This window comes from Aquitalea sp. USM4, from assembly GCF_004328945.1.
Classification (GTDB): domain Bacteria; phylum Pseudomonadota; class Gammaproteobacteria; order Burkholderiales; family Chromobacteriaceae; genus Aquitalea; species Aquitalea pelogenes.
On sequence record NZ_CP029539.1, the window covers coordinates 3599496 to 3714838 of the forward strand.

At 57.9% G+C, this 115343-nt stretch carries 105 protein-coding genes and 1 other RNA gene (1 of these 106 only partly in view); 35 read left to right on the forward strand and 71 right to left on the reverse strand.

Features of this window, described 5'->3' with window-relative positions; genetic code table 11:
* Positions 1-170 carry the beginning of a YbcC family protein gene (locus DKK66_RS16585; protein WP_131359839.1) on the reverse strand. The gene continues 2248 nt to the left of window position 1, outside the view, so only the first 170 of its 2418 coding nucleotides appear in the window; the start codon lies at positions 168-170; its stop codon lies off the left edge, out of view.
* On the reverse strand, positions 157-1632 hold the full coding sequence (locus tag DKK66_RS16590; protein WP_131359841.1) for an NADH-quinone oxidoreductase subunit L: 1476 nt from the start codon (positions 1630-1632) through the stop codon (positions 157-159). Before DKK66_RS16590 ends, DKK66_RS16585 begins: the two co-directional genes overlap by 14 nt.
* A 98-nt stretch (positions 1633-1730) precedes the next feature.
* Between DKK66_RS16590 and DKK66_RS16595 the strand changes: the two genes are divergently transcribed.
* Positions 1731-2621, forward strand: a complete 891-nt coding sequence (locus tag DKK66_RS16595) for a LysR family transcriptional regulator (RefSeq protein ID WP_062788546.1) — start codon at positions 1731-1733, stop codon at positions 2619-2621.
* A gap of 155 nt (positions 2622-2776) precedes the next feature.
* Entirely contained in the window at positions 2777-3232 is a 456-nt protein-coding gene (locus DKK66_RS16600) for a hypothetical protein (RefSeq protein WP_131359843.1), read from the forward strand.
* Between the two features lie 23 nt (positions 3233-3255).
* Here DKK66_RS16600 and DKK66_RS16605 read toward each other — a convergent pair whose 3' ends face one another.
* Positions 3256-5241 (reverse strand): sigma-54-dependent Fis family transcriptional regulator, encoded by a 1986-nt coding sequence (locus DKK66_RS16605; protein WP_131359845.1) that lies wholly within the window; start codon positions 5239-5241, stop codon positions 3256-3258.
* A 414-nt stretch (positions 5242-5655) separates the two neighbouring features.
* Here DKK66_RS16605 and DKK66_RS16610 point away from each other — a divergent pair, with 414 nt between their 5' ends.
* The 10 genes from DKK66_RS16610 (at position 5656) to cobA (ending at position 20280) form a co-directional block, all read left to right on the forward strand.
* Positions 5656-7800 carry a hydantoinase/oxoprolinase family protein gene (locus DKK66_RS16610; RefSeq protein ID WP_131359847.1) on the forward strand — a complete coding sequence of 715 codons (2145 nt, stop codon included), beginning with the start codon at positions 5656-5658 and terminating at the stop codon, positions 7798-7800.
* A gap of 11 nt (positions 7801-7811) precedes the next feature.
* Positions 7812-10136 (forward strand): hydantoinase B/oxoprolinase family protein, encoded by a 2325-nt coding sequence (locus DKK66_RS16615; RefSeq protein ID WP_131359849.1) that lies wholly within the window; start codon positions 7812-7814, stop codon positions 10134-10136.
* Between the two features lie 24 nt (positions 10137-10160).
* Complete coding sequence (locus DKK66_RS16620; protein WP_062788554.1) at positions 10161-10667, forward strand: acetone carboxylase subunit gamma; 507 nt, start codon at positions 10161-10163, stop codon at positions 10665-10667.
* Between the two features lie 102 nt (positions 10668-10769).
* Positions 10770-11360, forward strand: a complete 591-nt coding sequence (locus DKK66_RS16625) for an ANTAR domain-containing response regulator (protein ID WP_131359851.1) — start codon at positions 10770-10772, stop codon at positions 11358-11360.
* Between the two features lie 9 nt (positions 11361-11369).
* On the forward strand, positions 11370-12473 hold the full coding sequence (locus DKK66_RS16630) for a CmpA/NrtA family ABC transporter substrate-binding protein (protein ID WP_131359853.1): 1104 nt from the start codon (positions 11370-11372) through the stop codon (positions 12471-12473).
* Between the two features lie 253 nt (positions 12474-12726).
* A complete protein-coding gene (locus DKK66_RS16635; RefSeq protein WP_131359855.1) occupies positions 12727-13929 on the forward strand; it encodes a NarK/NasA family nitrate transporter in 1203 nt (400 codons plus the stop codon).
* 16 nt (positions 13930-13945) lie between these two features.
* On the forward strand, positions 13946-16396 hold the full coding sequence (gene nirB, locus DKK66_RS16640) for a nitrite reductase large subunit NirB (RefSeq protein WP_131359857.1): 2451 nt from the start codon (positions 13946-13948) through the stop codon (positions 16394-16396).
* A 12-nt stretch (positions 16397-16408) separates the two neighbouring features.
* Entirely contained in the window at positions 16409-16726 is a 318-nt protein-coding gene (nirD, locus tag DKK66_RS16645) for a nitrite reductase small subunit NirD (protein ID WP_131359859.1), read from the forward strand.
* A gap of 68 nt (positions 16727-16794) precedes the next feature.
* Positions 16795-19503, forward strand: coding sequence for a nitrate reductase (locus DKK66_RS16650; protein ID WP_131359861.1), 2709 nt, complete (start codon positions 16795-16797; stop codon positions 19501-19503).
* A 15-nt stretch (positions 19504-19518) separates the two neighbouring features.
* Complete coding sequence (cobA, locus tag DKK66_RS16655) at positions 19519-20280, forward strand: uroporphyrinogen-III C-methyltransferase (protein ID WP_131359863.1); 762 nt, start codon at positions 19519-19521, stop codon at positions 20278-20280.
* Between the two features lie 3 nt (positions 20281-20283).
* Here the strand turns inward: cobA and DKK66_RS16660 are convergent, their stop codons facing one another.
* The gene (locus tag DKK66_RS16660; RefSeq protein ID WP_131359865.1) at positions 20284-20766 is read right to left on the reverse strand and encodes an OsmC family protein; all 483 of its coding nucleotides are present in this window, start codon (positions 20764-20766) and stop codon (positions 20284-20286) included.
* 13 nt (positions 20767-20779) lie between these two features.
* Positions 20780-21262 (reverse strand): DinB family protein, encoded by a 483-nt coding sequence (locus DKK66_RS16665; protein WP_131359867.1) that lies wholly within the window; start codon positions 21260-21262, stop codon positions 20780-20782.
* 93 nt (positions 21263-21355) lie between these two features.
* Here DKK66_RS16665 and DKK66_RS16670 point away from each other — a divergent pair, with 93 nt between their 5' ends.
* Positions 21356-22258, forward strand: coding sequence for a LysR family transcriptional regulator (locus tag DKK66_RS16670; RefSeq protein WP_045847319.1), 903 nt, complete (start codon positions 21356-21358; stop codon positions 22256-22258).
* On the opposite strand, the gene DKK66_RS16675 is transcribed toward DKK66_RS16670, so the two are convergent.
* The gene (locus DKK66_RS16675) at positions 22255-22509 is read right to left on the reverse strand and encodes a DUF2917 domain-containing protein (RefSeq protein WP_165494206.1); all 255 of its coding nucleotides are present in this window, start codon (positions 22507-22509) and stop codon (positions 22255-22257) included. The two genes, DKK66_RS16670 and DKK66_RS16675, sit on opposite strands and share 4 nt — an antisense overlap.
* A gap of 175 nt (positions 22510-22684) precedes the next feature.
* Between DKK66_RS16675 and DKK66_RS16680 the strand changes: the two genes are divergently transcribed.
* Positions 22685-24109, forward strand: coding sequence for a PLP-dependent aminotransferase family protein (locus DKK66_RS16680; protein WP_045847317.1), 1425 nt, complete (start codon positions 22685-22687; stop codon positions 24107-24109).
* A 55-nt stretch (positions 24110-24164) separates the two neighbouring features.
* On the opposite strand, the gene DKK66_RS16685 is transcribed toward DKK66_RS16680, so the two are convergent.
* Positions 24165-25436, reverse strand: a complete 1272-nt coding sequence (locus DKK66_RS16685; protein WP_131359873.1) for a RidA family protein — start codon at positions 25434-25436, stop codon at positions 24165-24167.
* Positions 25437-25919: 483 nt separating this feature from the next.
* Here DKK66_RS16685 and DKK66_RS20235 point away from each other — a divergent pair, with 483 nt between their 5' ends.
* From DKK66_RS20235 to DKK66_RS16695, 3 genes are all read left to right on the forward strand, one after another.
* The gene (locus tag DKK66_RS20235; protein ID WP_156156971.1) at positions 25920-26096 is read left to right on the forward strand and encodes a hypothetical protein; all 177 of its coding nucleotides are present in this window, start codon (positions 25920-25922) and stop codon (positions 26094-26096) included.
* 264 nt (positions 26097-26360) lie between these two features.
* The gene (locus tag DKK66_RS16690; RefSeq protein ID WP_131359875.1) at positions 26361-26675 is read left to right on the forward strand and encodes a rhodanese-like domain-containing protein; all 315 of its coding nucleotides are present in this window, start codon (positions 26361-26363) and stop codon (positions 26673-26675) included.
* A 103-nt stretch (positions 26676-26778) separates the two neighbouring features.
* A complete protein-coding gene (locus DKK66_RS16695; protein WP_131359877.1) occupies positions 26779-28029 on the forward strand; it encodes a cystathionine gamma-synthase family protein in 1251 nt (416 codons plus the stop codon).
* Between the two features lie 62 nt (positions 28030-28091).
* Here DKK66_RS16695 and DKK66_RS16700 read toward each other — a convergent pair whose 3' ends face one another.
* Positions 28092-29123 carry a histone deacetylase family protein gene (locus DKK66_RS16700; RefSeq protein ID WP_131359879.1) on the reverse strand — a complete coding sequence of 344 codons (1032 nt, stop codon included), beginning with the start codon at positions 29121-29123 and terminating at the stop codon, positions 28092-28094.
* A 120-nt stretch (positions 29124-29243) separates the two neighbouring features.
* Here DKK66_RS16700 and DKK66_RS16705 point away from each other — a divergent pair, with 120 nt between their 5' ends.
* Positions 29244-29726 carry an Lrp/AsnC family transcriptional regulator gene (locus tag DKK66_RS16705; protein WP_045847312.1) on the forward strand — a complete coding sequence of 161 codons (483 nt, stop codon included), beginning with the start codon at positions 29244-29246 and terminating at the stop codon, positions 29724-29726.
* Between the two features lie 69 nt (positions 29727-29795).
* Here the strand turns inward: DKK66_RS16705 and DKK66_RS16710 are convergent, their stop codons facing one another.
* Both DKK66_RS16710 and DKK66_RS16715 read right to left on the reverse strand, forming a co-directional pair.
* Positions 29796-31802, reverse strand: coding sequence for a methyl-accepting chemotaxis protein (locus DKK66_RS16710; RefSeq protein WP_165494207.1), 2007 nt, complete (start codon positions 31800-31802; stop codon positions 29796-29798).
* A gap of 380 nt (positions 31803-32182) precedes the next feature.
* On the reverse strand, positions 32183-32581 hold the full coding sequence (locus DKK66_RS16715; RefSeq protein WP_131359883.1) for a PleD family two-component system response regulator: 399 nt from the start codon (positions 32579-32581) through the stop codon (positions 32183-32185).
* 134 nt (positions 32582-32715) lie between these two features.
* On the opposite strand from DKK66_RS16715, the gene DKK66_RS16720 reads away from it, so the two are divergent.
* A complete protein-coding gene (locus tag DKK66_RS16720) occupies positions 32716-32976 on the forward strand; it encodes a hypothetical protein (RefSeq protein WP_131359885.1) in 261 nt (86 codons plus the stop codon).
* On the opposite strand, the gene DKK66_RS16725 is transcribed toward DKK66_RS16720, so the two are convergent.
* The 27 genes from DKK66_RS16725 to DKK66_RS16855 all read right to left on the reverse strand — a co-directional run bounded on the left by DKK66_RS16725 (position 32962) and on the right by DKK66_RS16855 (position 54677).
* Complete coding sequence (locus DKK66_RS16725) at positions 32962-33180, reverse strand: hypothetical protein (protein ID WP_131359887.1); 219 nt, start codon at positions 33178-33180, stop codon at positions 32962-32964. The two genes, DKK66_RS16720 and DKK66_RS16725, sit on opposite strands and share 15 nt — an antisense overlap.
* A 60-nt stretch (positions 33181-33240) precedes the next feature.
* The gene (locus DKK66_RS16730) at positions 33241-33435 is read right to left on the reverse strand and encodes a hypothetical protein (protein ID WP_131359889.1); all 195 of its coding nucleotides are present in this window, start codon (positions 33433-33435) and stop codon (positions 33241-33243) included.
* An 84-nt stretch (positions 33436-33519) separates the two neighbouring features.
* On the reverse strand, positions 33520-34344 hold the full coding sequence (locus DKK66_RS16735; protein ID WP_131359891.1) for a hypothetical protein: 825 nt from the start codon (positions 34342-34344) through the stop codon (positions 33520-33522).
* Between the two features lie 652 nt (positions 34345-34996).
* A complete protein-coding gene (locus DKK66_RS16740) occupies positions 34997-36427 on the reverse strand; it encodes a tyrosine-type recombinase/integrase (protein ID WP_207389801.1) in 1431 nt (476 codons plus the stop codon).
* Positions 36428-36583: 156 nt separating this feature from the next.
* Positions 36584-37372, reverse strand: a complete 789-nt coding sequence (locus DKK66_RS16745) for a hypothetical protein (RefSeq protein WP_131359893.1) — start codon at positions 37370-37372, stop codon at positions 36584-36586.
* A 192-nt stretch (positions 37373-37564) separates the two neighbouring features.
* Entirely contained in the window at positions 37565-40465 is a 2901-nt protein-coding gene (locus DKK66_RS16750; protein WP_131359895.1) for a phage tail tape measure protein, read from the reverse strand.
* Positions 40458-41201: a hypothetical protein gene (locus tag DKK66_RS16755; protein ID WP_131359897.1), complete on the reverse strand. Its 744-nt coding sequence runs from the start codon at positions 41199-41201 to the stop codon at positions 40458-40460. The genes DKK66_RS16750 and DKK66_RS16755 overlap by 8 nt, the downstream gene beginning before the upstream one ends.
* Positions 41198-41638: a hypothetical protein gene (locus DKK66_RS16760; RefSeq protein WP_131359899.1), complete on the reverse strand. Its 441-nt coding sequence runs from the start codon at positions 41636-41638 to the stop codon at positions 41198-41200. Before DKK66_RS16760 ends, DKK66_RS16755 begins: the two co-directional genes overlap by 4 nt.
* A gap of 28 nt (positions 41639-41666) precedes the next feature.
* Entirely contained in the window at positions 41667-41873 is a 207-nt protein-coding gene (locus DKK66_RS16765) for a helix-turn-helix domain-containing protein (protein ID WP_131359901.1), read from the reverse strand.
* Between the two features lie 135 nt (positions 41874-42008).
* Complete coding sequence (locus DKK66_RS16770) at positions 42009-42266, reverse strand: hypothetical protein (protein ID WP_131359903.1); 258 nt, start codon at positions 42264-42266, stop codon at positions 42009-42011.
* 1916 nt (positions 42267-44182) lie between these two features.
* Entirely contained in the window at positions 44183-44587 is a 405-nt protein-coding gene (locus DKK66_RS16775) for a helix-turn-helix domain-containing protein (protein ID WP_131359905.1), read from the reverse strand.
* Position 44588: 1 nt separating this feature from the next.
* Positions 44589-44930: a hypothetical protein gene (locus tag DKK66_RS16780; RefSeq protein ID WP_131359907.1), complete on the reverse strand. Its 342-nt coding sequence runs from the start codon at positions 44928-44930 to the stop codon at positions 44589-44591.
* Positions 44927-45373: a hypothetical protein gene (locus DKK66_RS16785; RefSeq protein ID WP_131359908.1), complete on the reverse strand. Its 447-nt coding sequence runs from the start codon at positions 45371-45373 to the stop codon at positions 44927-44929. The genes DKK66_RS16780 and DKK66_RS16785 overlap by 4 nt, the downstream gene beginning before the upstream one ends.
* Entirely contained in the window at positions 45373-47649 is a 2277-nt protein-coding gene (locus DKK66_RS16790; RefSeq protein WP_165494208.1) for a DUF3987 domain-containing protein, read from the reverse strand. Before DKK66_RS16790 ends, DKK66_RS16785 begins: the two co-directional genes overlap by 1 nt.
* Positions 47642-48097 (reverse strand): CHC2 zinc finger domain-containing protein, encoded by a 456-nt coding sequence (locus DKK66_RS16795; protein ID WP_131359912.1) that lies wholly within the window; start codon positions 48095-48097, stop codon positions 47642-47644. Before DKK66_RS16795 ends, DKK66_RS16790 begins: the two co-directional genes overlap by 8 nt.
* Before the next feature lie 40 nt (positions 48098-48137).
* Positions 48138-48413 carry a hypothetical protein gene (locus tag DKK66_RS16800; protein ID WP_131359914.1) on the reverse strand — a complete coding sequence of 92 codons (276 nt, stop codon included), beginning with the start codon at positions 48411-48413 and terminating at the stop codon, positions 48138-48140.
* A complete protein-coding gene (locus tag DKK66_RS16805) occupies positions 48407-48715 on the reverse strand; it encodes a hypothetical protein (RefSeq protein ID WP_131359916.1) in 309 nt (102 codons plus the stop codon). Before DKK66_RS16805 ends, DKK66_RS16800 begins: the two co-directional genes overlap by 7 nt.
* Positions 48712-48978, reverse strand: a complete 267-nt coding sequence (locus DKK66_RS16810) for a hypothetical protein (RefSeq protein ID WP_131359918.1) — start codon at positions 48976-48978, stop codon at positions 48712-48714. Before DKK66_RS16810 ends, DKK66_RS16805 begins: the two co-directional genes overlap by 4 nt.
* On the reverse strand, positions 48978-49586 hold the full coding sequence (locus tag DKK66_RS16815) for a hypothetical protein (protein ID WP_131359920.1): 609 nt from the start codon (positions 49584-49586) through the stop codon (positions 48978-48980). The genes DKK66_RS16810 and DKK66_RS16815 overlap by 1 nt, the downstream gene beginning before the upstream one ends.
* Positions 49587-49677: 91 nt before the next feature.
* Complete coding sequence (locus DKK66_RS16820; RefSeq protein ID WP_131359922.1) at positions 49678-50364, reverse strand: Rha family transcriptional regulator; 687 nt, start codon at positions 50362-50364, stop codon at positions 49678-49680.
* A complete protein-coding gene (locus tag DKK66_RS16825; RefSeq protein WP_131359924.1) occupies positions 50361-50681 on the reverse strand; it encodes a KilA-N domain-containing protein in 321 nt (106 codons plus the stop codon). The genes DKK66_RS16820 and DKK66_RS16825 overlap by 4 nt, the downstream gene beginning before the upstream one ends.
* Positions 50678-50980: a helix-turn-helix domain-containing protein gene (locus DKK66_RS16830; protein ID WP_131359926.1), complete on the reverse strand. Its 303-nt coding sequence runs from the start codon at positions 50978-50980 to the stop codon at positions 50678-50680. Before DKK66_RS16830 ends, DKK66_RS16825 begins: the two co-directional genes overlap by 4 nt.
* Positions 50981-50989: 9 nt before the next feature.
* Positions 50990-51271, reverse strand: a complete 282-nt coding sequence (locus tag DKK66_RS16835; RefSeq protein WP_131359928.1) for an AlpA family transcriptional regulator — start codon at positions 51269-51271, stop codon at positions 50990-50992.
* Between the two features lie 293 nt (positions 51272-51564).
* Positions 51565-52317: a hypothetical protein gene (locus tag DKK66_RS16840; RefSeq protein ID WP_131359930.1), complete on the reverse strand. Its 753-nt coding sequence runs from the start codon at positions 52315-52317 to the stop codon at positions 51565-51567.
* 70 nt (positions 52318-52387) lie between these two features.
* Positions 52388-53608: an integrase arm-type DNA-binding domain-containing protein gene (locus tag DKK66_RS16845; protein WP_131359932.1), complete on the reverse strand. Its 1221-nt coding sequence runs from the start codon at positions 53606-53608 to the stop codon at positions 52388-52390.
* A gap of 186 nt (positions 53609-53794) precedes the next feature.
* Positions 53795-54159: a transfer-messenger RNA gene (ssrA, locus tag DKK66_RS16850) on the reverse strand.
* Between the two features lie 68 nt (positions 54160-54227).
* Positions 54228-54677 carry an OmpA family protein gene (locus DKK66_RS16855; RefSeq protein WP_062788660.1) on the reverse strand — a complete coding sequence of 150 codons (450 nt, stop codon included), beginning with the start codon at positions 54675-54677 and terminating at the stop codon, positions 54228-54230.
* A 253-nt stretch (positions 54678-54930) separates the two neighbouring features.
* Between DKK66_RS16855 and DKK66_RS16860 the strand changes: the two genes are divergently transcribed.
* Entirely contained in the window at positions 54931-55614 is a 684-nt protein-coding gene (locus DKK66_RS16860; protein WP_131359936.1) for a M24 family metallopeptidase, read from the forward strand.
* A 66-nt stretch (positions 55615-55680) separates the two neighbouring features.
* On the opposite strand, the gene DKK66_RS16865 is transcribed toward DKK66_RS16860, so the two are convergent.
* Positions 55681-56145: a DUF2846 domain-containing protein gene (locus DKK66_RS16865; protein WP_045847006.1), complete on the reverse strand. Its 465-nt coding sequence runs from the start codon at positions 56143-56145 to the stop codon at positions 55681-55683.
* A gap of 196 nt (positions 56146-56341) precedes the next feature.
* Between DKK66_RS16865 and yjjJ the strand changes: the two genes are divergently transcribed.
* Both yjjJ and DKK66_RS16875 read left to right on the forward strand, forming a co-directional pair.
* Positions 56342-57646 (forward strand): type II toxin-antitoxin system HipA family toxin YjjJ, encoded by a 1305-nt coding sequence (gene yjjJ, locus DKK66_RS16870; protein WP_131359938.1) that lies wholly within the window; start codon positions 56342-56344, stop codon positions 57644-57646.
* 130 nt (positions 57647-57776) lie between these two features.
* Positions 57777-58397: a hypothetical protein gene (locus DKK66_RS16875; protein ID WP_131359941.1), complete on the forward strand. Its 621-nt coding sequence runs from the start codon at positions 57777-57779 to the stop codon at positions 58395-58397.
* Positions 58398-58450: 53 nt separating this feature from the next.
* Here DKK66_RS16875 and DKK66_RS20240 read toward each other — a convergent pair whose 3' ends face one another.
* The 3 genes from DKK66_RS20240 to DKK66_RS16890 form a co-directional block, all read right to left on the reverse strand.
* Positions 58451-59137 (reverse strand): hypothetical protein, encoded by a 687-nt coding sequence (locus tag DKK66_RS20240; RefSeq protein WP_165494209.1) that lies wholly within the window; start codon positions 59135-59137, stop codon positions 58451-58453.
* A gap of 700 nt (positions 59138-59837) precedes the next feature.
* Complete coding sequence (locus DKK66_RS16885) at positions 59838-60716, reverse strand: hypothetical protein (RefSeq protein WP_131359945.1); 879 nt, start codon at positions 60714-60716, stop codon at positions 59838-59840.
* Complete coding sequence (locus DKK66_RS16890; RefSeq protein WP_165494210.1) at positions 60713-63250, reverse strand: hypothetical protein; 2538 nt, start codon at positions 63248-63250, stop codon at positions 60713-60715. The genes DKK66_RS16885 and DKK66_RS16890 overlap by 4 nt, the downstream gene beginning before the upstream one ends.
* 820 nt (positions 63251-64070) lie before the next feature.
* Here DKK66_RS16890 and DKK66_RS16895 point away from each other — a divergent pair.
* Both DKK66_RS16895 and DKK66_RS16900 read left to right on the forward strand, forming a co-directional pair.
* Complete coding sequence (locus tag DKK66_RS16895) at positions 64071-64319, forward strand: AbrB/MazE/SpoVT family DNA-binding domain-containing protein (RefSeq protein ID WP_131359949.1); 249 nt, start codon at positions 64071-64073, stop codon at positions 64317-64319.
* Positions 64313-64633 carry a type II toxin-antitoxin system PemK/MazF family toxin gene (locus DKK66_RS16900; protein ID WP_131359951.1) on the forward strand — a complete coding sequence of 107 codons (321 nt, stop codon included), beginning with the start codon at positions 64313-64315 and terminating at the stop codon, positions 64631-64633. Before DKK66_RS16895 ends, DKK66_RS16900 begins: the two co-directional genes overlap by 7 nt.
* A gap of 464 nt (positions 64634-65097) precedes the next feature.
* Here DKK66_RS16900 and DKK66_RS16905 read toward each other — a convergent pair whose 3' ends face one another.
* The 8 genes from DKK66_RS16905 to rluD form a co-directional block, all read right to left on the reverse strand.
* Positions 65098-65736: a hypothetical protein gene (locus DKK66_RS16905; RefSeq protein ID WP_131359953.1), complete on the reverse strand. Its 639-nt coding sequence runs from the start codon at positions 65734-65736 to the stop codon at positions 65098-65100.
* A 1-nt stretch (position 65737) separates the two neighbouring features.
* The gene (gene dgt / locus DKK66_RS16910; protein ID WP_165494211.1) at positions 65738-67102 is read right to left on the reverse strand and encodes a dGTP triphosphohydrolase; all 1365 of its coding nucleotides are present in this window, start codon (positions 67100-67102) and stop codon (positions 65738-65740) included.
* Positions 67103-67188: 86 nt separating this feature from the next.
* Entirely contained in the window at positions 67189-68268 is a 1080-nt protein-coding gene (locus tag DKK66_RS16915) for a ribonucleotide-diphosphate reductase subunit beta (RefSeq protein WP_045847002.1), read from the reverse strand.
* Positions 68269-68286: 18 nt separating this feature from the next.
* Positions 68287-68559 (reverse strand): hypothetical protein, encoded by a 273-nt coding sequence (locus DKK66_RS16920; protein WP_131359957.1) that lies wholly within the window; start codon positions 68557-68559, stop codon positions 68287-68289.
* A 77-nt stretch (positions 68560-68636) separates the two neighbouring features.
* Entirely contained in the window at positions 68637-69029 is a 393-nt protein-coding gene (locus tag DKK66_RS16925; protein ID WP_131359959.1) for a hypothetical protein, read from the reverse strand.
* A gap of 199 nt (positions 69030-69228) precedes the next feature.
* The gene (locus DKK66_RS16930) at positions 69229-72102 is read right to left on the reverse strand and encodes a ribonucleoside-diphosphate reductase subunit alpha (RefSeq protein WP_131359961.1); all 2874 of its coding nucleotides are present in this window, start codon (positions 72100-72102) and stop codon (positions 69229-69231) included.
* Between the two features lie 473 nt (positions 72103-72575).
* Positions 72576-73331, reverse strand: a complete 756-nt coding sequence (gene pgeF / locus DKK66_RS16935) for a peptidoglycan editing factor PgeF (RefSeq protein ID WP_131359963.1) — start codon at positions 73329-73331, stop codon at positions 72576-72578.
* The gene (gene rluD / locus DKK66_RS16940) at positions 73318-74421 is read right to left on the reverse strand and encodes a 23S rRNA pseudouridine(1911/1915/1917) synthase RluD (protein WP_131359965.1); all 1104 of its coding nucleotides are present in this window, start codon (positions 74419-74421) and stop codon (positions 73318-73320) included. Before rluD ends, pgeF begins: the two co-directional genes overlap by 14 nt.
* On the opposite strand from rluD, the gene DKK66_RS16945 reads away from it, so the two are divergent.
* Positions 74420-75211: an outer membrane protein assembly factor BamD gene (locus DKK66_RS16945; protein ID WP_131359967.1), complete on the forward strand. Its 792-nt coding sequence runs from the start codon at positions 74420-74422 to the stop codon at positions 75209-75211. The two genes, rluD and DKK66_RS16945, sit on opposite strands and share 2 nt — an antisense overlap.
* 88 nt (positions 75212-75299) lie before the next feature.
* On the opposite strand, the gene DKK66_RS16950 is transcribed toward DKK66_RS16945, so the two are convergent.
* Positions 75300-75638 carry a P-II family nitrogen regulator gene (locus DKK66_RS16950; protein WP_045846995.1) on the reverse strand — a complete coding sequence of 113 codons (339 nt, stop codon included), beginning with the start codon at positions 75636-75638 and terminating at the stop codon, positions 75300-75302.
* Between the two features lie 147 nt (positions 75639-75785).
* Between DKK66_RS16950 and purL the strand changes: the two genes are divergently transcribed.
* Positions 75786-79745, forward strand: coding sequence for a phosphoribosylformylglycinamidine synthase (purL, locus tag DKK66_RS16955; protein WP_131359969.1), 3960 nt, complete (start codon positions 75786-75788; stop codon positions 79743-79745).
* 97 nt (positions 79746-79842) lie between these two features.
* Here purL and DKK66_RS16960 read toward each other — a convergent pair whose 3' ends face one another.
* From DKK66_RS16960 to DKK66_RS16995, 8 genes are all read right to left on the reverse strand, one after another.
* Positions 79843-80277, reverse strand: a complete 435-nt coding sequence (locus tag DKK66_RS16960) for a cytidine deaminase (protein ID WP_131359971.1) — start codon at positions 80275-80277, stop codon at positions 79843-79845.
* Between the two features lie 79 nt (positions 80278-80356).
* Positions 80357-81259: a LysR family transcriptional regulator ArgP gene (locus tag DKK66_RS16965; protein WP_131359973.1), complete on the reverse strand. Its 903-nt coding sequence runs from the start codon at positions 81257-81259 to the stop codon at positions 80357-80359.
* 32 nt (positions 81260-81291) lie between these two features.
* The gene (locus DKK66_RS16970) at positions 81292-82497 is read right to left on the reverse strand and encodes a CynX/NimT family MFS transporter (RefSeq protein WP_131359975.1); all 1206 of its coding nucleotides are present in this window, start codon (positions 82495-82497) and stop codon (positions 81292-81294) included.
* Positions 82494-83390: a pirin family protein gene (locus DKK66_RS16975; protein ID WP_131359977.1), complete on the reverse strand. Its 897-nt coding sequence runs from the start codon at positions 83388-83390 to the stop codon at positions 82494-82496. Before DKK66_RS16975 ends, DKK66_RS16970 begins: the two co-directional genes overlap by 4 nt.
* A 127-nt stretch (positions 83391-83517) precedes the next feature.
* Positions 83518-83823 carry a putative quinol monooxygenase gene (locus DKK66_RS16980; RefSeq protein ID WP_165494212.1) on the reverse strand — a complete coding sequence of 102 codons (306 nt, stop codon included), beginning with the start codon at positions 83821-83823 and terminating at the stop codon, positions 83518-83520.
* Positions 83824-83836: 13 nt separating this feature from the next.
* Positions 83837-84583: an SDR family NAD(P)-dependent oxidoreductase gene (locus tag DKK66_RS16985; RefSeq protein WP_131359980.1), complete on the reverse strand. Its 747-nt coding sequence runs from the start codon at positions 84581-84583 to the stop codon at positions 83837-83839.
* Positions 84584-84667: 84 nt separating this feature from the next.
* Positions 84668-85297, reverse strand: coding sequence for an isochorismatase family protein (locus tag DKK66_RS16990; protein ID WP_131359982.1), 630 nt, complete (start codon positions 85295-85297; stop codon positions 84668-84670).
* A 95-nt stretch (positions 85298-85392) separates the two neighbouring features.
* The gene (locus tag DKK66_RS16995; RefSeq protein ID WP_062786757.1) at positions 85393-86118 is read right to left on the reverse strand and encodes an isochorismatase family protein; all 726 of its coding nucleotides are present in this window, start codon (positions 86116-86118) and stop codon (positions 85393-85395) included.
* 192 nt (positions 86119-86310) lie between these two features.
* On the opposite strand from DKK66_RS16995, the gene DKK66_RS17000 reads away from it, so the two are divergent.
* Positions 86311-87252: a LysR substrate-binding domain-containing protein gene (locus DKK66_RS17000; RefSeq protein ID WP_131359984.1), complete on the forward strand. Its 942-nt coding sequence runs from the start codon at positions 86311-86313 to the stop codon at positions 87250-87252.
* A 124-nt stretch (positions 87253-87376) separates the two neighbouring features.
* A complete protein-coding gene (locus DKK66_RS17005; protein WP_045846986.1) occupies positions 87377-88000 on the forward strand; it encodes a LysE/ArgO family amino acid transporter in 624 nt (207 codons plus the stop codon).
* A 73-nt stretch (positions 88001-88073) separates the two neighbouring features.
* Here the strand turns inward: DKK66_RS17005 and prmB are convergent, their stop codons facing one another.
* The 6 genes from prmB to DKK66_RS17035 all read right to left on the reverse strand — a co-directional run bounded on the left by prmB (position 88074) and on the right by DKK66_RS17035 (position 96758).
* Positions 88074-88994 (reverse strand): 50S ribosomal protein L3 N(5)-glutamine methyltransferase, encoded by a 921-nt coding sequence (prmB, locus tag DKK66_RS17010; protein ID WP_045846985.1) that lies wholly within the window; start codon positions 88992-88994, stop codon positions 88074-88076.
* Between the two features lie 195 nt (positions 88995-89189).
* Positions 89190-90566, reverse strand: coding sequence for a phosphomannomutase/phosphoglucomutase (locus DKK66_RS17015; RefSeq protein WP_131359987.1), 1377 nt, complete (start codon positions 90564-90566; stop codon positions 89190-89192).
* Between the two features lie 82 nt (positions 90567-90648).
* On the reverse strand, positions 90649-91677 hold the full coding sequence (gene trpD / locus DKK66_RS17020) for an anthranilate phosphoribosyltransferase (protein ID WP_131359989.1): 1029 nt from the start codon (positions 91675-91677) through the stop codon (positions 90649-90651).
* 89 nt (positions 91678-91766) lie between these two features.
* Positions 91767-92336 carry an aminodeoxychorismate/anthranilate synthase component II gene (locus tag DKK66_RS17025; protein WP_131359991.1) on the reverse strand — a complete coding sequence of 190 codons (570 nt, stop codon included), beginning with the start codon at positions 92334-92336 and terminating at the stop codon, positions 91767-91769.
* A 386-nt stretch (positions 92337-92722) separates the two neighbouring features.
* Positions 92723-95467: an HD domain-containing phosphohydrolase gene (locus tag DKK66_RS17030; RefSeq protein WP_131359993.1), complete on the reverse strand. Its 2745-nt coding sequence runs from the start codon at positions 95465-95467 to the stop codon at positions 92723-92725.
* A gap of 313 nt (positions 95468-95780) precedes the next feature.
* Positions 95781-96758 (reverse strand): GlxA family transcriptional regulator, encoded by a 978-nt coding sequence (locus tag DKK66_RS17035; protein WP_131359995.1) that lies wholly within the window; start codon positions 96756-96758, stop codon positions 95781-95783.
* A gap of 113 nt (positions 96759-96871) precedes the next feature.
* Here DKK66_RS17035 and DKK66_RS17040 point away from each other — a divergent pair, with 113 nt between their 5' ends.
* The gene (locus DKK66_RS17040) at positions 96872-97672 is read left to right on the forward strand and encodes an acyl-CoA thioesterase II (RefSeq protein ID WP_165494213.1); all 801 of its coding nucleotides are present in this window, start codon (positions 96872-96874) and stop codon (positions 97670-97672) included.
* Positions 97673-97711: 39 nt separating this feature from the next.
* Here DKK66_RS17040 and DKK66_RS17045 read toward each other — a convergent pair whose 3' ends face one another.
* Positions 97712-97993, reverse strand: coding sequence for a DUF3761 domain-containing protein (locus tag DKK66_RS17045; RefSeq protein ID WP_131359999.1), 282 nt, complete (start codon positions 97991-97993; stop codon positions 97712-97714).
* 129 nt (positions 97994-98122) lie between these two features.
* Here DKK66_RS17045 and DKK66_RS17050 point away from each other — a divergent pair, with 129 nt between their 5' ends.
* Positions 98123-98653, forward strand: a complete 531-nt coding sequence (locus tag DKK66_RS17050) for a hypothetical protein (protein WP_131360001.1) — start codon at positions 98123-98125, stop codon at positions 98651-98653.
* Positions 98654-98659: 6 nt separating this feature from the next.
* On the opposite strand, the gene DKK66_RS17055 is transcribed toward DKK66_RS17050, so the two are convergent.
* Positions 98660-99394 carry an ABC transporter substrate-binding protein gene (locus tag DKK66_RS17055; RefSeq protein WP_165494214.1) on the reverse strand — a complete coding sequence of 245 codons (735 nt, stop codon included), beginning with the start codon at positions 99392-99394 and terminating at the stop codon, positions 98660-98662.
* A 473-nt stretch (positions 99395-99867) separates the two neighbouring features.
* On the opposite strand from DKK66_RS17055, the gene DKK66_RS17060 reads away from it, so the two are divergent.
* Together DKK66_RS17060 and DKK66_RS17065 are read left to right on the forward strand one after the other, a co-directional pair.
* Entirely contained in the window at positions 99868-101913 is a 2046-nt protein-coding gene (locus DKK66_RS17060; protein WP_131360005.1) for a methyl-accepting chemotaxis protein, read from the forward strand.
* Between the two features lie 117 nt (positions 101914-102030).
* Positions 102031-104100, forward strand: coding sequence for a bifunctional diguanylate cyclase/phosphodiesterase (locus DKK66_RS17065; RefSeq protein ID WP_131360007.1), 2070 nt, complete (start codon positions 102031-102033; stop codon positions 104098-104100).
* Here DKK66_RS17065 and DKK66_RS17070 read toward each other — a convergent pair.
* The 4 genes from DKK66_RS17070 to DKK66_RS17085 form a co-directional block, all read right to left on the reverse strand.
* Positions 104088-104489, reverse strand: coding sequence for a VOC family protein (locus DKK66_RS17070; RefSeq protein ID WP_045846976.1), 402 nt, complete (start codon positions 104487-104489; stop codon positions 104088-104090). The genes DKK66_RS17065 and DKK66_RS17070 overlap by 13 nt on opposite strands.
* A gap of 247 nt (positions 104490-104736) precedes the next feature.
* Positions 104737-106047, reverse strand: a complete 1311-nt coding sequence (locus DKK66_RS17075; RefSeq protein ID WP_131360009.1) for an MFS transporter — start codon at positions 106045-106047, stop codon at positions 104737-104739.
* Between the two features lie 84 nt (positions 106048-106131).
* The gene (gene ccoS / locus DKK66_RS17080; protein ID WP_045846974.1) at positions 106132-106326 is read right to left on the reverse strand and encodes a cbb3-type cytochrome oxidase assembly protein CcoS; all 195 of its coding nucleotides are present in this window, start codon (positions 106324-106326) and stop codon (positions 106132-106134) included.
* Positions 106326-108761, reverse strand: coding sequence for a heavy metal translocating P-type ATPase (locus DKK66_RS17085; RefSeq protein ID WP_131360011.1), 2436 nt, complete (start codon positions 108759-108761; stop codon positions 106326-106328). Before DKK66_RS17085 ends, ccoS begins: the two co-directional genes overlap by 1 nt.
* Before the next feature lie 105 nt (positions 108762-108866).
* On the opposite strand from DKK66_RS17085, the gene DKK66_RS17090 reads away from it, so the two are divergent.
* The gene (locus DKK66_RS17090; protein ID WP_242673512.1) at positions 108867-109856 is read left to right on the forward strand and encodes an NAD(P)H-quinone oxidoreductase; all 990 of its coding nucleotides are present in this window, start codon (positions 108867-108869) and stop codon (positions 109854-109856) included.
* Positions 109857-110018: 162 nt separating this feature from the next.
* On the opposite strand, the gene DKK66_RS17095 is transcribed toward DKK66_RS17090, so the two are convergent.
* Complete coding sequence (locus DKK66_RS17095; RefSeq protein ID WP_131360013.1) at positions 110019-110906, reverse strand: hypothetical protein; 888 nt, start codon at positions 110904-110906, stop codon at positions 110019-110021.
* A gap of 150 nt (positions 110907-111056) precedes the next feature.
* On the opposite strand from DKK66_RS17095, the gene typA reads away from it, so the two are divergent.
* Complete coding sequence (gene typA / locus DKK66_RS17100) at positions 111057-112871, forward strand: translational GTPase TypA (protein ID WP_131360015.1); 1815 nt, start codon at positions 111057-111059, stop codon at positions 112869-112871.
* Positions 112872-113292: 421 nt separating this feature from the next.
* The gene (locus tag DKK66_RS17105; RefSeq protein ID WP_131360017.1) at positions 113293-114870 is read left to right on the forward strand and encodes an ABC transporter substrate-binding protein; all 1578 of its coding nucleotides are present in this window, start codon (positions 113293-113295) and stop codon (positions 114868-114870) included.
* The last annotated feature ends 473 nt before the right edge of the window (positions 114871-115343 follow it).

Sequence of the window (115343 nt, forward strand, 5' to 3'; positions counted from 1 at the left end):
AGGCGGCTGTCCGCCAGTCGCTGCAAGCCGTCGTGGGCGCTGGCAAAGTGCTGCTGGCGCAAGCCCCAGTAAGGTGAGCTGGCCAGCAGGCTGTCCAGCGGCCAGCTGGGGGCAATCCGGCCTGCTGCGTTGTTAATGGCGTGCTGCAAGGGGGAATCAGGCATGGTCATGGGCGGTTGCTCCTTGCTGGCGTGGTTGGGAGAGGCGACCCAGGCGGTACAGCCGGGTGCGCATGCTGGTGCGTACCCACCATTCGTCCAGATACAGGCCACCAAAGGCCAGCGCATACAGGCGGCGGGTCAGTGCGTGGTCCGGGTGGTGCTGCAGCCAGCCTTGCAGCAGGAACAGCGCCACAAACAAGGCCGCAACCAGCAGCTGGCAGCCAAGCGGCGCACTGGCCTGGTCGGCTTGCAGGGTGGCAAACAGGGTGTGCAGTAGCAGGTAGACCTGACACAGCAGCAAGGCCACTGCATAGCCGCGCAGGCTGCGTTGGCACAGCGGGGCCAGCCCCAGGCCAATCACCACAATCAGCAGCAGGGGTGGTTGCAGGGCATGGCCCAGCGCCAGCTGCCAGGCTTGCAGGCTGGCCAGCAGCAGCGCGATGCCGGCGATGCCGCTACCCGCATGCCACAGCTTGCCGTGCTGGCCGGTGGTGGCACTCTGGCGGATGGTGGCACGTACCTGGCTGCCAGAACTGAGAAAAGCATGTGCCTTGTAAATGGAATGGGTGACCAGGTGCAGCAGCGCCAGCGAATACTGACCCAAACCGCACTCCATCAGCATGAAACCCATTTGCGCGCAGGTGGACCACGCCAGCCGCAGCTTGATGCTGATGCGGGTTTGCATCACCCAGCAGGCAAGGCCTGCAGTCAGGCCGCCCCACAACACCAGCAGCCAGCTGGCCAGCGGCACCACGCTCCACAGTGCAGACAGCTTGATCAGCACCATGCCGCCCAGATTCACCACCCCGGCATGCAGCAGGGCCGATACCGGCGTGGGCGCTTCCATCACCTGGGTCAGCCAGCCATGAAACGGCAGCTGGGCGGTTTTCAGTACCACGCAGCCCACCAGCAATACTGCGCCAAGCTGGCGTGCCAGTTCGGCATTGGGGGAGGTCAGTGGCTGGGCTACTACATCGAATGACATGGAACCCACCGCCCAGCTGATCAGTCCGGCGGCCAGCAGCAGGCACAGTTCGGCCAGCCGGCTGGCCACGGCTTCGCGCCGGGCGGCTATGCGCGCCTGCGGCCGCTGGGGGAAGAAGGTCAGCAGGCTTTGCAGTGCCGGGCTGGTCAGCAGCCAGCCGGCCAGCAGGGTCAGCCAGTCCTGGCTGGCCACCACCAGCGTGGCACCGCACAGCAGCCAGCCCACGGCGCGCAAAAACCGAGCCTGGCCGGTTTCGCCGCTCAGGTAGCGGGCGGAAAAACGCAAGATCACCCAGGCCAGCAGCTGGATCAGCAACTGGAACAGCAAGGCAGCGTGCAGGCCTTGCCAGGCCATCAATATTGCTGCACACAGTGCGCCGCCCGCCGCGCTGGCCTGGGCCAGCCACCAGTGGTGCGACAGCTTGCCGTGCATCAGGGCGGGCAGCAGCCACAGCACGGCAAGCAGGGTGTGAAAGGATGGCAACATGGCGTCAAACCACTGGTTATTGAACACAGCGGCACTATGCCTGCCAAAGCTTGTTCGGTAAAATACATTAATATGGACAAATCAATCTATTAAACAGAATGATTAATCGCCTCAACTATCATCATCTGTATTACTTCTGGCGTGTGGCGGCGGAAGGCCACCTCACCCGTACTGCGGAACGGCTGCATATTTCCCAGTCGGCGCTGTCGGCGCAAATCCGCCAGCTGGAAGAGCAACTGGGCACGCCCTTATTCCTGCGCGAAGGCAAGAAACTGCTGCTGACCGAAATGGGCGCATCGGTGCTGCGCTATGCCGAGGCCATTTTCGCGTTGGGCAACGAGCTGCTGGCCACCACCACCAGTCAGGATGCCGGGCAGGGCGGCCAGCTGCGTATTGGCAGCGTCTCCACCCTGTCACGCAATTTTCTGGAAAGCTTTTTGCATCCGGTACTGGGGCGGCAGTCGGTCAAGCTGAACCTGGAAGCAGGCGGGCTGGAAGAATTGCTCAGCCGGCTGGCCGCCTTCGAACTGGACGTGGTGCTGAGCAACCGCCCGGTGATTGCCGACGACAAGCACCCCTGGCGCTGCCGCACGCTGGCACGGCAGGAGGTTTGCCTGATCGGCCCGCCGGGGCTGGTTGACGGGCCATTCAACCTGGCGCAGATCCTGCGGCAGCAATGGCTGGTGGTGCCCAGTGCCAAAAGTGAAATCCGCGTGCGCTTCGACCTGCTGTGCGAAAAACTGGGTATCGAACCACGCATCCGCGCCGAAGTGGACGATATGGCCACCTTGCGTCTGCTGGCACGCGATGCCGGTGCCGTGGCACTGATTCCGGCCATTGTGGTGAAGGATGAACTGGGCAAGGGGATGCTGGAGAAATACGGCTCGGTGCAGGGGGTGGAAGAAACCTTCTACGCCATTACCGTGCGCCGCCGCTTTGAAGCACCGCACCTCAAGGAGCTGTTCCAGCTGTTTGCCATGCCGGCCTGATGTCTGACACTTGCAGCCAGCCATGGCGGTGTAATTTCCGGTAAATGATGTCATCGCCTGCCGGCATTGCCATTACATTGGCAACACTTCCGGCAGGCTGTTGCAAGGCAATGGCCTGTCGGCTTGTTGTCGAATCTGCCGCTGCCCTTGCCATCATGTCTTCCGCCCATATCCTGCGTACCTTCCTGCCCCATGCCATTGCCGGCTTGTGCTGCTTGTTGCTGTCCTGCCTTGCATTGCAAGCCCAGGCAACGCCCTTGTACTGGCAATGCAGTGATCAGTGCGAACAGAACGCCAGCCTGGAAAACAAGCCGGTGAAACAGGAGAAGGGCGGCACCATTTCCTTGTGGTGGAGCCTGAATTTTGTTTTGGGCGGCAGTGCCGTGCACAGTGCGGAAATCCTCACCGAGCTGGACTGCGTCAGTGGTCAGGGGCGTGACCGGGCCATCCTCTACTTCGCTGCCCCTAATCTGGCGGGTGGTGTGCAAAGCTTCAGCATCGACAATGCGTGGTATGTGTATACCACGCAGCGCTTTGGCGAGTTTCTGCACCATGCCTGCCTGCAGCATGGACCGGCCAGTGCGGCCAGTGCGGCCAGCGGGGCGAGCTGAGGCTGCAGTGGCATAGCTGCCGTCTAGTCTTTGCGTACCGACTTGCTGCTAGCGCGCATGCCCGCCAGTTTGGTGTACAGGGTGGAGCGTGAGATGCCCAGGCTGCGGGCTGCCCGGGACAGGTTGCCGTCCGACTGCGCGATGGCCCGCTCTATGGCCTGTCTTTCGATGGCGTCCAGCCGGTTTTCCTGCTGCGGGTTGATATCTGCTTGTTCGCCGTACCGCATGCGGCCTGTCAGCAGGTCGGGCGGGAGTTGCGCCATGTCTATGCATTCTCCGTCGCACAGTGCAAACAGCATCTCGTACACATTGCGCAATTCCCTGACATTGCCGGGCCAGTCGTGCCGGGTCAGTACCGCCATGACACCTTCTCCCAGCCGCTTTCCTGTGGTGCCATATTTGCGGGCAAATTGCGTGTCCAGATGGGCAATGAGGTCGATGATGTCCTCCTTGCGCGAGCGCAGGGGCGGAATCAGCACGCTGCTGACGCACAGCCGGTGATAGAGGTCGCTGCGGAACCGGCCGCAGGCTACCTCGGCCTGCAGGTCACGGTTGGTGGCGGCAACCAGCCGCAGCTTGATCTGCCGTTCATGTCGATCGCCCAGTCGCACCACGCGGCCGTCTTCCAGCACCCGCAGCAAATGGGGCTGCACTTCCAGCGGCATTTCACCGATTTCATCCAGAAACAATGTACCGCCATCGGCCTGTTCTATCTTGCCTGGCATGCCGCCACGACGGGCACCGGTAAAAGCGCCGTCGACATAGCCAAACAGTTCGCTGGCCAGCAAGTCGCGTGACAGTGCCCCGCAATTGAGCGCAACAAAGGGGGCAGTCGCCCGGCCGGAGCTTTGATGGATGGCGCGGGCAAACAGCTCTTTGCCCACCCCGGTTTCACCCAGCAGCAATACCGGCAGGTCGAGTACTGCCAGACGCCGGGCCTGCTGCCGGGTGGCATGCAGGCCCGGGCTGCTGCCGATGATGGCATCAAAGGCATCCGCTGGAGGCTGAGGGCTTGCACAGACCGCCGGTTTGACTGGCGTTCCGGCTTGCCGCAAGGGAATGATCAGCAGGCTGCCCAGCTGTTGTCCCTTTTCCTGCAGTCCTTGTACCCAACCCTGTTGCAGCCAGGCAGGTGCCTGTTGCTGACGCAGTTCGGCCGGGTCGCCCAGGTTGCAGGCGGGCAGATACCAGTTGCCGTCATGTAACAGGCTGACGCCGTGTTGCTGCTGTGCCTCGTGCAGCTTGCCGTTTTGTTTCAGCAGGCGGCCATGCCGGTCAAACAGCAGCAGGCAGTCATTGCGGTACTGATTGAAGGCCAGGGTGGAAAGCTCTAGCAGGCGGTGATTGAGGGAATGGGCTTGTTGCAGCAGTGTGCATTCGATCTGTCTGGCCGCCGCGATGGCCAGGCCCAGTGAATGGCCGTGAAAGGTATCCTTGCGTCCTGACAGGTCGATCACGCCCAGCAAGGCCTGGCTGTAGGGGTCGAAGATGGGTGCGGCGGCACAGGTCCATTGCTTGATATCCAGACAGTAATGCTCGTTGGCATGAATCTGAACCGGCTGGCCGGTGGCAATGGCGGTTCCGATGGCATTGGTACCGATGAGCGATTCGGTCCAGAAACCGCCGGGTGCCAGATTCACCTGCTCGCCGGCCTGCCTTGCGCGATGGGCACCGTGCTGGTCAAGAATCATGCCGTCTGCGTCGGCCAGCATGATCATCGAGCCGGATTCCTTGAGCACCTCCCGCAACAGGCCCATCACCGGGCGTGCCGCACCAAGCAGTGTTTCTGCCTGCTGGCAGCGTGCAGTCAGCAGCTGTTTGCTGTCGATGACCGGGGCAACTTGCAGTGTCGGGTTGACCTCGCTGGAGCGACAGCGCAGCCAGGACTGCCAGATAACCTGGCGGACAACATCGGACGAGCTGCTTTCCTGGCAGATGAATGCTTCCCAGCAACTGGCAACCCGTTGATCGTTGACGGCACTCGGAATCAGCGGTTTTGAACGTGGCATGGAGATTTCACCTTCAGCATAAGTGGAATGTGGAATGAGGCGTGGCGGAAACAGCGTCCATCATCGTGGAAATCGGTCAGAACCGGCCTGCACCCATCGGTCAGGCGGGCTGTCCGTATTCCGTACACTGTCCGCGCCCTTGTCCGTATTCAAGACATCCTGACTGAGGTGCGTTTTCCGTCATTCCATGTTTTTTGTTTTTGCAAGTCATTGTAAATAAATGGAAAAGTGGAAAACCTGTTTTGGTTTCAAGGATGGCACGCATGTTGCCATTACCCGGCTGGGGGCATTCCCCGTCACGTGGTGCCTGTCATTGGTTTCTGGCCAAAAGATTTGTCGCAGCCAGGTTGGCTGCCACTTGAGGTTGTCAGGGCAAGACCACGATGTCGAACCACTCAGTCTGGAGGAATCAATATGCAAAGGCGATCCATTGTTCAGGTGATGGGCATTGATGCAGGCGGCACGATGACCGACACCTTTTTCGTCCGCGAAGATGGGCGTTTTGTCGTTGGCAAGGCTCAAAGCAATCCCGCTGACGAGTCACATGCGATTTACCACTCATCGCGGGATGCGCTGGCACACTGGGGCCGGACGGTTGACGATGTGTATCCGGAGCTGGTGACCTGCGTGTACTCCGGCACGGCCATGCTTAACCGCATCCTGGCCCGCAAGGGCTTGCCGGTGGGTCTGATCTGCAACAAGGGCTTCGAGCAGATCCACGCCATGGGGCGAGCCTTGCAAAGCTATCTGGGCTATGCGCTGGAAGACCGCATTCATCTGAATACCCATCGTTACGATGAACCGCTGGTGCCGGTATCCCGCACACGGGGCGTGACGGAGCGCACCGACGTGCAGGGAGAAATTGTCATCCCGCTGCGCGAGGATGAGGTGCGCCAGGCCACCCGCGAGCTGCTGGAAGCCGGTGCCCAGGCCATCGTCATTTGCCTGTTGCAGTCGCACAAGAACCCGCACAGCGAACAGCAGGCGCGCGACATTGTGCTGGATGAGTTGCAACAGGCCCATGCCCGGCTGCCTGTCTTTGCCTCGGTGGACTATTACCCGTCGCGCAAGGAAAGCCACCGCATGAATACCACCATTCTGGAAGCCTACGGAGCCGAGCCATCACGTCAGACGCTAAAGCAGGTCAGCGACTTGTTCAGCAAGTACGGAGCGCGCTTTGACCTGCGGGTGATGGCCACCCACGGCGGCACCATCAGCTGGAAGGCCAAGGAACTGGCACGCACCATCGTGTCCGGCCCCATCGGCGGGGTGATCGGGGCCAAGCTGCTGGGCGAATACCTGGGTGATGACAATATCGCCTGTTCGGACATAGGCGGTACCAGCTTCGATGTCGCCCTGATCACCAAGGGCAACTTCGCCATCAAGTCCGACCCTGACATGGCCCGGCTGGTGCTGTCGCTGCCGTTGGTGGCCATGGATTCGGTCGGCGCAGGCGCCGGCAGCTTCGTGCGGCTGGACCCGTACAGCAAGGCCATCAAGCTGGGGCCGGACAGCGCCGGATACCGGGTGGGTACCTGCTGGCCGGAAAGCGGTCTGGATACCGTGTCGGTGTCGGACTGCCATGTGGTGCTGGGCTATCTGAATCCGGACAACTTCCTTGGCGGCGCCATCAAGCTGGATGTCGCCCGTGCCCGGCAGCATATCAAGGCGCAAATTGCCGACCCGCTGGGCCTGAGTGTGGAAGATGCCGCAGCAGGTGTCATCGAGCTGCTGGACCTCACCCTGTCCGAATACCTGCGTGCCAACATCAGCGCCAAGGGCTACAACCCGGCGGAATTCACCTGCTTCTCCTATGGCGGGGCCGGGCCGGTGCATACCTATGGTTATACCGGCGGTGTCGGTTTCAAGGACGTGGTGGTCCCGGCCTGGGCGGCTGGCTTCTCGGCCTTTGGCTGTGCCTGTGCCGACTTTGAATACCGCTATGACAAGTCGGTGGATCTGGGTGTGGCACAGCATGCCAGCGCAGCGGAAAAGGTGGCAGCCTGCCAAACCTTGCAGGAAGCCTGGTCTGACCTGGCGCTCAAGGTGATCGACGAATTCGTGCTCAATGGCTACCAGCCCGAGGACGTATTGCTGATACCCGGTTTCAAGATGCAATACATGGGGCAGCTGAATGATCTGGAAATCGTCTCGCCGGTCACCTGGGCCAGTACGGCCGAACACTGGGACCGGATGGTCGAGGCTTTCGAAACCACCTATGGCCGGGTTTATGCCACTGCCGCACGCTCGCCGGAGCTGGGCTTTTCCATTACCGCAGCCATCCTGCGCGGCACGGTGATCACCCAGAAACCCGCCTTGCCGGAAGACCCGGACGCCGGCCCGGTTCCGCCCGCCGCCGCCTGTCTGGGAACCCGCCCGTTCTACCGCCACAAAAAATGGTCTGAAGCCACGCTGTGGAGCATGGAAGGCCTGAAGGCCGGTAATCACATCATCGGGCCAGCCATCATCGAATCCGATGCCACTACCTTTGTCGTGCCCGACGGCTTTGCCACCCGGCTGGACAAGCACCGACTGTTTCATCTGAGCCAGCTGCAATAAGGAGACGCACCATGAACATGTTTAGCAAGCAGGAATTCGGCTCGGCCAATCTGTTGCATAACGGCCAGACCCTGAAGCAGTACCGCGACGCCATCATCGAACGCACCCGTGCCACCGGGCATTACAACGGGCTGACAGAGCTGGCACTGCGCGATGGCGACCCTATCGGCTACGAAAAGCTGTTTTCCAAGCTGCGCGGCGGGTTGGTGCATGCCCGTGAAACAGCCAAGAAAATCGCGGCCAGCCCCATCGTCGAGCAAGAGGGGGAACTGTGTTTCACCCTGTACAACGCTGCCGGTGACTGCGTGCTCACCTCCACCGGCATCATCATTCATGTCGGCACCATGGGTGCAGCCATCAAGTACATGATCGAGAACGACTGGGAGAGCAATCCCGGCATCCATCCCGGTGATATGTTCACCACCAACGACTGCGCCATCGGCAATGTCCACCCTTGCGACATTGCCACCATTGTGCCCATTTTCTGGGAGGGCAGGCTGATAGGCTGGGTGGGCGGGGTCACCCATGTCATCGACACCGGAGCGGTGACGCCGGGCTCCATGTCCACCGGGCAAACCCAGCGCTTTGGTGATGGCTACATGATTACCTGCCGCAAGACCGGCATCAACGATGTACCGCTGCGTGACTGGCTGCACGAATCGCAGCGTTCGGTACGCACGCCCAAGTACTGGATCCTCGACGAAAAAACCCGCATTGCCGGCTGCCACATGATCCGCGATCTGGTTGAGGAGGTGATCCGGGCCGATGGCATTGAAGCCTACGAAAAATTTGCCTTCGAAGTGATAGAAGAAGGGCGTCGCGGACTGATGGGTCGCATCAAGGCCATGACCCTGCCGGGCGTGTACCGCAAGGTGTCGTTTGTTGATGTGCCCTACAAACACGAAGACGTGCAGGTATCCAATGCCTTTGCCAAGCTGGATTCCATCATGCACTCCCCCTGCGAGATGACCATCAGGCCGGACGGCAAATGGCGGCTGGACTTCGAAGGTGCCAGCCGCTGGGGCTGGCACACCTTCAATGCCCACCAGGTGGCCTTCACCTCTGGTATATGGGTGATGATGTGCCAGACCCTGGTGCCCACCCAGCGTATCAACGATGGCGCTTACTACGCGACTGAGTTCCGCCTGCCCAAGGGCACGTGGTGCAACCCGGATGACCGCCGTACCGGACATGCCTACGCCTGGCATTTTCTGGTGTCCGGCTGGTCCGCCTTGTGGCGCGGGCTGAGTCAGGCCTATTTCAGTCGTGGCTATCTGGAAGAAGTCAATGCCGGTAATGCCAACACCTCCAACTGGCTGCAAGGCGGCGGCATCAATCAGGATGGCGAAATCCATGCGGTCAACAGCTTTGAAGCCAGCTCCTGCGGCACCGGGGCCAGCGCCATCAAAGACGGGCTGAACCACGCTGCTGCCATCTGGAACCCGGAAGGCGATATGGGTGATATCGAAATCTGGGAAATGGCCGAGCCACTGCTTTACCTGGGGCGCAATGTCAAAACCAACTCCGGTGGCTATGGCAAATACCGTGGCGGCTGCGGTTTCGAAACCCTGCGCATGGTATGGAAGGCACAGGACTGGACCATGTTCTTCATGGGCAATGGCTACATGAACAGCGACTGGGGGCTGATGGGCGGCTACCCCGCGGCCACCGGCTATCGTTTTGAAGCGCATAACACCGGGCTGGCAAAACGCATTGCTGCTGGCGAATCGCTGCCGCTGGGCGGGGATGCCAACCCGACACAGCCAGACTATGAGCGACATCTGGAAGCGGGGGCCAGGGTCAAGCGTGACAAGCAGTGCATGAGCACCGAAGACTGCTATGACAACTACGACCTCTACCTGAACTACCTGCGCGGCGGGCCGGGTTTTGGCGACCCGATAGACCGCGACCCCAAGGCGATAGAGGCCGACCTGAACCAGCAATTCCTGTTGCCGGAATACGCAGAACGCGTGTATGGCGCGGTGTTCAGCTGTGACAGCAAGGGCCGTTATACCGTGGACGTGGCAAAAACCCGGCAGCGACGCGCGCAAATGCGGCAGGAAAGGCTGGCCCGTGCGCAGCCCACCCGCGTCTGGATGCAGCAGGAACGCGAGCGGATTCTGGCCAGGCAGGCATCGGTACAGGTGCAGCACATGTTTGCCACCAGTTTTGCCTTGTCGGACAAGTTCAGCCGCCAGTTCAAGGCCTTCTGGAGCTTGCCGGACGACTGGCAGCTGCTGGAGAGCGAGCTGGGGGTGCCGTCTTATGGTGCCAAACATCGTATGGATTTGTCCTTGCTACCCGATGTCACCACCGTGGTGCAGGTGGAAGAGTAAACCCCATGCTGAAGGAGACAGCACATGTCGGCATATACCAATGAACAGATTTCCCATCTGGTGGATGGCACGCTGGACTGGGACACCACCTTTCGCATGCTGTCCATGCCCAAGGATCAGCAGCGCTTTGTGCAATACCTGGCCGCCTTGCAGGAGAAGGTGAGCTTTCCCGACCGCATCATCCTGCCACTGGGTCCGCACCTGTATATCGTGCAGTCCTGCCAAGACAAGCGCTGGGTGACGCAGTGCGATTGCGGCCATGTGTTTGGTGATTACCGCGAAAACTGGAAGCTCAATGCCATGATTCATGTGCGTGATAGCCCCGAAGCCATGGCCGAGGTGTACCCGCCGCTGATGGCACCGGACACGCAGTGGCAGGTGTATCGCGAGTATTACTGCCCGCAATGCGCCACCATGCATGATGTGGAAGCACCCACCCCCTGGTATCCGGTGATTCACGATTTCGAGCCGGACATCGAAACCTTCTATCAGCAGTGGCTGCAAATACCGCTGCCAGAGCGGGCAAACTGAGTTCAAGGGCTAAGCGGTGCGGGGAGCGTGCAGTGCCTCGCACTGGCTGGCCTTGGGCACGAAAATTGCATCCCTGGTGGTCATCACCCGATGATGGCTGCCATGACTGCTTCCACTCCATTACGACTATTACTGGTCAACGATACCGACCGCCCGATGGCGCAGCTGCATGCTGCGCTGACGGCGGCTGGCTATCTGGTGGTGGCACAGGCACAAGGCGCGGCAGAGCTTTTGCAGCTGGTGGACAGCCAGTCTCCCGACATCATCATCATTGATACCGAATCCCCCTCCCGCGACACACTGGAACAACTGGCACTGATGGGCCATGCCGCGCCACGCCCGGTGGTGATGTTTGCCGAGCAAGGCGGCTTGCCCGCCATTCAGGCTGCGGTCAGTGCCGGTGTCACCGCCTATGTGGTGGATCAGGTGGCGGCCAGCCGCCTGGCACCGATCATCGACATGGCACGGGTCAAGTTTGAAGAAGACGCCCGTCTCAAAAAGCGACTGCTGCAGATGGAAGAGCAACTGGCAGAGCGCAAGCTGATCGAACGCGCCAAGGGCATCCTGATGGAGCGCCGCCAGCTGTCCGAAGCCGACGCCTATGCGCTGCTGCGCAGCCAGGCCATGCAAAGCGGCTTGCGGCTGGCCGAACTGTCCCGCCAACTGATCAACTCCAGCAAGCTGCTGGGCTGAAAGACATTCATGACTGATCCCGCATGCTTGCACACACTGAACCTGGGCTTTGTCGCACTGACAGATTGCGCACCGCTGGTGGTGGCGCAGCGTCTGGGGCTGGACCGTGAAATGGGTCTGCAATTCTGCCTGCACCGCCAGCCGTCCTGGTCGGCGGTGCGCGACAAGCTGATCAGCGGCCAGCTGGATGCCGCGCATGCGCTGTACGGGCTGGTGTATGGCATGCAGCTGGGCCTGGGTAATCCGCCCTGCGACATGGCCATCCTGATGACGCTGAACCAGAACGGGCAGGGCATCAGTCTGGCTCCGGCTTTGGCCGATGCCTATTGTCAGGGTGCCAGCCTGATGGAAATCAGCCAGCAACTGGGCCGCCCGCTGGCACTGGCGCATACCTTTCCCACCGGCACCCACGCCATGTGGCTGTATTACTGGCTGGCCGCTCAGGGTGTGCATCCCTTGCGCGATGCCCGTTGCGTGGTGATTCCACCGGCACAAATGAGTGATGCCATGCAGGCTGGTGTGCTGGACGGATTCTGTGCCGGCCAGCCCTGGCACGCACTGTCACAGCAGCGCGGGGTTGCCAGCCTGGTGACGGACAGTGCGGTCATCTGGCCCAATCACCCGGAAAAGGTACTGGCTTGCCGACGCGAACTGGCACAGCAACAGCCGGATGTGGCCGGGCGTCTGGTACAGGCGCTGCTGCTGGCCTGCCACTGGCTGGATCAGCCGGAAAACCACGCACTGGCCGCCGCCTGGCTGGCCGCGGAAGACTGCCTGGCCATGCCGGCGGAGTTGATCCTGCAACACTGGACCGCAGCAGATGCCGGTCCACTGCATTTTTGTGATGAAGGCCGCGTCAATTACCCATATCCGTCGGATGCCTTGTGGTTTTTGCAGCAATACCGGCGCTGGGGCATGTGGCAGGGCAATGACGCGGCCGCCGTGGTGGCCAGCGTCAACCAGACCGCCTTGTATGAGCAAGCGGCCCGGGCCTGCGGCTTGTCATTGCCCGCTGTACATGACCGCCACAGCGTGCTGATGGACGGCAGCCACTGGCCAGATTATTCCGGCAGTGCGCCCAGTGTCGGTGCGCTGTCGCAATACACGCACTGATGCGGTGCAATATCCGGGCAAAACCGCCATGAATACTCCCGCAAACAGAATTTTCCGGCTGGCACGCAAATTGCAATAAGTGCGGTGTAGCAGCGCAACGGCGTGCTGACTGCACCATACATCACGGCAGTGGCCAACGGCGGCCACTACCGATACGGACAACGGCGTCCTCTCCTGACTTCATCGTCAGGGAGGGCGCCGTTTTTGTTTTGGCCATTTGGCGGGAAGCACGCTTCCCCGACAGGAGTACTACATGGACCGCACTTTCTGGCAAGCCGGACACAAGCCGACCCTGTTTTCAGCCTTTCTGTATTTCGACCTCAGTTTCATGGTGTGGTATCTGCTGGGCCCCTTGCAGGTGCCCATTGCCAGCGCACTGCATCTGTCCACCCAGCAACGCGGCCTGATGGTGGCCACGCCCATCCTCGCCGGGGCCATCCTGCGCCTGTTGATGGGGGTGCTGGTGGACCGCATCGGCGCGCGCGGGGCCGGCATCATCGGCCAGCTGGTGGTGATTGCCGCCTTGCTGGCGGCCTGGCAGATCGGCATTGCCAGCCTGGGCGGCGCGCTGCTGCTGGGTTTGTTCCTGGGCGTGGCCGGGGCTTCGTTTGCGGTATCGCTGCCGCTGGCCTCGCGCTGGTATCCGCCGCAGCATCAGGGCACGGCCATGGGCATTGCCGGGGCGGGTAACTCCGGCACCGTGCTGGCCGCCTTGTTTGCCCCGGCGCTGGCTCTGGCTTTTGGCTGGCAGAACGTGTTCGGCCTGGCCTGCATTCCGCTCATTGCCGCGCTGCTTATCTTTACCTGCTGTGCCAAGGACGCGCCCAATGCGCCGCCAGCCAAGAAGCTGGCCGACTATCTGGCGGTGCTGAAGGAAAAGGACGCCTGGTGGTTCATGTTCTTCTATTCCATGACCTTTGGCGGCTTCTCCGGCTTTGCCAGCGCGCTGCCGGGTTACTTTCACGACCAGTTTGCCTTTGATGCCAAAACCGCAGGGCTGTACACCGCCGCCTGCGTGTTTGCCGGTTCGGTGATGCGGCCGCTGGGCGGCATGCTGGCCGACCGTCTGGGCGGCACCCGTTCCTTGCTCGCGGTGTATCTGTGCTGTGCGCTGCTGATTGGCGCGGCCGGTTTCAATGTGGGTGGCCCATCGGTGGCACTGCTGTTGTTCATTCTGGCCATGCTGTGTCTCGGTGCCGGTAATGGCGCGGTGTTCCAGCTGGTGCCGCAGCGCTTTGGCAAGGAAATCGGCGTGATGACCGGTCTGGTGGGTATGGCTGGCGGGGTGGGCGGCTTTGCCCTGGCAGCCAGCCTGGGCGCCATCAAGCAGGCCACCGGTGGCTATGCCGCAGGCCTGTGGCTGTTTGCCTGCCTGTGCTGCCTGGCCTGGCTGAGCCTGGCCGGAGTGAAACAACGCTGGCGCAGTGGCTGGAGCGTGGCTGCGGCCCGGGTTTGAGGAGAACAGGATGAACATGGCAGAACTGCAGGGCAAGACCCGGCAAAAACTGGTGGTGGTGGGTAATGGCATGGCCGGCATCCGCACGGTGGAAGAGTTGCTGGGCCTGGCGCCGGATTTGTACGACATCACCGTATTCGGTGCCGAGCCGCACCCCAATTACAACCGCATTTTGCTGTCGCCGGTGCTGGCCGGGGAGCAGGATTTCAAGGACATCATTCTCAACAGCGTGGAGTGGTACGCCGAGCACGGCATCACCCTGCACATGGGCAAGAATGTGGCCACCATCGACCGGGTGCGCCGCAAAGTCATCGCCGAGGATGGCACCGAGGCGGCTTACGACCGCTTGCTGCTGGCCACCGGCTCCACACCCTTCATCCTGCCGGTGCCGGGCAAGGAGCTGGCCGGTGTCATCAGCTATCGTGACATCCGTGATACCGAGCTGATGATGGAGGCCGCCAAAACCAAGCGTCAGGCCGTGGTGATTGGCGGCGGCCTGCTGGGGCTGGAGGCCGCCAACGGCCTGAAGCTGCGTGGCATGGAGGTTACCGTGGTGCATCTGGGTGACTGGCTGCTGGACCGCCAGCTGGATGATGTGGCCGGCGACTTGCTGCGCCGGGCGCTGGAAGAGCGCGGCATCGGCTTTTTGCTGGGCAAGCAGACGGCGGCCATTCTGGATGACGGCCAGGGCGGTGTGGCCGGGGTGCGTTTCAGCGATGGCGAGCAGGTGGATGCGCAGCTGGTGGTGATGGCGGTGGGCATTCGCCCCAATACCGCACTGGCCGAATCCTGCGGCCTGCACTGCGAGCGCGGCATTGTGGTGAGCGATGCGCTGCAAACCTACGACCCGCGCGTGTATGCAGTGGGCGAGTGCGTTAGCCATCGCGGTGTGGCTTACGGACTGGTCGCCCCCTTGTTCGAGCAGGCCAAGGTGTGCGCCAACCATCTGGCCCAGCTGGGTATTGGCCGTTATCAGGGCTCGGTGCTGTCCACCAAGCTGAAAGTCACCGGGATTGATCTGTTCTCGGCTGGCGACTTCATGGGCGGGGAAGGCATGGAGGACATCGTGCTGTCCGACCCGGCTGGCGGCGTCTACAAGAAGCTGGTGATCAAGGACGACAAGCTGGCCGGGGTCTGCCTGTATGGCGATACCGCCGACGGTGCCTGGTACTTCAAGCTGCTGCGCGAAGGCCGCTCGGTGGCGGATTTGCGCGATACGCTGATGTTTGGCGAATCCGCCATTGGTGATGCCGGCGTGCAAGGCCATAGCAAGGCCGCCTGCATGCAGGACAGCGACGAAGTATGCGGCTGCAACGGCGTGTGCAAGGGTGCCATCGTCAAGGCCATCAAGGACAAGGGCCTGTTCACGCTGGACGAGGTGAAAAAGCACACCAAGGCGGCCAGTTCCTGCGGTTCCTGCTCCGGCCTGGTGGAGCAGATATTGATGAGCGTGGTGGGTACCGATTTTCAGGAAACGCCCAAGACCAAGGCGGTGTGCGGCTGTACCGAGCGCAGCCACGGAGAAGTGCGCAAGGCCATCCGCGAACAGCACCTGTTGACCCATGCCGAGGTGTTCCATTTTCTGGAATGGCGCACGCCTAATGGCTGCGCCACCTGCCGCCCGGCCATCAATTACTACCTGCTGTCCAGCTGGCCGCATGAGGCGGTGGACGACCCGCAAAGCCGCTTCGTCAACGAACGGGTGCACGCCAATATCCAGAAGGACGGCACCTTCTCGGTGATTCCGCAGATGAAGGGCGGCGTCACCACCGCCAGCGAGCTGCGCCGCATTGCCGACGTGGCCGACAAATACCAGGTGCCGATGGTGAAAGTCACTGGTGGCCAGCGCATCGACCTGTTGGGCGTGAAGAAGGAAGACCTGGTCAATGTGTGGCAAGACCTTGGCATGCAGTCCGGCCACGCTTACGGCAAATCCATCCGCACGGTGAAAACCTGTGTCGGCAGCGAGTTCTGCCGCTTTGGCACCCAGAACAGCACCCAGATGGGCATTGATCTGGAAACCATGCTGGCCAATATGTGGTCGCCGCACAAGGTGAAGCTGGCGGTGTCCGGCTGCCCGCGCAATTGTGCCGAAGCCGGCATCAAGGACGTGGGGGTGATTGCGGTGGATTCCGGCTGGGAGCTGTATGTAGGCGGCAACGGCGGCATCAAGACCGAGGTGGCGCAGTTCCTGTGCAAGGTAAAAACCGCCGAGGAAGTGAAGGAATACAGCGGCGCCTTCCTGCAGCTGTACCGCGAGGAAGCCTATTACCTGGACCGCACCGTGCACTACATCGCCCGTGTCGGCCTGGATGTCATCAAGGCCAGGGTAGTGACCGATGCTGCCAGCCGCCAGGCCTTGTACCAGCGGCTGCTGTTCTCGCTGCAAGGCCTGCCCGACCCATGGGCGGCACGTATTGCCGGGGCGCAGAAAAACGAATTCATTCCGATCAAACTGGAAGCCTGAGGAGCGCACAGCATGACAGACAGCCAACACTGGGTTCAGATTTGCGCCCTTGCCGACATCCCGCCGCAAGGCAGCCGGGTGGTGGAACGCGCCAGCGGCAATGTGGCGGTGTTCCGCACCCATGATGACAAGGTATTTGCCCTGCTGGACCGCTGCCCGCACAAGGGCGGGCCGCTGAGCCAGGGCATTGTGCACGGCGAGTCGGTGACTTGCCCGCTGCACAGCTGGAATATCGACCTGGCTACCGGCGCAGCGCGCGCGCCGGATGAAGGCTGCGCCCGCCATTTCCCAGTGAAGCTGGAACAGGGCATGGTGCTGCTGGGTTTGTGAACAAGGACGATTGCAAAGAATTGCAACGGCTTGCAACGGGACCTTGTCATCAGAAAAGGATGAGCAAAATGGGCAGGACTGAAACCCGCTCCACCTGCTGCTATTGCGGCACAGGCTGTGGCGTGCTGATTGCCAGCGAAGACGGACGCATAACAGGTGTACGAGGCGACCCGGAACACCCGGCCAATTTTGGTCGGCTGTGCAGCAAGGGGCTGAACCTGGCGGCCAGTGCCGCCAGCGACAGTGGCCGTGCGCTGCACCCGGAAATGCGGCTCACCCGCGATGCGCCTCGCCAGCGTGTTGGCTGGGCTGAAGCGCTGGACAGCGTGGCCGAAAGTTTTGCCCGCATCGTCCACCAGCACGGGCCGGACGCGGTAGCTTTTTACGTATCTGGCCAGTTGCTGACCGAGGACTACTATCTGTTCAACAAGCTGGCCAAGGGCGTGGTGGGCACCAACAATATCGACACCAATTCCCGCCTGTGCATGTCCAGCGCCGTTACCGCCTACAAGAAAGCCTTTGGGGCCGATGGCCCGCCCAGCTGTTATGCCGATCTGGAACAGGCGGACTGCGTGCTGTTTGCCGGCAGCAATCTGGCTTATGCACATCCGGTGCTGCTGCGTCGGCTGGAGGACGCCCGCGCAGCGAGGCCGGACACGCGCTGGATTGTGATTGACCCGCGCCGCACCGACACTGCCGCCATGGCCGACCTGCATTTGCAGATTCAGCCCGGCACCGATGTGGCGCTGTTCAACGGCATGCTGCATCACCTGATCTGGGAAGGGCTGGTGGCAGCGGATTACATCAGCGCCCATACCGAAGGTTTTGCCGAACTCAAGCAGATGGTGCGCAACACCACGCCCAACATGGCGGCGGAAATCTGCGGCATCCGCGAAGAAGACCTGATTCAGGCGGCCGAGTGGTTTGGCCACAGCCCGGCCAGCCTGTCGCTGTACTGCATGGGGCTGAACCAGTCCAGCCACGGTACTGACAAGAACCTGGCGCTGATCAACCTGCATCTGGCCACCGGGCAGATTGGCAAGCCAGGTGCCGGGCCGTTTTCGCTCACCGGCCAGCCCAATGCCATGGGCGGGCGCGAAGTAGGCGGCATGGCCACCATGCTGGCGGCGCACCGTGATATCGACAATGCCGCGCACCGTGCCGAAGTGGCCGCCCACTGGGGCGTACCGACCGAGCGGCTGTCGGCCACGCTCGGCTTGCCCGCCATTGCCATGTTCGACGCATTGCAGCAGGGGCGCATCAAGGCTATCTGGATTGCCTGCAGCAATCCGGCACACTCGCTGCCCAATCTGCCGCAGGTACGCGCCGCACTGGCCAGGGCCGAGCTGGTGGTGGTGCAGGACGCCTTTGCCCATACCGACACCACCGCGCTGGCCGACATTCTGCTGCCCGCAGCCACCTGGGGTGAAAAAGAAGGCACGGTCACCAATTCCGAACGCCGCATCAGCCGGGTGCGTGCCGCCGTGCCGCCACCGGGCGAGGCGCAAAGCGATGGCTGGATTGTCAGCCAGATTGCCCGCCGTCTGGAGGCCCTGCTGTATCCCGGCGCTGCCAGCCTGTTTGCTGATACTGAAGTCGCCAGTGTGTTTGACGAACATTGCGCACTCACCACCGGGCGTGATCTGGACATCAGCGGGCTGAGTCATGCGGTGCTGAACAGCGCCGGGCCGCAGCAATGGCCGCTGCCCGCTGGCGCGGTGCAAGGGCAGGCGCGACGCTATGTCGATGGCGTGTTTGCCACTGCCAATGGCCGCGCCCGTTTTCATGCCGTGCGCTACCAGCCACCGGCAGAGAATGTGTCGGCGCATTACCCCTTCCGCCTGCTGACTGGCCGCTTGCGTGACCAGTGGCATGGCATGAGCCGCACCGGCCGCCTGCCGCAGCTGTTTGCCCACCGCCCGGAACCGGCACTGGAAATGCACCCGGACGATGCCGAACGCCGTGGCCTGCAAGCGGGCGATCTGGTGCGCATCAGCAGCAAGCGCGGCCAGCTGGTATTGCCGCTTGCCATCAGCCGCGAACTGCCCGGCGGCACGGTATTTGCCGCCATGCACTGGAATGGCCAGTTTCTCAATAGTGGCGGCATCAATGAAACCAGCCAGCCGCAGGTGGATGGCCAGTCCTTCCAGCCGGAACTCAAGCATGCCGCCGTCAAGGTGGAAAAAATCAGCCTGCCGTGGCGGGTGACGGCGGCGCTGCACTGTGACGACCTGCCGGCCATGCAGGCGCGGCTGGCACCGCTGCTGCACCAGTGCAGCTATGCCGCCATTGCCTTGCATGGCCCGGATATTTTATTGTTGCGCGCCGCGCATGCGACGGCGCTGGATGACTGGCTGCAACAGCTGCTGGATGTGCTGGGCCTGCAGCCCGGTCCGGAGGTGCTGGAATACCGCGACGACCGGCGCGGTGTGGTCAAGCGCGTGGCCTGGGCCGATGGCCGTCTGGCGGGCTTTGTGTTTGCCAGCAGCAGTACGACAGACGGCCCGGCAGCGGACAGCCTGCTGCAGCAACTGCAAGCGGGGGAACAATGGCAGGGATCGCGCCTGACCGTGTTTGCCCCGGCCGGACAGCGCACCGTGGTGCGGGAAAAAATGGTCTGCCAGTGCCGACAGGTAGGCGAAAGCGCCATCCGCCAGTGTCTGGAGCGGGGCGATAGTGTGGAACAACTCAAGGGCACACTGGGCTGCGGCAGCGTCTGCGGTTCCTGTGTGCCGGAAATCAAACGCATGGCCGCCACAGTGGCGCAGCCTGCCTGAACAGGGAGCAAGGACATGAAACGCGAAACAGGCAAGGTAGTGCTGCTGGGGGCAGGGCCCGGCGATCTGGAACTGCTCACCCTCAAGGCGGTGCGCCAGTTGCAGGCTGCGGAGGTGCTGCTGCTGGACGAGCTGGTCAACCCGGACATCGTCAGTCTGGCTCCGCAGGCGCAGGTGGTACGGGTGGGCAAGCGCGGTGGCTGCAAGTCCACGCCGCAGGATTTCATCCAGCGCCTGATGCGCCGTTATGCCATGCAGGGCAGGCGAGTGGTACGGGTGAAGGGCGGCGAGGTACTGTTGTTTGGCCGTGCCGGTGAGGAAATCCGCTACCTGCAACAACACGGTATCGAGGTGGAAGTGGTGAACGGCATCAGCGCGGCACTGGCGGCAGCCGCCAGCCTGAATGTATCGCTCACCCATCGCCAGCACTGCCGTGGCGTGACGCTGGTGACTGCCCACGCACAAGACCACAGCGAGCCGGACTGGCAGGCACTGGCCGCCACCGGCACTACTTTGGCCATCTATATGGGCATGAGCCGTATTGGCAGCCTGAACCAGGCCCTGTTGCAGCACCTGCCAGCCAGCACCCCGGTGGCGGTGGTGCAGTGGGCCAGCACGCCGCAGGAGCAGCGCCTGCTAAGTACGCTGGCCACGCTGGAAGCCGACACCCTGGCCGCAGGCATGGGCAGCCCGGCCATCATTCTGGTGGGCGAGGCCATGGCCGAAGCCAGCCTGCCCGCCATGGTGCAGCCCGCAGCAGCGCAAGGCTGTGCCTGATGGCTAGACCGACGTTTCGTCCAGCCCCACCGGCTGGCACAGCACGGTAGATGTCACGGAATTGGCAATAAAGCAGTTGCTGTGCGCCTGATGGTGCAACTGGGCATGCTGGGCTGCGCTGGGCGGGTTGGCACTGCCAAATTGCACATCCGGCCGAAGCGTGACGCGGGTGATGGCCAGTTGCCCGGCGGCATTCTTGCCCATCTCGCCACTGGCCCGGTCCAGATAACGCTCTACGATAAAACCGGCACGGGCGGCCAGGTCCAGAAACCACAGCATGTGGCAGCTGGACAGCGCCGCCACGAAGGCTTCTTCCGGGTCCACCGCGCTGGCATCCGACATCGGCAGCGGCACCACGGCGGGGGAGGACGAACCCGCCACTTCGGCGCCGCCATCAAAGCGCAGCACATGTTTGCGGCTGTAGCGACGATCGAGAAAATCCTGACCGCTGCGTTGCCATTCCACTTCCACCACGAATTGCGCCATTGTGTTCTCCCGTTCAGGCCGTTTGATGCAGAAAGATGGTGAGGCTGTCCTTGGGCGGGCGGATATCCGCCTCCGCCAGCATGCGTCCCACCATGCCGCGATGATAGCTGCCGTGAGTAATCAGGTGCAGCAGCATTTCACAGCGCTGCATCCTGCCCGGCTTGCCATCGACAAAGCGGAAGTCCACCGCCTCGGTCAGATGGCTGGCGTCCACACTGTCCAGATAATGCAGATACCAGCCATCGCTGGCCTGCTGACGGGCCTTCAGCTCGGCCAGCGTTGGGGTTTCCGGTGTGTTCAGCGCGTCAAAGCCGTGCGGCAGCTGTTGCAGATTGGCCTGGAAGATCTGCTCCACCAGCCACACATGGTTCAGCATGCGTATGGCAGCGGTCCGGGTATCGGCAGACAGTGCCGGTAGTTGTTGTTCCAGCAGGGCAAACAATTGCCGGTTAGCCCAGGCCTTGGCCTGAAACAGGGTGTGCAGTTGGGTGTGCATGAGCTGTCCTCCGTGAAAAACCTAGCTTATTACGCATGGCGGGTTTTAGAATCTGTCTGTCGGGAAATTCATTACTGAAACAGATTCAGCAATATGATAGAAACGCAAACCACCGAATTGCTGGCCGTGCTGTATCTGAGCGAAAGCGCCAGCTTCACCCGCGCGGCAGAACGGCTGGGGCTGACGGCCTCGGCCCTGTCCAAGGCAATAGACCGGCTGGAAAAACGCCTGGGCTGCCGCCTGTTTGCCCGCAGTACCCGCCGGGTGGTGGCCACGGCGGAGGGCGAGCGCTTCATCGCCCATGCCCGGCGCATCGTGGACGACCTGGCCAGCGCCGAGGCCGACCTGCGTTTTGGCCGCAATATTCCGCAAGGCACGCTGCGCATTACCGTGGGCACTGCTTTTGGCAACCAGCAGTTGCTACCGGCGCTGCCACGCTTCATGGCACGTTATCCGCAGCTGCGGCTGGCCCTGTCGGTGAGCGACCATCTGGTGGACATCGCCGCCGACGGTTTCGACCTGGGCTTGCGGCTGGGGCCGCTGGGCCCGGTGGACAATCTGGTGGCGCGCCCCATTGCCAGCCTGCCGCGCAAGGTGTGTGCGGCACCGGCCTATCTGCGCCAGTTTGGCAGCCCAGAGCACCCGGACCAGTTGGCACAGCACCAGTGCCTGGTGGTGGCGGATGTGGAGCAGGCCGACCAGTGGCCCTTCATGGTGGATGGCGCATTGCGCCGGGTGGATGTCAGCGCCAGGCTGAGCGTGGACAGTGCCGAATCCCTGCTCAGCCTGGCCTTGGCAGGCGCTGGCATCATCCGTCAGTCGGCCTTCTTGCTGGAACCGGCATTGCAGGATGGCAGGCTGGTGGAAATCCTGCAGCCGTGGCGGGTGGACGACAGCATGCCGCTCACCGCCTTGTACCCGCCGGGCCGCCAGCATCAGGCCAAGCTCACCGCCATGCTGGACTTCCTGCACGAAACCTTCGGCCAGCCAGACTAGCCGCAGCTGGCCAGTTGCAACAGGCTGTGCTCCCCCTGCAACTGCAAACTCAGCTGCGCCGGGCCGCCAACGGCTTCCAGCAACAGTGCTTCCCCGCTGGCCTTGCCCGGCGTCCAGCTGGCACCACGCGCCAGGATCACATCCTGGCCGCAGTAGCTGATCCATACCCGTCCTTGCTGCACGCTCAGGCTGTGCGGCAGGCGGCCTTGCAGGCTTAGCAATTCACCCTGTTTCAGTAGCAATGTGGTCATGTCGTGTGCTCCGCTGCGGTTGATGCCAAACAGCTTAGCGCTGGCAAAACAGCCCCGGTAGCCACACAGTTGGTCAAAAACAGCCATGACAGCGCAGGTTTTTTTGCAACTGTACTGCCTGTTTTTGTGCACAACTGTCCGTGGTGCCAGCCATGCAATCCCTTATCATGGTGGCATGGACAAGCAGCCTCTTTACCAGCAACTGGCCGATGACATCGCCGCCCAGATCGCCAGCCGCGTATTGCGCGTGGGCGAGCGTCTGCCGTCGCTGCGCGACATGAAATTGCGGCGTGGCCTTAGCCTCAGTACCGTACAACAGGCTTTCCGCCTGCTGGAGGACCAGGGCCTGGTGGAGGCGCGGCCACAGTCCGGCTACTTTGTGCGCCAGCGTAGCGACAGCACGCCCTTGCTGCGCCTGGCCGCGGCCACCGAGGTGACGGTGGATCCGCTGTTGTGGAGCTATGTCGAGGACCAATCCGAGCAGCACACCGAGCGCATGCAGGGTTTTCGCAGTGCCGTGGCACCGCACGACCTGCTGCCCACCGCCCAGTTGCAGCGCATGACGCTGGACTGCATGCGTCATCACCCGGACCTGCTGTCCGACTACGGGCGCCCCAGCGGCCTGCCAGCCTTCAAGCGCCAGATTGCGCGGCTGGCACTGGAGTGGGGTGGTCAATTGCATCCGGAACAGCTGATTGTCACCCAGGGCACCATCGAGGCGCTTAACCTGGCCTTGCGTGCGCTTACCCGGCCGGGTGATGTGGTGGCGGTGGAGTCACCGGCCTATTTTTCGCTGCTGTTCACGCTGAAGGCGCTGGGTTTGCGCGTGGTGGAGATTCCCACCGACCCGGTGAGCGGCATTTCGGTAGACGCGCTGGAGCTGGCCACCCGCGATTCCGCCATCAAAGCGGTGATTCTGGTGCCCAATTTTTCCAATCCGCTGGGCGCGCTGATGCCGGATGCCGCCAAGGAAAAAGTGGCCGACATGCTGGCTGAGCGTGGCATTCCGCTGATCGAGGATGATGTTTACGGCGAGTTTTACTACGGCAGGCAGCGGCCACGCCCGATCAAGGCGTTTGATCGTAGCGGCAACGTGCTGTATTGCGCCTCGCTCACCAAGGATGTGGCCCCCGGCTTGCGCATAGGCTGGATAGATCCGGGTCGCTATCGCAACCAGGTGGAGGTGCAGAAATACCTCAGCACGCACTCCACGCCTACGCTGAATCAGGCGGTATTGGCGCGCTTTCTGGAAAGCGGCGCCTATCCCCGCCACATGCGGCGCTTGCGCCGAGCCATAGCCAGCCAGATGCAAGGCTTGTTGCAGGGTCTGGCGCAGCATTTTCCGGCTGATGTGCAATACACCGCGCCGCAAGGCGGCTTTGCCTTGTGGCTGGTGTTTCCGCAGGGCTTCGACAGTCTGGTCTTGCACCAGCAAGCCCGGCAGGAAGGCATAGGCCTGGCACCGGGGCCGCTGTTTTCGCCACGCGGCGGCTATCGCCATTGCGTGCGCCTGTCCTGCGCCGCAGCCTGGACGCCAGAGCAGCAAGACCGGCTGCTGCGACTGAGTCAACTGGTGTGGCAGCAATACCGCAGCGGCTAGCGGACCCGGCAGTACCGGGTTCGCCAGGCGCTGTGGTTTGGCCAGTCAAGCGGCTTCAGTTGCGCGGGGCAGTGCCTTCGGCATTGGCCAGCACGGCATCAATCTGGATGTCCGCACCAGCCGGCAGGCTGGCCACGCCGATAATGCGACGGGCCGGTGTGGCGCTGGGGAAGTAATCCCGATACACCGCATCCACCAGCGGCAGGTCGGCCAGCCGGGTCAGGCAGATATTCACTTTCACCACATCCGCCAGGCTGTGCTCAATGCTCTGTGTAATGTTCTGCAAGTGTTCCAGACACTGGCGGGTTTGCGCGGCAATGCCACCAGCCACTACCTTGCCGTCATGGGCGCTAACGGGCAGCAGTGCGGAAATGTGGTTGTAGTGCGAGAAGGCAACCGACTGCGTGGCCAGCTTGTCTTGCGGCACGTCCGCGCTGCGGCCGGTACGGATGACAATACCGTGGCGGTCTTCCACTGCTTGCGGCGGGGTGCCGTCGCCATGCGATACCACGGCTTCGATCTGGATACGGGCTGCCAGCGGCAGCGCCTGTGCCGGAATCACGCTGCGGGCCGGGAAATAGGCATGGCTGCGGGCAATGGCGGAATCCGGGAAGAAGGTGCTGTAAACAGCGTCCACTGCGGGCAGGTCGGCCAGGTCGGTCAGGTACAGGTTGATTTTGACAATGTCGTCAAACGGCACGTCAATGCTGTTCAGGATAGCCTTGATATTGCGCAGGCACTGGGCGGCCTGTTCCTCGATGCCACCTTCCACCAGCACGCCGGTATGCGGGTTGACCGGTAGTTGTGCGGTCAGATTGTTGTAATGGGAAAACGCTACGGTCTGGGTGGACAGGGCAGAGCAGGGTGCGCTGTCGGTATTGCGCGCCAGCTTGATCAGGTCGCCGGCTTGCGGCGCATTCGGAATGGTGCCTTCGCCATTGGACAACAGTGCTTCCACCTGCAGCAGCGCGCCCAGTGGCAGGTCATGCACGGCCACGGCGGTCAGTGCCGGTACGTAAACCGGGAAGAAAGTGGCGTATACGGCATTCACCGTGGCCAGGTCGGCGATATCACGCAGGAAGATGGTGATGCGCACCACATCATCCATGCTGTGATAGATGCTTTCCACGATGCTGCGGATATTCTCGAAGCACTGCTCTGCCTGCTGACGGATACCACCGGCTACCAGCTGGCCGGTGGTGCGGTCCAGCGGCAGCTGTGCCGACAGATTGTTGTAGTGGGAGAAGGCGACACTGTGGGCGGCCTGACGGTCGGCGGTGGAAAGGCCGGCAGCGTTGCGGGCCAGAACGGCATTGAAAGTGCTCATGGTATATATTGCCTCGTGCGGGGAAAGGGTGGCTTGACCTGTGCCTGTGGCTTGCCTGTGCATGGATGACGCGGTTTTGCTACCGGCTTGCAGTTGCCAGATAAGAAAACGCGAATATAAGAGATGTCTAATTATTAGTAAATAAGCGAATATTGATATTTATCAAGCAAAGGCTACTGATGGCCAAACGAGATGTCTGGGCTGGAGTTGGCAATGGTGACAGGCACGCAGACTGGCTAGCCGTACCGCCTTGTCCGGTAGGCTGTGCTGGTCCTGTTTGAGCTTGATGACTCTGGCAGCACCAATATGGTGGTCTTGATGAAATCGATGCGGACCTGCTTACCATGTCCGGGCGGAATTGAGGTGGGTATTACGCTTATATTTTAGCCATTTAAAATGACATATAGCTTTTTATTGCAGAGCGGCTCAAGCTTTTGCCACCCGCGTCGATAAACACCCAAACTAAAGCACAAGGGGAAATCGATGACAAACCGCGACGGCAGCAAGATTGAAGCCTACACGTTGGAATTTTTTGCACTGGATGAAAAAGTAAAAGAAGCGCGGGCACAGTTGCAGCATTTTGAAAACCTGTTGCTGGAAACCGGCTGTTTACCGTCGGCACCGGCGCTCATGCCTGCAGTGTCCGCCGCCGCGCACTGACAGGCTTCAAGTCAGCTTCAGTCAGCAGTACACCGCAAAGGCCGGACTCTCCGGCCTTTATCATGTCCGTCTGCCAGAATCACCCAGCCTTCCGTTCGCTTGGTGCTTCCGCCGGTATCACCCCGCCCACTCCATGCCGATGTTCACCAGACTTCCGTTTTTTGACAAAGAAGCCGGGCAAGTACCGCTGGCTCTGGTTAAAATAAGCCCCATCCGCGCGCCTGCATGTTGCCTGGCGCAGGGACTGCTTCAATCAAGGACAGTATGTTCAATTTCATTTCCCGGCTGATCTTCGGCGCAGGCAAGCCAGCGGCATTGCCTGCCAATGTGCTGGTGGTGGATGTGCGCGAGCCCGCTGAGTTTGCCGGTGCGCACGTGACGGGTGCCATCAATATCCCGCTGGCCGATATTCCCGCTCACAGCGCACAGCTGCTGGCAGAGGCAAGGCCGGTGGTGCTGTACTGCCAGGCCGGCATGCGTGCAGCGCATGCCAGGAAAATGCTGCTGGCCGCCGGTTTGCCACAGGTCATCAATGGCAAGAACATGGCGACGGTGAACCGCCTGCTGCAGCAGCGCTGAAATACAACGATCACCGGACAGGACAAAGCAGGCGGCAGAGCCGCTGACACCGGACATTTGCCACCGGACAGGGTGCGGATGGCCCACATCAGGAAACAGGATAATGAGCAAAACAGACAAGCAGGGCCTCTCTACCACCATCGTGCATCGTGACCGTCGCGCGGGCATGGAATATGGCGCGTTGCGCGCCCCGGTACACAACTCGGTGCAGTACGGTCTGGAAAGTGTTGAAGACCTGATCGGTATTTTCCAGGGCAGCAAGAAAGGTGGCTTCAATTATGCCCGTCAGGGTACGCCCACCACGGCAGCGCTGGAAGCCAAGATCACCGAAATCGAACACGGCATTGGTACCGTCTGTTTTGCCACCGGCATGGGCGCGATTGCCGCGATTTTCCTGTCCTTGCTGAAGGCGGGCGACCATATCGTCTCCAGCCGCCATGTGTTCGGCAATACCAACAGCCTGCTGGGCACGCTGCGCCAGTTCGGTGTGGAGGTGAGCATGGTGGACATGGCCTCGGCGGACAGCGTGGCGGCTGCCCTCACTCCGGCCACCCGCATGGTGTTCGTGGAAACTATTGCCAACCCCGGCACCCAGATTGCCGACCTGCAAGGCATAGGCCAGCTGTGTCAGGCCCATGATCTGGTGTATGTGGTGGACAACACCATTACCTCGGCCGCATTGTTCACCCCGGCCAGTGTGGGTGCCAGCCTGGTGGTGAACTCACTCACCAAGACCCTGGCCGGCCATGGCGCGGCACTGGGTGGCGCGGTGACGGATACCGGCCTGTTTGATTGGTCGGCCTATCCGAATATCGCAGACGACTACCGCAAGGGCCCGGCTGCCCAGCAAGGCCTGACCCAGATCCGCAAGAAAGCCTTGCGCGACATGGGTGCGTCGCTGTCGTCCGAGCATGCCAACCTGATTTCCATCGGCATGGAAACGCTGGCCTTGCGGGTAGGGCACTGCAGCAACACCGCCCAGCAGCTGGCCGAATACCTGGAAGCCCACCCGGCAGTGCGCAAGGTGTCCTATCCGGGCCTGCCCAGCCACCCGCAATACCAGCGCGCGCGTGAACTGTTCCGTGGCAATGCCTGGCTATTGTCCTTCGAGCTGTACGACGCCGCACAAACCAATACCCTGCTAAACACCCTGCAAGTGCCGATCAAGGCCACCGGCCTGGGCGATACCCGCACGCTGGTGATTCCGGTGGCCTCCACCATTTTCTGGGAAGCCGGCCCGGAAAAACGCAAGGAAATGGATATTCCGGACGGCATGGTACGGGTATCGGTCGGGCTGGAAGAGGTGGGCGACCTGATTGCCGATTTTGAACAGGCTTTTGCCTGCCTGGGCTAAATCCTGAATAAAAGCGGGCGCGCCGACCGGGAGGTCCGCCGCCCGTTGTTACATGGCCAGTTTCAGCGTGCGTCGGCAAAGCCCTGCAGCACATTCACTGCGTTGATGCCGATTTCCTCCACCATATAGCCACCCTCCATCACGAACAGCGTGGGTGCACCAATGGTGGCAATGCTGGCCCCCATGCGCAGGTAGTCCGGGCTTGCCAGCCTGAAATGGCTGATCGGGTCGTGCTCGAAGGTATCCACCCCCAGTGAAATCACCACCGCGTCTGGCTGATAGGCGCGGATGCGCTGGCAGGCATCTTGCAGGGCAATTGCGTAGGCCGCCCAGTCGGTGCCGTGTGGCAACGGGTAGTTGAGGTTGAAGCCCACGCCGGCTCCGCTGCCGGTTTCGTCACGATGGCCGGAAAAATACGGGTAGGAGCGGCGCGGGTCGCCATGCAGCGAGACAAACAGCACATCCGGGCGCTGGTAGAAAATGCTTTGCGTGCCGTTGCCATGGTGAAAGTCCACATCCAGCACCACAACCCGCTTGCCACCCTGATCCAGGCAGGACTGCGCGGCAATGGCGGCATTGTTCAGATAGCAGTAACCGCCCATGTACTCCGCTGCCGCATGGTGGCCGGGCGGGCGGCATAGCGCAAAAGCACTGTCGTGGCCTTGCAGCAGGTGGTCCATGGCGCTGAGTGCTGTATCCGCGCTGCCGCGCACCGCCTGCCAGGTACCGCTGGTGATGGCCACCCCGGCATCCATGGCATAAAACCCCAGCTTGCCGTCGATATGTTCCGGCTCGATATCACTGCGCAAATCCCGCACCGGCCACACCAGTGGCAGCGCATCATGCTGGTGGCCCAGCGCGCTCCATTCCTGCCAGGCCTGCTCCAGAAAACGCACGTAGCGTTCACTGTGTACCCGTGCATAACGCGCGCTGTCATAGTGTGTCGCCCTGGCAATTTCCCCCAGGCCGCTGTGGCGCACGCGCTCCAGAATGGTGTCGGCACGATGCGGCATTTCAAAGCAGGGCGACACCTTGCCATCCTTCAGTTCGGAGGCGTGGTGCAGTTGGTGGTCCGGATTATAAAAAGTAAGCATGTTAACCCTGGCTGGCTGTTGTCCTGTTGCACAGTATGCTTGCCAGACAGGAAAAATATTTTGCTTTTCTTGTTACAAAAAAGCCAAACTGCGCAAAGAAAATAATGGAATTGGCAAAAAATGAGAAAGAACAAAACAGATGACGCACTGGATGCAGTGGACAAGGCCATCCTGCAGCATTTGCAGCGTGACGGTGCCATGTCCACGCCCAAGTTGGCCGAGCAGTTGTCACTCAGTGTGACGCCCTGCTGGCGACGGCTCAAAAGGCTGGAAGAAGAGGGCTATATCCTGGGTTATCAGGCCAATCTGGACCGCCGCAAACTGGGGCTGGATGTACTGGCCTATGTCAGCCTGCGCTTTGGTAATGTCGGCGATCAGGAGCCCAACCGCTTTGAAGCGCTGATCCGCGACCATGAACAAGTACTGTCCTGTCACAAAATCACCGGCGAGGCGGATTATCTGCTGGTGGTGCTGGCCAGGGATCTGGACGACTACAGCGCCTTTGTCGAGCAATTGCGCGCCGTGCCGGGCATCAGTGCCATCCATTCAAATCTGGCGCTGAAAGAAGTGAAAGCCAGTAGCCGCATTCCGCTGCCAGACTGAAACGCCCCGGTCGCTGCTTGTGGTCCGGGGCGCTGGGTGATGGCTGTTCAGGCGTATGCCCTGTGGCTGTCAGACATATTCATGGCTGTGATTGAAGAACTCGAAACAGGCTTTCAGTTCGTCCTGCTGACGCGGGCTGATGTCGACAAATTCCAGACCGTAAATTTCGCCATTGTTCTCCGTCTGCACCCACTTCACCCGGGCAGTCAGTTTCAGCGGTGCCTGCTCGCGGTAATCATCAATGCTGTCATGCGGCAGCAATACCTGCAGTTGCATCAGGCTGTGCTCGGCCCGGTTCAGCGCCAGCGGCAGGCGCAGCTTGATGCCGGACAGACTGAAGTCCTCGGTAATGGCATCGCGCAACTGGTCGCCATCCTTCACCTGGACCAGAATATGCTGGCGCACGCGTGGCAGCCTGCGGTTGTCGTTGGCAATCGCCTCTATCTGGCTGGACTGGTCAAACTGGAAGCTTTCCATGATGGTGCGCAAATCGGTGGAGGTGCGGAACAGCACCTCGCTGATGGCACCGGTGGTATGCACTTTGTAGGCATTGTCACTCAGTGTGGTCAGCAGGGTTTCCAGCTGCCCGCGCATGGTTTCCAGCCTTGCCATCTGCTCCTGGCTGGCCGCGCCGATTTGCCGGGCCGCCGTCACATTGCCTTCGATATCCTCCACCAGCCCGCTGATGGACTGGCTGGCCTGTTCGGCTTTTTCCATGCCCAGCCGCGTGCTACTGATGATGCCTTGCACTGACTCGGTATTTTCCTGGATCAGCGTCCCCAGGCTGTTGATGATCTGGGTGATTTCGTCGGTAGCCTTGGCCGCATTCTGTGCCAGCTTGCGTACTTCGTCCGCCACCACGGCAAAGCCGCGGCCATGCTCGCCGGCGCGTGCCGCCTCAATCGCCGCATTCAGCGCCAGCAGGTTGGTCTGGTCGGTGATGCTGGCAATGGACTGGGTAATCACCTGGATTTTCTGGTTGGCTTCGCCCAGCGCCACAATGCGGGTTTCGGCATGGTGCGCCTCGGCCACCGCAGCATCCATCTCGCGGATGTTGTCACGCATGGTGGACATGCTGTCGTGTGCGCTCTTGCGAGCCTTGTCGGCGTGTTCGGTCACGCTGCCGGCAAGGTCCAGCACGGTTCTGGCTGTTTGCGACAGGTCCGACGTGGCCTGGCGCACGGCGGCAGAATGCTGCTCCTCCTCATTGGAGGTATCGGCAATATGGCTGGAGATGTCGGAAATCTGGTAGGACGACTGCACCACCTGCTTGGTGTTCAGGTCGATCTTGCGCATGTACAAGGTCAGCTGCTCGGCCATATGACGCATGGTGGACAACAGGCTGTTGTCATGGCCGGAGCGGTCGATGATTTCCACCGCCAGATTGCCACTGGCAATGGTGTTGGCAATGCTGGCTGCGTAGGCTGGCTCGCCACCCAGAATCCGCAGCAGGCGACGGTATTGCAGCAGGCTGATACCCAGCACGCTCAAGGTGGTGAGAATGGCAATCAGGGCATAGGCCAGCACGGCATTGTCCCGCACCGTGGTCTTGTACTGCTGGGTTTGTTTGCTCTTGTTCGCCAGGCTTTGCGCCAGCTGGTCCAGGCTCTTGTTGATGGCTTCGGTGGAATCATCAAACCCGTTCCCCTTGGCCTTCATGATGGCATTGCCAGCCTCCCGCCCCTGGTGGATATAGGCCTCGGCCATTTTTACACCTGTTTGGTGCAAGGCCTGCACCAAAGGCTTGATCTGTCCTACCTCGGACGCTGCATCCGGCAACATGGTTTGCAACACATCCAGGTTCTGCATCGCCTGCTTGAGGTTCTCTGCCGCTGCCTGATAATCGTCCCCAGCTTCGCCAGTTGCCCCGGCATCGGTCAGGAATTGCTGAATCTGTACCACGTTAAAACGGGTATCCCGAAACACCAGGCTGGCCTGGTTAAAGCGCTCCACCTCATCATCGGCCTGACGTTGCAGATTATTGGTCCACCAGGTAACGGCACTTCCCGTCAGCAGCAGGCTGGCAACCAGCACTGCTCCCAGAATCATGGTTTTCTTTACCGATGATGAAGACATATAGGCTCCGGCCAAGGCTTGATAAGTGGATTTGTCGGACAGAATACACAAGAAGCAGCAAAAGGAATATCCGGTTTCTGATTGCTGCATCAGACAAAGAAGACAGGCGGCGGGGCGGTAAGGTGGATTGCGTCGGACAGCAAACGACCGTCCTTTCGTGATGTTGATGGTTTCTGGGGCATGAAAAAAGCCATTGATAACCAGTAACTTACTGATCGTCAATGGCTTTTAGAGGTTCTGGTGGGGCGGCGTCTACCGAATTGTTGCTTGAAGGCCACGTCTGGTAATGATTTTGGTAATTTGAATATAAATTATGCCCCCAAATATGCCCCCACGAGTCGATGGCTGCCCCTCGATATGAGGAAGTATGGCTTCCATTCCTACTTGCTCCCTGACTGCAACGCATCCATCACGCGCCACTCAAGCGCTTCCAGAATCTTGGTTTCAAGAACGTCCAGACGTGGCGGCTTGAGAATGTAGTCATTGCCACCGCAGGCATAGATCCGCGAGAGTACTTCGGCAGTATCGTAGGATGAAATGAAAATGATCTGAGCAGTACCGTGCTGCTGTCTGTACCACTCGACCAGATTAAAGCCCGTCATGTCTGCGCCAAGCTCTATGTCCATCAGGATGATGTCCGGGTCATAGTCTGTTGCTGTCTGCATAAACTCTTGTGGGGTAGCGCAATGCAGTACTGTGGCAGTGGCCCCAAGTCTTTTCTTCATCAGCATTGCTGACACTGCGTCGTCTTCAACGAGCAGGATCTTTGATTCATTCATGGCTTTGTCCCTTTTCTTCAAGTCTAGATGAGGACAGTTTCAGTAGCCATCTGCTTCGTCTCTGATCGCGGCGAAGTATGCGAGGCCTGCAGCCCACCTAGCCGTGTGCCATAACAAGAAAAAAGGAATCTCAGATGACTGCTGCCGATATTCTTGCCCTAATGGCTGATGGTTCTCGCCGACAAGACCGTGCTGGTCGGGTCTACGCCCTGCCTGTAGCTTTCGCCCAGGCCCTGGCGGAGATATCACCGAAGCTGACGCCGCTTGAAATGAACGAAATGATCAAGATTGGCCGAGAGCTGTGTATGCAAAGCCTTGATGAGGTGAGCGCCGCTATGGAAGCCGATGCACAATTGACGCGCATCATGAATGCATCAAGGTCAGCAGACGGATAGTTGGTCGCGCACCCAGTCCAGAAAAGGACTTTCCACCAGGTAGGTCACGTCATCTTTCATCAGGGCGACCATTGGTGCACCGCCCTCTGACTGACAGTCACCGGCGATCTCGTAGATACCGGGCGGGATCTTGGCGATAGACTCGTTTGTGTGCGCGATGATCGCGGGTGGGCGGAACTGGGGAGTGATGGTGAGGTGTTGCATTCTGGTGCGATGAGTGGGTATGCAAGAAAACCCGCTAAAGCGGGTGATTTACGCAGGCTGTTATGGCAGTTTCACGTACCGCCAAGTCTTCAGCCCAAGTGACTGAGCTATCCTCTTCGCATCTTCCTTTGAGCCTAGCTGCGGCACCTTGTGCAGGTCCAACTCCGTTACAAGTTCAAACCCCTCTCGGTTACCGGCAGGATCGAACACATACCAGCGCACGATATTTTCTGTGGTTGCCAAGACATAGCTCATAGTTTCTCCTCTCGAATCTGAGCTTACCATGGTGAGTGGGTTATATACGCTGCCGCTAGTCAAGAAAAAACCCGCCGGAGCGGGTTAGGTACTAAGAAGCGATGACTTATTCCTAAGTCGGGTGCTCCATGCTGGGCTGGCGCTAAACCGTAATACGGTAGCAGATTCAGCCAATGCAGTTGTTGCTTGTCCGAGACTATTCGGATCGGCATCAATGTCATCTATCACAACTAGTCGTTGACTATCTTCATAGCCAGCTAGGCGGAGATCAGAGCAGCGTCCAGCTGTACTGTAGACAGTGGACCAGTCAAATGAGTTGTCTTTCTTTTTGCTGACATATTGCATTAGCAAAGGCTTTCCTTCTTCCAAGGTCAGAAGAAAGGGAATCTCGATAGAATGGCCGCTTGCGCCATAGACTCTGGTCCGCTTCTGTATGTGTTCGCGGCCAAGATTGGCTTCCAGCAAGTTGCCCAGCGTATTTTCAAAACGCTCTCGGAGGGATCTGCCTGCATTCGCAATCGCGTGCGAAAGAACAAGTTGGCCGCTTAAGTGCCTCGTAGCGTATTGATCGAGGCACTTCTGACTGACTGGCTCAATGACTAGCTCACCGGCGGCATTGAGAGTTACGCCTGAAGGTAGCGATTTTGCAAGCGTGTCTATCCGACGTGCATCCAATCGCGCGCCATGCGTCGAAGCATGGAAAAAAACTGAAGCCCCATCTGTAAGACGCCAGTACCCATCCGAAATGGGCTGAGCGATGACGCGAGCAAGCTCACCATCATCGGCCAGCTCCAGATCAGACCAGAGCCAGAGCACACCATTCGGGCGTCGCTCAATTTCAAAGGTATTAGGCATAGTTTCAGTCAAACAGGTTCTGCTGGATTTCTTCTGAAGGCCATGAAAATTCATGATTCATGGTCATATTAGCGCACGTGGCAAAGTATGCGAACACACTTTTCTCATCGGGGTTTACGTTTACTGGTTCAGCATAGTGGTGGCTGTGAATGTTATGCCACTGGTGATGATGTACTGGGTATCCCACTAAACGCACGCCTGCGTACGGCCGCCCAATGTCGACAGGATTTCGATGTCGTGTTTCTTCCATATCTACGCCCAAAATTCGATGCGAATGCCAGAGCATGGAGCATGAGAACTTTGGTCTTGTCGCACCAGGTATCGGGGCCTGCCAGCTTAGGCGGACGAAAAGATCCGCAGGTGTCTCCCCTGAGATCGTCAATGCTGAAGTAAATTCCCACCAACTGGGTATGTGGCCAGACGGTTTTTTTGCCCATTGCATCTTGTAGCTGACCATAGCCTTGGGCGTAGCCAAGAGCTTAGCAACTTCATCTTCAGTAGGTTGATTCAAAACTTAATCTGCCGTTTTCATTTTCGGATTAGGACAAGCCTAGATATGTCCATTTTGACATTGGCATTGTATGCCCCGTCATGACACAGTGAACAGCCCTTCATACGAAATAGGTATCAGGTGACAGGCCCACTCCGACGTTAGAGAGGAGTCATGTAGCCTGGCGGTCGGCTCCGACCTTGCCGGCAGGTCAAGTCATCGTCGAAGTATGGTCGGTGCGGCAACCTGTCTTGCGTCGGTCTCCTGCGCCCTCTCTGCCATGGCAATCAGCCTGCCAATTTCAGGCGCAGAGTAGTGCGTGGTGACGCTCTTCGATGTGTGACCAAGCAATGACTGCCGGTCTTCAAATGGCACACCAGCAACGCGGAGTCGGTGGCCGAATGTGTGTTTCAGGTCATGTACCCGTAGCTCGGCAAATCCGGCATTAGCTGGCCGCCCATGTTCTTCTTGATATTGCTCAGCGGCTCGGTTCCTTGCCTTTCTCCAGGCATGGCCATTCATTCGGTCAAGACAGTTCTTTATGCCTGCCGGATGGCCCTTGCCGCTGTAGGCAAACACATAGACTTGGTCTTGACCTCGCTGGGTATCCACCACGTGACGAGCAACCGCATTCAGAACGACAAGTCTGTCCTTCCCATTCTTCACTCCTGAGCTTGGCGTCCTGCCTCCAAACTTTGCCGGTATCAGAAACACGCTGGTGTTCAGTTCTGGAATCGGCACTTCCCATTCCCACCGAAGATTGCAGACTTCCTTTTCCCGGGTGCCGGTGTTGACCTTGAATAGCGCCATGATTGCTAGATGGTAGGGCAGTGCCTTCAGCAACAAGCGTTGTTCTTCCCATGACATGGGGTAGGGTGGTCTCCGCTCATTTTCTTCTTTCAGTTTCGAGATGGCCGGGCATTTGTCGAGCCAGGTCAATCCCAGCTCGTCGCGCCACTTGAAGGCTGCCTTCCGGAGGATGCGCCCAACAAGCTCCAGAGCCATGTTGATTGTCCTCGCCGATACACCATTGGCGGCCTGCACGTTCTTGCCGCGCTTCTTTCTCTCAGCAATGAATTTCTGAAGCGTGTGGTCGTGGATCTGCTCAAGTGGCAGATGGCCAATGTAGGGCTCTAGTGCTTCCAGGTGCATAGCTGCATCTTGGATGCTGGGCATGGCCTGGTTTTCAGCTAGGTATTTGGCGGCGGCTTCTTTCCAGTGGTGCTTCGGGCGAAGGCCAAAGTCTTTACCTTGGTCGATAGCAGCCAGGTGCTGTATCAGCACGCGCTCTGCTTCGCCTCTATCTGTTTGATGGGTGGACTTGCGAATTGGGATGCCGCGATAGATCTTGTTGATGTGCCAGATATCGCCGCGCTTCACCAAGCCGCGCTCCCTTGCGGTGTTTTTGGGCGGGGCAGTGTGGCCGGGTGCTGTTTTGGTTGGCTTCTTCGTAGACTGTGCGGCCTTGAACCCATCACACCATGCGTCGATGTCATGCCGGTCATAACGTGTTGCAGGCACGGTATCGGCAGCTGGGGAGGGAATGGAAATCAAGGGGATGTTGGGCTGAACAAGCCTAGAAAACTGCTCAAGGTCCATTCCGCAGTAAGCTGCAGCTTCTTCTGCGGACATGAAGCGAATGGGCATAACCCCCTCCTATCATCACACTATAGGAACGGTGTTGGACTATATCGGCTGGTGTTTGTTTCTACTTAGGTGGTAGCTGCCGATGTTATCAAAGCCCACCCGCTTGACGGCAAGTAAGCGCGAGGCCTGTTCAGGTCTCAACACGGGGTGCGACTACTACAATCGCTTATCCACTAGGATCTTCTTTGTCACGATGCTATAGATGATCAGCCGTGTCGATTTTTCCATTATTACGCAGCTAGTGAAGTGGGTCATGTCTATCGGAGAGGTGATAGTAGGTTCATCTCGGTACGAGTATGTTCCTGTGTATGGGTATGCCAACTTTCCAATGAACAGATACGCCAGTGTTTTTGAATCTCTTGCTTCTTCCACAGGGATTGGCACGTCAAAGCTTGATGTAAAACCCTCGGCATCTTTCATCAGCACACACATTTCACTTGATACGCTTCGTGTGATCCGCTTCTTCACACCGAAAGCATTTTGTCCGATGTATGAACCAACATTTTTCGATCCTTCAAAAAGAACATGGCCGCGCCCAGTAGTTGCACCCTCGTCTCGCTCAACATCTATCCGCCCAATGTTGAATGTGATATGCATGGTTTTTGACTCTGCGTCATATGTTGTGGCGTCATAGTCAAGAAAGTCACCTATGGAGATGTTGGACGCTGTGGTCAGCGTACCGTAGAGCTTTATCGGGTTGGCCTCTAACCTAGCTGCAAACTCTGCAGCTGTCTCAAACTCGCTTTTAACCGGAAGTTTGGTTCTGCGTAAGGTTTGATACAGCTTGAAATAGTCCATCCATGGCGCACCCTTAATAGTCGTCGCGCCCTCCGCGACATCGTACGGCGCATCTAGATATGGGAAAGTTGTTTTCGCCTTTGCGGCGGATGCGACATTCCCACACAGCAACGCAGCTATGCTCAATCCAATAATCCATCCACGCATCACGCTTCCCTTTCTGTTGACATTGGCATTTTATTCCGCGTTGCGATGCGATGGATACCCCCTGTGCAGAAAAGGTACTAGGAATTTGGGTCGATTCAGTATTAGATATTCATGCAGGAGGAGGAGCCTGTAGGCGATGAGTATTTTAGTAGTCGTCGAAGCGCCCACTTTAGGCCCCAGCCATCCTTTTGGTTACTGCTTTGTGCCGTATATCCTGGCGATTGATCCGCCCGGCTGCATCTGCCGCAGGATTGCGCTGTTGGCAATGTTCAGCATGGCATCGGACATCTGCTGAGTGATGCTGCTAAGCTGGCCAGCATCGCCGGTCTGCGTTGTCGTGCCATCTTGTTGGATGTAGAAGGTTTGCTGGATCTGCACCGAACCACCGCCGCTTCCGCCAGATGCCTTGACGCCTAACTTGCCGTCACTGCCCCTGGTCAGCGGCATCACAGCTTCCGGCCCGGCTTCACCTAGCACCCCAAGCCCACCGGCATGGGAGAACATCGTCGGGCTGTTGAACACGTCGCCATTGGCGTAGAACTGCACACCTCCAGCAAACGCACCGCCATTGGCCAGCTTGAAATCCGTAGAGGATGTGCCAAACCCCTGGAAGCTGTATCCGGTGGATGATGCCGACACGCCGCCGGCCGTAGAGGCACTTCCGCCGCCAGTAAAGAAGCTGGTTGCCGAACCGAGCAATCCGGCTGCCATCTTGGCAACCATGATTCTTTCGCATTCAACCAAAATGGCTGAGGCAAACGACTTCCACCCCAGCTTGCCGGTGTTGAAGAAGTTGAGCAGTGTGGACTGCATGCTGCTCGTCATCGTGTTGAACACGCTGGCCGCTGCCGTGGCGTTGTTGTGTGCGGAGTCTTGGTAGGCAGCAAATGCGTTTTTCCACCCCGTGGACCACTGCTGAGATAGGGCAATTTCTTGCTCTAGTACCGGGATCATTCGGTTCTGCCTGGCGTCTGCAGCAGCATTGATGGCAGCCACCTGTTGAGGATATTGCTTGGTTAGCTCCTCCTCGTTCTGCAGGCCTGTCTTTTCCATCATCTGAGCAATCGCACTGCGGCGATCCTCTTCGATGGCAAGGGCCGCTGCATACAGCTTGCGCTGGGTAGCAGACTGGCCAATCAATTCGGCTTCCTGCTGGTACTTGTCCAGCGTCTTAGCGTCGGAAATGCCCCACTTGGTCGTGGTCTCGGAGGAGAACTTGTTTGCCGTCATCTCCAGCGTTTTCTGGCGACGCAGGCGCTGCTCTTCTTCCTGAACCACTTGCGCCTTGCGCCAGGCTTCAATCTCAGTATCAATCTGACTGTCTGAGACCTTGCCCGGCCGGGACTGCAGGTTCATCTTCCGCATTTCCAGCAGGCGGTTTATTTCCTTCTGCGCAGCCGTCACCTTCTCGGCCGACTTTTCGTCGCCAAGGTTCAGTAGGGCGATCTGCTGCTTGGCTTCCAGAATGGCAGCGTTTGCCCTGGCGATTTCCTGATCTTCCTGCTTTAGGGCATGGTCGATCTTGGGGGCGGCAACCTTTTTGTCTTTGTACTTGTCGTTGATCGCCTGAATGGCATCGTCACGCTGCTTTTGCGTTACCGTTTCGCCAGCCATGATCATCTTGTCAAAGTCTTGCATGACCTTGTTGATCTCTTGCTGGCGACGCTGTGCTGGAGTAGCAAACTTATCCAGAAATGCTTGGTATCTGGCGCGGGCGGCTATGCCTTCTTGGTTGACTTGGGCAACAGTGGATTTGCGCTGCGCCTCTTCATTGTCGCGCTCCATTTTTTTATGCAGCTCAACGTTTTCAGCTTGCAGCGCGGCAATTTCATCCTTATGCAGTAACGTACCAGCTATGCCGCCACGGCCTGGCAATGAAAGCTGGGCTATTTGGGCCATATTGGCTGCTATTTTCTCAGCATTCCCACTTTCGCGGCCCCATCCTTTCATGGCATCCCACGCGTCATGCACGGCCATGGCAACGCCTTTCCATGCTAACTGTATAGTGCCAAGCGTTGGTTCGCTCACAGTTTTCATGTGGTCATCTAATGCACGCGCCAAGGCTGTTTGTGCCTCTTGCTCCCGGCCAGTCTGCTGTAGTGCTGCGATATGCTCGTACTGGGCCAGTGTCAGGAAGTGCATCTCCTTATTAAGCTCTATCGCACCCTTAGCCGGATCTTCTAATGCCTTGGCAAACCTTTTTGCAGCATCAGATGCTTCAGTACCGGTGACTGATGCATAGCGCTCTGCAGCATCCGTTATTAGCCCAATCTGCGGAGCACCAACTTGGCCAGTATGAATCAGTTGATCCAATATCTCGCGTACAGATCCGGTACTCACATAATTTGCCTGCGATATTTTACGAGCCATTACCTCAAAGCTGTCCGCAGTAAGTCCGGCGTAATTGCTGGTCAGTGACAGGGCATTGTTAAAAGCTTTTGTTTCTTGAGTGCCTTCATAGAAGGCAACTGCAACGGCAACTGCTGATGCCACACCTGCGGTTCCAACCATCCCCAAAGGGGTAGCCAATGTACGCAAAGCATCATGAAGGCCGCCAACACGCTCCATCAGCACCATGAAACTGCCAGGCATGCGCGAGAAGTTCCCGCTCACAGCTTCATGAGCCAGCACAATCAGCTCACGAGTAGAGCCAGCAGTAAACAGGCTGAAATCGCCCATTGCTTTGGTTGAGCGGCGCAGGCCAGCCTCTTCCATTGCTTGCGCTTCCAAGCCTTCCTTGCGGGTGTCAATCAGCGTGGCCAGGGCTGCAGCTTGTTTCTGCTGTGCCTCAGTCCCGCCCATCATGGCAACGCGATATGAAGCCTGGGCGCTGGATGACTTACCCAGCATGTCAAACTGCGCTTGAAGCTGTTTCAGGTAGCGCTCTGCAGCAGCAGAAGTACTGTCAGTGGCATTCTTTGTCTGGTCAACAGCCGGGACAAAGTCGGATGCCATTTTCCGGCCGGACTGCCCGGCCTTCCCGGCCGCCTGTTCTGTTCGCTCAGCGGCCTTGGTGACATCATCAAGCGCCTTGGTTGCACGTTCAAGTTCGGTCGTATCAACGGAAAAACCAAGCTCCGGACTGTCAGCCATGGCGCGCCCCCGCTCTCAGAAATGCCCCATCCAGGGCAAGGATAAGATCAAGCTCCTGCTTGGTTGGCTCCTCTCGCGTCTCCCGCCGCCAGGCGGAAATCTCAGTCCAGGTGATTGGGGAGGGACCGAACTTCGTATAGCCGCGAGTCTGTGATAGTTGAGCAAACCAGATCCACACATGGTGCAGCAGGGCAGGGAAGTCGCATGGTGGGACAAGATCAGAGGGCTTTGCTTCCTGGGTGCCGCCCAATTGCTTCCACGCGGTCTGCAACATATCCCGCATCCTCACACCATTCTTATTGACGCTCTCCATGAGGAAGTGGTGCTCAGCCCACGCAATAAGCTGGCTGGCCTGCTGGCGGAAGAATTGGTCCACCCCCTCCAGCTTGTGAAGTACTTGAGTCCTGACCCAAGGCTGGCAGCGCATCAGGTTCAGTACGCCTTCGGGAGTAAAGGGTACTTCTGCGCCAGCCCCGGCCGTATCCCAGCCAACAATCATGCCTGCAACCATCTGGGCTTCATGCTCGCTGCGCTCCTCGATGGACAGTAGTTCCCTCGGGGATGCCGTGGTTCCAGCATCTGCCGCACGACCTAGCATGAAGTTGCGTCGGCGTTGTTCCAGATAGACCCGGTGGGAAGTGTTGGCGATGTCGGCATACAGGATGACGCCAAGGGATGTGTTGATGACAGGGTGGCGGACTTCGATAGAAATTGGTGCTTGTGGTTCGGTCATCATTCATTTACCTCGCTGCTGGCCTGGTCTGCAGGTTCCTGGCCATACCAGACCTGCCAATTCTTGTTGGCTTCCATCACCTGAGAAATGAGCCAGCGGTTTTTGCTCAGGAGGGTGCGGCAAGCCTCTTCGCTGTATGCCAGCGGCTGGCCGTTCTCAGTCAGGCCATGCCACCCAGTAACCAGTACGGCAGCTTCACGCAAGGCCATGTCTGCTTTCTCGGCAGAGGAGAAGTCCAGAGCCACTCCATCCATTACTGCCCGTCTAACGCGCTCGCTGACCTGGTCCCGGACATCGAGCAGGAATTGGTGCTTCTTGGTCGCGTCAGGCCCAAGGATGTCCAGATCCCAGCCCATCGGCTTGAGTGTCTGGGGATGGATGACCGGGAATCGCTGGGGGTTATCGGATTTCTCGGTGAAGTTCAGGCTGCTTAGTTCCATAGCGTTTCTTTCAAAGTGATTGTGTGGGTTACTGCTGGCGGTCAGCGCCAACTAGAACGGCGACTGCTTCTACTGGCCAGGCGATGCGCTTGCCGATTCTTACGGGCTGAATCGCCCCCTTGCCGGTGGAGGACCACTCCCACAGGGTCTGCGGATGCATGCCAAGAGCTTGAGCGGCCTCTCTGGTTGTCAGAACGCACTTTCCATCGCGGCGCGCGATATCGATTGGGGTCATTTCTATCTCCAGAAATAGAAAAACCCGCACTAGGCGGGTTTGTATGTGATGGACAAAAAAACCGCCTAGTGGCGGTTGTTATCTGTTGGCAATGAGCTGAATGACTGGCCAATAGCTTATTGCCCAGAGCGGGCATCATCGGTGCTTTTTACTGGCCCTGCCACGCCTGGCTCTTACGATGGCGTTTGATGCATAAACTTCCCTTAGCCTCTCCAGCTCCTCAGAGTTTTCAGGGTTGGCAGCATAGTTGAAAACGTCTCCTGCTCGGTATGCCACCTGCCGTGCACCGATATCGTGACGAGGAATTGGCAGGCTCTTGATCATGGTTCTTGGAACCTGAAGCAGGTCGGCAGCTTTTGATGTGGGGATGAAATCAATGTCGTGCAGGGGCATAGGGCCTCCAGAATGACAAAGCCCCGGCAATGGCCAGGGCTGAGACGCGGTGAGTCACCCGTATGGGTGGCAACACAAGCCGTTCGACGGCCAATCTGATTGTGACTGCTCAAACTTCCGGGCGCGACAAGGCTGCCATTTGGCAGCTTTACTTACTCACCGGGAGGTGGAAACAAGTTTTAGGTACTTTTACAGCTTTCTGTTTGAAATTGTACGTTTTCATCACCTAGCTGTCAATAGTCGCCCCTATGCCGTCTAAGCCTATCTACTATTAGTTGTTGCATTCGAGCCACCAGCAACCCTGCACGCACCTCCTCAAAATAGCCATGTAGCTACTCCCCCGTATCTGTGGATACCAGGGTGGATACCAAGCCATTGGATACTGGCTCAAGGAGTTACTGAGTGGCGGCTCGCGAATCGTCGATGCTGCCAGTTGGCACATTGGTCAAGATGGCCATCGAATTTATGCGTCAAGCCTGAGGACTGCGTCAAATGCAGGCAGGGCAAGCGTTTGGGGCTTTTTTTCAACACCTGAGACTTCCTGAAGAAAAATTGAATGTTCGCAGCCTGGTGATGGATAGTCGCCATGGGCGTAAAGAAGCCCGCGCTGGGCGGGCTTGCAGGGTGCGTACCAAGCTGCGTACTGCGTACTGCCTTTGGGCGGATACCAGGTGGATACCACGCCACTGGATACCAGCCTTTGCCGTGGTAACCGGCTTTCTGGTAACTAGCTTTTTTTGGCTTCTAGCCTGCAACCAAGCCTGCAACTTCCTATGCTTTGGGTGCGAACCAGTGCGAACCTGCCAAGGCGCGAACCAGGAAATCTGCTGTTAACCGGCACTGTTAATCAGCGGTTCGGGTGCGTACTGCGTACCGCTTTTTTGTCTGCAGGGCGTTAACTTGGTCGTTAACTTTGTTTGCACCTACGACACCAGCCGTGCCTTTGGTTTTCTAAGTAAATGTGCGGACCAGCAAAGTACGCCAGGATCTGTATTTTTCTGTAGCAGATGGTCATCGTGCTGTTGGGGAAAGTTCTAGTTTTTCTAGTCGCCACTTGTTGCCGAACTGAAGTTTTCTGAAGTAGCCACCGTTATTTTTCGTTATCAGCTAATCCCTAGTTTTCCCTAGTAGTGGACCGGCTTTGTGCCCCGCTCTAACTCGCCAGAAAGCTAACATTTGCTAACAGTTTGCCTGGCCTGTTGGCGGCCACAAATTAGCCGGAAAACCTAACATTTCCAAACATTTTGGGCGGCCTGCACGTCAACAAATGACAACATGGCCATGCCAACATTTGCCAACAATCCAGCCCCCTGCATGTCAAGTTTTGACGTAGGTGGTAGTCCTGCTGTCCGGTCGGCTTGTCAGGTTTTGTCAGGTAGCAGGGCGGCCTGCTGTTCGGTCGCCATCTCAAGTTTTATCAGGTCGCTGCCCGGTGATCCGTGCGCGCCATCTTAGGATTTCTCAGGATGCGACCATAACAATTGATAACAGGCGGACGCTGGCCGCGATGTCAGCAATTGTCAGCATTTCATCGGGCCGGTGAGGTAGTGTTCTGCGCACTTAGAACTGAACTTTTCTGAACCGGCAGGACTGATGGGAAAGCGTGACAGACAATGCGGATTGCTGGCACAGAAATGGCCTTTCCTGCGCACTTGCCGCATCGGATGGGGATTGCATGGGGTTTGTTTTCAAAAACAGTCAGATTGCGGGAAACGGCTGCTGAAGACCGATTGCATGGGGTAATTTCGAAATCAATAGAATTGCGGTGCCCCCCACCTTGACAGACGATTGCATGGGGGAGTTTTCAAAAACAGTTGGATTGCATGGGATTGTTTTCGCAAACAGTCGAATTGCGGTTTTCAGACGCAAAAAAGGCGGGTTGCCCCGCCTCTGAAATGCCGGACCAACTGCCGGCTTTACCTTGAGAACGCTTTCACCATAGCGTCCATTGCCTGGGCGCTGCGTTCACCGGCTCCATCTGCCCAAGTTTTGGCTAATACCTTGTCACGTTCCATCGTGCGGGCGCTGTAGTAGGCCGTGACGGGCTTTTCGATAAAGTTCTGCGCGATGGCGTTCCACACATCGTCACGGTGCCGTACTGCCACCAGTAGCCCAGCAGCAACCATGCCTCGCAAGGTACGGGACACGCTAGGGCGACTTCCGCCGACGCAATCTGCAACCTGGCCGGCGGTGTAAGGCGGTGCACCTCTCTCGCTGTAGTCGTGCTCGTTGTGCTGCTCCAGCATCAGCAGGATGGCCCGCTTCCGTGCGGTATCACGCCCACCAGCCTTTTTAGCTAATGTGTCGCTCTGCAATGGCACGTTAGTTTCCCTCCATCAGCCGGTTGATCATGCGGCCCACTGCTTCCTGCCCAACGGCATCCACTGCCTTGACCAGGGCTGGCAGCAGGCGGCGGGCGTCAGGGTCTCCACTTAGTAACCAGGTTTCCAGGTACTCGACCTGGGGGTAATGGATCTGGCGCAGCATGGCGACAAACTCCACCAGCACCGATGTGGCCCGCTGTTTGCCCTGTAATGGTGTGTCGTCGCTCTTGATGCAACTGGAAGTCACCAGCAGCAGCGCAGGCATGCTCAGGTGCATAGCGCCGTCCGGGTCGCCGGGAATTGGCATGAAGTGGTCTTGCAGGTTCAGCGGCTTGGTCATTTGCGTTTCCTCTCATCGTTGCGGCCAATCAGCAGGGTTTTGACGTGGCGTCGGTAGGTCTCGAACAGCTCCCACTCGGTGGACTCCTTACGGGCTATCTGTCGGCGGGCAAACAGGATGGCTTCGTCAATGCTGCGCTGGTCCCACCCATCCAGCCGGGCTGTGGTCGTGATGGCGCGCATCAGATCCTCGTGGATGGTGGGCAGAGGGTGGCCTGTGCCGGGTGCAATGGCGGTTATCGTGGCGCTTGTCTGCTTTGCTGCTGGTGGGCTGGTCCGGCCCGTTCCCTCCAGCCAGACATGCAGGGCATCGCGGTTGCGCTTGATCTGCTCCACCAGGGCGGAAGGAACAACAGACAAGGGGCTGAGATGTACCTTGCCTTGCTGTGCCCAGCAGTTGGCACCGGTCGCGGCAATGGCGTTGTAAAGGGCTTCGGGCGTCATCAGAATTTCACCTCGTCAGTGCCGGTTAGCAGATGGTCTGCAGCCTCATAGGCTGCGCTCCAGTCGTCGATGCTTTGGCTGTCCAGTGCAGTGCCTGGCGGTACTGTCGTGACTGGTGCCGGGCTGCTCAATGCAGGCTCTGAAAAACTCGGTTTGGGCGAGTTGCTGTTGCTGTTCTTGCTGTTTTTGCTGTTTCGTAGGGTGCTGTCAGGGGTAAAAACAGCAGGAACAGCAGAAACAGCAACAGCAGGAGACGATTCCCGGCTTTGGGTAAGGTGGAATTTGTTGCCATCGAAGGACAGCCAGCGGCGGCTGACTAGCTCATTCAGGGCAGCATTGCGGCGGTCTTTGTCTTTCCGAAGACTGGAAGGTGCATACCGGCCAAGCTCCAGCTTGCCAAAGGTCTGCCACTTGCTGGTGTCCCTTTGCAGGAATTTCAGCAGCTCTTGAGCATCCCGCTCTGTAGCAGATAGCTGGTTGGTTTCTGACAAGCGCAGCCATTCAGCCAGGCTGTAGCTCACCAGGCTGCAAGCGCGGGCCATATCCTCACCCGACACCAGCAGATGCTCTGCCGGTTGCTCAAAGTGCCGCCAAACGGCAAACACCGTGGCCACTCTCACCGCCAGTTCACCAGCACGACCCCCGAAAGCTTGCAGGCTGCCGGTCAGGTCGCCATCCAGCGGCGCTTGCCGGGCTTCTGTGGCGTTGTAGAAGGCCAGCCATAGCGCGGTGGCGTCACTGGATAGCGTGGCGCTGGGTAGCTCCAGGCCGCCGTACTGGTCCACGGTTTCTGGCTGCTTGTTCATCTTGGTCAGCACAGCCCAATAGCGGCCAAGGCGCTGATCATGGTCAGCCCGCTGAGTCAGAGTGCTTTCATCCAGGAAGCGCCCACCGGCAAGACTGGGTGGGCTGCTGAGCAGGAAGCGCGGTAGCAGACCTTGATCCCGTAGCAACGGATCTGTCAGCGAGGAAGCAATCACGCTGGGTTGTCCGGACAGGAAGAGGCCAAAGCGGACGTTGTAGCGCACACCGCTGCCAGCCTCTAGCCCGATCCGGTCACGCTCCACGCCCCGACCATCAAACAGCTTGGTGAGGACGCCCAAGGCTCCGGCGCGGGTATCACTCTTGAGGGTGTGGCCCCCGAAGAACTGCGCCGCTTCGTCAGACGACCAGGACAGGGCAGGGCGACTGCCTTGCACAAAGTCCCGGACAATCTTTTCCAGTGTGGCTTCGCTGTAGATGGTGCGCGGGTCGCGTGGCATGTCCTGGCGGATGTCGTCACGCTCTTGCGGTTTGGCTGCGGCAGCTTGCCGTTCAACGGCCTCGGCCTGGGTCTTGTGGCGCTGGCGCTGCTCAATCTCAGCCAGGGTAATCGGACGGGTGGCCAGTGAAAAGGTGGCGCTCTTGCGGTCGCCGCTATTGGCCAGGCTCAGCACAAACAGGCTGCAAGGCATTGCGCCCATCTTGGGGTGGTCGGCATTGGCAATGCGCTGGGCAACGTGTGCCACGGCAGCCAGTACCGCCATGCCTGCCAGCGGCTCAGGGGCCTGCACATGCTCGGCAATCGCCTGGGCGGCCTGTTGCATGGCTCCCGGCAGGCAGTCGGCGGGCCACGGTGTCGGCTCGCTGTCGCGCTCGAATGGCTCCGGCCCGGTGTCGGGCATTTCTACCTCGATCAGTGGCAGGGTGGCCAGCTCGGCAGGCTGGTGGGCGGTCAGCCAGTCCACAACATCGCCCTTGCTGGGCAGTGACAGGGCAGACACATCCACGATGCTGATTGCCGTCACGCCAGCGGCCTGTAGCAGCGGCAGGCAGTCGGCCAGGTACTTTGCCCCGGCGTCGTCATTGTCGTGCCAGATTGTCACGTTACGTCCCGCCAGTGGCGTCCAGTCGGCCACATTGGCACTGTCAGCGGCCCCGCTGGTTACTGCAACATGGCCCAGCCTCAGCAGGGCGTCGGCAGCCTTCTCACCTTCCACCAGATAAACAGCGTCATCTGGCTGCAGGGCAAGGGCATGCAGGCCATACAGTGGTTTTCCACCAGCAGGGGCGGTCGGTTCGCCAATACGGTACTGACTGCCATCGTGGTGCATGGGCCTGATCCACTTCTCGCCATCATCACGCTTACCCCGAATGCGCCAGTAAAGCGGGTTGCCGCTGGTGTCGGTGTAGGTGTGAAGGGCTTCGGCCTTGTAGCCGTCTGCCTTGGCTTGTGCCGACAGGCGGCCTGCTGCCATCCGTGCTTCGTCGCTGGGCTTTATTGTCAGGTCAGCCATGTTGCACCTCCCATGCGCCAAGGGCTTTGGCAGCGTCGATAAAGCTGGCGCCGGTCTGCTGGCGGTGGAAAGCCAGCACATCCCCACCAGCAGCCTGGCAGGCATGGCAGCGATAGGCCCCGGTATGGACGTTGACCGACAGGCTGGCGTGGCTGTCGTCGTGGAAAACGCACTTGGTCATGCGCCATTCCCCACGGCCGCGCAGCTTCATGCCCTGGGCCTCGAAGAAGGATTGCGGATCTGGCAGCAAGTCCCGCTTGAATTGGCCGGGTGCTGTGCCAGACTGGAAAGGAAGTTGATGTATTCCCCTTACTCGGCCCTCTCCTTGGGCCTTTTCTTTTTTCTGGCGCAGGTTTTGGTAAAAGCCATCAATCGCTTCCCCAATGGCCTTTTTCATCTCTGTTGGCGTCATGTTTGTCACCTTTTGGACGTAATTTGCCCAGCCCATGACGGCGCACGGCGGCCATGGTGGGCGTAATCAGTCGGGGTTAGCGGTTGAGGCTGGCCAGTAGCTCCGGCGCTCGCTCGGTGATGCGCTGATAGAGCACGGCCACGGCGTCACTGCCCTGATGTTCCAGGGCGTCGGCCAGGCATCCGGAAAACACGGCGGCGAAGGCTTCCAGCAGGGCGCTGGCGGCTTCTGTGCGGTCTTCGGCACTATCGTAGGCGCTGGGGTGCAGATGCTCATTCAAGAGCAGCAGCAGGCGGAAGGCAGCGGACTGGCCGTCATACTCGGCGGCGTGGATCTGGTTCGGGGTCAGCATGGCACGGCCTCCTTGCGGGTGTTCGGCTGCATGTGAGCACGCAAGGTTTCAGAGCAGGCCCGTAAAGCAGCGTCATCCCCATAAACACCAGTCTTGAACCGGCCATCAGAAAGCATGGCAACGACAAGGCGGGCGGTTACCTCTGCGCCATCAGTTGGTACAGCAATGCTTTCATCAGAAACGATGGCAGCCGGGTCGCTTGCTAGAAAGCCGTCCATCAACTCGGACAGCTTTTCATCTTTCATCAGGCCAGCGCGGCCGTTGGCATACAGGGAAACTGTCAGGCGGGAAACTTCGGTCATGCTTCACCCCCAGTCACTACGGTGGACAGCAGGGAAACTTCGTCTGCCAGGTTGTCGGCAATCCACATGATGGTGTCTTGCACGTCGTGGGACATGGCCCGGAAAACGTCGCCTTCATGGCCGGTGGTCATCTTGAGCAGGGCGCGCAGTTGGGCGGCTTTCTGCGTCAGCAGGTCCACAGCGTCGGCATGATGAATGAAGGATGTTTTGCCGCTGGTTTCAGTGACTTCCAGCCCTTTGATACTTGCTTGACGGGTAGCCATTAGCGCACCTCCGCAACAGTGAAGCCAACAGCAGCAGGAGCAATGCGGACAGCGTGGCCAGTGCGGGCCAGGTGCAGGCGGGCAAGGGCTTGGGCCTCTGCCAGATTGGCAGCGGTGCCGATGTTGTGAGCAATGGGGAACAGGCGCGACAAGGCGCGGGAAAGCTTAGGCATGGTGGCCTCCTCTATGAGCGTAAAGCTCGCCTCCCGTCGCCAAACGGGGGTGGCAAGCACGTGGCAGGGTTGGCGAACCGGCATAGAGGTACCGGCATACCCGAAGGTATCCCCACCACGGCTCGCCATAGAAATGGGCGCACCAATGGTGTTGCGGACGGACGTAAAAATAGCCGCTAGGCGGCTGTCCGCCTCTATGTTCGGGTCGCCAAACCCGGTGCTGCTATTGAACAGCACAGACGCATTATCACGCTGCTGCTCGGCACTGGCAAGCAATTCGACATGCCGGTATTGATTCAGGGCAAGTTGATGGGTATCACAGATGGACGGTGCGAAGAACGGCCGTAATACTGGCAGCGTTCTTACACCTCCATTGATGTTGTTGATATCGCTCACCTTCTCCCAGGTGGGCGATTTTTCTTTCATGGGCATCATGCAGTGATCCTCCCAAGAGCAAAGCCGGTTAGCAGGATGGCGGCGTCAACAAGATACGGTGCCAGGCTGGTGTAGATCCGATAAAGGCGGTTCATGCTGTCAGCCTCCCTTGAGTCGGCCCGAACAGGCGGGCGAAGTCGTTCACACGGCGCTTTGCTTCGTCGTAGGCCTGCCGGTGGTCTTTGCCTTCTGCCAAGGCATCAGCAATGGCGGCATTCACCAGTTGATAGGCTGTGCTGACTGCATTGCGCTGGGCTGCGTTCAGGCTGTCACGCTGGCCGGCCTCGATGCCCAAGGCCTTGTTGATCATCTTTTCCACGTTGCTGTGGAAGATACCTTCCGGCACAACACTGCCATGATTGGCTGCGTTGATAGCCATCTGGCGGGTGGCATCGTGGGCGAGATGGTAGAAGGGCAGATACTGCCCACCCTTTGCCTCCTGGGCCTTTCTGGCCTCACTGAATGCCTTTACCAGCCGGAATTTCACATCCACGGCACGGGCCGTGTTCCGCGACAGCGTGGCGGCAAAATAGGCCTGATCCTCACTGAGCAAGGCAAAGCGGATAGGGCGGCCACCCTTGGAGCCGACAGGGGGTTTCTCTGTTTGAAACCGGAAAACCCCCAATGCCTCGAAGTGCAGCTTGTGTGCTTCCAGGGTCTGAATCTGGTTGTCGTGCTGGATGCCCAGCAAGGCGGCAATGACGCGGCTATCAATGCGCGGGCCCTCTTTGGCCAGTACCAGCGGCAGGCCATCGGTCTGAATTATCGGCTTGCTCATGCGTAGTACCCTCCTGCGTCCACTATTTGACCATCGCACCAAACTCCAAAGGTCGGATTGGCCCAGCGGGCAAGGCACACGTACAGGGAAGGGTGCAGCCAGATTCCGTCAGACGTGCTGATGTAAAGGTCAGCAGGGCCACGCATGTTGAGATGCCCAGCCATTGCAGTCAGATACTCTTGAGTCTCAGGCAGGGTCAGCCATTTGGCGGTTTTCTTGTCGTGGCCGCCGACATGCTCCGCTAGTTCGTCGCCATGCAGCCAGCCCTTGCGAGGCGCATGATCAGTCTTGCAGGGGAAGGTCAGTACGTTGTTCATGCAACACTCCCTTCGCGAATAAGCACGTATTTGGCGACACCGCTATGACGATGGCCGTTCTGGTCCATCAGCTGGATGCGAATGGTGTCGATCTTGTAGCCAGACAAGCGCAGCTCTTTCACTCTGGCTGCTGGCATCAGGATGTTCATGCGGTCGCGGGCGTCGAAGGTCGTTACCGGACCCTGGCGCAGTGCCGTAAGCAGTCGATAGCGTTGTGCGTCGGCGCTGGTATCAGTAGAATTTGCCTTGGTGATTGCGCTCGTTACTGCTTCGGCGGTGCGGGCGTTTTTGTTTTCCATGTCCGCCCCTTATGCCGCATCAGCCTGATAGTTGACCGGATCGGCAAGGAATTTCCTGATGTCCACCACGTTCCAAGCAGTCACGCGCTCAGATAACTTCAGGGGTTTTGGGAAGGTTCCAGTTTTTACCCTTCGCCAAATGGAAGAGTCAGACAGCGGGATAATCTGGCGCAGGTCAGCAAGCCGGACAAAACCGGTTGCAGGCAGCGCGCCATAGGGGGCGAGGATGCCGGCTTGTGCGTCGGCAATCTTGATGGTTTTGCCAGTATTGGCAGTCGAGTGGTGTCGCATGTTATTTCTTTTTGCGGCTTACAAAAAAGAAATGACATGGCGGACATTCATAATGTCGCCGTTCGTGGATTGCCGTGTCAATACCATATCGGCCTCGGTTGGCAACTTACAATTATGGCGGTATACGAAACTGTGTGATTGCTGCGACATGGCCAGATTTCCTGTCTGTCAGGCGCAAAAAAAGCGCCACGTTTTGAAATGTGACGCTTGTTGCTACGTCACGACTTTTCGTGACGGAAATGTAAAGCCGTGTAGTGGCGGTATCTAGGGAATTACCGTTGGCTTTGAGGGAATTACCTCTTTATCTGCTCTTGTGCTTGCTTGAGATAGCCGCGCAAAGTCTTAACGTCTGGAAGCTGTAGTCCGACGAGTCCACCTCTGTCTTGTGTTTCGGCAAGGTCATCAAGAATTTGCTTGGCTTTGCTTCCAATGTCATCCGTTGAGCCAAGATATCCGGCGGCAAGGGCTGCAATAACTCTTGCCATTCCATCTTGTCTCCTTGGTAGGGGTCTCTCAGCAGGGAGGTCTTCTTCTTTCTTGGCGGAGCGGTTGCCAGCTTTAATTTCTTCAAGTTCGGAATGAGTTATTAATGGCTCTGAAAACAATAGCCCATCATTTTCATCTATTTCGAAGTAATTGAAAGTATTTTTATTTACTCTTTCCGATATTCTTATTGGCCAGCCATATTTCCCCGTCAGCTCAAGTTCTCTTATGGTTGTCGCTGTCAGGGGGACCAACCCTTCTAGTAGTGCGCCATACTTACCATGTTCATCGGCCCAGGGTAGTGATGAGCATTTTTTCCATTTATTTATGCGCTCATTCCAATCCAAATCATCAATGCGTATGGACTTTAGTGTTCTGTTTTCTGGATTGTAAGTGGCTTCGAAGAAATTTTCTACAATATGGCCAATGTATATGCATATTCTAATTTTTCTTTCGGCACCTAGGTGCAATATATCGTCAATAGTACATCCTAAAATATCTGCGCACTGGCTAAGCTTGTAATATTCCCGTGCAGGTAGTTCTATCTTGTTAGTTGGCTTCATATTCATCACTCTCCTCCGGCAAGGGTTTCCGCCTTTCGCCCCGTCGGGCTAGGTGTCGGCAAAGCTGGTGTCAGGCTGTCTTGAATAGCGGTGTCACTTTTGCGCCGGCCTTCAAGCCGTCCAGGTAGTCCGCCCAGGACTGCATCATCTTGGTTCGTTCCGGCAGGTACTCGGCATAGTTGTAGGTTGCCCGGATGCTATTGCGCTCGGCATGGGCCATCTGGCGCTCGATGGCGTCCCGGTTCCACCCCTGCTCATTCAGCAGGGTGGATGCCATGTGCCGGAAGCCGTGGCCGGTCATGTCTTCTTTGCTGTAACCAAGGCGGCGCAGGGCGGCGTTGACGGTGTTGTCACTCATTGGCCGGCCATTGGTCCGTGCGCCAGGGAAAACATACTGGCGGCTGCCGGTCAGGGCCTGCAGCTCGGTCAGGATGGCGACAGCCTGCTGTGACAGCGGGACGAAATGCTTTTCCCGCATCTTCATGCGCTCGGCCGGTATCGTCCAAAGCTGGTGTTCCAGGTCAAACTCCGACCATTCAGCCTTGCGAAGCTCGCCTGGGCGTACAAACACCAGCGGTGCCAGCTTCAAGGCGCATTGAGTGATGAAGCTACCCTTGTAGCCATCGATGGCGCGCAGCAGCTCGGCAATCTTGCTGGGGTCTGTAATGGTGGGGAACGATGTTTTTACCGCGGGGGCGATTGCCCCCACCAGGTCGGCAGCCGGGTTGCGCTCGGCTCGTCCGGTGGCCACGGCATAGCGGAAAACCTGGCCACAGTTCTGCATGGCGCGGTGGGCGGTCTCGATGGCGTCGCGCTTCTCGATGCGCTGCAGGCTGGCCAGTAGTTCCGGAGCGGTGATTTCAGCAATAGGGCGATTGCCCAGCCAAGGGAATATGTCGCGCTCCAGGCGGCGAATGATGCGGGTGGCGTGGCCCTCGCTCCATGTCGGCAGGTACTTGGCAAACCACTCGCGGGCAACGGCCTCGAAGCTGTTTTCAGCACTCAGCTTGCTGGTTGCCTTGGTGACTTTGCGCAGTTCGCCCGGGTCGATACCTTCGGCCAGCTGGCGGCGGGCTTCGTCGCGCTTCTCTCTGGCATCGGCAAGGCCAACTTCAGGAAATACCCCCAGGGCTAGACGCTTCTCCTTGCCATTGAAGCGGTACTTCAAGCGCCAGTACTTTGCGCCATTCGGCATGACTTCCAGATACATGCCTTTTTCGTCGCTGAGGCGCAGGGGCTTGCCGTCCTCGCGTGGCTTGGCGTTCTTGCAGGCGGTAGCGGTCAGGGGCATAGGGGGCATCTTTCAGAGGCTTGGGGGCATCGACTTGTGCCCCCGTTGCTTATGCCCCCTTTTATGCCCCCTGGGGTGGGGGCATGTCAAGACACGTCATGACACGGTAAAAAGCCATAAAAAAACCCCGAGAGGCTTATTTCTCGGGGTTCTTGGCACACCGTGACAAGGTGTGAAATGCTAATTTGGTGGAGGCGGCGGGAATCGAACCCGCGTCCGAAAGTCCTCTACAGTGAGTTCTACATACTTAGTCGTGTCATTTGGATTTAACCTCCGCTACGCCGACGGACAGGCTGAGCTTTGGCGAGTTACCTAAAGTTTCGCACCAGACCAAGTAACCCGGAAAGGCACTAGCAGATGTAAAGTGACACTACAGGGTTTTGACGCCCCCGGCCCATCTGCGAACCGTTGTAGTGTCTAGCCGGCCGTTAGGCTGCTAGAGCGTAAGTTTCGTCGTTTGCGACTAAAAAAATTCAGTGTTTTACGGGATGACTGAAATCCCGGTATGCCCCCATCTGCTTCGCAACCCCCGTCGAAACCAGGTCGCCCCCAGATAAGACTGACAATTATATAGATAAACCGTGCTCAGCACCAGCCCGGCTGTGCCGGGTGATCTGGCTTACTTGCTGGCGATCTGCACGCCCTGGGCGTCCTTGTCGGTGTTGTACCGGACAACAAGGTGTTTGGCCGGTACGCCGGATGCCACCAGGAACTGTTTCACCGCCACGGCACGGGCGTGGGCTACGGCGCGGCCATGGTGGCAGTAACCACGGATAATCAGCTTCTTGCTGGACTGGAAGCTGGCAATCTGGCGCAGGATCTGGCCTTTGCCTGCCTCATCCAGCTCGCGGCTGTCGGCAGCAAACGGAATGAAAGACGGGTTGGCTGCCATATTGGCATCAATCTTCTTCTCCAGCGCGGCCTTGGCCAGGGCTGCGCTGTCTACTACCGGCTTGGCCGCTTGCGGTGCCACGGCTTGCGGGGCAACGGCCGGGGCTTGCGGCGGTTTGTGGCTGGAACAGGCAGACAGGGCAACAGTGGCAAGGCAGCAAAGCAGAATGCGTTTCATGTTTGTTTTTTCCAGTAGGGGAAGAGGAGGGTGCGGTAAGGCACCCATGCGCGGCACAGCGCCGCCTGTCTGTATAACGCGGTTAATCCCGGCGGGATGACAAGCCTGTATGGGAATTTGCTAATGTAACGCAGCATTTGCCCCCGCCCATGTCGCAGCCGGGGCAAATGATGGCGTGCAAGGGCAGCCCGCCATGCCGCTGGCCATGCTAGTTTTGTGGCTGGTTTTCAAACTTTCCCGCACAGGAGGTGAGATGCCCGCCACCGTGACACCCGGCCCGCAAGCCGTTGGCCCGCAGTATTCGCTTGGCAAGATGCTGCACGCCCGCGACCGCACCTTTGATGCCATTCACCGCATTGCCGCGCACATTCAACCCGGCATGACGGAGCAGCAAGCCAAGCAGCTGGCCAAGGCCACGCTGGAAAACATGGGCATGGAACGCATCTGGCACGCCATCGTCATCCGCTTTGGCTCCAGCACCCTGAAAACCTTCAAGCAGAAAAACGACCCGGACAATGTGCTGGGTGAGGACGATATCTATTTCATCGACCTGGGTGTGGTGTGGGATGGGCACGAAGGGGACAGCGGCGCCAGCTTTGTCACCGGCAATAACCCGGCCATGCGTGCCTGCGTGGATGCCTGCCATGCCTTGTGGCAGATGGTGAGCCAGCATTGGCAAGCCACCGGCTGTGCCGGGACTGCGCTATACGACTATGCAGCCGAGCGCGCGGCAGCGCTGGGCTGGCAGCTGAATCTGGAAGTGCGGGGCCACCGCGTGTCCGACTTTCCGCACGCCATTTATCAGGCGGGCAAACTGGGCGATTTTGCCGACTGCCCGGACGCCGGCGTGTGGATTCTGGAAGTCCAGATCCGCCATCCATCCCTGCCTTACGGCGCGTTTTACGAAGACCTGCTGGTACGCCAGCCCGCGCCATGAGGCCAGCGCAGCATGCAAAACGCCGGCAAGTGCCGGCGTTGACCTGTGTGACAGCCCGTTGTCAGATCAGGGCGTGCCGTCGCAATGGCCGCCCTTGGCCAGTTCCAGCTTCAGCACGTCAGCCTTGCCTTGTTCTTCCGTCACCGGCTCCAGCCCGGCACCGCCCACAAACACGCCCAGCTTGATGTACTGGCGGACAAAGTAGTTACGGCCCGCTTCGGTCATCAATTCGATGGTGTTGGCAGAGAATTCCGATTCAGTGTCCAGCTTGTGCATCATCCCGCCAGCCACCTCGGTGCGGAAGAACACGTCCGGAGCACTTTCACCCACACACTTGCCATCAACAAAAATGTCTTTCTTCAGCGCCTTGCCCACAAAGCTGTTGCGGTAAATGTAAAGCCCGGCCTTGCCTGCGGAAGGGGCGGCAAAGGTTTTGGCGCGGGCGGATTCTTCTTTGGACGCCATGTCGACCGAGGCACAGCCGGTCAGCAGTGCGGCAGCGATAAGGGCAGCAGCGGTGCAAATCTTCACAACATTCTCCAGTGATGCGTTAACAAATATTTACATTTTACCGGATTATTCCCACGTCATTAAGATTGATGACAAATAATTTATCCGCTGCACTGTCATTACCAGGCAGGCACTGACAAATGCGCAGCTGGTGACGGCTGCCCCCGCATTAACTACAATAGCTATTCAACTATCTATTCATGTATTCATTCATGCGATGTCACGACATGCCGAAACCCTGCGCCAGCAACTGGCTGGCGGACTACGCACCGCGCGGCAACTTGTTGAAATAACAGGGCTAAGTCAGCCAACGGTGTCCCGTGCGCTGGCGGCGCTGGGTGACGAGGTGCTGCGCCTGGGTGCCGGGCCAGCTATTCACTACGCACTGCGTGATAGCGCGCGCAGCCAGTTGGCGGTGCCGGTTTATCGTGTCAGCGATGCCGGGCAGATCGTGGAGCTGGGCCGCCTGCTGCCAGTGCGACCGGACGGCTTTGTCATGCAGCAGACCGATGGCGTATGGCTGCATAGCAGCGGGCTGCCGTGGTGGCTGGAGGACATGCGGCCGCAAGGCTATCTGGGGCGCGCCTATGCAGCAGCCCACGCTGCCAGCCTGGGCCTGCCCGCCAATCCGGAGCACTGGGGTGATGCCGACATCCTGCGCGCCTTGCTGACCCATGGCCATGACATCATTGGCAACCTGCTGATTGGCGACGCCGCCCGTCAGCACTTCCTGTCCATGCCGCAGCCACAGCCGGTGGAGCGTGCCACGCACTATCCGGCGCTGGCGCTGGCTGCCAGCGCGGGCGAGCTGCCCGGTTCGTCTGCCGGGGGCGAGCAGCCCAAGTTCTGCGCCTACACCGAGCACGGCCATGTGCTGGTGAAATTCACCGCTGCCGAAGACAACGTCGTCAGCCAGCGCTGGCGCGATCTGCTGCTGGCCGAGCACCTGGCGCTGGCCGTGCTGGGCGTCAGCACCGGCTTGTGGGATTTCGGCAGCCAGCGCTTTCTGGAAGTACCGCGCTTCGACCGCATAGGCCCGCTGGGGCGGGTGGCGGTGTTCTCCTTGCGTGCGCTGGATGCCGAATTTGTCGGCGCTGCCCATGCGCCGTGGCCGGTGGTGGTGCAACGGCTGATAGCGGCAGGCCATGTCACGCCCCAGTCGCAAGCCGGTGCCGCCTTGCTGTGGGCGTTTGGCACGCTGATTGGCAATACCGACATGCACAGCGGCAACCTGTCCTTCACCAGCCTGCATGGCCGCCCCTACCAACTGGCCCCGGCCTACGACATGTTGCCCATGGCCTTTGCCCCGCGCGGTGGAGGGGCACTGGCCGACACCTTGCCCGAGGCCAATCTGCGCGCCGAAGTGCCCGCCGACATCTGGCGGCAGGCCCTGACGCTGGCGCAGGACTTCCACGCCCGCCTGCGGGCGCATGACGGGTTCTCCGCCCGTTTTGCTCCCTGCATTGCTGCACTGGGCGCGCATATCGACACAGCCGCTGCGCGCATTTCACGGCTGGGCTGAGCTGGTGAGTATTGATGGACATGTTCGGATTTGCTCAAGGTCATACAAACTAGCAATGAATCCCTGATGGAATGACCGTGAATTGCAATTGATGCAAAATGGCTATTTTTACTCCCTGTAAGGAAAATTTATGGCTGGCCCTGTTGCAAAGAATGCAATTGTCCAAGCGTGTCTTGATGGCATTGAAAACGCACAAAATTCCTACAACGAAATGTCCGGCTCCTGGGTGTGCTGGGGTCCGGAATACTTCATCACCACCGAAATTGCGCGTTCGTTGGCCACGCTGGAAGGCACTAAATACATCACGCTAGAAAACGGCACCTATGCAGCACTGACAGATGCCAATGCCACCGGGCGCGGTAAGTTCCATCCTGATATTCGCATTGAAGGACGGGTCGACATTGTCCTGTGGTGGGCAAATGGCACACCCCGTGCGGTGATAGAAGTCAAAAACAATGTGCGTAACAAATCCAACTATGAAAGCGATATCAAGCGCATACAAACCATCCTGGCGCGCAAGCGCGACCAAAGCTCCCTCAAATTTGGAGTATTCGCCTTCTACACTGACTTCCGGGCTGAAGATCTGGACAAGGCTAATGAACAGCTCACTCAAAGGCTGAGTACTATCAAGTCCAATGTCGACAAGCTGCTAGGTCCTGGTTTTACTGCTGCCATTGAGCACAATGAGGTCAAAGCCCCCGTCAATGGCTGGGCATGGGCTGCCGTTTGCGTAGTTATTTCCCGCAGCTGATGTTTGTTAACCCGGCCTACTACTGGCAAGTGTTAGGCCGGGATGGTTACTCTTCAGTCACCTTGTCTTGTTCCTGTCTCCGCCGCCTCCACCCGCCACGCCTGTTTGTTCATCCGTCTGGCCAATAGCTGATGGCAAGCTTCCGCCAGCCGCAGCAGCTCGACATTGCTGCTTGGTAAACCGTCCGGCCCGGCAATGTGCTGGGCCAATGCCTGCAAGGGCGTGGCCTGGCTGTTGAGCGCCACCAGTCGGCCATGTGCATGGCGGCTGGCGTGGTTGGGGGTGAAGCGCAGTGTCAGCAGCCAATGGCCATGCTGCCAACCTTGTCCCTGTTCAAGAACCGCACGTAATACCGCATGGCTGATCTGCTGCCCGGCCTCCGCCGCCATGGCCAATGCCTGGTCGTGGCGTGGCGCATCGCTTGGCCGTTGTTGCAGCGCGGGGAGGACTTGGCGGTTCAGCCAGTGGCGCAGGCGTTCCGTAGCGGGGCGATGGATTTGGCGCAGTACCTGTTGCAGGGTGTTTTCCGGCCAGTAGTGTTGTTGGCTGTCGTGCTGTGGGTGCTGGCAGCCGGGGTGTTGTTGGAGGATGTGTTGCAGGCGATGGCGCAGGCGTGGGCCGAATAGTTGCAGGATGTCGTCGCCGTGCAGGCAGCAGGTGTGGGGGTGGAGGTGCAGGCGGATGGGTTTGCCGAGGTAGGACAGGGTAAGGGGAGGGGGATGCAGCTTGGTTTCGGTCATGGCGATGTCCTTCACGTGCAATAGACGCAAGTTAATAGGTTGCTTACTTGGTTTTTTGCTGGTGATGGGTCGCCAAACCCGTTGCGTTGTTAAACGCAAGTCTTGGAGGCTAGCGGTCAATATCCATTGCGGCAATAGATGGTTGTGCGAGTGGGATTGACCAATGGTTCAGCCCTAAGTGGGAATCCGCTGCGCGGATGATGTTTTGTGTTGCCGCTTCCGCGCGGCGGACGGGAAAGAGGGCTTGAGTGGCCAAGCCCTCCTTCACCTCCAAGGCCACCCCACAAGCATGGCCTGCGGCTGCCCGACAGGGCCCGACCAGTGCGAGGCGCGCCTGAACTCGCGATTTGCTAACGTCAAATCGCTCAGACATTGCAGGCGCTTAAGACCTCGCCCCGGCCACCCGTCGGCATGCTTGACGGGGCCCATGGGTGGCGTCGGTGTGGTGGTTATTCGATGGGGGAAATGGATTTATTAGGCAGCGTTGCGCGGTGGATTGCCCCTCTGGGGCATCCACCCTACGGGGTCGGCATGTAGGGCGGAAGCCCCTGCGTTATCGGGGCGTTCCGCAGCGAAATATGCCCGTGTTCGCTATCTGCTAACGTCAAATCACTCCAACAGTGCAGGCGATTATATACATCGCCCGGTCACCCGTCGGCGTGTTGGTGTTGTGGGTTTGATAGTGATTGGTTGGCGATAACTATTGGCCAATATAGACTTTCTTTTCCTTATCCCACTGATAAATTCTGTGCCATGTTCCATTTTTTTCGCGCAGCAGAATATTTTTATAGCCATGTATTTTTTTGTTTGAAATGATCAGATAGTTTTTGGCAAAGGTTTCTTCAACTATCTGTTTTGTGTGCTTGCTGTTCCATTCACCTTCAATCGATTTGAAGTAACTCATTGGGGCCGAAAAGACGACTTTCAGTTTGTCATCAAACTGGGAAATCAAATACAGTGCAGATGAAGTGCTGCTGCCACTGCCAGCAAAATTGTTCCGCCACTCGGCATTAATGCCAAATGTTGGATTTTCTTTATTGATGCGATAGGGCGTATTGTCAATATATGTCCACACGTCAGGAAATGAACTCCCTTTGTTACATACCTTGAAGTTGCTCAGGCAGTCAGCATCATTGCCGTCTATGTTGGATGCAGTCCAGTCAACCTTGTCTGTTACTGGCATCGCTGTTTTAGCCAATAAGATATACGCTGATTGCTTTTGTGTTATTTCCAGTCCAAAAACACCAAGATAGAGTTCTGAGCTTTCGTTTGAGCAGCCGTCTGTTCGAAGATCAAGCTGATGCCTTGAAGTACCATCCTTGGCGGTACAAAGCGCAACAATGAATTTTCCATTTTCTCCTGGCCATGGCTTGATGATTGCACCAACAAATGCTGACCTGTCCTTTTGGGGCGCTATTGTTCGTATCAGGAAATCTGAACTCCAGCCAGTTGGTAATTTTCCTTCAAATGATTTGTAAGAATTTTTGATAGGATTTGGGGTGACTTTGATTGTTTCGGCGTGGTTGGGATTGCTCAGCATGGCAAAGAAAATCATACTGACTTTTATGAATTGGCTCATTTTTCATTCCTTTGCGGAGAAAAATCAACGGCAATTGATTTTGTGATCAGGTTTTTTCCATTATTTCTTGTAATGTGTTTAATAATGTTTCTATCGGCCAGTCTGCCGTTAAGCAAGAAGTTCGCAAGAAAAGTTGCGAAGCTTTGCCTGTCAAAATATCCATTTCCACCACCATTTATCATCACAGAAACACGGCCAACTGCATCGCTCGATAGCCCTCTGTCCGCATGGCGTGATATATTGATCTGCCCAGTCTTTCCATTTATTGTCTTTGAAACCCAATACCACCCTCCGCTATCAGCGCTGTTGTAAGGAATTTCCACTAAACGGGCTGGGTCGTATCGCGGATACCACTGTTTTGGTATTGCTTTCTTTTTGGTTCTTCTTTCTTCATCTTTTGGATTTCCCCAGTAATGGGTGCTGGATGCTGTTATTCTTTCATCGGTGTAAATGCCTTTCGTATTGTCTGGTAAATTTTTCTTGGATCTATAGTCTCCGTACTTTTCATAATTGTCAGGCCATGTAAGCTGCATATGGCCGCGACCGTAAAATGCTTGATAATATTCCATTGCGGGTTGTGGCCATACCAAGTTCCCATTTTTCAATTGTTGCCGGCCCCTTCCAATTTCTTCTGTTGTTGATGCCATGAACATTTCTGTAAGTTCTTGGGCCAATAAATGGCTAAATCTGATACGCTCGTCTAAGCCATACTTTCTTGCCATTTTATTGAAAGAATGGTTTCTATTTAAAATGTGGCAGCTTCGATAAAGTGCGGTTGAATAGTTTAAAAGACCTTTGCTTTCATTACTCGCGTTGTATGAGTAGTAAACTCTCGGTATCAACTGTGCCAATTCATGATTGGAGAGCCACATGTTTTTATGAAAATGTGCAATAAATGAAGCAGGGTTGAAGAAGAATAGCTCCTCTTCAAGTAGTGCGGTGTATCCTTTAGCGTAACTTTTGATTTCAGTGTTTATGCTTTCAATGGATGCGGCCAGTTTTTTCCCGGCTTCATTGAGTTGGCTATTGTTGTTTTTGAACTTTTTAGTGATAACATTTTCTGGGTTTATCTGAAAACTACATAGTTTAGCTGCAGGAATTATTGTATTGTTTCTTTCCATTAGCACTCGCCAGAAACAAAGTTTTAATGAGTCTGACTTGAAATTTCCATTGTATTCATTGATTGTCATTGGTTCGGGATTGGTTGAGGATTTGATGGTTCGCCAGTGTTCCATCTTCATGATGTAATTTTCATTCCACTCACTGCGTCTTTTGCATATCATTTTTGAAAACTTCTTGTTTACTTCATGGTTCATTAATCTTTCTGCAATGGAATTTTTACTAATAGGCTGCCCATCTTTTTGCAATAAACTCAGAATTTCTGAATTTGTGCATTGACTTGTTGCATCTTGTGTTCCATCAATTAGCTTCCATCCCGTCCATGGCGGGAAGTCGCCATCACTAAATATCTTGATGTCTGCCTGGTGCAAGTTAACCCATTTTTGACTTTTGTCCGGCATGGTTATTAAGTGCCAATGTGGGACATTGGCTGAAATGTTCGATTCATTCTCTCTATTAATGACACGACCAAAGCGTAATAATTCGTAGATGCTGCTGCATGCATTTTCAGGGTGCATTCTTTGTAGTTCTCTGGCTAGGAGGTACATGTCATATTCGTAATCATGGTAGCTAAATGAATAATTTGTGATTGTATTGGCGGGTGGCTTTCCTGAGGTTCTTCTGTCTGTCGCTGGTAATATTTCTATATACTCATTGTTTACTTTGATGCGTGTGTGCAATTCAATCTGCCCCTTTGCAAAGCGCATTGTTAAAAACAGTTCAACCCCAATTTGAACTCCACTGGATGTTGGTTGGGCTTTATCCAGAGGCGGGATGTCATTTGTAAATGTATATGCATTGGTCTTTGCAGGAATGTAGAAGTGCACATCTCCATATATTATATTCATACGACCATTTTTATTTCTATAATCGAAGTCGCCACTGGTTCTGCCAGTTATCTTCTTTAAGTTTTCTTCTGTGCAAAATATTTCCATGTGTATACCTGGTTGAGCGCCAACCCTTCCGGGATAGCCTATCAACTCTTTTCTATAAATTGGCATTCCTAATTTTTGCGCTTTTTCAGATATTATTCCAAGGTGATGATATACAGAGTAGTATACAATTTTACCTTCGTCTCCCTCGCCGATTTCAGTCTCGTGACGCAACACAACTACACCGCGAGAATCAACTCTTCTATACGTAGCTCCAGGTTCAGCATCTTCATTAACATCAGGTTGAATATCACCACTATTTTGGCTGATAATGACGATTCCATCCGCAATCGCGCAAATGTCAATTTCGCCTGTTCGGCTATCGCCAACAATATTGCTTAGATGTAACCCAAGATGCCATTGCCCATATGAGCCAATTGGAAATCCCCCTCGTGCTGTCGATGGCATGAAGTGGTTTAACCACTCTTCGTAACTTTCATTTTCGCCTTGAGGAATATTTAATCGAGGTGGACTAATCAGCATGGGGGGCTCCTGGCACTTTATTGGTAATGCGGCATACGGTGCCCGGCCTTGAGCGTCATTGCAATTGACCATAGGTGTAGCCTGGTCGGTCGTTGCTCACATCTCAAGGCGTTATAACGAGACTGCTTTGTTGGTTTAGTAAGGCTTGTTCTGAGATTGTGGGAAATACTGTTTAAGAAGCAGTATTGGTGATATGGAAGATGCGGAATAACTTGAATGCTTGGGAGCGGTGGAAAAAGCTGATGGAATTTCCATCATTTTCTGGGTAAGGATCAGAAGGATTTTTTAAACAGGCGTCTTGTGACGTTCCGTATCGGTCACGCTACTAGCACTAACAATCCGCTATTCGGTAGGATAATTTGGAAAATGGAAAGTGCAAGGCAGAAATTCGCTGCTCGGATGATGTTTTGTGTTGCCGTTTCCGCGCGGCGGCGGGGAAGGGGCCTTTGCTTGGCCAAGCCCTCCTACACCTCCAAGGCCACCCCGCAAGCATGGCCTGCGGCTGCCCGACAGGGCCCGACCGGAGCGAGGCGCGCCTGAACACGCGATCTCCTAACGTCAAACCGCTCAAACATCGCAGGCGATTACTTACCTCGTCGGCCACCCGTCGCCATGCTTAACGGGGCCGAGGGTGGCGTCGGTGCGGTGGTTTTTCGATGGGGAAAATGGATTTATTCGGCAGCGTTGCGTGGTGGATCGCCCCTTCGGGGCAAGGGATGTTGACTGCGGCATGGTTTGTTGACATGCAGCATTTGCCGACGTAATAACAAAGTTATAACATTAATCAGCTGTGTGCCTGCACACCCACAAGGAGAACGTGATGAAAGCCATGTTAAGGAAAATGGGCAACTCGCAAGGGGTCATCATTCCCAAGGCGTTGATTACCCAGTTCGGCTTTGACGGCGAAGTCGAAATGACGGTAACGCCAGAAGGCATCATGCTGGCCAAGCCCAAAGAGCAAGTCCGGACGGGTTGGGCCGCAGCCAGTCAGGCAGTGGCCGATGCCGGAGACGATGCGCTGGTTTACCCGGAATTCGGTAATGAGGGTGATGAGGCGCTGACATGGTAAGGCGCGGTGAAGTCTGGTTAATCAATCTTGACCCGACCGTCGGTAGCGAAATTCGGAAAACCCGCCCCTGCGTGGTGGTGTCACCGCCAGAGATGCACGACTATCTGCGCACGGTCATCGTTACCCCCATGACCACTGGTAGCAAACCCGCGCCATACCGGATACCGGTCACATTTCAGGGCAAGCAAGGCCTGATATTACTGGATCAGATTCGCGTGCTGGACAAGACCCGGCTAGTCAAGAAGCTTGGTGAGGTGGAGAACGAAACGCTGACGGCAACACTGGAAACCTTGCAGGAAGTGTTTGCCATGTGAGTGTTACGAAGGCTGCAATCCTTTGGCTGGTGCGGTATCGCGCAGGATATGAAGCCTGGCTTGCATCCGCGGCACAGATGATGGTTTGCATGCCGCTTCCGCGCAGCAGATGGGAAGGATGGTTTACCTCCTTCACCTCCAGGGCCACCCCGCAAGCATAGCCTACGGCTACCCGCCGGCGTGCTTGACGGGGGCTGTGGGTGCGTTGATGCGGTGGAGATTGACTCGTATCGGGTGATCCTCGTCGACAGGTATTTCTCGATCTTAATTTCTAGGAATACTCTGAACAAGTGATCAATTCCTGCGTTGATGTTGCATGACGCGTTAATTTTATTATGTCGAAATTTTCTGCTCGGAGACTTGTTCAGAGATTCCCTGGAAGTCTTACCGAAGCAGCCCTATCCTATCAGTGCAAGCTGATGCAGAGATGCCACTCAAGACTCAATGCCCAATTCTAAACATTCTTAACTGTCGTGTAGGGATTGAAATATTAATTTATTTTTTTCATTTTTCGTTAAAGCTAGTAAGTCATTTTCAACTAAAAATGGCATTTCTTTATACGTATCTGTATTAAATGACCACCTCAAGGCTCCGTAACCGGCTAGTAATCGGTGGGCTATCCATCTTTGGTCGATTACTTGATTTCCTGGAGTGTTGCATAGCAGGGCGGATAGCATGAATTTGACCCAATTTGCTTTTGATAATAAGGTTGGGTAATAAATATGAAATGATCTTCCTGAATAAAACGAGATTGGGTTGCATCTATACTTTTCTGGCAGAATACTAACGATTGCTGATAATTGATTTTTTGACATTCCTGAACAGTCCAGCATTGGAATGTGCCTTGTTCTACTCCCTATTCTAATCCTAGATTCAAAAGCAAGTTCCTCATTTTTGGATAGATTGCATAGGATATTATCCAGCCACATTTTATTAACCTGGCTTGCTTGTATGGAGAATGTTTTTCTTTTGTCTTCTCGGCTTCTTTTTTTATATATATATATGCTGAAGTTGAATTCGGTTATTTGAGGTTCAATTTCTAATATTTTTTTTATAAATAAAATGGGATGAGTATCCTCATTAATGAGTGATTTTGAATTCATGTTAATTATCCACTCCACGACCGGTTAAGAATTGGTAGGTGCTTAACGCAAACTGGTCAGTCATTCCTGCGATGTAATCCGTTATTAAGTGTAATCTGTAAAATAATTCACATTCTTTATTTTCTTTTACCTCGTCAAGATAGGCGAGTATGTGCTTTACTGGGAGTGTTGCAATCATGCTAGGTTCTGATGTGTACTTCTTCGTTATCGGGTAAATTTTCCTTGCATATAAATTTTTATCGTGAGCCGTACATTTTGCTAGTTTTTTAAAGTCGCTAGGATCCATTTCCATTAAGGGTTTGAACTTATTTAAAATGCCGTCAATTACATTGAAGCCAATTATTTCATTATTTAGAACGATGGGGGATGAGTAAACGTGTTTCTGTGTTATTTTCTTAATTTGATCTGTTATTGGAACGTTATCAATGAGTGGGTGTTGATTTTTGAATTTTTCATTTATCTTTAGAATGAAATTCTTGGCTGCTATATCTGCAAGGTGATTTGTAAAGTTGGTTCTTATTTGGGTGAAATTTTCCCGGTTTTCTTTGCTGATTTTTAATTGCCGGCAAATATCTCTCATGTGAGAAATTTTGATTATATTTTTTTCGTGAGCATCTTCGAGGTCGCTGATACAGTACGCAATATCATCTGCTGCCTCCATTAGGAACGATATAGGATATCTCTGATCTTTTTTAAGTCCCAATTCTACCCATATTGATTTCTTATGAGATCTCTCGCTGAAGAAATAGCCACACTTGCTTGGATTCGCAGGGTTGAGTACCGGATATTTAATTAGTGAGGCAAGTTGGGAATATGATAAGTTCAGGCCAAATTTGTCATCCATATTTCTCTGTAATTTGGTGACTATTCTAAATCCTTGCTTATTTCCATCAAACCCTAAGAAGTCAAATTTTTGCTTCTCACTTACAGTATTGCTAAAAATGTTACTATTTTTCTTGAACCAGTTTTGAATAGCTTTTTCACCAAAGTGCCCGAATGGAGGGTTGCCAATATCATGAAGTAGACATGCGGTTTCGACATAGGTACGTATCGCAAGCCACGTTTTTTTGTCAAGTTTTTTCCATTTCCTATTTTCTTTTGAGTTTGGTTCATTCTCAATTAGAAGCCGAATTTTATCAACGATGAGCATCCCGACTTGAGCTACTTCAAGAGAGTGTGTAAGACGGGTTCTTACGGATGCGTTTGGCTCAAGCGAGAACACTTGGGCTTTATTCATCAGCCTTCTGAAAGATGCAGAAAAAATTACCCTGCCACGATCACTTAATGCCTCTTCAAGAATTGACCGTTTAGAGGCGTTGGTTGCTGAACTTTTTCGAAATCGTTTTGCAGTAAATTTAATTGACATTTTAAATTTATCCATTCGGTGAAAATCAAAAGCACACTTAGGGAAGTGTGCTTTTTTTGTTATGCAACGTCAATATCGAGCATGACTCAATCCCAGCTCAACGCCCCGCCAGTCTGATACTCCGTCACGCGGGTCTCAAAGAAGTTCTTCTCCTTCTTCAAGTCAATCATCTCGCTCATCCACGGGAAGGGGTTGTTCACGCCCGGGAACAACTGGTCCAGGCCAATCTGCTGCATGCGACGGTTGGCAATAAAGCGCAGGTATTCCTTGAACATGCTGGCGTTCAGGCCCAGCACGCCACGCGGCATGGTGTCTTCGGCGTAGGCGTATTCCAGTTCCACGGCTTTCTTGAACAGCTCGACGATTTCGGCCTTGAAGCTTTCGGTCCACAGCTGCGGGTTTTCCAGCTTGATGGTGTTGATCAGGTCGATACCGAAATTGCAGTGGCTGGATTCGTCACGCAGGATGTACTGGTATTGCTCGGCCGCGCCGGTCATCTTGTTCTGACGGCCCAGTGCCAGGATTTGCACGAAGCCGACGTAGAAGAACAGGCCTTCCATGATGCAGGCAAACACGATCAGCGAGCGCAGCAGTTTCTGGTCGTTTTCCAGGGTGCCGGTCTTGAAGGCCGGGTCGCACAGTACGTCGATAAACGGAATCAGGAATTCGTCCTTGTCACGGATGGACTTGATTTCGTTGTAGGCGTTGAACACTTCGCCTTCGTCCAGGCCCAGGCTTTCCACGATGTACTGGTAGGCGTGGGTGTGGATGGCTTCGTCAAAGGCCTGGCGCAGCAGGTACTGGCGGCATTCCGGGCTGGTGATCTGGCGGTAGGTGCCCAGCACGATGTTGTTGGCGGCCAGGCTGTCGGCGGTAACGAAGAAGCCCAGGTTGCGCTTGACGATGCGCATTTCGTCTTCGGTCAGCTGGCCGGTTTTCCATTGTTCGATGTCGCGCTGCATGTTTACTTCTTGCGGCATCCAGTGGTTGGCACATTGGGCGAGGTATTTTTCCCAGGCCCATTTGTGCTTGAACGGTACCAGCTGGTTGACGTCGGTGGTGCCGTTGATGACTTTCTTGTCCACGGCGTTGACGCGGCCTGCGCTGTTGCTGTCGGTAGGGGCTACGGACGGTTTTTGTACCGGGGTGTCGTCAAAGCTCAACATGTATTGGATTCTCCGTGTTTATTTGCCGGCTACGCCTTGCGGGGCGGCTGGCTGGATCTGGTATTGCGTGCCGGGCAGGGCATGCGTGCTGGTGCTGCTGTCGGGCTGACAGGGTGCTTGTTCCAGCTGCATGGCGCTCTGGCGCATGATGCGGATGGCGGTGCGGGGGCCGGCTGGCGTTTCGCGCAGCGCTTCGGGCAGGTCTACCAGCACCAGGCCCAGCTTGCGGTAGCGGTCTTGTTCCGGGTGCTGTGCGGCGCGGCTGGCGCTGCAAAATAGGGTGGTGCTCATGCCTGTGTCCCCCGTGTGTTGTTTGCTTCCGAAGCCGGCTGGTGGGCCAACCGGCTTGAGAAGCCCGTCCGGCCTGATTAGTGGGCCGGGTGGCTGTGTTCTTCGTACTGGGCCACGCCGTAGATGCGCCATTGGCCGTCTTCCCGTTTCAGGTGGTAGGCGGTGGCAAATATCCACGGTTCGGCCTGGTCGCGCTTGGCGGTCCAGCGCACTTTCACACTGGCCAGGTCGCTGCCAAAGGGCAGTACTTCGGCCAGATAGCAGCTGGCGCTGGTGACGCCCTGGTCGCGGTAGTAGTCCAGGATGCCGACGGTGGCCTGGTACAGGGCGTCGGTATCGCGTTCTCCAAAAACCGCCGTCTGGCCATGAAATACCGCCACAAAAGGGCGGGTGAACATGGCGTAGACGGCTTTTGCATCCAGTGCCGAATAGGCCTGGCTGTATTGTTTGAAAAATTCCTGAAGTGTCATGGGCATCTCTGATTGTTAGCGCCTCGTGGGCGTTGTTCAGATGATGGCTGGCCGCGGGCTGGCTGCCATCTTGTTTGCTTTTACACTTCCCCATTCTTAAGCGGGCTGCATGGCAACGCGTTTAAGAATGGGTCAGCCTCGCGGGAGGCTGACCATGTGTCTAAATCAGCAATGCCGATTTAGATTTATATCGACTTCCTTACTGGCAAGCTTCGCAGTCTGGATTGTCAATGCTGCAGAACTTGGCGTCGGTGGCCGGCGTGTTGTCCACTTCGGCGACCGGGGCGCTTTGTTCGGCGGCGGCGTTGTAGGCCGGGTTCAGGCCACTGGCCACTGCGTTGAGTTCGCCACCGCGACCGGTGGATTTCTCGGCGCTGGAGGCTGCCAGGGTGCGCAGGTAGTAGGTGGTTTTCACGCCACGAATCCACGCCAGCTTGTACAGGTCGTCCAGTTTCTTGCCGGATGCACCAGCCATGTACAGGTTGAGCGACTGGGCCTGGTCAATCCATTTCTGACGGCGCGATGCCGCTTCCACCAGCCATTTCGGGTCGATTTCGAAGGCGGTGGCGTAAATGGCTTTCAGCTCGGCCGGAATGCGGTCGATGCGGCCCAGGCTGCCGTCGAAGTACTTGAGGTCGGCAACCATCACTTCGTCCCACAGGCCGGCTTTTTTCAGGTCGCGCACCAGGTATTCGTTGGTGACGGTGAATTCGCCGGACAGGTTGGATTTCACGAACAGGTTCTGGTAGGTCGGCTCGATGCTGGCAGACACGCCAATGATGTTGGCGATGGTGGCAGTCGGGGCGATGGCCAGGGTGTTGGAGTTGCGCATGCCGTGTTGCTTGATGCGTTCACGCAGGGCGTTCCAGTCCAGGCGTTCGGTGCGGTCCATTTCCAGGTAGCCGCCGCGTTCGGCTGCCAGCAGGTTGATGCTGTCTTGCGGCAGCAGGCCACGGTCCCACAGGCTGCCCTTGTACGACGGGTAGCGGCCACGTTCTTCGGCCAGCTCGGTGCCTGCCCAGTAGGCGTAGTAGGCCACCATTTCCATGGATTCATCGGCAAATTCAACGGCTTCCTGCGAGGCGTACGGTACGCGCTTCATGTGCAGGCAGTCCTGGAAGCCCATGATGCCCATGCCCACCGGACGGTGCTTCAGGTTGGAGTTGCGTGCCTTCTTCACCGGGTAGAAGTTGATGTCGATCACGTTGTCCAGCATGCGCAGGGCGATGCGGATGGTGCGTTGCAGCTTCTCGGCGTCCAGCTTGCCGTCGGCACCCATGTGGGCGGCCAGGTTGACCGAGCCCAGGTTGCACACCGCGATTTCGTCGTCGTTGGTGTTCAGGGTGATTTCGGTGCACAGGTTGGAGCTGTGTACCACGCCCATGTGCTGCTGCGGGCTGCGGATGTTGCACGGGTCCTTGAAGGTAACCCACGGGTGACCGGTTTCAAACAGCATGGTCAGCATCTTGCGCCACAGGCTGAGGGCCGGAATGCGCTTGTACACTTTCAGCTCGCCACGTTCGCCCATGGCTTCGTAGTGCTGGTAGCGTTTTTCGAAGGCGGCACCGTACAGGTCGTGCAGGTCCGGGGTTTCGGACGGGGAGAACAGGCTCCATTCCGCGCCTTCCATCACACGCTTCATGAACAGGTCCGGAATCCAGTTGGCGGTGTTCATGTCGTGGGTGCGGCGGCGGTCGTCACCGGTGTTCTTGCGCAGTTCCAGGAACTCTTCCACGTCGGCGTGCCAGGTTTCCAGGTAGGCACATACCGCGCCCTTGCGCTTGCCACCCTGGTTGACGGCCACGGCGGTGTCGTTCACCACTTTCAGGAAGGGAACAATCCCTTGCGACTTGCCGTTGGTGCCCTTGATGTGGGAGCCCATGGCGCGTACCGGGGTCCAGTCGTTACCCAGGCCGCCGGCAAATTTGGACAGCAGGGCGTTTTCCTTCAGGCCTTCGTAAATGCCGTCCAGGTCGTCGGCAATGGTGGTCAGGTAGCAGCTGGACAGCTGGCTGCGACGGGTGCCGGAGTTGAACAGCGTCGGAGTGGACGACATGAAGTCGAAGCTGGACAGCACGTTGTAGAACTCGATGGCGCGGGCTTCGCGGTTCACTTCGTTCAGTGCCAGGCCCATGGCCACACGCATGTAGAAGGCCTGCGGCATTTCAATGCGGGTGCCGTCGATGTGCAGGAAGTAGCGGTCGAACAGGGTTTGCAGGCCCAGGTAGCCGAATTTCAGGTCGCGCTTGGCGTCCAGGGCGGCACCCAGTTTTTTCAGGTCGAACTCGGCCAGCTTTTCGTCCAGCAGTTCGGCCTGAATGCCTTTCTTGATGAATTGCGGGAAGTACTCGGCATAGCGCTCGGCCATTTCTTCCTGGCTTACCGATTCATCCATGATTTCCAGACGGATGCTGTCCAGCAGCAGGCGGGCGGTGACATAGTCGTAGGCCGGGTCCTGTTCGATCATGGAACGGGCGGCCAGAATGGCGGACTTGTTCACTTCGTCCAGCGATACGCCGTCGTAGATGTTCTTCAGGGTTTCGGACAGGATGGCGTCGATGTCGATACCGGCCAGGCCCTGGGCGGCGGATTCGATGCCGGCGCGCAGGCGGGCGATGTCCAGCGGTTGCTTTCGGCCATCCTTGCGGATGACGTTGATCTGGATCTGGGTCAGCGCTTCGCCACGGGCGGCGCGCTCTTGCGAGCGTTGTTCGCGGTACAGCACGTAGGCGCGGGCCACGTCGTGTTCGCCAAAGCGCATCAGGCTCAGTTCCACCTGGTCCTGGATATCTTCGATATGAATGGCACCGCCTTCGGGCTTGCGACGCATCAGGGCGTTGACCACCAGTTCGGTCAGCTGGGCAACCTTGTCACGAATGCTGGCGGAGGTGGCGCCTTGATGCCCCATCACGGCCAGGAATGCCTTGGTCATGGCGATGGAGATCTTGACCGGCTCGAATGCCACTACGGCACCATTGCGGCGAATGGTCTTGTAGTGGCTGAAGTCGGCCTGGGGGGCGGCGGCACGGCCGAGTTCGGCGGCGGTTTGCCCTTCAAAGGTGGTCAGTTGCATGGAGCCCTCTTTGGGTGGTTTGCGTCCTTCGCGCTGCGGCTGCCGGGTAGGCCGGGCAGGGCTGTGGACAAGTCTGTTGAAAAGCTGTGTGTTCGTTGTGAATAAACACAATATGTATGTTTGTACTGCTAAGTTGGCCCAAATTCTAGTGGTCTGTTACGGTCTGGGCAAGTCTTGACAGCGCATCGGAAAATGTGAAATCCGCGCCAGATAAGGCTTGCAGCGGTATCGGAAATTTTTGAGCGTTAACTGTCTGCTTTTGTCGTTGGCAAGAAATCCAGTAAAGACAAGCATCTGGGTGCTGCTGCGGATTTACCACAAGATATGGTGTCGGCCCTGTGTTGCGGGGGCGCTACGCCTTTGGCATGAAAAATTGATGACGTTTCATCTTTTTCTGCATTGCTTGCCAGCAGGACGGCATGAAAAAACGGCAGCCTGCGCGGGGCGGGCTGCCGTTCGGGGTGAGTCGCAGCTTAGTCTTGCGCTTGCAGCCAGATCAGGCTGGCCATGCGGCCGGTAATCTTGTCGCGGCGATAGGAGAAAAAACGCTCGCGGTCGATGACAGTGCAGAAATCCCCACCGTATACCCGGTCAATACCCAGCGCGGCCAGTCGCTGGCGTGCCAGCAGATAGATGTCGGCCAGGTATTTGTCTTCGCCAATGGCTGTGAAGGCGTGCTCGGCTGCCGGGTCCTGCGCCATGAAGGCAGCGCGCACTTCAGCACCCACTTCGAAGGCATCCGGGCCGATGGCCGGGCCCAGCCAGGCCATCAGGCTGGAGGCTTCCACACCGGTGGCGGCCACGCTGGCTTCCAGCACGCCATCGCACAGGCCGCGCCAGCCGGCATGGGCTGCCGCCACCACACTGCCGGCGTCATTACACAGCAATACCGGCAGGCAGTCTGCCGTCATCACCACGCATATCTTGCCAGGCGTGGTGCTGTAGCTGGCGTCGGCATCCTGCAGGGTGTCGCCTGTTTCGGCGGCATTCACCACATGGGTGCCGTGTACCTGGTTCAGCCAGGCCGGTTCGTCCGGCAGGTGGCTGCGCAGCAGTTCGCGGTTGGCGGCCACGGCGTCGGCATCATCTCCGACATGGCTGCCCAGGTTGAAGCTGTTGAACGGCTGCAGGCTGTGGCCACCCTGGCGGGTGGTGATGAGGGTGTGCACATTGGCCGGGGCGGGCCAGTCGGCCTTGATCCACTGGCTGGCAGCGTCAGTCACGGACATAAATCACCTCGATGTCGCCATCGTCGTCTTCATCATCCTCGTCGTCCCAGTCTTCTTCGTCGCCTTCTTCACCCAGGACGGCCTGTTCCAGTCGTTCGCCGCCTTCGCCGCGCAGGGTGTTGAGCAGGTGCATGAAGTCATCCGGGATGGGGGCCTGCCAGCTGCGCTCTTCGCCAGTGGCGGGGTGAACCAGCGCCAGCTTGTAGGCGTGCAGGGCCTGACGGGCCAGCAGCTTGACCGCGTCGGCCACGTAGTCGTCCATCTTGTGGCGCGGGTTGCCGTATACGGCGTCGCCGGCCAGCGGATGGCGGGCTTCACGCATGTGCACGCGAATCTGGTGGGTGCGGCCGGTTTCCAGCTTGCATTCGATATAGGAATGGCTGTCGAAGCGTTCCAGCACACGCACATGGGTAATGGCCGGCTTGCCGCCAAATTTCAGCACCCCCATTTTCAGGCGGTTGTGCGGGTCGCGGCCAATCTGGGTGCTGATGGTGCCGTCAAACGGCACCACGCCATCGGCAATGGCGCGGTAAATGCGCTTTACCGTGCGTGCTTGCAGCTGGCGTACCAGTTCGGTTTGTGCGGGAACGGTCTTGGCTACCACCATCAGGCCACTGGTGTCCTTGTCCAGCCGGTGCACAATACCGGCGCGCGGCACGTGGGCGAGCGCGGGGCAGTGGTGCAGCAGGCCGTTGAGCAGGGTGCCGGTCCAGTTGCCGCTGGCCGGGTGAACCACCAGGCCGGCCGGTTTGTTCACCACCAGAATGTGTTCATCTTCATAAATAATGGGCAAATCCATGGCTTCCGCCTGGTAAGCCATTTCTTCATTTGACTGAACAATGGTAACGTCCAGCTTTTCGCCACCCAGCAGCCTGGTTTTCGGGGGGACGACTTTGCCGTCCACCAGTACATGGCCATCCTTGATCCATTGGGTCAGGCGGCTGCGGGAGTAATCGGGGAGGAGTTTGGCAAGAGCTGCATCGAGGCGTTCGCTACCCATGGATAGCGGAACCTCCAGCTGTTGACTTGCAGATACCTCGTTTTCCGAGATATCGCTATAATCCTCCGAGTCATAGTAAGGATCGGTCATGAAAAGATACGTTGTAGCAGCAATGTTGGTGATGGGGCTTGCCGGTTGTGCAACCACGGAAACCTACGACGAAACGCGCGGCTGGACCGTGGAAAAGCTCTACTCGGAAGCTCGGGATGAACTGAACAGCGGTAATTATACCCGTGCTGTCAAGCTGTACGAAACGCTGGAAGCGCGCTACCCCTATGGTCGCTATGCCCAGCAGGCCGAAATGGACCTGGCCTACACCCATTACAAGGATAACGAACCCGAGCTGGCTGTCGCCGCTGCCGACCGATTCATCAAGCTGCACCCGGCCCACCCGAATGTGGACTACGTGTACTACCTGAAGGGTTTGGTCTACTACAACGACGATCAGGGCATGCTGTCGAAATGGGCTGGCCAGGACATGAGCGAGCGCGATCCGAAAGCCGCCCGCGAATCCTTCCTTGCCTTCCGCGAGCTGACCACGCGCTTCCCGAACAGCAAGTATAGTGCGGATGCGCTGGAAAAGATGAACCGTCTGGTGGATGCACTGGGTGGCGGCGAAATGCATGTGGCGCGTTACTACATGAAACGCGGCGCTTACCTGGCGGCTGCCAACCGTGCGCAGAACGTGGTGAAGGAATACTCCAACACCAAGTATCCGGAAGAAGCACTGGCGCTGATGTCGGTGGCCTACGACAAGCTGGGCATGACCAAGCTGGGCGACGACGCCAAGCGCGTGCTGGCGCTGAACTACCCCAAGAGCGCCTATCTGACCCAGCCGTGGCAAGTGCAGGAGATGCCGTGGTGGAAGGTGTGGAAGTAATTCATGCCTGATGCCGTATGAAAAAAAGGCCGCGTTTGCGGCCTTTTTCTTTGCCTGCCATTCGGGTGGGCCGAATGGTGCGGGCTGATCAAATCGCGTCTTCGTTGGTTTCGCCGGTACGGATACGCACCACCTGCTCAACTGCCGTGACAAAAATCTTGCCGTCGCCAATCTTGCCGGTGCGGGCGGCCGCCACGATGGCTTCGATGGCGCGGTCTACCAGATCATCGGCCAGAATCACTTCCACCTTGACCTTGGGCAGGAAATCCACCACGTATTCGGCGCCGCGATACAGTTCGGTATGGCCTTTCTGGCGGCCAAAACCCTTGACTTCGGTGACGGTCAGGCCGTTGATGCCAAGGTCGGACAGGGCCTCACGCACTTCATCCAGTTTGAAGGGTTTGATCACGGCTTCGATTTTTTTCATGCTCAGGTGCTCCTTGCGGTGACTTTATTGTTCCGTAAATGCGCTGTGGACGATTGATAGCCCGACATTCGCCGCAGAATGGCCTTAATGTACGGCCTGTTTTGCTGTATTATGACGCGCTTTCCTGATACTTGTCGCGAGTGTTGCATGTCGACCATTCTCAAGCTGCGGGGCGGTGCTGCCCTGTCCCAGTTTCGTCTTGAAAAACTTCTCGCTGCCGCCCAAGAGGCCGGTTTGCCCGAGATCAGCCTGAAAGCCGAATTCTGGCATTTTGCCGAGAGCGAAAGCGAACTCTCGACCGAACAGCAAGGCATTCTGGGCAAGCTGCTCAACTACGGCGAGGCGCCTTACGCCGAAGCGCCGCAGGGCGAATTGTTCCTGGTGACGCCACGACTGGGTACGCTGTCCCCCTGGGCCTCCAAGGCTACCGATATTGCCCGCCATTGCGGGCTGGAACAAGTGCTGCGGATCGAGCGCGGCACCGCTTACTGGGTAAGCACCGCCGGTGTATCTTTAAGTGAAGAGGCTCGTCAGGTTCTGGCGGGCCTCTTGCACGATCGCATGACCGAAACCGTGCTGGGCTCGCTGGATGATGCCGACAAGCTGTTCGTCCACATGGACCCGCAGCCGCTGACCAGCGTGGATATCCTGGGTGGTGGCCGTGCGGCACTGGAAGCGGCCAACCGCTCGCTGGGCCTGGCGCTGTCCGAAGACGAAATCGTCTACCTGGTGGAAAACTTCACCCGCATGGGCCGCAATCCCACCGACGTTGAACTGATGATGTTTGCCCAGGCCAACTCGGAACATTGCCGTCACAAGATTTTCAATGCGCAGTTCGTGATCGACGGCGTAGAGCAGGGCAAGTCCTTGTTCCGCATGATTCGCGACACGCACGATGCACATCCGGAAGGCACGCTGGTGGCCTACAAGGATAATGCCTCGGTGATTGAAGGCGCGTTCATCGACCGCTTCTACCCGGCACCGGAAACGGCCGAGTACGGTTTCACCACCGAACCGACCGACATCCTGATGAAGGTGGAAACCCACAACCACCCGACCGCCATTTCCCCGTTCCCGGGTGCTTCCACCGGCTCCGGCGGTGAAATCCGTGACGAAGGTGCCACCGGTCGTGGTTCGCGCCCCAAGGCTGGCCTGACCGGCTTTACCGTGTCCAACCTGAACATTCCGGGCTTTGTGCAGCCGTGGGAAGTGTACAGCGACAGCCAGGCCGAATACGGCCGTCCGGGTCGCATTGCTTCCGCCCTGCAAATCATGCTGGACGGCCCGATTGGCGGCGCTGCCTTCAATAACGAATTCGGCCGTCCCAATCTGACTGGCTACTTCCGTACCTTTGAAGAAGTTGTCGACGGCGAAATGCGCGGCTACCACAAGCCCATCATGATTGCCGGTGGCCTTGGCAGCATCCAGCAGCAACAGATCCACAAGAATGAAATTCCGGAAGGTGCCTTGCTGATCCAGCTGGGTGGCCCCAGCCTGCTGATCGGCCTGGGTGGTGGCGCGGCGTCCTCCATGGACACCGGTGCCAACAGCGAAAACCTGGACTTCGACTCGGTTCAGCGCGGCAACCCGGAAATCGAACGCCGCTGTCAGGAAGTGATTGACCGCTGCTGGCAGTACGGTGCCGACAACCCCATCGTGTCCATTCACGACGTGGGTGCGGGTGGCCTGTCCAATGCCTTCCCGGAACTGGTGAACGACGCCGGCCGCGGTGCCATCTTCCACCTGCGCAAGGTGCATCTGGAAGAAAAGGGCATGACCCCGATGCAGATCTGGTCCAACGAATCGCAAGAGCGTTACGTGCTGGCCATCCTGCCGCAGGATCTGGACCGCTTCACCGCCATTTGCGAACGCGAGCGCTGTCCGTTTGCCGTACTGGGCGTGGCTACCGATGATGGCCACCTGCAAGTACGCGACGACCACTTCAACAACAATCCGGTGGACATGCCGCTGGAAGTGCTGCTGGGCAAGCCGCCGCGCATGACCCGCGACGTGAAGACCGTAGCGCTGGAAACCAGCGTGTTCGACGCTTCGCGTTTCCCGCTGAAGGAAACTGCCTACCGCGTGTTGCGTAACCCGGCGGTGGCGGACAAGTCCTTCCTGATCACCATCGGCGACCGCTCGGTGGGCGGCATGACCGCGCGTGACCAGATGGTTGGTCCGTGGCAGGTGCCGGTGGCCGACGTTGCCGTCACCACCATGGGTTTCAACAGCTACCGTGGCGAAGCCATGGCCATGGGCGAGCGCACGCCGACTGCCTTGTTCAACGCCGCGGCTTCCGGTCGCATGGCCATTGGTGAATCGCTCACCAATATTGCCGCCAGCTTTGTCAGCCACATCGGCAACATCAAGCTGTCCGCCAACTGGATGGCTGCTGCCGGTCATCCGGGTGAAGATGCCCGCCTGTACGAAACCGTGGAAGCGGTATCGAAACTGAGTCAGGATCTGGGCGTCAGCATTCCGGTGGGCAAGGACTCGCTGTCGATGAAGACGGTATGGGAAGAAAACGGCGAGAAGAAGTCGGTGACCGCACCGGTTTCGCTGATTGTCACCGCCTTCTCACCGGTGGAAGACGTGCGCAAGACGGTTACCCCGCAGCTGCGCAACGAAAAAGACACCGACATCATCCTGGTGGACCTGGGCTATGGCCGCTGCCGTCTGGGTGGCTCCATCTATGGTCAGGTATGGAAGGCCATGGAAGGCCGTGCGCCGGACGTGGAAAGCCCGGCCCAGCTGGCTGCCTTCTTCAATACCGTGCAAACCCTGCTGCGTGACGACATGCTGCTGGCCTATCACGACCGTGCCGATGGCGGCCTGTTCGCCACGCTGGCGGAAATGATGTTTGCCGGTCACGTCGGCCTGACGGTAGACCTGCAAGAGCTGGTGATCGAGCGCAAGAACACCCAGCGCCTGATCGACGACTTTGTACAGCCCACCCCGGAAGCCGCCACACACGGCCGCATCATGCGTGTGCTGTTCAATGAAGAACTGGGTGCCGTACTGCAGGTGAAGAAGTCGCACACCGCCGAAGTGATTTCCCGCTTCATGGCTGCCGGCATTGGCCGCGAGCTGTTCGTGCTGGGCAAGATCAACAGCAAGGACCGCCTGATCATCAATCATCATGGCGAAGAGCTGTTCAACGAAAGCCGTGTGGACCTGCACAAGGCCTGGAGCGAAACCAGCCACCGCCTGCAACGCATGCGTGACAATCCGGCTTGCGCCGACAGCGAGCACCTGCTGCTGTCCGACACCCAGTCGCAAGGCCTGTTTGCCAAGCTGTCGTTTGATACCGAAGAAAACCCAGCCGCACCGTTCATCGCCACCGGCGCACGTCCGCGCATGGCCATCCTGCGCGAGCAGGGTGTGAACGGCCAGCTGGAAATGGCTGCGGCATTCGACCGTGCCGGTTTCCAGGCGGTTGACGTGCACATGAGCGACATCATCAGCGGTCGCGTGTCGCTGGCCGACTTCAAGGGTCTGGCCGCCTGCGGTGGCTTCAGCTACGGCGACGTGCTGGGTGCCGGCGAAGGCTGGGCCAAGAGCGTGCTGTTCAACCCGCGTGCCCGCGAGCAGTTTGAAGCCTTCTTCCAGCGTGGCGACACCTTCGCGCTGGGCGTGTGCAATGGCTGCCAGATGATGTCAAATCTGTCCGGCATCATTCCGGGTGCCCAGCACTGGCCGAAGTTCCAGCGCAATGCGTCCGAGCAGTTCGAAGCCCGCTTCACCATGGTGGAAGTCACCGAATCGCCGTCCATCTTCCTGGCCGACATGGTGGGTAGCCAGCTGCCGGTAGTGGTCAGCCACGGTGAAGGCCGTGCCGTGTTTGCCCCGGGTGCACAGGACGGCGTGATCACCGCACTGCGTTATGTGGACTTCAACGGCAAGCCGACCGAAACCTACCCGCTGAACCCGAACGGTTCTCCGGCAGGCATTACCGGTGTCACCACCGCCGATGGCCGCTTCACCATCATGATGCCGCACCCGGAGCGTGTGTTCCGTACCGTGCAGAACAGCTGGCATCCGGAAAGCTGGGGCGAGAATGGTGCCTGGTTCCGCATGTTTGCCTCGGCACGCCGCTGGGTGGGCTAAGCGCAGCTGACAAAAACGGTGGAGGCCTTGTGCCTCTGCAAAACAAAACGGAAGCCTGATGGCTTCCGTTTTTTTATGTATTCAGCAAGCTTAAGAATCAGGATGCAGCTGCATCCGTCAGGTTTTGCGGGCCGAAAGCATGCGGCAGCAACTGGTCCAGCGTGGTGTCGATGCGGCCCTGGCCGTCGCAGATGCTGCGCACCAGCATGCGTGGGCCAAATTCGTTCAGCACCTGGCGGCAGGCACCGCAAGGTGAGGTGGGCGTGGCCGTGGGGGTATAGATGCAGACAGCAACTACCTGTTGCAGGCCGTGCAGCACCCTGGCGGAAAACAGGGCGGTGCGTTCCGCGCAATTGCCCAGGCCATAGCTGGCGTTTTCCACATTGCAGCCGGGGTGGATCAGGCCTTTTTCGTCCAGAATGGCTGCGCCAACGGCGAAGCGGCTGTACGGCACATAGGCCTGACGGGCTGCGGCACGGGCGGCAGCTTCCAGTGCGGCCCATTGTTCGAGGCTGGGAATAGCGGTTGCCATGGATTCTCCGGATGGGTTCAAGCAGGGCGCGTGATCTTGCGCTGCGCGCCGCACACTGTCAACCGGCACCGCGCTGGAATCAGGCTGCTCCTGGTTGACGCAATACCTGTGCCGCGTGCTGCAGCAAGGCCTCGCTCAGCGACTGTGCCAGTGAGGATTCCACCCGCCAGTGATGCCAGTACAAGGGCAGGTCCACGTACTGACCGGGCAGCAGGTTGACCAGACGGCCGGTGTGCAGGTCGTCGTCTATCATCAGCTCCGGCAGCAGGCTGTAGGCCAGCCCCAGTCGGGTGGCCTGCACAAAACCTTGCGGTGTGGGCAGGGTCAGGTGCGGCGTGCTGCCTTCGTATGCAGCAAACTGTTGCAGGAATTCGCTGTGCAGGTCGTCCTTGCCGCTGAAAATGATGGCCGGGGCCTGGGCCAGTGCCGCCGGCGTGAAGCCATCGGGGAAATAGCGGGCGGCAAAGGCCGGCGTGGCCAGGCAGAGGTAACGCATGCTGCCCAGAAAGTGACACTCGCCGCCCTGGATCGGCGTGGGGCGGGTGCCGATGCAGCCCACCACATGGCCGCTACGCATCAGCTCGTGGGTGTAGTCCTGATCGTCCATCATCACGTCAATCAGCAGGCGGCGCTGCTGCATGACACTTTGCACGGCGGGCAGGAACCAGGTAGCCAGGCTGTCGGCATTCACGCCTACCGTCAGCGTGGTGAAGCTGCTGTCCTCGGCATCCGGCTGCAGGGTGTTGCGCAACTCGCCCTCCATCAGGCACAGCTGCTGGTAATGGCGTAACAGCAAACGGCCGCTGATGGTGGGGGCGGGCGGGCTGGTGCGGGTGAGCACCGGCTGGCCAAGGTTCTCTTCCAGCTGACGAATGCGCTGCGAAATGGCGGACTGGGTCAGAAACAGCTTGCGTGCTGCCTTGTCAAAACCGCCGCACTCCACCACCGCTGACAATGCTTCCAGTTGTTTTGGGTCCAGCACCGCGCACTCCCGCTTGAACAAGGTGGCTCATGCTAATGGCTGCGCGCCCGCATGGCAAACAGGAGGGCCGCCAGCAGTACGCCGGCCAGAAACAGGCTGCGCGCCACGCTCCAGTCGGTGCTGCCCGCCACCAAGGCAGCCAGCAGCAAGGGGCCGAGCAATTGCCCCAGGTTGGCCAGCTGCACGAAATAGCCTTGCAAGACAGCCAGCTGCACCGGGCCACGGCTGAGTCCGTGCGCTGAGGACAGGGCAGCGGGCGGTACAGCACCGCCACAAAAGGAAAGCAGCAGGCACAGCAGATAGGCTGTATCCGCCGGCAAACCAGGCCAGAAAGCCAGCAGGCCACTCACACCCATCAGCCCCAGTGCACTGCATATCAGCGTGTCGCGCGCCATGCCGCGGCGTAGCAGCCAGGCACCGGCAAGGTTGCCGGGAATATTGGCTACCACCGCCAGTGCCGACAGCAGGGCGATGGTGCTGGTGCTCAGTTCCGGCCGGGCCTGCAGCATGGTTGGCAGCCAGACAAAAACCGCCCACAACATCAGGGTGTACAGCATGAAGGCGAGGCCATAGCGCCAGACCGCCGACTGGCGTAGTACTGAAAACGGCGCTGCGGCTTGTGGTGTGCCTGGTAATGACTGCGCGCTGCGCTGCCGGAAAACAGGTCTGCACAGCAGCAGTAACAGCAAGGCCAGCAATTGCAGCGCCATGCCCGCCAGCCATGCCAGACGCCAGCCACCAACTGCGGCCAGCGCTGGCGTCAGCAGCATGCCGACAGCGGCCCCCAGCGGCAGGTTTACCGCCCACAGGCTGAGTGTCAGGCGTTTGTCCTGATCGCTGGTCAGACTGACGATCAAACCTGGCATGGCTACCGAGACCAGCAAGAAGCCGATGCCCTCGATCACCCGTGAGGCCAGCATCATGGCAAGGCCATGCGCAGGCAGCGCCAGTGCGCCGCCAAGCAGCAACAGCAGCAGCCCGATGATGCCGGCTTGCAGTGCATTCCAGCGCACCAGCAGCAGCCCCATGAACAGGCTGAGCACGATAGCCAGGCTATTGAAGGCAGAAGCGATCCAGCCGCCTTCAACCAGACTCAGGCCCAGCTCCTGTCGCAGCAGCCCCAGTACGGCCGGCACTTTGCCAAGGCAGAAGGCCCCGGCGGCGCCGGCAAATATGGCAATCAGTACGGCCGGCCAGTGCGTGGCCTGCGCGGAGGGGTGCTGGCTGGGCGTGTTCATGCGGGCTGATGGCTGTTGCGCAGCCAGTCCTCGGTCAATTGTCCGAACTCACCGCGCTGATACGCCCGGATGCGGTCGTTGATTTCTTCGCTGCTATTCATCACGAAGGGCCCGTGCTTGACCAGCGGCTCGCGCAGCGCCGGGCCGGACAGCAAGACAAAATGGCAGTTCTCAGCGGCATGCAACTCCAAGTCGGCTGCCTGCATCGCCGAGCCATCCATGCCGATGCCAATGGCAGACCCTGCCGGAATGTGGATGCCTTGCCCGTCGGCGCTCAGTTGTAGCGGCGCATCGATGGCGTAGAGCATGGCATTCCAGCCGGGCGGCAGTTGATGGGTGAAATGCTGGCCTGCATCAATAAAACCATCCAGCAAGGTAAAGGCTTCCGGCAATGCCGAGGTGTGGGCGGCGTGGATGCCGTTGCTGCTGCCGGCTGCAATACGCACTCGTACGCCCGGTGCAAGGTATTCCGGAATATCGGCCGGTTCGGCATGCACGGCAAACGGTGCCTGCATTTTCTTGCTGGCCGGCAGGTTGACGAAAATTTGCAGCGCATGCACATGCGGGTTGGCGCCTTCCGGCTGTTCGGTGTGCACCGCGCCGCGCCCGGCAGCTAGCCAGTGCAGGGCGCCCGGCACGATGGGGCCCTGGTTGCCCATGGAGTCGTAATTGACATGCGGGCTGCTGGCGTCTTCGAACATATAGGTGACGGCGGAAATGCCGGCGTGGGGGTGTGGTTCGAAGGTGGGGCTGGTCATGTGAAAGTGGTCCACCATCACCACCGGGTCAATCAGACCATTGAACATCTGTTCGCCAAAATGCTGGGCCTGAAAGCCGCTGCCGATGGTGAGCGGCTGGCCTTGGGCCGGGGAGGAAATCTTCAGTCGTGTCATTGTGCTTGTTTCCTGATACCGCCGGGCCGGACGGCCGCAGCGTGGTTAAACGTCAACGGTAAAATCTGCTGCGTGCTGGCCGCTGCCGGTTTTGCTCTTGCTCTGTCTGTTTTCTAGAACGTGTTCTTTAACCTTGCTCGAGTGGCAGTGCTTGCCAGTGCCGCAGCAGGCGTTCTGCGGCGAACATGCTTTGCACCCTGGCGAAGTAGGGTTGGTAATAGGCGCGCTGCAACTGCACCTCTTCCAGATGTCGCCGGCTGCTCCAGCCTTCCAGCAGCAGGATGCGGCAGGGGTCGTCATCGTCCTGGAAGATTTCAAAGCGCAGGCAGTCTGCCTCCTGCTGCACAATATAGCGGCTGAACTGCCGGAGTTCTTGCAGGAAGTCCGCCAGATTTTCCGGCTTGATGGTGAGTTCAACCGTCAGAACGTGCATGTCTGTTGCCTTGTTACAGGGCATCGGTCAGGCCGCCATCGGTCAGCAGGGTACGGCCGGTAATCCAGCGTGCATCTTCACTGGCCAGAAATGCCACCACATCGGCGATATCTTCCGGCTGTGCCACCCGTCCCAGCGGTGTGCCATTGGCCACCGCTTCCCGGCGGGCCAACGGTGTGGCTGCGGTCATGTCGGTTTCGGTCATCGCCGGTGCCACCGCATTGACGGTAATACCACGCGGACCCAGTTCCAGCGCATAGGCGTGAGTCAGTACCGATACGGCCGCCTTGCTGGCCGAGTAAATGGCGGTACCAATGCGCGGCGAGTAGATCAGGTTGCTGGACAGGTTGACGATGCGGCCGCCGTGCTCGGGGAAAAACGGCAGGGCATGACGCGTCATCAAGAGCATGCTGCCCATATTGCCGTCGAACACCCGGGCGATATGCTCGGCATCCACATCCGCCAGCGTGCGGCCTTCAAACACGCCGGCATTGTTGACCAGGATGTCGATACGGCCAAACCGGGTGGCAATGCTGGACAGTACATCGCGCACGGCCGATTCCTGGCTGACATCGGCAGCACAGGCTACCGCCTTGCCACCCTGGCTGATGATGTCAGCAACAACATGTTCTGCCTGTTGCTGATTACTGCGATACACAATCACTACCTGCGCGCCCTGGCTGGCCAGCTTGCGGGCAATGGCTGCGCCAATGCCGCGGGAACCACCGGTGACTACGGCTACCTTGTCTGCTTGTTTCATGTCGGATTTGCTCTGTCTGGCTTGATGGGGGGTGTGGGCAGCCAGTGCCCTCAAGCGGGTGCTGGCCGTGCTCACTGCGGGTGCTTAGGACTTGGTGAATCCGCTCTGGATCTGCCATACCAGCGTGGCAAACGGCATGTCCATGTCGCTGTAAACTTCACCCGCGCTGGGGTCGACATTGCTGCGCAGCATTTCCACCGCTGCGGTGGCATAGTCGGTAACCGGAATACCGGCACCCAGCAGGCGTTGCAGGCCGGCAGTACGCTTGGCTTCGTTAAAGGTACCGGAGGCGTCCAGTACCACACGGCTGTCGTAGCCAGCGGCTTTGGCTGACAAGGCCGGGAAGCTGGCGCAGATTTCCAGCGATACGCCCGCCACAATGATTTGCTTGCGACCGGTTTGCTCGATGGCGGCCCGCACGTTCGGGTCATCCCAGGCGTTGATCATGGTGCGGCTGATCACTTGCACGCCGGGCAGTGCGGCGGTGAGCTCCGGCATGGTCGGGCCCCACATGCCGTCCGGCATGGTGGCAGTCACGATCACCGGCACGCCCAGGGTGCGCGCAGCCTTGGCCAGTGCCACCACATTGTGTTTGAGATCGCCCAGCGGGATGTCGCGCACACCACTGATCAGACCGACCTGATGATCGACCAGCAGTACCACTGCGTTATCGCGCGACAGCATGTTCAGGTTGGCATTTTCATGTTGTGACATGGAGTTCCCCTCGCTTTAGAAGAGATGCTGATGATGCGTACGCTGCGGCCAGTGCCTGACTGCAGACAGGCGCTGGCCGGACTCACAGCAGCTGCTTACTTCTTGGTGAAGCCGCTTTGCATCTGCCATACCAGGGTGGCAAACGGCATATCCAGGTCGCCGTAGACATCGTGTGCCTTGGGGTCGGTATTGCTGCGCAGCATTTCTACTGCCGCACTGGCATAGTCGGTGACCGGAATACCGGCACCCAGCAGGCGTTGCAGGCCGGCAGTACGTTTGGCTTCATTGAAGGTGCCAGAGGCATCCAGCACGACACGGGTGTCGTAGCCAGCGGCTTTGGCCGACAGGGCCGGGAAGCTGGCGCAGATTTCCAGCGATACACCCGCCACGATGATTTGCTTGCGACCGGTTTTTTCGATAGCGGCACGTACGTTCGGGTCATCCCAGGCATTGATCATGGTGCGGCTGATCACTTTTACACCGGGCAGTGCGGCGGTGAGCTCCGGCATGGTCGGGCCCCACATGCCGTCCGGCATGGTGGCAGTTACAATCACTGGCACGCCCAGGGTGCGCGCAGCCTTGGCCAGCGCAACCACGTTATGTTTCAGATCGCCAACCGTGGTGTCGCGCACGCCGCTGATCAGGCCTACCTGATGATCAACCAGTAGCAGTACGGCGTTGTCACGCGACAGCATGGTGAGATTGGCGTTTTGCTGGGTGGCGGCGACGGTTGTCGCGGCAGCTGCCGGCAGGGAAATGCTGGCGGCAGACAGGGTGGCAAGGCCAAACAGGGTGGCGTTCAGGATGTGACGAAGTTTCATGGCGAAGTCCTTGTATGTAAGTGAGTGCGCATGCAGGTTCCGTGCTTATCAGGAGGCCTGACCGGGTAGTGCTGTCCTAAAGGCCTGGATGCGTGGAGATAGTATGGGCAGTGAAACAGGACAAAAAAATAAGAAAAGTCTTGTTTATCGTTCTATCAATGGAACATTAGGATGATGAAAACGGGAGGGGTAATGACTGCACTGCCACTGGATCTGAACGATCTGTTTCTGTTTTCTCAAGTAGTGCAACGCCAGGGCTTCAGTGCTGCGGCACGCGCGCTGGGTCTGCCAAAATCCAGGCTGTCACGGCGTGTCAGTCTGCTGGAAGAGCACCTGGGGACACGCTTGCTGCAGCGAGGGCCAAGGGCAGTGAGCCTGACTGATGCCGGTCAGGCACTGTATGCTCATTGTCTGGCCATGCTGGCTGAGGCCCGCGCCGGTGAAGAGGCAGTCAGGCAACGCCAGCACGAACCAAGCGGCACGGTACGGCTGAGTGTGCCGGTAGCGATTGCCGATGCGGTGCTGTCGCGCCTGTTGCCGCAGTTCATGCAGCATTACCCCAAGGTGCGCCTGGCCGTACAGGCCTGTAATCGCCAGGTGGACTTGCTGGAAGAGGGGGTGGATGTGGTGGTGCGCGGTATCAATCATGCCTTGTTACCCTCCAGCCTGATCCAGGTTCCGCTGTGCACTGCACGCTGGGGCCTGCTGGCTGCACCATCCCTGGCATTAGGTACTGTTCTGCAGCCGCAACAGTTGACGGGGTGCAATGCCTTGCTGTTTGCGCCGCAAGGAGATGGCAGTGATGTCTTGCGTTTACGTGGACATTCTGAAATGAGTTGCGATATACAGATGAACGCCCTGCTGCGTAGCGACCATATTCCCACCCTGAAACAGGCGGCACTTGCTGGTATCGGTATTGCCGACCTGCCTTTGTATGCCTGCGCCCAAGAGCTGGCCAGCGGACAGTTGCAGCATGTGCTGCCTGACTGGCATCCGCGGGATGGCCGGCTGGTGATGCTCTACCCCAGTCGGCGCGGCCTGTCACCCGCGGTGCGAGTGCTGATTGACTTCGTGAAGCGTGAATTGCCTGCACTGCTGGAGTACCGCGCGGATGAGTCTGTGATTAAAAATTAGAAATACTTATTGTGTATAAAAATTATTAGTTTAACTTTTTATCGCTGTGGCATTAGTCTGTGGGCATTGTCAATCACGCAGGTCTGGCCGTCAGGCGGGCAGACTTCCATGTAACGGGAAATCCATGTTCAACTTGAGTGTTTATCTGGCCGCGCTGGGCCTTTCCGGTAGTCAGATCGTGGGAATCGGTCCGCAGAATGCCTTCATCATCAGGCAGGGAATTGGGCGCAGCCATATTCTGCCCATCGTGCTGATCTGCATTGTGGCGGATGTCATCCTCATCAGCTGTGGTGTATTGGGCATGGGCAAGATCATTGGTGCCATCCCCGGTTTTGTACAGACCGTTGCCTGGCTGGGTGCCGGTTTCTTGCTGTGGTTGGGTTTCAAGTCATTCCGGGCGGCGCTGCATCCCGGTGCGCTGAAACTGGATGGCTCGGTGGAGCGGGACAGGAAAAAGGCGATTCGCACCATTTTGCTGGTGACCTTGCTGAACCCCTATGTATGGCTGGATACGGTCATCCTGATCGGCAGCGTGGCCTCGGTATACGGCAGTCAGTCTGCGCCGTCTTTTATTCTGGGCAGCATCACTGCCTCGGTCAGCTGGTTTGTCGGTATCGGTTTTTTTGCCAGCAAACTGGCGCCGCTGTTTCAGCAGGAGCGTAGCTGGCGCATTCTGGACTGCGCCATTGGCCTGATCATGCTGTTTACCAGTAGCCTGCTGGTCTGGAATTACGGCTTTACACACTAGGCTACCATTGCAGAATGCAAAAAAGCCGGACGCTGTCCGGCTTTTTCATTAGGTGCGATAGATGCGATCTGGCTTATTCCGCGGCAGCGTCCAGTTCCAGTCCCTTGATCAGGTCGTCGCGGGTCAGCAGGAAGACAAAGCCATCGCCGCTGGCGGTTTCCATCCACATGAAGGGCAGGTTGGGGAAGCATTCTTCCAGCATGTCACGGTTATGGCCGATTTCCACCAGCAGTACACCATGCTCGGTCAGCAGGTCCGGCGCGCGGCGCAGGATTTCACGGGTGGCGTCCAGGCCGTCTTCGCCCGAACCCAGGGCAATTTCCGGCTCATGCAGGTATTCCTGCGGCAACGCATCCACCGATTCGGCATCCACATACGGCGGGTTGGCGATGATCAGGTCATAGGGCTCTTCCAGCCCTTCGCACAGATCGCTGTGAATCAGCTGGATCTGGTCTTCCAGACCGTAGTTCTGGACATTGATGGCGGCCACTTCCAGCGCATCCAGCGAAATGTCCACGGCGTCGATTTCAGCATCCGGGTAATGGTGTGCCAGCTGGATGGCCAGGCAGCCAGAGCCGGTGCACAAGTCCAGCGCACGATGTACCAGTTCGGGATGTTCAATCCACGGCTGCAGCGGTTCACCCAGCAGTTCGTAGATGAAAGAGCGCGGCACCAGCACGCGTTCGTCCACATAGAAGCTGAATTCACCCTGCCAGGCTTCGTGGGTGAGATAGGCCACCGGTACTTTTTCTTCGGCACGACGTTCAATCAGGTCTACCACGTCCTTGACTTCGGTCGGCAGCAAGCGGGCATCCAGATAGGGTTCCAGCCGGTCGATCGGCAGCTTGAGCGTGGTGAGGATGAGGTAGGCGGCTTCGTCGTGGGCATTGTCGGTGCCGTGGCCATAGGTGAGGCCGGCCTGGTTGAAACGCGACACCGCAAAACGCAGCAGATCGCGTACGGTGCTAAAGCTGCTGGCAGCCTGTGCGTACATGCTTGTCCTTTCTGGACAGGGTAGGGTTTCGCCCTGTCGATAATGACAAGGGACATGGCTTTGCATGTCCCTTGTGGTCTGGTTTGGTCGCCATTATAGCCAAGCGACCAGTGCTGCACTATATCGGTGAATATCCGTGTGGGCTTGATTGCGGTGGCGGGTAGTATTGCGCCACCGTCATGCAATCAGTTCCGTTCAGAACGGTAGTGCGGCGTCGGTGGCGGCAGACAGCACACGGCGGAAGTCGGCCTTGATGCGTTCCAGCGCTTCGGCATTGTCCGCTTCAAAACGCAGCACGATTACCGGTGTGGTGTTGGAGGCGCGCGCCAGGCCAAAACCGTCTGCGTACTCTACGCGCAGGCCATCCAGCGTATTCACTTCGTCAGCCCCTTCAAACTTGGCCGATGCCTGCAGTTTGGCAATCAGCGCGTGGTTCTCGCCTTCGGCCTTCATCTTGAGATTGAGTTCCGGGGTGGAGATGGCGTTGGGCAGCGCATTGAGCACGGCGCTGGGGTCTTCCACGCGGGACAGTACTTCCAGCAGACGCACGCCGGCGTACATGCCGTCATCAAAGCCGTACCAGCGTTCCTTGAAGAATACATGGCCGCTCATTTCACCGGCCAGCAGGGCGCCGGTTTCCTTGATCTTGGCCTTGATGAAGCTGTGACCGGTACGAGCCATCACCGGCTCGCCGCCGTTTTCCAGAATCCACGGCTTGAGCAGACGGGTGGATTTAACGTCGTAGATGATCTTGGCCTTGGGGTTGCGTTCCAGCACGTCGGCGGCAAACAGCATCAGCTGACGGTCCGGCCAGATGATGTTGCCATCCTTGGTCACTACGCCCAGGCGGTCGCCGTCACCGTCAAAGGCCAGGCCCAGTTCGGAGTCGGTCTTGGCCAGCGCTTCAATCACATCCTGCAGGTTTTCCGGCTTGGCCGGGTCCGGATGGTGGTTGGGGAAGGTGCCATCCACTTCGCAGAACAGCTCGCGTACGCGGCAGCCCAGGCGGCGGAACAGCACCGGAGCAAAGGCACCGGCCACACCATTGCCGCAGTCCACCACGATATTCATATTGCGTTCCAGCTTGATATCGCTGGTGATGCGATCCAGGTAGGCGTCCACGATATCATGGGTGCGGTAGCCGCCTTCACCATGACTCAGGTCCTTGTCCTTGATGCGCTGGTAAAGACGCTGGATGTCGTCGCCAGCCAGGGTGTCCCCGGCCAGCATCATCTTGAAGCCGTTGTAATCCGGCGGGTTGTGGCTGCCGGTTACCATCACGCCGGACAGGGTGCCCAGTTCGTACGCGGCAAAGTACAGCATCGGCGTGGCCACGCGGCCCACATCAATCACATCCACACCAGCAGCGCGAATGCCGCTGGCCAGTGCATCGCTCAGCTCCGGGCCGGACAGGCGGCCGTCGCGACCGATCACAATGGCTTTCACCTTGCGGACTTGCGCTTCGGAGCCAATGGCGTGGCCAATCTGCTGTGCCACTTCAACAGTCAGGGTTTTGCCGACGATGCCACGGATATCGTAGGCCTTGAAAATATCTTTGGACGGTGTGCTCATGATGTTAGGCAAAATCTCGTAATCAAAAATCAGTAAAACCGGCCATCAGGGAAGGATGGCCGCGAAAAGGAAAGCATAAGACTCAAGCTGCAAGGGACTGACTGAGCGCAATCAACTGGTCCAGCTTTTGCCGTGCTTTGCCTGTGCTCAGAACCTGGCGGGCCAGGGCAATGCCTTCGCTCAGGCTGGCACAGACATCGGCAGTGTAAATGGCCGCACCGGCATTGAGTACGACAATGTCGTAGGCCGGGCCGGGCTGATTATCCAGCACCGACAGTAAAATGTCGCGCGATTGTGCGGCAGTACTGGCCTGGATTTCCTTGAGTTCGAAGAATTCAAAGCCCAGCTCGCGCGGGTCCAGCGTGTATTCTTCAATGCGGCCGTCTTTCAACTCGGCCACCAGCGTGCAGGCGCTGAGGGTGATTTCATCCAGCCCGTCCAGCCCATGCACAATCATCACGTGCTTGCTGCCCAGTTGCTTGAGCACGCGTGACTGAATGCCGACCAGGTCGGGGTGAAACACGCCCATTACCTGATGATCCGCCCCTGCCGGGTTGGTCAGCGGGCCGAGGATGTTGAAGATGGTGCGCGCACCCAGTTCCTTGCGGATGGGAGCCACGTGCTTCATTGCACTGTGGTGATTGGGGGCGAACATGAAACCGACACCGATTTCATCAATGCAACGCGCAACCTGTTCTGGCGTCAGGTTCAGGTTGACGCCCAGCAGCTCCAGCACATCGGCACTGCCAGAGCTTGATGACACCGAACGGCCTCCATGCTTGGCTACGCGTGCACCAGCGGCCGCAGCCACAAATGCAGCGGTGGTGGAAATATTGAAAGTATGGCTTTTGTCACCACCGGTGCCGCAGGTGTCAATCAGGTGATCAAGCCGGGAAACCGGCACCGGTGTGGCAAATTCACGCATTACCGTGGCGGCAGCGGCAATTTCCGACACGCTTTCCACTTTGGTACGCAGGCCGATCAGAATGGCTGCGGTTTGGGCCGGGGTCAGCTCGCCGCGCATGATCTGACGCATCAGATCCAGCATTTCATCAAAAAACAGTTCGTTGCCGTCAATCAGCCGGTTCAGCGCGGCCTGGGGGGTAAGCATGCAGATATCCTTAGATTCACAGTGGCCGGTGTGCGAGGCAGGCCGGCACAGGAAAGAACCTCGCTGCAACAGCGAGGTGTCCATATTGCTCAGGCAAATTCCTTGAGGAAGTTATCCAGCATCTGATGACCGTGCTCGGTCAGGATGGATTCCGGGTGAAACTGTACACCCTCAATCGGCATGGTTTTGTGACGCACGCCCATGATTTCGCCATCTTCGGTCCAGGCGGTAATCTCCAGACAGTCCGGCAAGGACTCGCGCTCGATTACCAGCGAGTGATAGCGGGTGCAGTTAACCGGATTGGGCAGGCCACGGAACATGCCGATATCGTGATGATGCACCGGAGACACCTTGCCATGCATCAGTTGCTTGGCATGGATGATCTTGCCGCCAAAAGCCTGGCCAATGCCCTGATGGCCAAGGCAGACACCCATGATGGGCAGCTTGCCGGCAAAGTGCTGGATGGCTGCGACAGAAATACCCGCTTCGTTCGGCGTGCAGGGACCAGGCGAGACAACCAGATATTGCGGTGCCAGCGCTTCGATCTCTTCAATGGTGATTTCATCGTTGCGATAAACGCGGACATCCTGCTTGAGCTCGCTGAAATACTGCACCAGGTTGTAAGTAAAAGAGTCGTAGTTGTCGATCATCAGCAGCATAATTAATCTAAACCTTTGATTTGTATGGGCATGCCGTGGTGACCTTTTGAATTTTATCCGGTTGCTTGCCCGGGATATAAAATGTTGGGTCTTTTGAGCAGCAATAAAGCCCGTCAAGAATGACCAATACTATACCGGAAGAGGCGCAGCTACACAGCACGGACAAACCCGTCAGCCTCAGGTCGGTCGTGTCATGGAAACAGATCTGCTACATCTCCGGACGGCGCCAGTTCGTAGCTTTGTTCGATCTTATCTGGCAGCAGCTCGCAGCGCTGTACGGGGAATGTGGCGGAACAGTGGGCCTGGTGCAGGCCGGGCGGCGGGAATGAGGAGGCGCAGCTTGGGCGGCGCCCCGTTATTGGGGCTCATCTAGATACACGTTCTTGCTAGGCTGAACCAGCCTGCCTCCCGGCCAGGAATCGCGACGCATAGCGGGCCGGAATATCCGACTGGGCGAACAGCTCAAACAGCTCAACGTCAAGGTGTCCTCCGCGTGCCATATGGCGCATGATGTCCAGCGATTCATCTACGCTTTTCCCCTGTTTATACGGGCGGTCGGTTGCAGTCAGTGCTTCAAATACGTCGGCGATGGCCATCATGCGCGCCGGGATGCTCATGGCCGCGGCCGGGACGGCTCTGGGGTAGCCCTTGCCATCAATGCGCTCGTGGTGACCGCCGGCTATTTCCGGCACAGCCTTCAAGTGCCGGGGGAAGGGCATGGCTTCCAGCATTTTGATGGTCAGTACGATGTGCTCGTTGATCTTGTAACGTTCTTCGTCGGTCAATGTACCCCGCTGGATGGCTAGATTCTTGACTTCGCCACGGTCGTAGAGCAGTTCTGGCACTTGCATCCGGAATCCCCACGGGTTGTCATCGACAAAGGATTGTCCTTGCGGACGTGCAATTCGATGCTCGGGTTTGTCGCTGAGCAGATATTCCTGGGTGGGCAATGATTCGCTATCCCTGTCGCAACGGCGGTGCATTTCATCGTGTGACAGGCCGAGCCGGTCGTCGATGGTTCGTGTCCAGGTTCTGGCTGCAATCTGCCGGATGCGTGCGATTGCATCCTCTGACATATATTCACTACCCAGATTGCACTCGGCGACAAAGGCAAAATCCTCATCCAGGGCTTTCAATTCGTCGGCGAGTTGTGCGGCTTCAATGGCCGGCAGTCCTTGCGGGTAAGCCGCTTTCCAGTGAGCCAGTTCCGCCTCGCGTTTGCATACCTCGAAGCGCGTCCGGATTTCGTGAATCCGGTCGTACAGCGTCTCCAGTTTGGTTGCCTTGTCGACAACATATTCGGGGGTGACCACCTTGCCGCAGTCGTGCAGCCATGCCGCGATGTGCACTGCTTCGCGCATCTCGTCGTCAACTTCAAAACTGGCGACGCAGGGTGCATTGCTGTTGGCGGCCAGTTCCACCAACCATTCGGTCAGGACGGGAACGCGGTGGCAGTGGCCGCCCGTATGCGGGCTTTTGGCATCCACCGCTTCTGCCAGCAGCTGGATGAAGGATTCAAACAGTCGCTTTTGCTGAACAACCAATTCCCGTGATTCCAGCGTCAAGGCGGCAAAGCCGGAAAGCGCTTCGACAAAACTGCGGTGATGTTCGCTGAATGCTTGCTGGCGTTCAATGATGAGCAGTCCCAATAGTTGGCCCCGCCGGCCGGACAAGGGCAGCATCAGTGCATAGCGGCCATCCATCGGCTCATCCGGACAAAAGTGGGCAGCGCCATTTTCCTCAAGCTGCCTCTGGTACTTTGCCAGCCAATCATTTCCGTTGCGATCACCGCGCTGTGCACGCAAAGTCCAGTTTGTGCCGTCCTGAATGTAGAGCCAGGCAAACTCTCCTTGTGCTGCTTCGCTTGTTTCTTCGACGACCATGGGCAGCAATTTGTCGAGGTCCGCCTCCCGCGATACCTTTTCCAGCAAGTGCAAAAAATTTGCGCTACTTGTCCGGGCGCGCTCAAGCCCGGTTTCCAGTTGGGCAATTTCGGCAATACGGGTTTTGGATTGAGCAAACTGCCGGAAATCAAAATTGACCAGCGCGTTGGCCCGGTCTGCCAGTGTCTGGAATACGAATGCAATCCGGTCTGAATTGCGTTGTGCAAGCAGCAGGGTAAGAAGCGTGATCAGCAAGGTGAGGGCCAGCAAAAAATTACGCAGCTTCTGGGCCTTCGCCAGCAGGCGGTCACGTGGAACGGCAACGTGGAGGAATATGTCATCATATTTCTGCAGCTTGACATTTGCCGTGCCCATCCACCAGGACTGACCGTACGGATCGACCATCCATTTCAGGTCTTTGCCATCAGCAATGCCACCTTTTTCGACCAGGCCCTTGAAGAAATCGTTGGCGCTGCTTTCTTTGAGGTTGGCGGAAATGATGGCACCGGTTTGTTCGAACAGCCCAATATAGCCGGCATAGGCCGTTGCCATTCTGGCCAGCTCTTCTTGCAGGGAGTCGAGGCTGATATCCATTGCGATAACCCAGCCATCGTGCATGTCGTTGGCAAGCGTGATGCCGACTTTCCCTGAGGAATAAAACTTGTAGGTTTCGGTACGAAATACCCCATTGTTTTGACGACTGGCCTGGTACCACGGTCTGCTGCGCGGGTCATAGTCCTCAGTGCCCGGCATGCGTTTGCGCCCCAGTATGCGGAGCTTGTCATCCAGATAAACCCAGTCCTGCGCTTCGCCCCGGCTGTTGCCAACCCTTTGCAGCTGGACAAGCCAGCGCGCCTCGGGACTTGCCTTGAATTTGGTGTGGTCCCACTCATCCCGGAGTGCTCGCAGCAATAGAAGCTGTCCTTGCGGTCCGCCGACATAAACACTGTTGAGCATGGGTTGATCGCGCAATATCGAAGTTTGCGCGGAAAGGCGGTCCATCCAGTCTTTTTCCTGGCCCGTTTTCAGGTCGGGAACGTTGGAAAGCAGTTTCAGCAACGTGGTAGCCGGGAGCAGCAAATGATTCATGGCTGCGCCGGACTCGTTGGTGATCAACCTTAACGTCGCTTCTGCCTCGTCCTCCGCGACCTTGCTCATCAAGGCATAGCCACCCAGAGTAAATGCCAGGCCAATGAGGAGGACAAGTCCGCCCATCTGGTACTGAAAGTATCGGCGGATCTTGATCATGGCATATCCTTTGGAGACGGTCTGGCCGACAGCAGCCACCCATCCAGGCGGCAATCTCCTATCATCATATGCCAATTGATTTGACTGCGCATGTGCCAAGTCTGCTGTCCCGCCGTGGATGCATATTCATATCCGCAAAGGCGGTAATCGGGCCGAGGCCTGCCTGTCACAGGCAGGCCATTAACCCGACGACGCGGCACGGTGATGAATGGCGGGGTGCTTGGCGAGAGGGATGCCGAGGCGGGCATCAAATTTGGCTTTGTGATTTTTGTTTCTGATGGCGCTTGAACATTCCGTGCGCTGGCTTGCCCGCTCAGCTGGCAAAACGACGCCGGTATTCTGCCGGGGTGCAATGCAGTTCGCGCTGAAACAGGCGGCGAAAACTGGCGATATCGGCATAGCCCACCCGGCTGACAATTTCATCCAGCGGCAGGGTGCTGGTTTCCAGCAGATGACGAGCTGCTTGCAAGCGCAGCTGCTGCAGGTAGCGCAGCGGTGGTTGGCCCAGTACCTGCTGGAATCGTCGCATTATCGTGCGCTCGCTGGCGCCGACGCTGGCTGCCAGTGCCTCCAGCCGGTATGGCTGATCAAGCTGGCGCTGAAGCCAGTTCTGACAGCGCAGAACCAGCTCGTCGTCGTGTCCGGCAAAACTCCGCATGGTGATATAAGGTGCCTGACTGACACGGTTGAGGTCGGTCAGCATCAGGCGCGAGCATGACATGGCCAGTTCAGCACCTCCTTCATGCCGGATCAGGCGCAAGGCCAGGTCGATATAAGAGGTGGTGGCGCCGCCGCACCAGATGCCGTCAGACTCGCTGCAGGTGGCGTAATCCTGGAGCAGAACCTTGGGGTAGCGCTGACGAAACCAGTGATGCAGCCACCAGCTGACAGTCGCCTGCCGGCCATCCAGCAAGCCGTGCTCGGCAAGCAGGGGTACGCCTGTGCAGAACGACATGACACGGCGGCCTGCTGCATGCTGGCGTGTTGCCAATGCGCCTGCGGTCTGTTCTGCCATCAGCCGGGTTTCAAAATCGCTCAGGCGTCGATAGCTGATTGGCGGCAGTACCAGCGTATCGGCAGCGTCGGTCAATTCCGGCCCTCCATCCGGTGTCAGCACAATACCGGACGCCGTGGTGACGGCTTGGCCGTCCAGGCTGAACAAGCGCCAGTCGAATGGTTTGGACCTGCCTTTGTAGGCTGCAATCTGGTTGGCGAAATGCAGCAAATCGACCAAGCCGGTCATGCTACCGGCATAACAGCCTTCCAGCAGCAGTACGCGAAGTTGATGCATGTTTTGGCGGTATTGACATTGATGTTGTCGATATTGCCACTGCAAAACGCAAGATGCCACTGCTAGACTGCCGGTCAATGTTTGTTCCAGTCATCACATCCAGGGAAATCAGCATGCATATTGATGATGTTTGCCACAGCATCACCCCCGTCATCGGCCAGCCTGGCCTGTTTCAAGCCGAGGTGGATGATGGCTGGGCGCAGGGGCGAACCTTGTTTGGCGGTATACAGGCCTTGCTGGCGGTGCGCGCCATGCGGGCGGCCATGCCGGATCTCCCGCCCTTGTGGTCGCTGCACACCACCTTTGTTGCCCCGGCGGCTGCAGGCCAGCTTGGCCTGCGGGTGGAACTGCTGCGCCAGGGGCGTGCTGCCGTGCAGGTGGCGGCACGCTTGATGGCGGGTGAGCAGGTGGCAGCCATGTTTGTTGCGGTCTTTGGCGCTTCCAGGGATTCCGCCTTGTCGTTCAAGCCGGAGGTCAAACCGTTGGCCACCGACAGCAGCGCCGGGCCGGAGTTGCCGTTCATCGCAGGCATGTCACCCGAATTTACCCGTCACTATGCCTACCGCTGGGTGGAAGGTGGCCTGCCTTTCAGCGGCCATTACGCGACGACAAACCGTATCCTGCTGCGACAGCGTGACCCGGGGCTGATGGGCGAGGAGCAGATTGTCGCCATGGCCGATGCCATTCCGCCAGTGGCACTGTCGTTGGTGCAGGGGCATGCCCCGGCCAGCACCATCAGCTGGGAGCTGGAGTTCGTGCACCACGGCGAACCGATTGGCAATGAAGGCTGGTGGCGCATGGATGCCAGCCTGGTGGCCGCGCGTGATGGCTATGCCAATCAGGATGCACATCTGTACGGGCCGGATGGCGAGCTCATCGCACTGTCACGTCAGGTGGTTGCAGTATTTGCCTGAGCGCGGTGCGGGCTGGGTTTGTTCCTTGTGGATTACACCTTATCCCAGCCAGGCGCTTACCCCGCCGTGGCGGGAGCAGGTGCCGCGATGGTGCTGGCTGAAACTGTAACTGCCATCCCGGCATTTGGCGGTCGCCCCCAGCGGTACCTTGCCAGACTGGCTGTGAGCGGGGCGGTGTACCATGTTGCCGTCTCTATTGGTATAGCTGCCATGCTCGATCAGCTGGACTTCATCCGGCTGATTGCCGGCAGGCGACGGTGCTTTGGCGTAAAGAGTTGGGCAGGCGAGGGCGGCGAGCAACAGCAGAATGGCGCGGTTCATGATGGTATTTTCAGGGCGATGGCCAATCATGACATGCAAGTATTATCATGTGCCAATTTTGCACATCCCCCTCGTCAGCAAGCAGAGCACAGCCAAGGCACACCATGTTGATCTCCATGCGCCTGCATCATGATGCTCCGCCACTGTCTGCATTTTTCATTGGCCATGGGTCGGTGGGATGTGCCGCAAAACCTCCCCCGGCGCTGTGATTGCCAGCGTCTTGTTCATGAAGAGTGGAGCCTGAGCATGGCATTGTGCAAAGAATCACATGGCTGGCTGCATGCGCGTTTTGATATCTTGCTGCGGCTATGGGCGGCTGTCGCAGTTTGCGCGGCCGTTTCGCATTTGCTGATGCCGGGCTGGACGGCGGCGGGTACCACCTGGGCGATGTCCGAACACTGGCAGCGGGAAATTGCCTATTTCGACTTGTTTATCGCTTTTGTCTTTGGCTGGTCTGCCCGGCAATCAGATATCCGTATCAAGCATGCAGCCACCTTATTGCTGTGTGTCTTGTCGTTGCTGCTGGGGGAAAATCATCTGGAGGGCTGGCTGACCGAGGCCAGACCTTTTCATGTGTTGTTTACCCTGGGGAATGGGCTGGCCGTGTTGTGGGGGCTGCTGGCCTGCTTCAGCGTGCGCAAAGTCCTGCGTCAGGCATGACCTGCATCAGTGCATGTATTTGCGCATGGCCTGCTCATAGAAACCATCCTGCTTCATTTCGTTGATGGCCTTGGCCAGTCTGGTTGCTGTGGCCGGTGAAAAAGCGGGGCCGGAAGCCAGCCAGCTTTGGCTGCTGTACACCACGGCACCTTCCGTTGGCAGCTTGCCGTGCTGTGCCTGGTAGGTCTGGTTAAACGTGATGGATGCCCCCAGAAAGCTGCCAACCCGCCCTGCGTTAAGCATCTTGGCCATTTCTGGAAGTTGGCCTTCTGCAAGCGATGCTGCGCTGACGCCTTGCTGTATCAGCCAGCTACGCACGCTTGAACCTGCCCGTATACCAATCAGCCCCCGGCTGATGGCTTGTTGCAGACTATTGCATGGCTCAGCACCGTTGCGGGTAAAAAAACGGAAATCCGTGGTGTTGGTCACCACAATCCAGTTGAACAAAGGTTCGCGTTCCGGCGTGCGGGCGAAATAAATGATCAGGGCGGTGGGGCTGGCCAGTACTTCGCGCATGGCCCGGACCCAGGGGCGGATTTTGACGTTCGGTACAAAACCGGCACGACGGATGGCCTCGCTGCCGATTTCTATCATCAGGCCGGGGTTGGCATCGTCCGGCAGGTTGCAGATATTGGGCAGGTAGTCACATTCCAGGTCCAGCGTCGGTTTGCCAGGCTCGGCCCATGCGCAGGCTGCACCAAGCAGCAGGCAGGTGCATAACAATGTTGAGGGCAAGGACATGGACATATGCTCCTTGGCGAAAATAGAAATATGTACTGCCTTATTTATATAGCCCGAAATGATCGTGATGTGCAGGCGCAATCATGCATTTTCGGACGTCTGACTACTTGAGCACCGGCAAGTTCATGACATGGTCAGTTCGTCAAGGGCAAGCACTTGTTGTTGAAACACCAGTTGCATGCGGGTAGTGGTGACAACAATCAAATGATGCAGAGCGTCATCCGGACGACAGCTTGTGCTGAATCAGTGATGAGTAGTGCAATCATGTTGTGCACTTGCAGCAAGGTGATGCTGACCGGACAAAATGTCCACTCGGCCGAGAGTGTAATGAATTTGATTTTGATCAATGGTGGCTGTTCTAGTGAATTGGCTAATTCATTTCCATATTATTATCCGCCACAAGAATTAGACCAATGTAATAACAGGCAGCAAAGTGCTGCATCTCACTCCCAGCCCACTATCCAGTTTTTATCATGTCCGAATCCCGCCACCTTTTACCTTCTTCCCTCAGTATTGCCGCCAAGCTCAATCTGGTGCTTTGCTTGTTGCTGATTATTGTTCTTGGCATTGCCGGAACCTGGCTGACGCATTGGCAAGGTTTACGCATGGAAAGCCAGATGCAGCAGGAAATGCAGCAGGCCAACCGGCAAGTCATCGACATGATGGATGCTTATGCAGCACAACTGGAGCGCTCTGCTGCGCTGGCAGAGGTGGCCTTGCGCAACGTGCTTGCCGGCCCGGTGGTCGTGGGTGGCGAGCGGGTGGAAAGTGCCGGCAAACAGCTGCCCCAGCTGCGGATTGGCGAGCACATCATCAACAACGCAAACAATGAGTTGGACCGCTTCACCCGCATGAGCGGTTCTCTGGCAACGGTGTTTGTCAAAGATGGCAGCGAGTGGGTGCGTATTGCCACTTCGGTGAAGAAGGAAGATGGCAGTCGTGCTGTTGGCACACCACTCAGTCACGATTCGCCAGCCTATGCCAGCCTGAATGCCGGTCAGTCTTATACCGGCCCGGCCCAGTTGTTCGGTCGGGATTTCATGACCTTGTACACCCCGCTGACCAACGAAGCCGGTCAGGTCGTAGCGGCGCTGTTTGTGGGTGAAGAGTTCACTGCAAGCCTGGCTGCACTACGGCAGAAAATCATGTCGGTGCGTTTTGGCGAATCCGGTTACATCTATGCCTTTGACAGCCGCCGCGAACCGGGCCGCATGATGATTCACCCGCATTCGCAGGGCAAGAATCTGCTCGACTTCAAGGACAAGGACGGTATCGCCATCAACCGGGTGATGCTGGAGCAAAAGCAAGGCATCCTGCATTACCACTGGGCCAAGCCGGGTAGTGATGAAGCCGCCCGCCCCAAGATCGCCGTGTTTGACACCTTTCAGCGCTGGGGCTGGATTGTGGCCGCCAGCAGTTATGAGGATGAATTTGCCACGCAATTGAATGCCATGCGTATCCGCCTGGCACTGGGCACTGTCATCATCATTGCGCTGTTGTCGGGTGCTACCTACTGGGCCAGCAAGCGCTGGGTAGCCCGCCCGCTGGCTGGTGCAGTCGAGGTTATCCGCAAGGTGGCGGATGGTGACCTGACCGTGCATTTTGAAGTGACAAGCCATGACGAAGTAGGCGATTTGTTGCACGCTGCCGACGAGATGAGCAGTCATCTGCGCAGCATGATCGGTGAGGTGGAAAGCAGCCTGATTGCACTGTCGGTGCAGGCCCAGCAACTGGTCAGCATTGCAGAGGATGTCTCGGCTGCTTCTGGCGAACAGAATTCATCCGCCAGCACCATGGCAGCCTGCGTGGAAGAAATGAGCAGCAGCATCAACCAGGTGGCGCGGCATGCCGAACTGGCCCGTGAAATGGCAGTGGATGCCAATGAAAAGTCGCATAGCGGCGCGCATGTTGTCGGACAAGCCACCCACACCATGAGCGAGATTGCCACGGCAGTGCAGCAGGCCGGCCAAACTGTAAAACAACTGGATGGCTTGTCCGAACGCATTGCCGAAGTGGTGACCGTAATCCGTGACATTGCCGACCAAACCAATCTGCTGGCCCTTAACGCAGCCATCGAGGCGGCGCGGGCCGGTGAAGCTGGGCGCGGCTTTGCCGTGGTGGCGGATGAAGTGCGCAAACTGGCAGAGCGCACCACGCAATCGACTTTGCAGATCAGCGATACGGTCAGCAAGATCCAGACCGGTGCGCGCATGGCGGTTGAGCACATGGAGCAGGGCGTGGCACAGGTAGAGCAAGGCGTCAGCAGTGCCGCCAGTGCCAGCGACAGCCTGCAGGCCATTCAGGAAGGTGCACGGCAGGTGGGCAGTGCTGTCAGCGGCATTTCCGAAGCGCTGAGCGAGCAGGATGCCGCCAGCCGTGATATCGCACTTAATGTGGAAAAGATTGCCCAGCAGGCTGATGGTAATCATGCCAAGGCGCGCGCTGCAGCCCAGTCTGCCAGTGCGCTGGCAGGTCTGGCTGGCACGCTGCGTACCAGCATCAGCCGCTTCAAGCTTTAAATTCGGTCCATCTTCCACCCATCTATAGTCGACTGAGGTATCCTGCACGCTGTAATCAATTCATGACAGTGTGCAGCCTCCTATACTGCAAAAGCTGCCAGCTTCCCAGTCGACACCATGACCCCATTTGATTCCATCCTGCAAGGCTTGCTGCATGAAGCCGTGCCATTATTGCGCGGCTTGTGCAGCAATGCGCTGATCGGCGTGTATGTCATTCAGGATGACCGTTTTGTCTTCGTGAACGAGCGCCTCGCCAGCCTGTTCGGCTATTCGGCTCAGGAATTATGCGCTGGCATGGGGCCGCAACACCTCACGGCAGAGGGTGACAGGCCCTTGGTGCGCGAGCAGCTGACCCGCCGCCTGAGCGGTCAGGTGCAAAGCAGTCATTACAGCTTTCGTGGCGTGCGCAAGGATGGCGAGGGGCTGGATGTCGAGGTGTTCGGTGTCAGTACCCGCTTTGCTGGTCGGCCTGCCATCATCGGCATGCTGATGGATGTGACCGAGCGTAACGACGCCGAACGTGCAGTGAAAGACCAGTTGCAGTTCATCACCCGACTGGTGGATACCATTCCGAACCCGGTTTTCTACAAGGATGAAGTGGGGCGTTACATCGGTTGTAACCTCGCATTCGAGCAATTCATCGGCACCCCGCGCGAGCAATTGATTGGCTATTCGGTATTCGACCTGTCGCCACCAGACCTTGCCGCGCGCTATCACGCAGCGGACCAAAGCCTGTTCAACAGTCGTGGTACGCAGGTGTACGAGGCGCAGGTGCAATATGCTGACGGCAGCCGGCACGACGTGGTGTTCTACAAAGCCACGTTTGACAAGGCCGATGGCAGCCTGGGCGGGCTGGTTGGCCTGATACTGGATATCAGCGAGCGCAAACAGATGGAGCAGGCCATCTGGCGCGAGGCCAATTACGATGCGCTCACCGGCCTGCCCAATTTGCGCCTGCTGCGCGACCGTCTGTCTGAAGAGCTGGAGCGGGCGCGTCGCCAGGGCAGTACGCTGGCCTTGCTGTTCATCGATCTGGACCGGTTCAAGGAAGTGAATGACACGCTGGGTCACCACGTGGGTGACCAGTTGCTGATTCAGGCCGCAGAGCGCATTCAGGCTGTGGTGCGCAGTAGCGACACCGTATCGCGCCAGGGGGGGGACGAATTCGTGGTCATTCTCTCGGACATCAATAATGCGCAGGCGGCCGGCATGGTGGCCAGCAAAATCATCCGCTTGCTGCATATGCCATTCCTGCTGGGCAGCAACGAAGTCTATGTGTCTGCCAGCATCGGCATTGCGCTCTATCCCGACGATAGCCAGCAACAGGAAACGCTGGTCAGCTATGCCGACCAGGCGATGTATGCCGCCAAGGCCAGCGGACGCAATTGTTTCAGTTACTTCACCCCGTCCTTGCAAGAGGAAGCGCTGCGGCGTCAGGCCATTGGCAAGCAGTTGCGTCGTGCATTGGCGGAAAACCATTTCGAAGCCTGGTTCCAGCCCATCATTGCCTTGCAGGACGGCTTGCCTGTAAAGGCTGAAGCGCTGCTACGCTGGCATCACCCCACGGATGGCATCCGTCTGCCTGGTGAGTTCATTGCCGTGGCAGAAGAAATCGGCATGATCGGCGATATCGGCAACCTGGTGTTCCAGCAAACCATGGACTTGCTGCAGCAATGGCCGAGCGGGCAGGTCAGCGTCAACATCTCGCCACGACAACTGATCAGTGGGGACTGTGGCCTGTGGCCGCAGGAGCTGGCGGCGCGCAGCTTGCCCGCCTCCTGTATTTCGGTGGAAATCACCGAAAGCCTGCTGCTGGATGAGCGGCCGATTGTGGTGAATACCTTGCTTGGCTTTCATCAGGCGGGAATGGAAGTCAGCATCGACGACTTTGGCACCGGCTACTCCGCCATGTCCTATCTGAAGAAATTCAATATCGACTATCTGAAGATAGATCGCAGCTTCATTCAGGGCTTGGCCAATGACAATACCGACCGCGCCATTACCGAGGCAGTGATTGCCATGGGCCACAAGCTGGGAATGAAGATCATCGCCGAAGGGGTGGAAACCCCGGAACAACTGGAACTGCTGCGACAGGCCGGTTGTGACTATGCGCAGGGCTATCTGTTTGCCCGGCCCATGCCGCCGGCAGCTTTCATCGACTACATCCGCCAGCATCAGTCCGCATAGAATTCAATCGGCAGTTCGTCCGGCCCCTGGCAGAAGAAAAACTGCCGGTCGGTGATTTCATCCAGCCGGATATCCTCACATGGCACACCTTGTTGAATCAGCGTCTGGCGCACCTGGACGAGATTGCTTGCGCGCAAGGCCAGATGGCGCAAGCCGCAAGCCTCCGGCCGACTGACGCGCGCCGGCGGTGCCGGAAAGCTGAATAGCTCCAGTTGGCAACCATCCGGCAAGGCCAGATTCAATTTCCATGAGCTGCGTTCCGCCCGCCAGACTTCGCTGACAATCGGCAAACCAAGAATGCGGTGGTAGAAGTCACGGGCTTGCGGGTAATCAGCCGTGATGATGGCTACATGATGAATCCCGGCTGCCAAAGCGTTGTGTGCGTGCATGGTGATAGAAAATTTATATCAATACCGAAATGGTAATCAATTGGACGAAACAACCGCGGCAAAAGAAAATAGCCAGCACTGACTGACACTCAGTACCCGCGGAAACCGGTCTGATCAGGACTGGTTTCAATCGCCGGCAACAGCCGTGTTGCTGGCGAACCTCCCGCTTTCGGCGGTTTCGGGCCTTGACGCCGCCGAATGCTCTTGGGGCTGGTGCCACTTGGTGGTGCCAGCCTTTTTTTATTGCTTATTGCTCGATTGTTGCTTTCAGCCAGCTGCTACGCTGCTGCCAGATGACCGGTGCCTGCCACAGCAAGTGCATGGTAGCCAGAATGTTCAGCACGGCCGTGCCCAGCAGCAAATACGCAATATTGCCGAATTTTTGCAGCACCACCACGCTGGCCAGTGCCGCTGCCACCATGTAAAAGCCGTTGATGATGTTGTTTGCTGCGATGGCTTGCGAACGGAAGCTGTCAGGGCTGGAGATTTGCAGCCAGGTATACAGCGGTACGGTAAAGAAGCCGCCAAAAAAGCCCAGCAGCGCTACATCCAGCATGTGGCGCCAGCTGCCCAGTTGCGTGAGGAAAGTGCCCAGCGGCATCAGGCTGCCTTGGTAGCGCTGCATGGCTCCAAAGGCTAGGTCGGCACCAAATACCGTCATGCCTGCGCTGCCCAGCAATACCAGCCCCAGTTGCAAACGGCCATGCGACAGTTTGGCGCAAATCACCGAACCCAGACCGATGCCGATGGAGAACAGCGCCAGCATGACGGTATAGACCTGTGCATCCCCACCCAGGTGCAGGCGGGTAAAGGTGGGCAGTTGGGTGGTGTAGACGGCACCCATCAGCCAGAACCAGGAAATGCCGAGGATGGCACTGCGCACGTCTGCAATGCGCCAGGCCTGGCCTACCAGCCGTACCGAATCGCCAATGAAGTTGAAGGACAGCTGCAGATCCGGCGCGCCGGGCGGTGCTGCTGGCATGCGGCGGCTGAACAGCCAGCCACACACTGCAGTAAGCAATAGCAGGGAGACAATCAGCAGCGGGCCGCCTTCGGTCATCAGGCTGCCGATGATCTGGCCGATCAGGATGGCCAGAAAAGTACCCATTTCAATCATGCCATTGCCGCCTACCAGCTCGTGCTCTTTCAGGTATTGCGGCAGGACGGAATATTTCAGCGGGCCGAAGAAGGCGGAATGGCAGCCCATCAGGAATAGCGCAGCCATCAGCGGGCCTGCTGCGTGCAAAAAGAAACCGACACCGGCCAGCAGCATGATGGCGATTTCCGCCAGCTTCACACCGCGGGCAATCACTGCCTTGTCATAGCGTTCGGATAATTTGCCAGCGGTGGCGGAAAACAGGAAGAACGGCAGGATGAACACGCCGGCCGCCATATTGACCAGCAATTCCGGTGACATGCCACTCAAGGTGAGGCCGTGGTAGCTGATCAGCACCACAATGGCTGTTTTCAGCAGATTGTCATTGAAAGCGCCCAGGAACTGGGTGCCGAACAGGGGAAGAAAACGGCGCGAGCCAAAGAAACTGAAGTCTGTTTTCACGGTGGGTCAGCACGGGTAGGGGGAAAGGCATGCTAGCCTATTCACCCCGTGCTGTCAGCCATGCCCGCGTCAAGCTGGCTGTGTTTAGTGCTCGTCCGGTGTGCCGGTCTTGCTGGCAGGGGTTTTGTCAGTGGGGGCGCGATCGTCATCCATCAAGATACGATGTGCCGGGCCTTCCATATCATCGAACTGGCCGGAACGGGTGGCCCACCAGAACACCACGGCAATGACAAACGCCAGCACGATGCTAAGCGGGATGAGCAGGTAAAGACTTTCCATCAGGATTTCCGTTTGACGAGTCGCAGGGCGTTGCTCACCACGATGAGCGAACTGGCAGCCATGCCAAGGCTGGCCAGCCACGGGGTCAGGTGACCACTCATGGCCAGCGGCAGGGCCAGCAGATTATACCCGGCTGCCCACCACAGGTTCTGCCTGATTACACCCAGGGTCTTGCGGGACAGGGCCAGTGCTTGCGGAATGAGGGCCAGCTGGTCGCCCATCAGTACCATGTCACCACTGGCGCGGGCCACATCGGTGCCGCCACCCATGGCCAGCGATACATCAGCCCGCGCCAGCACCGGCGCATCGTTGATGCCGTCGCCCACCATCAGCACGCGCTTGCCTGCCTGTTGCAGCTGGCCGACAAAGGCGAGCTTGTCTTCCGGCATGGCGCGGGCATGCCAGTCGGCAATGTTCAGTTTGCCCGCCAGGTATTGCACGGCGTTGGCACCGTCGCCGCTGAGCAGGTGTACACAAATGCCGCGCTGTTGCAGCAGGGCCACCATGTTGGCGGCGTCGCTTCTCACCGTATCGCCAATGGCAAACACCGCTTGCGCGCCAGCCTGGCTGGCCAGTACCACCAGGGTGCAGTCGGCTTGCCAGTCGGCTGGAAGTGTCAACGGACTGGCCAGCCACTGGTTGATGAACTCGACCGAACCCAGTCGCCATGTCGTGCCATCAACCACGCCTTCCACCCCCTTGCCGGGAATGTTGTCCAGCCGGCTTGTGGCCGGGCAGGGCAGTGTGCTGGCGGCCTGACGCAGTGCTTGCGCCAGCGGGTGTTCCGATGCCTGTTCCAGCGCGGCGGCAATGGCCAGTGCCTGTTCCGCAGGCAGTGTGCCCAGTTGCATTTGCTCGCGCATGCGCATGTCGCCATGCGTCAGCGTACCGGTTTTGTCGAATACCACATCAGTAACCCGCGCCAGGGTTTCCAGTGCGTGGCCGCGGGTGGTCAGCAAGCCCAGTGCGGCCAGATGGCCGGTGGCGGCGGTCAGTGCCGCCGGAGTGGCTAGCGACAGGGCGCAAGGGCAGGACACCACCAGTACCGCCACCATGATCCACAAGGCGCGTGCCGGTTCGATGAAGTGCCAGGCAATATAGCTGCCAGCAGCTGCCAGCAGCAGCAGGGCGACAAACCAGCTGGCAAAGCGGTCGGCCGCCACGGCAAGGCGTGGTTTTTCGGCCAGCGCCTGATCCAGTAGACGCACAATGCCGGCCAGCCGGGTTTGCTGGCCAGTCTGGCTGATCTGCACATACAAGGGGCTGCTGGTATTGACGCTGCCGGCAATCACGCTGTCGCCAACCCGTTTGGCAATCGGCTTGCTCTCGCCGCTGATCAGGGATTCATTGGCGGAACTGTTGCCATCCAGCACCACTCCGTCACCGGGAATGGTTTCACCCGGCTTCACCAGAATCACATCACCAGCATTGAGCATGGCGACGGTGGCCTCCTCGGTATCACGGCTGGACGGCCAGTTGGCTGCGCGATGGGCAAATGCCGGAATCAGTTTGACCAGGCTTTCGGTCGCCTCGCCCGCCTTGCGCCGGGCAATCCCTTCCAGATAACGCCCGCCCAACAGCAGGAAGACGAACATCGACACCGAATCGAAATACACACCGTGCGGAATCTTGTTGATCAGCGCCCACAGGCTGGCAAAGAAAGAAGTGAAAATGCCGATGGTGACCGGCGTGTCCATGCCAACGCGGCCTGATTTCAGGTCGCGCCAGGTGTTCTGATAAAACGGCACTGCCGAATAGAGCATGACCGGCAGGGTCAGGATCAGGCTGGCCCAGTGCAGCAGCCAGAGGAAGTCCGGGTCGATGTCGCCATCCGGTGCCAGGTAAACCGGCACTGCATACATCATGACCTGCATCATGGACAGCCCGGCTGCCCACAGGCGGCTGATGGCCTGCTTGCGCTGCTTTTGCGCCAGCGCCTCTTGCCGCTCGGCATCGTAAGGATGGGCGCGGTAACCGATGGCCGAAATGGCTTCCAGAATCTGTGACAGTCTGATGCGGGTGTTGTCCCAGCAAACCCGTGCCCGGTGGCTGGTATAGTTGATGTCCACCGACAGTACGCCTGGCAACTGGCGGATGTGCTGCTCATTCAGCCAGACACAGGCGGCACAGGTAATGCCTTCCAGAATCAGCGCGGCCTCGCGGCTGTTTTCGTCGCGCTGGTGCACAAAGCTTTTTTGCAACTCTTCCGAGTCATACAGTCTGATCTGCTGCAAAATATCTGCCGGCAAGGCCTCGGCCTGCCGTGCGCCTTGCGTGCGGTGGGCGTAGTAATCGGACAGGCCGGAGTCGATGATGGTCTGGGCGACGGCCTGGCAACCTGCGCAGCAGGTGGCTTCGGTCTTTTCCCGGTAACGCACCGGGAAGTCGACAGCGTCGGGGACGGGCAGGCCGCAATGGAAGCAGTGATCAGTCATGGCGCGCCATTGTAAACAATACTCGAATGCATTGCTTGATCTGGCTCAGTTTCATGCAGTGCAGATTTTGCCTGAGTACAGGCGGCAAAAGGAAAGGCAAGCAAGATGATGCAGGCAGTTTTGCAAGATGCACCGGGCGGTGTGGAAACACTTTATATCGGCGCAGCCCCGCGTCCGCAGCGACAGGCAGGCCAATTGCTGGTGCAGGTGATGGCGGCCGGCATCAACCGGGCTGATATTGTGCAGCGAGAAGGCCATTATCCGCCGCCGCCCGGTGCCAGCGCCATTCTGGGGCTGGAAATTGCCGGTGTCGTGGTGGAGGCGGACGACAACAGCCGCCATCAGCCCGGCGATGCCGTGTTTGGCCTGGTGGCAGGCGGTGCCTATGCCGAATATGCGCTGCTGGATGAAGTGCTGGCCATTGCCAAGCCGGATGAAATGTCCTGGGTGGAAGCCGCCAGCCTGCCGGAGGCATGGATGACGGCATGGCTGAATCTGGTGCAGGTGGGGCAGGTCAAGGCCGGGGATCATGTGCTGATCCATGCCGGAGCCAGTGGTGTGGGGGCTTGTGCCATCCAGCTGGCCCGCTTGCTGGGCGCGCACCCGTTCGCCAGTGCCGGCAGCGCAGACAAACTGCAATTCTGCCGCGAGATGGGGGCGGAGCAAGTCTTCAATTACAAGGAGGCCCCCGCCTTTGCACGTTTGGTAAAGGACTGGGGTGGTGTGGACATGATTCTGGATCCGGTAGGCGCTGCTTATCTGGCTGAAAACCTCGCCAGCCTGAAGCAGGATGGACGACTGGTGAATATCGGCATCATGGGTGGTGGCAAGGCCGAACTCAATCTGGGCCTGGTGCTGATGAAGCGCCTGTCAGTGATTGGCTCCACCCTGCGTTCCCAGCCGCTGGCAAAAAAGGCCCCGCTGGCGCAGGCACTAGCCGACACCATTCTGCCGGCCATCACGGCGGGCAAGCTGAAAACCACGGTGGATAGCTGCTACCCCTGGCAGCAAGTGGCAGAGGCGCATGCCCATATGGAAGCCAATGCCAATCTGGGCAAAGTGGTGCTGACCTTCTTTCCTGTCATGACGGCGTAATCTGCAACACGTACTGTGTGCGCCGTGGGAGGTGTTTCACCTCTGACTGGTATGGATGGGATTCGGGGCGATGCGGCTATCGCCCCCTTTTTTTGCCTGTCGCGTATGCCATGAAAAAAGCCTGCCGTCATGTTCCGGCAGGCTCTGGTATTTCTGGATGGATCAGGCGGCGGTGGGGCTGGCCGGCAAGGGTGACAGCGCTTCGATCAGTGCCACTTCCTGAGAGTAAGACAGGTTCTTCATCTTGAGCAGCAGGGCTTCGCCATCCACCTTGAAGTGCTGGTCCAGCTCCTCGTCGATCATGCAGGTTTCCACTGCCAGCCATACGCCGCGGCAGGAGGCTGCTTCTTCAAAGCGTACATTCTTCAGTACGTGGGCAATCAATTGCAGCTCGGCGTCGCTAAACTGGCGCGACAGTACGGCTTGTTCACGACGCACGATTTCCGCGTAGCGGTCGCAAATCTGCTGTACCCGCGCTTCGTCACCATAATGATGCGGCTCGGCGGTGCCGCTCAGGTCGGTGTGATCAAACCAGGCATCAATCAAGGGTTTCAGCTGCGGCAAGTCCTCCTGCCACACGCGATGCAGTTCATCGCGGAAATGGGCGTTATCGGTAAAGGACAGCTCGTCAAACGGCATGGCCGGCATGACTTGCTCTTCCAGCGTGCGATTGCCCACCCAGATACGGCCTTCTTCGTCACGACTCACTGCGCCGCGCCATACCGATTGTTCTTCGGTGGCCAGGTTGTCGACATGGATTTCGACGTAGGGCAGGGCAGGTTCGTCCAGTCCTTCATCTTCGGTGACCAGGCGCAGGGTGATGTCGAACATGCCGTGCTTGAACACTTCCAGCAGCTGCAGGCCGTCGTCGTGACCTGCCAGGATGAATTTGTCCGGAGTCTCGTAGACTGCCACGTCCGTGGGGTGCTGGGCCGGCTTCATCAGCTTGGCCGACAGCTCGTCTGCCAGCAGGTTGGCGTCGTTGTGATGCACGGCAAAACCGGTGCGATAACCTTCATGTTCATGCCACAGGGCGTCCCAGTCATACATGGTCGACTCCTTGATAATCTGTGTTTGCGTGGATTTTGGCGCGCAGTGTAACCAAATCATCATTGCTTGTCGCGATAATGCTTTGGGTAGTTGGCGCTGTACGTGATAGAATCTTACGATTTTTCCGCTTCAACCGACCGAATTCCGAAAATGACACGACAGATTCGTAATATTGCCATTATTGCCCACGTGGACCATGGCAAAACCACCCTCGTTGACCAGTTGCTGCGCCAGTCCGGCACCTTCCGCGAGAACCAGCAGGTAGATGAACGCGTAATGGACAGCAACGATCTTGAAAAAGAGCGTGGCATTACCATTCTGGCCAAGAACACCGCCATCGATTACGAAGGCGTGCACATCAACATCGTGGACACTCCGGGACACGCCGACTTCGGCGGTGAAGTGGAACGTGTGCTGGGCATGGTAGACGGCGTGCTGCTGCTGGTGGATGCCGTTGAAGGCCCGATGCCGCAAACCCGTTTTGTGACCAAGAAAGCCCTGGCCCTGGGCCTGCGCCCCATCGTGGTGATCAACAAGGTTGACCGTCCGGGCGCACGTCCGGACTGGGTTGTGGACCAAACCTTCGACCTGTTCGACAAACTGGGTGCCACCGACGAACAACTGGACTTCCCCATTATCTACGCTTCCGGCCTGAATGGCTTTGCCAAGCTGGAGCTGGATCAGGAATCCGACAACATGCGTCCGCTGTTCGACACCGTGCTGAAGCATGTTCCGCTGCCGAACGGTAGCGCAGAAGCTCCGCTGCAACTGCAAATCTCCGCACTGGACTATTCCACTTACACCGGCCGCCTGGGTCTGGGCCGCATCCTGAACGGTCGCATCAAGCCGGGTCAGCAAGTAGTGGTGATGAATCACGAAGATCAGGTTGCTTCCGGCCGTATCAACCAGCTGCTGGGCTTCAAGGGCCTGGAGCGTGTGGAAGTGGCTGAAGCCGAAGCCGGTGACATCGTGATCATTTCCGGTATCGAAGACATCGGTATCGGCGTGACCATCTGTGACAAGGACCAACCGGCTGGCTTGCCGGTACTGTCGGTGGACGAACCGACCCTGACTATGGACTTCATGGTGAACTCCTCGCCGCTGGCTGGTACCGAAGGCAAGTTCGTGACCTCGCGTCAGATCCGTGACCGCCTGACCAAGGAACTGCTGACCAACGTTGCCCTGCGCGTTGAAGAAACCGAAGACTCCGACGTGTTCCGTGTGTCCGGTCGTGGTGAATTGCACCTGACCATCCTGCTGGAAAACATGCGTCGCGAAGGCTTTGAAATGGCCGTGGCCAAGCCGCGCGTGGTATTCAAGGAAATCAACGGCGAGAAGTGCGAGCCGTACGAAAACCTGACCATCGACCTGGAAGATGATCACCAGGGTGCCATCATGGAAGAAATCGGTCGTCGCCGTGGCGAGCTGACCAATATGGAATCCGACGGCATGGGTCGTACCCGCCTGGAATACCATATTCCGGCACGTGGTCTGATCGGCTTCCAGTCTGACTTCATGACCATGACCCGTGGTACCGGCCTGATGAGCCACGTATTTGACGACTACGCACCGGTTAAGCCGGACATGCCGGGTCGCCACAACGGCGTGCTGATCTCCCAGGAAAACGGCGAAGCCGTTGCCTATGCACTGTGGAAGCTGGAAGACCGCGGTCGCATGTTTGTTTCCCCGGGCGACAAGCTGTACGAAGGCATGATCATCGGCATTCACAGCCGCGACAACGACCTGGTGGTAAACCCGGTCAAGGGCAAGCAGCTGACCAACGTTCGCGCCTCCGGTACTGACGAAGCCGTACGCCTGACCACCCCGGTGAAGATGACCCTGGAGTCTGCCGTTGAATTCATCGACGACGACGAACTGGTTGAAATCACGCCCAAGTCCATCCGTATCCGCAAGCGCTACCTGCAAGAGCACGAGCGTCGCAAGATGAACAAGCAAGGTTCCTGATCAAAAGGAGCAATGACAAAGGCAGCGAAAGCTGCCTTTTTTGTTATTTGCCTTCATATGTAAGCAAATATTTATTTGACTGGGGGTTATTTGATAGTTATAAATACAAGTGCGAGGTTTCCCGCCTCGTATCTATCCCCGCTAAACGTTTAATCCCGGTCCCCGCCGGGATTTTTTTTGTCCGGGAATAGCCACTACGCGATCAATTCTCCGGTAAGAGTGCCACACATCCATGCTGCTGGTCATCCGGTTTTGCTGCAGGTCTGGTACGGCTTGTCACGGCGGCCATTGACAGTTTGTGTAACTGACGTTCAACTCTTGCGCTTCGCAAGGGGGCTGTTGACGCACGCATCCTGCTCTATCATGGCCAGATCAGTGGCAAGCTTGTCGGTAACTGCCGACGGGCAACGGAGAAAAATCAATGAAATTCCATTTGCTGACCTTGTTGGCGCTCATGTCCGGGCTGGCACCGCTGGCCCAGGCGGGGCGTTCCCTGGTGTTTTGCGCCGAAACCGCACCGGAAGGTTTTGATCCGGCGCTGTGGGATAGCGCCTCTACTTATAATGTGACACGGCAGATTTTTCAGGGCCTGGTCGCATTCAAGCGGGGAGGGACTGACATCATTCCCGCGCTGGCCAGCAAATGGGAGTTATCGGCAGACGGACTGACTTACACATTCCATCTGCGCAAGGGTGTGCGTTTTCAGACGACCGATTATTTCAAGCCAAAGAATACATTTTCTGCTGATGATGTAGTGTTTACCGTGCAGCGCTGGATTGATCCGGCCCAGCCATTCAATCAGGCATTCAAGACCCAGTTGCTGGGTCCGGCCAACTCCGGGCTTGCTCAGTCCATCCAGCGCGTGGAAAAGGTGGATCCCTACACTGTCCGCCTGGTGCTGAAGCAGCGCAATGCTGCCTTCCTGAGCTTCCTGGCCATGGGTTTTGCCGGCATGCAATCGGCCGAGTACGCCAGTCAGCTGTTGCAGCAACATCGGGCAGCCGATATCAACCGCTTTCCGATTGGCACCGGCCCTTATCAATTCAAGAGCTATGCCAAGGACTCGGCCGTGCGCTTTGCTGCCAACCCCTCGTACTGGGGCCGCCCCCAGCAAACCGGCAACCTGATTTTTGCCATCGTTACCGACCCGCAGGTGCGCATCCAGAAGCTGAAAAACAATGAATGCCAGATAGCTGCTGCCGTGCGGGAGGATGATCTGGATGGCTTGCAAGCCGACCCGGCCATCAAGCTGGTCAGCACAGGCGCGATGAACATTTCCTACCTGGCGTTCAACTTACAGCGCCCGCAACTGGCCAAGCGCGAGGTGAGGGAAGCACTGGATATTGCGATTGACCGCAATGCCTTGTTCAAGGCGCTGTTTCCCAAAGGCGGGGCCATCCAGGCCATCAACCCCTATCCGCCCACCGTGTGGAGCTGGAATCCGCGTACCCGCAATGAATACAACCCGGCACGGGCGCGTCAGCTATTGGCCAGGGCAGGCTATCCGGATGGCTTTACCATCAATCTGTGGGCCTTGCCAGTGCAGCGCCCCACCAACCCCAATGGCAAGCTGATGGCGCAGATGATTCAGCAGGACTGGGCCAGAATTGGTGTCAAGACCACCATCCAGAGTTACGAGTGGGGCGAGTATCTGCGCCGTGCCGCGCAGGGTGAGCATGATGTGTACATGAGCGGCGTAACCAGCGACTCCGGCGATCCGGACGATTTTCTGTCGACCTCGCTGTCTTGCGCAGTCAGCAAGGGTGGGCAGCGCTTTTGCAATGCGCAGTTTGATGAGCTGCTCAGCAAGGCAAGGCAGGCATCCGATAAAAAGGAGCGGACAGTTTATTACCTGAAAGCACAGGAAATCTTCAAGCGCGAACGCCCCTGGATCACCATGGCGCATTCACGCATTTATATTCCGCTGCGCAAGGAGGTGGAGGGTTTTGTGATGAACCCGAACGGATCCTTCGGCTTTGAGGATGTCCGGCTGCGCTAGGCGGTTTTGCATCAACTGCCGGCACAATAAGAAAAGGCCGCTTGCGCGGCCTTTCAAGTTTTGCCCTTCATTTTCATGCCGTTTCTGGTGCGTGTCAGCGAGGTCCCCACCCGATGCTGACTGCGCTTACGGCTTGTGCGCACTTCCGGCTACTTCGCATCTTCCCCGATGCTGTTCTCCCGCTGCAGTGGCCCTCCCCAGGGCCGTTCTGCTTGTTCATCCAGTATTCAAGGCTTGTTCTCTTCGTTTGGCTTTGCTTGGCTGTCTGACGCTTTGATCATAACCCTGCTGCATGCCTGCCGCATCATCCACATGACAAAAAACACGAAAATATACTAAGTAAAAATACGTGGTGTAGCAAAAAAGTCATTTTTATTAATCATCGTTAACAAAACATTCGACTACAACGTAATAAATCACATGAAAACTGGCTAGTTTTCACGCTTGCTGCCTGGTCAGATGCTGTCCTTTAC

Coding starts and splice junctions, on each gene's coding strand:
- DKK66_RS17025 (WP_131359991.1), bottom strand. CDS start 92,336: ATGCTGCTGATGATCGACAACTACGACTCTTTTACTTACAACCTGGTG.
- DKK66_RS16590 (WP_131359841.1), bottom strand. CDS start 1,632: ATGTTGCCATCCTTTCACACCCTGCTTGCCGTGCTGTGGCTGCTGCCC.
- DKK66_RS16605 (WP_131359845.1), bottom strand. CDS start 5,241: ATGCCACGTTCAAAACCGCTGATTCCGAGTGCCGTCAACGATCAACGG.
- DKK66_RS16915 (WP_045847002.1), bottom strand. CDS start 68,268: ATGTTGAGCTTTGACGACACCCCGGTACAAAAACCGTCCGTAGCCCCT.
- DKK66_RS16845 (WP_131359932.1), bottom strand. CDS start 53,608: ATGCCCCTGACCGCTACCGCCTGCAAGAACGCCAAGCCACGCGAGGAC.
- DKK66_RS16795 (WP_131359912.1), bottom strand. CDS start 48,097: ATGGGCTGGGCAAATTACGTCCAAAAGGTGACAAACATGACGCCAACA.
- DKK66_RS16760 (WP_131359899.1), bottom strand. CDS start 41,638: ATGGAACTAAGCAGCCTGAACTTCACCGAGAAATCCGATAACCCCCAG.
- DKK66_RS16945 (WP_131359967.1), top strand. CDS start 74,420: ATGAAAAGATACGTTGTAGCAGCAATGTTGGTGATGGGGCTTGCCGGT.
- DKK66_RS16980 (WP_165494212.1), bottom strand. CDS start 83,823: ATGCACGTTCTGACGGTTGAACTCACCATCAAGCCGGAAAATCTGGCG.
- DKK66_RS16695 (WP_131359877.1), top strand. CDS start 26,779: ATGAGCAAAACAGACAAGCAGGGCCTCTCTACCACCATCGTGCATCGT.
- pgeF (WP_131359963.1), bottom strand. CDS start 73,331: ATGTCCGTGACTGACGCTGCCAGCCAGTGGATCAAGGCCGACTGGCCC.
- DKK66_RS17050 (WP_131360001.1), top strand. CDS start 98,123: ATGATGCTCCGCCACTGTCTGCATTTTTCATTGGCCATGGGTCGGTGG.
- DKK66_RS16600 (WP_131359843.1), top strand. CDS start 2,777: ATGTCTTCCGCCCATATCCTGCGTACCTTCCTGCCCCATGCCATTGCC.
- DKK66_RS17055 (WP_165494214.1), bottom strand. CDS start 99,394: ATGTCCTTGCCCTCAACATTGTTATGCACCTGCCTGCTGCTTGGTGCA.
- DKK66_RS16875 (WP_131359941.1), top strand. CDS start 57,777: ATGGCTGGCCCTGTTGCAAAGAATGCAATTGTCCAAGCGTGTCTTGAT.
- DKK66_RS16905 (WP_131359953.1), bottom strand. CDS start 65,736: ATGAATTCAAAATCACTCATTAATGAGGATACTCATCCCATTTTATTT.
- purL (WP_131359969.1), top strand. CDS start 75,786: ATGTCGACCATTCTCAAGCTGCGGGGCGGTGCTGCCCTGTCCCAGTTT.
- DKK66_RS16995 (WP_062786757.1), bottom strand. CDS start 86,118: ATGAAACTTCGTCACATCCTGAACGCCACCCTGTTTGGCCTTGCCACC.
- DKK66_RS16920 (WP_131359957.1), bottom strand. CDS start 68,559: ATGAGCACCACCCTATTTTGCAGCGCCAGCCGCGCCGCACAGCACCCG.
- DKK66_RS16985 (WP_131359980.1), bottom strand. CDS start 84,583: ATGAAACAAGCAGACAAGGTAGCCGTAGTCACCGGTGGTTCCCGCGGC.
- DKK66_RS16815 (WP_131359920.1), bottom strand. CDS start 49,586: ATGATGCCCATGAAAGAAAAATCGCCCACCTGGGAGAAGGTGAGCGAT.
- DKK66_RS16800 (WP_131359914.1), bottom strand. CDS start 48,413: ATGCTGACCCCGAACCAGATCCACGCCGCCGAGTATGACGGCCAGTCC.
- DKK66_RS16960 (WP_131359971.1), bottom strand. CDS start 80,277: ATGGCAACCGCTATTCCCAGCCTCGAACAATGGGCCGCACTGGAAGCT.
- DKK66_RS17035 (WP_131359995.1), bottom strand. CDS start 96,758: ATGCATCAACTTCGCGTACTGCTGCTGGAAGGCTGTTATGCCGGTAGC.
- DKK66_RS17000 (WP_131359984.1), top strand. CDS start 86,311: ATGACTGCACTGCCACTGGATCTGAACGATCTGTTTCTGTTTTCTCAA.
- cobA (WP_131359863.1), top strand. CDS start 19,519: ATGAAACGCGAAACAGGCAAGGTAGTGCTGCTGGGGGCAGGGCCCGGC.
- DKK66_RS17095 (WP_131360013.1), bottom strand. CDS start 110,906: ATGTATGACTGGGACGCCCTGTGGCATGAACATGAAGGTTATCGCACC.
- DKK66_RS16670 (WP_045847319.1), top strand. CDS start 21,356: ATGATAGAAACGCAAACCACCGAATTGCTGGCCGTGCTGTATCTGAGC.
- DKK66_RS16625 (WP_131359851.1), top strand. CDS start 10,770: ATGACTGCTTCCACTCCATTACGACTATTACTGGTCAACGATACCGAC.
- DKK66_RS16710 (WP_165494207.1), bottom strand. CDS start 31,802: ATGTCTTCATCATCGGTAAAGAAAACCATGATTCTGGGAGCAGTGCTG.
- DKK66_RS16720 (WP_131359885.1), top strand. CDS start 32,716: ATGACTGCTGCCGATATTCTTGCCCTAATGGCTGATGGTTCTCGCCGA.
- DKK66_RS17065 (WP_131360007.1), top strand. CDS start 102,031: ATGACCCCATTTGATTCCATCCTGCAAGGCTTGCTGCATGAAGCCGTG.
- DKK66_RS16735 (WP_131359891.1), bottom strand. CDS start 34,344: ATGAATTTTCATGGCCTTCAGAAGAAATCCAGCAGAACCTGTTTGACT.
- DKK66_RS16930 (WP_131359961.1), bottom strand. CDS start 72,102: ATGCAACTGACCACCTTTGAAGGGCAAACCGCCGCCGAACTCGGCCGT.
- ccoS (WP_045846974.1), bottom strand. CDS start 106,326: ATGGAAAGTCTTTACCTGCTCATCCCGCTTAGCATCGTGCTGGCGTTT.
- DKK66_RS16860 (WP_131359936.1), top strand. CDS start 54,931: ATGCCCGCCACCGTGACACCCGGCCCGCAAGCCGTTGGCCCGCAGTAT.
- DKK66_RS16925 (WP_131359959.1), bottom strand. CDS start 69,029: ATGACACTTCAGGAATTTTTCAAACAATACAGCCAGGCCTATTCGGCA.
- DKK66_RS17090 (WP_242673512.1), top strand. CDS start 108,867: ATGATGCAGGCAGTTTTGCAAGATGCACCGGGCGGTGTGGAAACACTT.
- DKK66_RS17005 (WP_045846986.1), top strand. CDS start 87,377: ATGTTCAACTTGAGTGTTTATCTGGCCGCGCTGGGCCTTTCCGGTAGT.
- DKK66_RS20240 (WP_165494209.1), bottom strand. CDS start 59,137: ATGACCGAAACCAAGCTGCATCCCCCTCCCCTTACCCTGTCCTACCTC.
- DKK66_RS16970 (WP_131359975.1), bottom strand. CDS start 82,497: ATGAACACGCCCAGCCAGCACCCCTCCGCGCAGGCCACGCACTGGCCG.
- DKK66_RS16805 (WP_131359916.1), bottom strand. CDS start 48,715: ATGACCGAAGTTTCCCGCCTGACAGTTTCCCTGTATGCCAACGGCCGC.
- DKK66_RS16820 (WP_131359922.1), bottom strand. CDS start 50,364: ATGAGCAAGCCGATAATTCAGACCGATGGCCTGCCGCTGGTACTGGCC.
- DKK66_RS17040 (WP_165494213.1), top strand. CDS start 96,872: ATGCATATTGATGATGTTTGCCACAGCATCACCCCCGTCATCGGCCAG.
- DKK66_RS16950 (WP_045846995.1), bottom strand. CDS start 75,638: ATGAAAAAAATCGAAGCCGTGATCAAACCCTTCAAACTGGATGAAGTG.
- DKK66_RS17015 (WP_131359987.1), bottom strand. CDS start 90,566: ATGAGCACACCGTCCAAAGATATTTTCAAGGCCTACGATATCCGTGGC.
- DKK66_RS16835 (WP_131359928.1), bottom strand. CDS start 51,271: ATGCGACACCACTCGACTGCCAATACTGGCAAAACCATCAAGATTGCC.
- DKK66_RS16685 (WP_131359873.1), bottom strand. CDS start 25,436: ATGAGCACTTTCAATGCCGTTCTGGCCCGCAACGCTGCCGGCCTTTCC.
- DKK66_RS16675 (WP_165494206.1), bottom strand. CDS start 22,509: ATGACCACATTGCTACTGAAACAGGGTGAATTGCTAAGCCTGCAAGGC.
- DKK66_RS16740 (WP_207389801.1), bottom strand. CDS start 36,427: ATGCCCATTCGCTTCATGTCCGCAGAAGAAGCTGCAGCTTACTGCGGA.
- DKK66_RS16895 (WP_131359949.1), top strand. CDS start 64,071: ATGAAAGCCATGTTAAGGAAAATGGGCAACTCGCAAGGGGTCATCATT.
- DKK66_RS16810 (WP_131359918.1), bottom strand. CDS start 48,978: ATGGCTACCCGTCAAGCAAGTATCAAAGGGCTGGAAGTCACTGAAACC.
- nirD (WP_131359859.1), top strand. CDS start 16,409: ATGACAGACAGCCAACACTGGGTTCAGATTTGCGCCCTTGCCGACATC.
- DKK66_RS16610 (WP_131359847.1), top strand. CDS start 5,656: ATGCAAAGGCGATCCATTGTTCAGGTGATGGGCATTGATGCAGGCGGC.
- prmB (WP_045846985.1), bottom strand. CDS start 88,994: ATGTACGCACAGGCTGCCAGCAGCTTTAGCACCGTACGCGATCTGCTG.
- DKK66_RS16755 (WP_131359897.1), bottom strand. CDS start 41,201: ATGATGACCGAACCACAAGCACCAATTTCTATCGAAGTCCGCCACCCT.
- DKK66_RS16890 (WP_165494210.1), bottom strand. CDS start 63,250: ATGCTGATTAGTCCACCTCGATTAAATATTCCTCAAGGCGAAAATGAA.
- DKK66_RS16680 (WP_045847317.1), top strand. CDS start 22,685: ATGGACAAGCAGCCTCTTTACCAGCAACTGGCCGATGACATCGCCGCC.
- DKK66_RS16830 (WP_131359926.1), bottom strand. CDS start 50,980: ATGGAAAACAAAAACGCCCGCACCGCCGAAGCAGTAACGAGCGCAATC.
- DKK66_RS16730 (WP_131359889.1), bottom strand. CDS start 33,435: ATGAGCTATGTCTTGGCAACCACAGAAAATATCGTGCGCTGGTATGTG.
- DKK66_RS17045 (WP_131359999.1), bottom strand. CDS start 97,993: ATGAACCGCGCCATTCTGCTGTTGCTCGCCGCCCTCGCCTGCCCAACT.
- rluD (WP_131359965.1), bottom strand. CDS start 74,421: ATGACCGATCCTTACTATGACTCGGAGGATTATAGCGATATCTCGGAA.
- yjjJ (WP_131359938.1), top strand. CDS start 56,342: ATGTCACGACATGCCGAAACCCTGCGCCAGCAACTGGCTGGCGGACTA.
- DKK66_RS17030 (WP_131359993.1), bottom strand. CDS start 95,467: ATGATCAAGATCCGCCGATACTTTCAGTACCAGATGGGCGGACTTGTC.
- DKK66_RS16785 (WP_131359908.1), bottom strand. CDS start 45,373: ATGACGCCCGAAGCCCTTTACAACGCCATTGCCGCGACCGGTGCCAAC.
- DKK66_RS16650 (WP_131359861.1), top strand. CDS start 16,795: ATGGGCAGGACTGAAACCCGCTCCACCTGCTGCTATTGCGGCACAGGC.
- DKK66_RS16780 (WP_131359907.1), bottom strand. CDS start 44,930: ATGACCAAGCCGCTGAACCTGCAAGACCACTTCATGCCAATTCCCGGC.
- DKK66_RS16620 (WP_062788554.1), top strand. CDS start 10,161: ATGTCGGCATATACCAATGAACAGATTTCCCATCTGGTGGATGGCACG.
- DKK66_RS16595 (WP_062788546.1), top strand. CDS start 1,731: ATGATTAATCGCCTCAACTATCATCATCTGTATTACTTCTGGCGTGTG.
- DKK66_RS16840 (WP_131359930.1), bottom strand. CDS start 52,317: ATGAAGCCAACTAACAAGATAGAACTACCTGCACGGGAATATTACAAG.
- DKK66_RS16690 (WP_131359875.1), top strand. CDS start 26,361: ATGTTCAATTTCATTTCCCGGCTGATCTTCGGCGCAGGCAAGCCAGCG.
- DKK66_RS16825 (WP_131359924.1), bottom strand. CDS start 50,681: ATGAACAACGTACTGACCTTCCCCTGCAAGACTGATCATGCGCCTCGC.
- DKK66_RS16885 (WP_131359945.1), bottom strand. CDS start 60,716: ATGAGCCAATTCATAAAAGTCAGTATGATTTTCTTTGCCATGCTGAGC.
- DKK66_RS16660 (WP_131359865.1), bottom strand. CDS start 20,766: ATGGCGCAATTCGTGGTGGAAGTGGAATGGCAACGCAGCGGTCAGGAT.
- DKK66_RS16725 (WP_131359887.1), bottom strand. CDS start 33,180: ATGCAACACCTCACCATCACTCCCCAGTTCCGCCCACCCGCGATCATC.
- DKK66_RS16705 (WP_045847312.1), top strand. CDS start 29,244: ATGAGAAAGAACAAAACAGATGACGCACTGGATGCAGTGGACAAGGCC.
- DKK66_RS17105 (WP_131360017.1), top strand. CDS start 113,293: ATGAAATTCCATTTGCTGACCTTGTTGGCGCTCATGTCCGGGCTGGCA.
- DKK66_RS20235 (WP_156156971.1), top strand. CDS start 25,920: ATGACAAACCGCGACGGCAGCAAGATTGAAGCCTACACGTTGGAATTT.
- typA (WP_131360015.1), top strand. CDS start 111,057: ATGACACGACAGATTCGTAATATTGCCATTATTGCCCACGTGGACCAT.
- DKK66_RS17070 (WP_045846976.1), bottom strand. CDS start 104,489: ATGCACGCACACAACGCTTTGGCAGCCGGGATTCATCATGTAGCCATC.
- trpD (WP_131359989.1), bottom strand. CDS start 91,677: ATGCTTACCCCCCAGGCCGCGCTGAACCGGCTGATTGACGGCAACGAA.
- DKK66_RS16745 (WP_131359893.1), bottom strand. CDS start 37,372: ATGCGTGGATGGATTATTGGATTGAGCATAGCTGCGTTGCTGTGTGGG.
- DKK66_RS16765 (WP_131359901.1), bottom strand. CDS start 41,873: ATGACCCCAATCGATATCGCGCGCCGCGATGGAAAGTGCGTTCTGACA.
- DKK66_RS16975 (WP_131359977.1), bottom strand. CDS start 83,390: ATGACACGACTGAAGATTTCCTCCCCGGCCCAAGGCCAGCCGCTCACC.
- DKK66_RS16630 (WP_131359853.1), top strand. CDS start 11,370: ATGACTGATCCCGCATGCTTGCACACACTGAACCTGGGCTTTGTCGCA.
- dgt (WP_165494211.1), bottom strand. CDS start 67,102: ATGTCAATTAAATTTACTGCAAAACGATTTCGAAAAAGTTCAGCAACC.
- DKK66_RS16990 (WP_131359982.1), bottom strand. CDS start 85,297: ATGTCACAACATGAAAATGCCAACCTGAACATGCTGTCGCGCGATAAC.
- DKK66_RS16790 (WP_165494208.1), bottom strand. CDS start 47,649: ATGGCTGACCTGACAATAAAGCCCAGCGACGAAGCACGGATGGCAGCA.
- DKK66_RS16615 (WP_131359849.1), top strand. CDS start 7,812: ATGAACATGTTTAGCAAGCAGGAATTCGGCTCGGCCAATCTGTTGCAT.
- DKK66_RS16635 (WP_131359855.1), top strand. CDS start 12,727: ATGGACCGCACTTTCTGGCAAGCCGGACACAAGCCGACCCTGTTTTCA.
- DKK66_RS16900 (WP_131359951.1), top strand. CDS start 64,313: ATGGTAAGGCGCGGTGAAGTCTGGTTAATCAATCTTGACCCGACCGTC.
- DKK66_RS16665 (WP_131359867.1), bottom strand. CDS start 21,262: ATGCACACCCAACTGCACACCCTGTTTCAGGCCAAGGCCTGGGCTAAC.
- DKK66_RS16770 (WP_131359903.1), bottom strand. CDS start 42,266: ATGCCCCTGCACGACATTGATTTCATCCCCACATCAAAAGCTGCCGAC.
- nirB (WP_131359857.1), top strand. CDS start 13,946: ATGGCAGAACTGCAGGGCAAGACCCGGCAAAAACTGGTGGTGGTGGGT.
- DKK66_RS16750 (WP_131359895.1), bottom strand. CDS start 40,465: ATGGCTGACAGTCCGGAGCTTGGTTTTTCCGTTGATACGACCGAACTT.
- DKK66_RS16715 (WP_131359883.1), bottom strand. CDS start 32,581: ATGAATGAATCAAAGATCCTGCTCGTTGAAGACGACGCAGTGTCAGCA.
- DKK66_RS16700 (WP_131359879.1), bottom strand. CDS start 29,123: ATGCTTACTTTTTATAATCCGGACCACCAACTGCACCACGCCTCCGAA.
- DKK66_RS16855 (WP_062788660.1), bottom strand. CDS start 54,677: ATGAAACGCATTCTGCTTTGCTGCCTTGCCACTGTTGCCCTGTCTGCC.
- DKK66_RS17060 (WP_131360005.1), top strand. CDS start 99,868: ATGTCCGAATCCCGCCACCTTTTACCTTCTTCCCTCAGTATTGCCGCC.
- DKK66_RS17085 (WP_131360011.1), bottom strand. CDS start 108,761: ATGACTGATCACTGCTTCCATTGCGGCCTGCCCGTCCCCGACGCTGTC.